Source organism: Mojavia sp., assembly GCF_059505145.1.
Window position 1 is genome coordinate 1 of record NZ_JCACKA010000075.1, and the last position, 91,684, is coordinate 91,684.

General features: G+C 40.8%; 76 protein-coding genes, 1 tRNA gene and 1 CRISPR repeat array. Of the genes, 40 read left to right on the top strand and 37 right to left on the bottom strand.

From position 1 onward, the window contains the following. Positions 1-600 (top strand): tetratricopeptide repeat protein (locus AC5JL8_RS21350; protein WP_495881693.1); only part of this gene is annotated, 600 nt, incomplete at its 5' end. A gap of 29 nt (positions 601-629) precedes the next feature. Here the strand turns inward: AC5JL8_RS21350 and AC5JL8_RS21355 are convergent. The 3 genes from AC5JL8_RS21355 to AC5JL8_RS21365 form a co-directional block, all read right to left on the bottom strand. Further along, positions 630-986, bottom strand: coding sequence for a DUF433 domain-containing protein (locus tag AC5JL8_RS21355; protein ID WP_495881694.1), 357 nt, complete (start codon positions 984-986; stop codon positions 630-632). A gap of 135 nt (positions 987-1,121) precedes the next feature. Beyond that, positions 1,122-1,292 carry a hypothetical protein gene (locus AC5JL8_RS21360; protein ID WP_495881695.1) on the bottom strand — a complete coding sequence of 57 codons (171 nt, stop codon included), beginning with the start codon at positions 1,290-1,292 and terminating at the stop codon, positions 1,122-1,124. 225 nt (positions 1,293-1,517) lie between these two features. Further along, a complete protein-coding gene (locus tag AC5JL8_RS21365) occupies positions 1,518-2,138 on the bottom strand; it encodes a Uma2 family endonuclease (protein WP_495881696.1) in 621 nt (206 codons plus the stop codon). 318 nt (positions 2,139-2,456) lie between these two features. On the opposite strand from AC5JL8_RS21365, the gene AC5JL8_RS21370 reads away from it, so the two are divergent. From AC5JL8_RS21370 to AC5JL8_RS21380, 3 genes are all read left to right on the top strand, one after another. Continuing rightward, positions 2,457-2,735: a hypothetical protein gene (locus tag AC5JL8_RS21370; RefSeq protein WP_495881697.1), complete on the top strand. Its 279-nt coding sequence runs from the start codon at positions 2,457-2,459 to the stop codon at positions 2,733-2,735. 116 nt (positions 2,736-2,851) lie between these two features. Further along, on the top strand, positions 2,852-3,226 hold the full coding sequence (locus AC5JL8_RS21375) for a hypothetical protein (RefSeq protein ID WP_495881698.1): 375 nt from the start codon (positions 2,852-2,854) through the stop codon (positions 3,224-3,226). Positions 3,227-3,700: 474 nt separating this feature from the next. After that, positions 3,701-6,295: a polynucleotide kinase-phosphatase gene (locus AC5JL8_RS21380; protein ID WP_495881699.1), complete on the top strand. Its 2,595-nt coding sequence runs from the start codon at positions 3,701-3,703 to the stop codon at positions 6,293-6,295. Positions 6,296-6,507: 212 nt separating this feature from the next. Here AC5JL8_RS21380 and AC5JL8_RS21385 read toward each other — a convergent pair whose 3' ends face one another. From AC5JL8_RS21385 to AC5JL8_RS21395, 3 genes are all read right to left on the bottom strand, one after another. After that, entirely contained in the window at positions 6,508-6,906 is a 399-nt protein-coding gene (locus AC5JL8_RS21385; RefSeq protein ID WP_495881700.1) for a YidH family protein, read from the bottom strand. Positions 6,907-7,298: 392 nt separating this feature from the next. Beyond that, entirely contained in the window at positions 7,299-7,922 is a 624-nt protein-coding gene (locus AC5JL8_RS21390) for a hypothetical protein (protein WP_495881701.1), read from the bottom strand. A gap of 106 nt (positions 7,923-8,028) precedes the next feature. Then, positions 8,029-8,781: a cadmium resistance transporter gene (locus AC5JL8_RS21395; protein WP_495881766.1), complete on the bottom strand. Its 753-nt coding sequence runs from the start codon at positions 8,779-8,781 to the stop codon at positions 8,029-8,031. A gap of 395 nt (positions 8,782-9,176) precedes the next feature. On the opposite strand from AC5JL8_RS21395, the gene AC5JL8_RS21400 reads away from it, so the two are divergent. Beyond that, the gene (locus AC5JL8_RS21400) at positions 9,177-10,112 is read left to right on the top strand and encodes a LysR family transcriptional regulator (protein WP_495881702.1); all 936 of its coding nucleotides are present in this window, start codon (positions 9,177-9,179) and stop codon (positions 10,110-10,112) included. An 11-nt stretch (positions 10,113-10,123) separates the two neighbouring features. Here AC5JL8_RS21400 and AC5JL8_RS21405 read toward each other — a convergent pair whose 3' ends face one another. Then, complete coding sequence (locus AC5JL8_RS21405; protein ID WP_495881703.1) at positions 10,124-10,795, bottom strand: cadmium resistance transporter; 672 nt, start codon at positions 10,793-10,795, stop codon at positions 10,124-10,126. 501 nt (positions 10,796-11,296) lie between these two features. Here AC5JL8_RS21405 and AC5JL8_RS21410 point away from each other — a divergent pair. Beyond that, positions 11,297-11,971, top strand: a complete 675-nt coding sequence (locus tag AC5JL8_RS21410) for a cadmium resistance transporter (RefSeq protein WP_495881704.1) — start codon at positions 11,297-11,299, stop codon at positions 11,969-11,971. 20 nt (positions 11,972-11,991) lie between these two features. On the opposite strand, the gene AC5JL8_RS21415 is transcribed toward AC5JL8_RS21410, so the two are convergent. Continuing rightward, the gene (locus tag AC5JL8_RS21415; RefSeq protein WP_495881705.1) at positions 11,992-12,783 is read right to left on the bottom strand and encodes a sulfite exporter TauE/SafE family protein; all 792 of its coding nucleotides are present in this window, start codon (positions 12,781-12,783) and stop codon (positions 11,992-11,994) included. A 491-nt stretch (positions 12,784-13,274) separates the two neighbouring features. Here AC5JL8_RS21415 and AC5JL8_RS21420 point away from each other — a divergent pair, with 491 nt between their 5' ends. Then, positions 13,275-13,439 (top strand): hypothetical protein, encoded by a 165-nt coding sequence (locus tag AC5JL8_RS21420; protein ID WP_495881706.1) that lies wholly within the window; start codon positions 13,275-13,277, stop codon positions 13,437-13,439. Positions 13,440-13,611: 172 nt separating this feature from the next. Next, positions 13,612-14,040, top strand: coding sequence for a DUF7980 family protein (locus AC5JL8_RS21425; RefSeq protein WP_495881707.1), 429 nt, complete (start codon positions 13,612-13,614; stop codon positions 14,038-14,040). 56 nt (positions 14,041-14,096) lie between these two features. Here the strand turns inward: AC5JL8_RS21425 and AC5JL8_RS21430 are convergent, their stop codons facing one another. Then, positions 14,097-14,903 carry a prohibitin family protein gene (locus tag AC5JL8_RS21430; RefSeq protein WP_495881708.1) on the bottom strand — a complete coding sequence of 269 codons (807 nt, stop codon included), beginning with the start codon at positions 14,901-14,903 and terminating at the stop codon, positions 14,097-14,099. 442 nt (positions 14,904-15,345) lie between these two features. On the opposite strand from AC5JL8_RS21430, the gene AC5JL8_RS21435 reads away from it, so the two are divergent. Next, on the top strand, positions 15,346-15,780 hold the full coding sequence (locus tag AC5JL8_RS21435) for a general stress protein (RefSeq protein WP_495881709.1): 435 nt from the start codon (positions 15,346-15,348) through the stop codon (positions 15,778-15,780). Between the two features lie 694 nt (positions 15,781-16,474). Here AC5JL8_RS21435 and AC5JL8_RS21440 read toward each other — a convergent pair. Then, the gene (locus tag AC5JL8_RS21440; RefSeq protein ID WP_495881710.1) at positions 16,475-17,218 is read right to left on the bottom strand and encodes a response regulator transcription factor; all 744 of its coding nucleotides are present in this window, start codon (positions 17,216-17,218) and stop codon (positions 16,475-16,477) included. 153 nt (positions 17,219-17,371) lie between these two features. Here AC5JL8_RS21440 and AC5JL8_RS21445 point away from each other — a divergent pair, with 153 nt between their 5' ends. Then, positions 17,372-18,442, top strand: coding sequence for a YheT family hydrolase (locus AC5JL8_RS21445; protein WP_495881711.1), 1,071 nt, complete (start codon positions 17,372-17,374; stop codon positions 18,440-18,442). Positions 18,443-18,729: 287 nt separating this feature from the next. Further along, positions 18,730-19,449 carry a 4'-phosphopantetheinyl transferase HetI gene (gene hetI, locus AC5JL8_RS21450; RefSeq protein ID WP_495881712.1) on the top strand — a complete coding sequence of 240 codons (720 nt, stop codon included), beginning with the start codon at positions 18,730-18,732 and terminating at the stop codon, positions 19,447-19,449. Positions 19,450-19,456: 7 nt separating this feature from the next. On the opposite strand, the gene AC5JL8_RS21455 is transcribed toward hetI, so the two are convergent. The 9 genes from AC5JL8_RS21455 to AC5JL8_RS21495 all read right to left on the bottom strand — a co-directional run bounded on the left by AC5JL8_RS21455 (position 19,457) and on the right by AC5JL8_RS21495 (position 38,594). Next, positions 19,457-20,392 carry a class I SAM-dependent methyltransferase gene (locus AC5JL8_RS21455; protein WP_495881713.1) on the bottom strand — a complete coding sequence of 312 codons (936 nt, stop codon included), beginning with the start codon at positions 20,390-20,392 and terminating at the stop codon, positions 19,457-19,459. A 368-nt stretch (positions 20,393-20,760) separates the two neighbouring features. Continuing rightward, positions 20,761-22,269, bottom strand: a complete 1,509-nt coding sequence (locus AC5JL8_RS21460) for a thioester reductase domain-containing protein (protein ID WP_495881714.1) — start codon at positions 22,267-22,269, stop codon at positions 20,761-20,763. A 2-nt stretch (positions 22,270-22,271) separates the two neighbouring features. Further along, on the bottom strand, positions 22,272-23,942 hold the full coding sequence (locus tag AC5JL8_RS21465) for a PfaD family polyunsaturated fatty acid/polyketide biosynthesis protein (protein WP_495881715.1): 1,671 nt from the start codon (positions 23,940-23,942) through the stop codon (positions 22,272-22,274). A gap of 265 nt (positions 23,943-24,207) precedes the next feature. Continuing rightward, complete coding sequence (locus AC5JL8_RS21470) at positions 24,208-27,627, bottom strand: PfaB family protein (RefSeq protein WP_495881767.1); 3,420 nt, start codon at positions 27,625-27,627, stop codon at positions 24,208-24,210. Positions 27,628-27,927: 300 nt separating this feature from the next. Beyond that, positions 27,928-29,289, bottom strand: a complete 1,362-nt coding sequence (locus AC5JL8_RS21475; RefSeq protein WP_495881716.1) for a beta-ketoacyl [acyl carrier protein] synthase domain-containing protein — start codon at positions 29,287-29,289, stop codon at positions 27,928-27,930. 373 nt (positions 29,290-29,662) lie between these two features. Then, entirely contained in the window at positions 29,663-31,396 is a 1,734-nt protein-coding gene (locus AC5JL8_RS21480; RefSeq protein ID WP_495881717.1) for an SDR family NAD(P)-dependent oxidoreductase, read from the bottom strand. A gap of 181 nt (positions 31,397-31,577) precedes the next feature. Further along, positions 31,578-37,013 (bottom strand): beta-ketoacyl synthase N-terminal-like domain-containing protein, encoded by a 5,436-nt coding sequence (locus AC5JL8_RS21485; protein WP_495881718.1) that lies wholly within the window; start codon positions 37,011-37,013, stop codon positions 31,578-31,580. 296 nt (positions 37,014-37,309) lie between these two features. Beyond that, entirely contained in the window at positions 37,310-37,588 is a 279-nt protein-coding gene (locus AC5JL8_RS21490) for a hypothetical protein (RefSeq protein WP_495881719.1), read from the bottom strand. 793 nt (positions 37,589-38,381) lie between these two features. Beyond that, positions 38,382-38,594 carry a hypothetical protein gene (locus AC5JL8_RS21495; protein ID WP_495881720.1) on the bottom strand — a complete coding sequence of 71 codons (213 nt, stop codon included), beginning with the start codon at positions 38,592-38,594 and terminating at the stop codon, positions 38,382-38,384. On the opposite strand from AC5JL8_RS21495, the gene AC5JL8_RS21500 reads away from it, so the two are divergent. Beyond that, on the top strand, positions 38,584-39,021 hold the full coding sequence (locus tag AC5JL8_RS21500; protein ID WP_495881721.1) for a hypothetical protein: 438 nt from the start codon (positions 38,584-38,586) through the stop codon (positions 39,019-39,021). The two genes, AC5JL8_RS21495 and AC5JL8_RS21500, sit on opposite strands and share 11 nt — an antisense overlap. A 276-nt stretch (positions 39,022-39,297) precedes the next feature. On the opposite strand, the gene AC5JL8_RS21505 is transcribed toward AC5JL8_RS21500, so the two are convergent. Next, positions 39,298-43,044, bottom strand: coding sequence for a CHAT domain-containing protein (locus AC5JL8_RS21505; protein ID WP_495881722.1), 3,747 nt, complete (start codon positions 43,042-43,044; stop codon positions 39,298-39,300). A gap of 315 nt (positions 43,045-43,359) precedes the next feature. On the opposite strand from AC5JL8_RS21505, the gene AC5JL8_RS21510 reads away from it, so the two are divergent. Then, positions 43,360-43,614 carry a UPF0175 family protein gene (locus AC5JL8_RS21510; RefSeq protein WP_495881723.1) on the top strand — a complete coding sequence of 85 codons (255 nt, stop codon included), beginning with the start codon at positions 43,360-43,362 and terminating at the stop codon, positions 43,612-43,614. After that, positions 43,607-44,092, top strand: coding sequence for a PIN domain-containing protein (locus AC5JL8_RS21515; RefSeq protein WP_495881724.1), 486 nt, complete (start codon positions 43,607-43,609; stop codon positions 44,090-44,092). Before AC5JL8_RS21510 ends, AC5JL8_RS21515 begins: the two co-directional genes overlap by 8 nt. Here the strand turns inward: AC5JL8_RS21515 and AC5JL8_RS21520 are convergent. Beyond that, positions 44,029-44,370, bottom strand: a complete 342-nt coding sequence (locus tag AC5JL8_RS21520) for a hypothetical protein (RefSeq protein WP_495881725.1) — start codon at positions 44,368-44,370, stop codon at positions 44,029-44,031. The two genes, AC5JL8_RS21515 and AC5JL8_RS21520, sit on opposite strands and share 64 nt — an antisense overlap. A 342-nt stretch (positions 44,371-44,712) precedes the next feature. Here AC5JL8_RS21520 and AC5JL8_RS21525 point away from each other — a divergent pair, with 342 nt between their 5' ends. After that, complete coding sequence (locus AC5JL8_RS21525) at positions 44,713-45,120, top strand: hypothetical protein (RefSeq protein WP_495881726.1); 408 nt, start codon at positions 44,713-44,715, stop codon at positions 45,118-45,120. A 304-nt stretch (positions 45,121-45,424) separates the two neighbouring features. On the opposite strand, the gene AC5JL8_RS21530 is transcribed toward AC5JL8_RS21525, so the two are convergent. Next, on the bottom strand, positions 45,425-46,744 hold the full coding sequence (locus AC5JL8_RS21530; RefSeq protein WP_495881727.1) for a ParB/RepB/Spo0J family partition protein: 1,320 nt from the start codon (positions 46,742-46,744) through the stop codon (positions 45,425-45,427). A gap of 84 nt (positions 46,745-46,828) precedes the next feature. Here AC5JL8_RS21530 and AC5JL8_RS21535 point away from each other — a divergent pair, with 84 nt between their 5' ends. The 8 genes from AC5JL8_RS21535 (at position 46,829) to AC5JL8_RS21570 (ending at position 55,834) form a co-directional block, all read left to right on the top strand. After that, positions 46,829-47,089 (top strand): hypothetical protein, encoded by a 261-nt coding sequence (locus tag AC5JL8_RS21535; protein ID WP_495881728.1) that lies wholly within the window; start codon positions 46,829-46,831, stop codon positions 47,087-47,089. 590 nt (positions 47,090-47,679) lie between these two features. Continuing rightward, complete coding sequence (locus AC5JL8_RS21540; RefSeq protein WP_495881729.1) at positions 47,680-48,879, top strand: ABC exporter membrane fusion protein; 1,200 nt, start codon at positions 47,680-47,682, stop codon at positions 48,877-48,879. Positions 48,880-49,036: 157 nt separating this feature from the next. After that, the gene (gene devC, locus AC5JL8_RS21545) at positions 49,037-50,215 is read left to right on the top strand and encodes an ABC transporter permease DevC (RefSeq protein WP_495881730.1); all 1,179 of its coding nucleotides are present in this window, start codon (positions 49,037-49,039) and stop codon (positions 50,213-50,215) included. A gap of 92 nt (positions 50,216-50,307) precedes the next feature. Next, positions 50,308-51,312, top strand: coding sequence for an NAD-dependent epimerase/dehydratase family protein (locus tag AC5JL8_RS21550; protein WP_495881731.1), 1,005 nt, complete (start codon positions 50,308-50,310; stop codon positions 51,310-51,312). A gap of 104 nt (positions 51,313-51,416) precedes the next feature. Next, positions 51,417-51,884 carry a DUF2141 domain-containing protein gene (locus AC5JL8_RS21555; RefSeq protein WP_495881768.1) on the top strand — a complete coding sequence of 156 codons (468 nt, stop codon included), beginning with the start codon at positions 51,417-51,419 and terminating at the stop codon, positions 51,882-51,884. 176 nt (positions 51,885-52,060) lie between these two features. Beyond that, positions 52,061-53,329, top strand: a complete 1,269-nt coding sequence (locus AC5JL8_RS21560; RefSeq protein ID WP_495881732.1) for a glycosyltransferase family 2 protein — start codon at positions 52,061-52,063, stop codon at positions 53,327-53,329. 476 nt (positions 53,330-53,805) lie between these two features. Then, a complete protein-coding gene (locus tag AC5JL8_RS21565; protein WP_495881733.1) occupies positions 53,806-55,071 on the top strand; it encodes a glycosyltransferase in 1,266 nt (421 codons plus the stop codon). A gap of 187 nt (positions 55,072-55,258) precedes the next feature. Further along, entirely contained in the window at positions 55,259-55,834 is a 576-nt protein-coding gene (locus tag AC5JL8_RS21570; RefSeq protein WP_495881734.1) for an REP-associated tyrosine transposase, read from the top strand. Positions 55,835-55,903: 69 nt separating this feature from the next. On the opposite strand, the gene AC5JL8_RS21575 is transcribed toward AC5JL8_RS21570, so the two are convergent. Both AC5JL8_RS21575 and AC5JL8_RS21580 read right to left on the bottom strand, forming a co-directional pair. After that, positions 55,904-57,445 (bottom strand): GMC oxidoreductase, encoded by a 1,542-nt coding sequence (locus tag AC5JL8_RS21575; protein WP_495881735.1) that lies wholly within the window; start codon positions 57,443-57,445, stop codon positions 55,904-55,906. A 137-nt stretch (positions 57,446-57,582) separates the two neighbouring features. Continuing rightward, complete coding sequence (locus AC5JL8_RS21580) at positions 57,583-58,398, bottom strand: SDR family NAD(P)-dependent oxidoreductase (protein ID WP_495881736.1); 816 nt, start codon at positions 58,396-58,398, stop codon at positions 57,583-57,585. Between the two features lie 637 nt (positions 58,399-59,035). Here AC5JL8_RS21580 and AC5JL8_RS21585 point away from each other — a divergent pair. Then, the gene (locus AC5JL8_RS21585) at positions 59,036-60,181 is read left to right on the top strand and encodes a pentapeptide repeat-containing protein (protein ID WP_495881737.1); all 1,146 of its coding nucleotides are present in this window, start codon (positions 59,036-59,038) and stop codon (positions 60,179-60,181) included. 142 nt (positions 60,182-60,323) lie between these two features. Here AC5JL8_RS21585 and AC5JL8_RS21590 read toward each other — a convergent pair whose 3' ends face one another. Continuing rightward, positions 60,324-61,547: a tetratricopeptide repeat protein gene (locus AC5JL8_RS21590; RefSeq protein WP_495881769.1), complete on the bottom strand. Its 1,224-nt coding sequence runs from the start codon at positions 61,545-61,547 to the stop codon at positions 60,324-60,326. Positions 61,548-61,797: 250 nt separating this feature from the next. Here AC5JL8_RS21590 and AC5JL8_RS21595 point away from each other — a divergent pair, with 250 nt between their 5' ends. Both AC5JL8_RS21595 and AC5JL8_RS21600 read left to right on the top strand, forming a co-directional pair. After that, positions 61,798-62,289 (top strand): DUF1499 domain-containing protein, encoded by a 492-nt coding sequence (locus tag AC5JL8_RS21595; protein ID WP_495881770.1) that lies wholly within the window; start codon positions 61,798-61,800, stop codon positions 62,287-62,289. Positions 62,290-62,733: 444 nt separating this feature from the next. After that, a complete protein-coding gene (locus tag AC5JL8_RS21600) occupies positions 62,734-63,336 on the top strand; it encodes a chromophore lyase CpcT/CpeT (RefSeq protein WP_495881738.1) in 603 nt (200 codons plus the stop codon). A gap of 37 nt (positions 63,337-63,373) precedes the next feature. Here AC5JL8_RS21600 and cpdA read toward each other — a convergent pair whose 3' ends face one another. Then, on the bottom strand, positions 63,374-64,171 hold the full coding sequence (gene cpdA, locus AC5JL8_RS21605; RefSeq protein ID WP_495881739.1) for a 3',5'-cyclic-AMP phosphodiesterase: 798 nt from the start codon (positions 64,169-64,171) through the stop codon (positions 63,374-63,376). A gap of 432 nt (positions 64,172-64,603) precedes the next feature. Here cpdA and AC5JL8_RS21610 point away from each other — a divergent pair. Then, a tRNA-Cys gene (locus tag AC5JL8_RS21610) sits at positions 64,604-64,675 on the top strand. Positions 64,676-65,054: 379 nt separating this feature from the next. Further along, a CRISPR array of direct repeats spans positions 65,055-65,449; the repeat unit is 38 nt; unit sequence TCTTTCAACCCGCCTCTAGCTGGGAGGGGTGTTGAAAC. A 459-nt stretch (positions 65,450-65,908) separates the two neighbouring features. Here the strand turns inward: AC5JL8_RS21610 and cas12k are convergent. Continuing rightward, positions 65,909-67,813 carry a type V CRISPR-associated protein Cas12k gene (cas12k, locus tag AC5JL8_RS21615; RefSeq protein WP_495881740.1) on the bottom strand — a complete coding sequence of 635 codons (1,905 nt, stop codon included), beginning with the start codon at positions 67,811-67,813 and terminating at the stop codon, positions 65,909-65,911. A 69-nt stretch (positions 67,814-67,882) separates the two neighbouring features. Between cas12k and AC5JL8_RS21620 the strand changes: the two genes are divergently transcribed. The 4 genes from AC5JL8_RS21620 to AC5JL8_RS21635 all read left to right on the top strand — a co-directional run bounded on the left by AC5JL8_RS21620 (position 67,883) and on the right by AC5JL8_RS21635 (position 73,984). After that, positions 67,883-68,311, top strand: a complete 429-nt coding sequence (locus AC5JL8_RS21620; protein WP_495881741.1) for a MerR family transcriptional regulator — start codon at positions 67,883-67,885, stop codon at positions 68,309-68,311. A gap of 99 nt (positions 68,312-68,410) precedes the next feature. Continuing rightward, on the top strand, positions 68,411-71,155 hold the full coding sequence (locus tag AC5JL8_RS21625; RefSeq protein WP_495881742.1) for a type I restriction endonuclease subunit R: 2,745 nt from the start codon (positions 68,411-68,413) through the stop codon (positions 71,153-71,155). Further along, positions 71,155-72,717 (top strand): restriction endonuclease subunit S, encoded by a 1,563-nt coding sequence (locus AC5JL8_RS21630; protein WP_495881743.1) that lies wholly within the window; start codon positions 71,155-71,157, stop codon positions 72,715-72,717. Before AC5JL8_RS21625 ends, AC5JL8_RS21630 begins: the two co-directional genes overlap by 1 nt. Next, on the top strand, positions 72,710-73,984 hold the full coding sequence (locus tag AC5JL8_RS21635; RefSeq protein WP_495881744.1) for an IS1096 element passenger TnpR family protein: 1,275 nt from the start codon (positions 72,710-72,712) through the stop codon (positions 73,982-73,984). The genes AC5JL8_RS21630 and AC5JL8_RS21635 overlap by 8 nt, the downstream gene beginning before the upstream one ends. Before the next feature lie 110 nt (positions 73,985-74,094). On the opposite strand, the gene AC5JL8_RS21640 is transcribed toward AC5JL8_RS21635, so the two are convergent. The 3 genes from AC5JL8_RS21640 to AC5JL8_RS21650 all read right to left on the bottom strand — a co-directional run bounded on the left by AC5JL8_RS21640 (position 74,095) and on the right by AC5JL8_RS21650 (position 78,388). Next, the gene (locus tag AC5JL8_RS21640; protein ID WP_495881745.1) at positions 74,095-75,756 is read right to left on the bottom strand and encodes a GTPase; all 1,662 of its coding nucleotides are present in this window, start codon (positions 75,754-75,756) and stop codon (positions 74,095-74,097) included. Between the two features lie 125 nt (positions 75,757-75,881). After that, on the bottom strand, positions 75,882-78,050 hold the full coding sequence (locus AC5JL8_RS21645) for a GTPase (protein WP_495881746.1): 2,169 nt from the start codon (positions 78,048-78,050) through the stop codon (positions 75,882-75,884). Positions 78,051-78,115: 65 nt separating this feature from the next. Continuing rightward, a complete protein-coding gene (locus tag AC5JL8_RS21650) occupies positions 78,116-78,388 on the bottom strand; it encodes a hypothetical protein (RefSeq protein WP_495881747.1) in 273 nt (90 codons plus the stop codon). A gap of 85 nt (positions 78,389-78,473) precedes the next feature. On the opposite strand from AC5JL8_RS21650, the gene AC5JL8_RS21655 reads away from it, so the two are divergent. From AC5JL8_RS21655 to AC5JL8_RS21680, 6 genes are all read left to right on the top strand, one after another. Further along, the gene (locus AC5JL8_RS21655; protein ID WP_495881748.1) at positions 78,474-80,498 is read left to right on the top strand and encodes an N-6 DNA methylase; all 2,025 of its coding nucleotides are present in this window, start codon (positions 78,474-78,476) and stop codon (positions 80,496-80,498) included. Between the two features lie 54 nt (positions 80,499-80,552). Continuing rightward, positions 80,553-82,031: a type I restriction-modification system subunit M gene (locus tag AC5JL8_RS21660; RefSeq protein WP_495881749.1), complete on the top strand. Its 1,479-nt coding sequence runs from the start codon at positions 80,553-80,555 to the stop codon at positions 82,029-82,031. A gap of 164 nt (positions 82,032-82,195) precedes the next feature. Further along, positions 82,196-82,420: a hypothetical protein gene (locus AC5JL8_RS21665; protein WP_495881750.1), complete on the top strand. Its 225-nt coding sequence runs from the start codon at positions 82,196-82,198 to the stop codon at positions 82,418-82,420. A gap of 56 nt (positions 82,421-82,476) precedes the next feature. Next, positions 82,477-83,217 (top strand): hypothetical protein, encoded by a 741-nt coding sequence (locus AC5JL8_RS21670; RefSeq protein ID WP_495881751.1) that lies wholly within the window; start codon positions 82,477-82,479, stop codon positions 83,215-83,217. A gap of 13 nt (positions 83,218-83,230) precedes the next feature. Continuing rightward, a complete protein-coding gene (locus tag AC5JL8_RS21675) occupies positions 83,231-83,539 on the top strand; it encodes a hypothetical protein (protein WP_495881752.1) in 309 nt (102 codons plus the stop codon). 32 nt (positions 83,540-83,571) lie between these two features. Further along, positions 83,572-84,246, top strand: coding sequence for a hypothetical protein (locus tag AC5JL8_RS21680; protein ID WP_495881753.1), 675 nt, complete (start codon positions 83,572-83,574; stop codon positions 84,244-84,246). Positions 84,247-84,636: 390 nt separating this feature from the next. Here the strand turns inward: AC5JL8_RS21680 and AC5JL8_RS21685 are convergent, their stop codons facing one another. After that, positions 84,637-84,810, bottom strand: a complete 174-nt coding sequence (locus tag AC5JL8_RS21685) for a ribbon-helix-helix domain-containing protein (protein ID WP_495881754.1) — start codon at positions 84,808-84,810, stop codon at positions 84,637-84,639. 171 nt (positions 84,811-84,981) lie between these two features. On the opposite strand from AC5JL8_RS21685, the gene AC5JL8_RS21690 reads away from it, so the two are divergent. The 3 genes from AC5JL8_RS21690 to AC5JL8_RS21700 all read left to right on the top strand — a co-directional run bounded on the left by AC5JL8_RS21690 (position 84,982) and on the right by AC5JL8_RS21700 (position 86,159). Beyond that, entirely contained in the window at positions 84,982-85,500 is a 519-nt protein-coding gene (locus AC5JL8_RS21690) for a hypothetical protein (RefSeq protein ID WP_495881755.1), read from the top strand. Then, entirely contained in the window at positions 85,497-85,802 is a 306-nt protein-coding gene (locus AC5JL8_RS21695) for a helix-turn-helix domain-containing protein (protein ID WP_495881756.1), read from the top strand. Before AC5JL8_RS21690 ends, AC5JL8_RS21695 begins: the two co-directional genes overlap by 4 nt. 159 nt (positions 85,803-85,961) lie before the next feature. After that, entirely contained in the window at positions 85,962-86,159 is a 198-nt protein-coding gene (locus AC5JL8_RS21700; protein WP_495881757.1) for a hypothetical protein, read from the top strand. A 133-nt stretch (positions 86,160-86,292) separates the two neighbouring features. On the opposite strand, the gene AC5JL8_RS21705 is transcribed toward AC5JL8_RS21700, so the two are convergent. The 6 genes from AC5JL8_RS21705 to AC5JL8_RS21730 form a co-directional block, all read right to left on the bottom strand. Continuing rightward, the gene (locus AC5JL8_RS21705) at positions 86,293-86,814 is read right to left on the bottom strand and encodes a TniQ family protein (RefSeq protein WP_495881758.1); all 522 of its coding nucleotides are present in this window, start codon (positions 86,812-86,814) and stop codon (positions 86,293-86,295) included. After that, a complete protein-coding gene (locus tag AC5JL8_RS21710) occupies positions 86,814-87,650 on the bottom strand; it encodes a TniB family NTP-binding protein (RefSeq protein ID WP_495881759.1) in 837 nt (278 codons plus the stop codon). Before AC5JL8_RS21710 ends, AC5JL8_RS21705 begins: the two co-directional genes overlap by 1 nt. 3 nt (positions 87,651-87,653) lie before the next feature. Then, the gene (locus AC5JL8_RS21715; RefSeq protein ID WP_495881760.1) at positions 87,654-89,333 is read right to left on the bottom strand and encodes a transposase; all 1,680 of its coding nucleotides are present in this window, start codon (positions 89,331-89,333) and stop codon (positions 87,654-87,656) included. Between the two features lie 442 nt (positions 89,334-89,775). Further along, positions 89,776-89,982: a hypothetical protein gene (locus tag AC5JL8_RS21720; protein WP_495881761.1), complete on the bottom strand. Its 207-nt coding sequence runs from the start codon at positions 89,980-89,982 to the stop codon at positions 89,776-89,778. Positions 89,983-90,013: 31 nt separating this feature from the next. After that, a complete protein-coding gene (locus tag AC5JL8_RS21725; protein WP_495881762.1) occupies positions 90,014-90,709 on the bottom strand; it encodes a rhomboid family intramembrane serine protease in 696 nt (231 codons plus the stop codon). A gap of 179 nt (positions 90,710-90,888) precedes the next feature. Then, complete coding sequence (locus AC5JL8_RS21730; protein WP_495881763.1) at positions 90,889-91,458, bottom strand: hypothetical protein; 570 nt, start codon at positions 91,456-91,458, stop codon at positions 90,889-90,891. Positions 91,459-91,684 lie beyond the last annotated feature (226 nt).

The following is a 91,684-nucleotide window of genomic DNA, read 5'->3' on the forward strand; positions in this document are numbered from 1 at the left end:
ACAGCATTGTCCCTGAGGCAACGGCTGCTGGGAGAAGACCATCCCGATGTCGCCACCAGTTACAACAACCTGGCTGGACTCTACTATTACCAAGGACGGTACGCGGAAGCTGAACCACTGTATCAAACAGCATTGTCCCTGAGGCAACGGCTGCTGGGAGAAGACCATCCCGATGTCGCCAGCAGTTACAACAACCTGGCTGGACTCTACGAATCCCAAGGCAGGTACGCGGAAGCTGAACCACTGTATCAAACAGCATTGTCACTGAGGCAACGGCTGCTGGGAGAAGACCATCCCGATGTCGCCAGCAGTTACAACGACCTGGCAGTACTCTATCGTTCCCAAGGACGGTACGCGGAAGCAGAACCACTGTATCAAACAGCATTGTCACTCAGGCAACGGCTGCTGGGAGAAGACCATCCCGATGTCGCCAGCAGTTACAACAACCTGGCAGTACTCTACTATTCCCAAGAACGGTACGCGGAAGCTGAACCACTGTATCAAACAGCTTTGGAAATTGCTGAACGCAGTTTAGGGGTAAATCATCCCAACACAATTACTTTCCGTGAAAATCTGCAATTATTGCGCGAGCGTGGTTAGAAGCCAAAGATTAGCCATCGATCGCATTTTTACTCATCTTCATTATTTTGTAACGCGCTCGCAGAATCAATTTCTGAGCGATGATGTTCGTAATAATCCCAAGCGTTGTTGAGGTCTTGAAGGTTTAAACTCGGAAAATTACGCAGTAGTTCTGTATTATCTGCACCTTGTTGGCGAAAAGAAACTAATGTCCAAACAGGAATACGCGTGTTGCGAATTCGAGCATGACCTCCACAAATACCTGGTGTTTTTTGAATACTATGACCTTGAAGGCGACTTTCTATAAGTTCTCTTTCTTCAGAGGTTGTTTGAAAAGTTTTTAGCTGTGATTTTAGACACTTATTGATCCCCCCTACCCCCCTTTTTAAGGGGGGAAATACAATCAAAGTCCCCCTTTTTAAAGGGGGATTTAGGGGGATCTAAAACGTTTTGCTACCAACGACAGGGCTTTTAAAACATCCTCTCAGTGGAAAGTGATTCCATAACTTGAACAAGCGAATCGACTAATCGCTTATTCATAACTATATTAGTTTCTGTTTTAGTTGATGAAAAACCGTTTCCCCCTCAATAACTTCCCCACGTTCTGAAGCCTCAACCCCAATCATGATTTCTCGTCGCAATTCCTCAAATCTACCTTGATAAATAGATTTCCTTTCTTCCAGCAGTAATCGTAAGGGCACAACATTGTTCATTGGTGTCAACTTAAGCTTAGATGCATACAGCGTAAGTCTTTAAGGTTCTCTCTCTTAGCACCATAGACTTTTGATCCCCCCTAACCCCCCTTTAAAAGGGGGGAATTAGAATCTTAGCCCCCTTTTAAAGGGGGTTGGGGGATCAAATATCTAGATCAACAAAGCCTTTCACGTTAAGTTGACACTCATGAACATTGTTGTGCCCCTACTACCTGTGTACGTAATTCAATGCAGAAAGCTTTGAAAAATTTGTTCGGCATTCAAATTTAATTCTGGGAAACTTTGTGAGATGAGGACATCACTGTTTCGGAACTGACGGACTTGGTATTCTCCCTCAACTAATGAGTAAATCGAGATAGTGGGTTGCTTAGGATTGCCGATAAACCGTCTACCACCTAAAGCAGCGTAATCTATAATCCAGTATTCGGGGATGCCTATTGCCTCATAATCAGCAGCTTTTTTTAAATAATCATCTCTCCAATTGGTACTAACAACTTCAACTACTAAGGGAATTGATTCTGCAAGGCTGACAGTTGATTCTTTTTTCCACAGAGGCTCATTTACTAAATTAGGTTGATTTAATATCAGCACATCTGGTGAATAAGCTGATTCACCCTCCAATGGTTTAACAAATGCTGTTTTGGGAATAAAATAAGGAAGTTTTAAACGTTTATATTCTGCAACTATTTCTCCAACTAAAAATCCAATAACCTGTTCATGGTCGCCAGTTGGTGGGGGCATCTCTACAATTACTCCATCATGCAATTCATAGCGTTGTGGCGAATTTTCTGGATACCAAGCGATAAAATCATCAAATGTTACTAGCGATCGTTTGGCTTGAATCATAAATTATTTTTTATATCGCTTTAATATTGATTGCTAGGTACAGAGCATATCTCAAACATATCTGTTTTACCCATTAAGGTGCAAGCACTCGCCGATGAGCATCAACCTATAAGCATTAAATCAGTAGGGGCACGGCACCGAAAGACTTTGACTGGGACAGATATAGCAATCCGATTTGATTTCTGAATCACTCGTAGAGGTAAGGGACTGGGGATTGGGGACTGGGGACTGGGAAGAAGGAATAAAGGTGTACTGAATTTTGTTCAAAAATCAAATATGAGTCCTATAGATTATGGATGTTCCCTACAGTGTATTGTTATGCCTGACAATGCCATTGCATCGAGTAACAATGCCATTGCATCGCGTAACAATGCGATTGTATCGAGTAACAATGCGATTGTATCGAGTAACAATGTGATTGTATCGAGTGACAATGCGATTGCATCGAGTAACAATGCCATTGCATCGGGAAACAATGCGATTGTATCGAGTGACAATGCCATTGCATCGCGTAACAATGCCATTGCATCGGGAAACAATGCAATTGTATCGAGTGACAATGCCATTGCATCGCGTAACAATGCGATTTTCGTGTAGATGCGATACACAATAGGGCACAGCATTGCTGTGCCCCTACGATGGATTTTTGACTTACTGATAATTTTTTAGTGCTGATGGGTACATTAAATATGTAATTTACCACTGATGCTTCTATGCCAGCCCAAGATAAAACACGCCGTTTACCCCCTCAAGCTATTAGTCAAGATATAACGTCATGGCACGGTTTGCAAACTGTCAGCACCTACGACACAACCCGTGCTGATGCTTCTGTTGCCAAGTTACAGCAAACTTATCAAGCAATGTTGGCGCAGAAACAAGCGGAAACAGAGAAATTCACTTTATACCGTGCGGCGGCGGATGCGGCGCGATTAGCAGAATGGGAATTTCACAATGCTGTATTAGCGATGAAAGAGGTTATCCGTGGGCAATATGGATCGGATAGCGATCAAGCCCAAGCGGTAGGATTGAAGAAAAAATCAGAACGCAAGCGTCCTAACCGTAAAAAATCAGTTGCGATCGCAATTTAATTAACAGTTATCAGTTTTGTAGGGTGGAATGGCACTTACTTAACGTGAGTTCGACAAACCTCTCCCTCCCAGCTTCCCTCTCCTACAAGGCCTACGGTGTACACACAAGTCTTTGAGAGTTGCCCACAGGCTTTTGATCCCCCCAACCCCCCTTAAAAAGGGGGGCTAAAACCCCTCAAAGTCCTCCAATTTATCGGAGGATAATGACGGATCTACAATGATTTCGGTTTCGTACAGAGATGTGTGTACACCGTAGCCCTGTGGGGGAGAGGAATGGAAGCGGGGTTTTTTAGATCTGTCGAACTTACGTTTACGCTGTTTAGATTCCCGATTTTTTGAAGAAATCAGGAATCTAAATTCAGCTTAGTGTTATTAATTAGAACTTACACATTCTCAAAAAGTTGATTATGTGTATTAATTTACTAATCAATACATATAATTTCTTCTTTATATAGTGTATAAGTCCTAAAATATATGAAAATTACTATCCCCGAACTTTCTCTAGTTGTCCTTATCGGTGCTTCTGGTTCCGGTAAATCAACCTTTGCTCGCCAGCATTTTCAGCCCTTTGAAGTGCTTTCCTCAGACTTTTGCCGGGGGTTGGTTTCTAATAACGAAAATAATCAATCTGCTACTAAGGATGCTTTTGAAATATTGCACTTCATTACTGCCAAACGGTTAGCAGCAGGTAAACTGACGGTAATTGATGCTACTAGTGTGCAGATGGAAGACCGCAAACCATTACTGCAAATGGCAAAACAATATCACTGTTTTGCGATCGCCATTGTTCTCGACCTACCAGAAGAATTATGTCACGAACGCAACCAACAAAGGAGCGATCGCAATTTTGGCCCTCATGTAGTGCGTCGTCATAGTCAAATGTTGCGGCGTTCTCTGCGGGGTTTAGAAAAAGAAGGATTCCGCTTTGTCTACACTCTCAAATCTCTAGAAGAAATTGCATCCGTTGAAATCGAACGTCAACCCCTCTGGAACAACCTCAAACACGAACACGGCCCCTTTGATATCATCGGTGATATTCATGGCTGTGGCGATGAACTCGAAGCATTATTGCAACAGTTAGGGTATGTAAAGGATGAGGGAGAATTTGCTTTATCATCTGCCCCTGCTCTAATTTGGGATGCTCCCACTTACTACCACCCCCAAGGACGCAAAGCTGTTTTCTTAGGTGATTTAGTAGACCGAGGCCCCCGCATCATAGATACACTCAAGCTAGTGCGAAACATGGTTACAGCAGGTACGGCTCTCTGCGTTCCTGGTAATCATGAACACAAGTTATTGCGGAAACTACGCGGCAAAAATGTCAGAGTTAATCATGGTTTAGAGCAAACCATGAATGAAATTGAGGCGTTATCTGATGAAGTGCGCCAACCTTTCACCAAAGAACTGCAAACATTTCTTGATTCTTTAGTCAGCCACTACCTCCTTGATGATGGGCGGTTGGTGGTGGCGCACGCAGGAATGAAACAAGAAATGCAAGGACGGGGTTCTGGTGCGGTGCGCGAGTTCGCCCTGTATGGTGAAAGTACAGGTGAAATTGATGAGTTTGGCTTACCTGTGCGTTACAATTGGGCGGGAGAGTACCGGGGTGAAGCGTTGGTGGTTTACGGTCATACTCCTGTGCCAGAAGCGGAATGGCTGAATAATACTATTGATATTGATACAGGTTGCGTGTTTGGTGGCAAATTAACTGCTCTGCGTTATCCAGAAAAGGAACTAGTAAGTGTACCCGCTGCTCGTATCTACTGCGAACCTGTAAAACCATTAATAGAAAACACCTTTACACGTACATCTCAGCAAGAACTCGATGATGTTTTGCACATTGAGGACGTATTAGGTAGGCGCATCGTCAAAACTCGACTTCAGCCTAACATTAACATTCGAGAAGAAAATGCGATCGCAGCCCTAGAAGTCATGAGCCGTTTTGCTGCTAATCCCAAATGGCTGATTTACTTACCCCCCACGATGTCCCCTGTGGAAACATCGCCAATAGCGGGTTTTTTGGAACATCCAACACAAGCTTTTGCTTACTACCAAAACCAAGAAATTACGCAGGTAGTATGCGAAGAAAAACACATGGGTTCGCGGGCAGTGGTGATTGTGTGCCGGGATTTAGCAGCCGCCGAGAAAAGATTTGGTGTGGTAAATGAAGGTATTGGTATTTGCTACACCCGCACCGGACGGAGATTTTTTGATGATCCAGCATTAGAAGCGGAACTGTTGACACGGGTGAATGCTGCCCTTACGCAAAGCAACTTTTGGGAAACATTAAATACCGATTGGGTGTGTTTAGATTGTGAATTGATGCCTTGGTCAGCGAAGGCTCAAGGATTGTTGCGATCGCAGTATGCACCTGTTGGAGTAGCTTCGCGCCTTGCTCTCAATGATGCCGTATCTTTATTACAACAAGCAAGCGATCGTGGGGTGGAGGTCAGCAGCCAACTCAGTCACTATCAACAACGGGCAGAAATGGCGCATCATTACGTTGCCGCTTACCGTCGCTACTGCTGGTCAGTTACAGATATTTCTCAACTGAAACTAGCTCCCTTTCACATTTTAGCAACTGAGGGATCTGTCCATATTGACAAAGACCATCGCTGGCATATGAAGCAAATCGCCACAATCTGCCAGTCAGACCCCGCCTTACTCCTAGCTACAGCCTACAAGGTAATAGATTTGACAGACCCTAGCAGTCAGGCAGAGGGCGTTCATTGGTGGGAAGAACTTACCAAAGCTGGGGGTGAAGGCATGGTTGTCAAGCCGATGCAATTCATCGTCCAAGGTAATCGCGGCTTAGTGCAGCCTGCAATTAAGTGTCGCGGACAAGAATATCTGCGAATTATCTATGGCCCGGAATACTCAAGTCCTGAGAATCTGCAACGTCTGCGGCAGAGGGGATTATCCCTCAAACGTTCTCTAGCTATGCGCGAGTTTGCTTTAGGCGTTGAGGCATTGGAGCGATTTGTCGCCAATGATCCTCTGCGCCGCGTGCATGAATGTGTTTTCGGCATTTTGGCATTAGAGAGCGAACCCATCGATCCACGGCTTTAGTGGTATGTAGGTGACCGCATTTCTCAGATTGGAAGAATTCTAACTTTAGCTACTATTATTCGGGAGAAATCTTCTCTCGACCCATTGGGTTTGTATTGGCAGCCAGGATAGCTGCCTACTCCGATTCATTGAGCCGATACGCGAAAACCACATTTACAGAAGGGTCAAATGTATTACATTTAGCAACATCAGAATACTTTTCCTACATTTGGTTACTCTAATATAAAACTATTTAAGTATTCTAGAGGAACCGTGAATACATAGTATAGTACTCCCCCACCGAGGAGAACCACAGCTAGACTTGCAAGAAGTATCCAACGGTCTGGTGGTTGATAAGTATCCTCGTCAATATCTCGGCGAACAGCGAAATAATGCTGAGTTGAAAGTAATACTGTTAACACGCCGACCAGCGCAAATGCTAAACCTAATTTCCAACCATTACCAGGAGGTTGTGGTGCTACTGGAGGCCGGATGATCCGCAACCGCACAATCAAAACACCAAAACCCATGAGCGCAATACCAGTCCGCATCCATGCTAAATAAGTACGTTCATTCGCTAAATGATCCCGAACTCGGTCTGACCTATACTTCTTTTTTTCCAAATTATTCACTTCTAATTTTCCTGCTTATATTTTCATACAGATTGATATGTTAAGTAGCTATTCAAAATTTTTATTATTTAGTTATTTTCATATGAAAAAGCTCTAATTTTTTTTAGTTTTTTTAAATACAAATTTATCTGCATATATCTTTGCCCATTTTTTTCTGTCGTTTATAATAATATAAATTTCAAAGCAAAAAGCCAGAAAAGTTCTGACTTTTAGTTTATATTCAAAATTCGTGCTTAATCTACCTAGAGGACTAAATATTTGATTTTTGAAATACACGTAAGGGAGTAAGTAGTGTGTAGTGTTGGCATTGCCCACTTTACAATTAAACTTAAGGTATACGGTATTTTTTTCAAAATCAAACCGAATTCCTATATTCAATTAATGACAGTTAGCTAATCATCAATTTTTGCAGTGGTAATTCCAGCATCGAGCGCAGCTTGCGAATTCTCTGGAATAAACCAGTTAGCTTCACCAGATTGAAAAACCTTCGCAGGTGGAAGATTGAATTCCATTCCTCCAGTTTGTGGGTTAGTTGTTGCAACTAACCGAGTTCCATGAACAATCTTAAAAGCTTTAGCAGGTGTGGCTGCTTGTTCTGCTGTAGCCGCTTCTCCAGGAAGGTAAACTCCTTGACAGTCCCACTCGTCATCAGTTTCTGCACCACTGGGTAGCAGATACAATTCATTGTCATAGGTTGAAGTAGATTTTTTCGGTTTTTGACCGTAGACTAGCAGTGTTTTATCTGTTTCATTGCGACAAATTCCCACAGAATCTTCACTATTTTCCAAAATATACTTTTGAAATTTCAAATTAGAAATTTTTTGTTCGATCTCTGATGTAGCTCCTTGGGTTTGTTTATCCTGTAAAGCAGATTTTAAGGATTTTGTAACTTCTATATAGTCTGGATCACTAGCATATTTTTTTCCAGCCCAAGATGGTTGAGCAATCATCAAGTTTGCCAGCAGTAAAAAGCAAACAAGCGTAATTTTGACAAGAGCATTTTTGAACATTTTCATGTATTTCTCCTGAAATAGCAGATTTTTTACAAATCTAATTACCTAATTAAGGTATTATTTGAACATTTTTTATCTATGTGTTGATGCAGTTTGCCACCATGAAAGCTCATTTTTGTTTCACTATGGATAAAACTTCAGTTTCAGGCGATCTCAAAGAAAATCCATAAATTACTTTCCAATAATTTTTGCTTAAAGTTAACAGGTAAGCGCCAAGACTTACACAGGTAATAACAAGTAAAGCAAGAGTTTCTAAAGTGCGGCTTTCTATTAAAATGGAAACACCCAATCCCATTAAAATAAAGGGAACTAAAGAATTACCGTAGCGAGTAATTGCAGAGGCGATCGCACTTACTTGAGTTAAGTAATAGGCGGTATAACACCACACACCTACTAAGACGAAGAACACTATCAAAATTACAAGTAAGCTGTCCCAGGTATGGGTGGCAAATATTGGCATATAGATACTGATATTGTCACCGCCATTGGCGATTGTAATTGCTGCTACACCGTAGGTTTGAGGCGAAAGAAAATTACTCCACCAAGCTTGTGATGATTCAAGGGTGTTTACATCTTCTGTATCGTTAGTCTCTTGATTTCGTAAACGGTTGATACCAATAATGATTGGAACGATACCGAGCAACCCAATCCAAGATTCTGGTAGGATGAACTTGCCAAAAAAGCTGGGCAAGCTTGCAATTACTAACGCACTAAAACCCAGATACTGACCGATAACGATGTGACGACGGCGAAAGCAAGCATTTATCTGTGAAAAAAACAGCGACAGCACGGCAATATCATCAAGATTGGTAGCAGTAAAAGCGGTGAGCCCTGTAGGAATAGCAGTCAGTAATCCACTCATGGGTGCGTCGTCTCTCATTAATGGTACGTGACTCTCAACCATCTGTATCAGTGACATGAAGGCTGCGAGTGTTGAAAATTTGTAATTCGTAATTCGTAATTTGTAATTTCAGAAAATCATTAGTGTGGTCAGCACTTTTGATAAAGGCATAGTTTTACTCTATGGCGACCCATCAATAAGAGCAAGCAGTCTTTTTTGTCAAATTCATAGACTGAAGTTATGGTTTTGCAGATATGACTGTAATCACGTAATTAAGAACATTTATAGTTAACTACAGTTTACCGCCTAATTTACCGTATAATACTTTCAAGGTGCTCAAAATCGCTGTGGTGCAATTTATTTATGGGGATTGTGGGGATTGTTAATTTTGAATTTTGAATTCGGAGCGAAGCGACGTGACGCTTGAACAGTTGCGAATTTTTTTAGCCGTGGCGGAAATGTTGCACTTTACCCGTGCAGCTGAAGCACTTTATATCACTCAACCAGCAGTCAGTGCTGCTATCCAAAGCTTAGAGACAGAATATGGTGTCAGGTTATTCCATCGCATTGGTCGTCATATTGAAATCACAGATGCTGGTAAATTATTACAGGGTGAGGCGCAAAAAATTCTCGATCATGTAGAGTTGACAGAACGTGGCTTGAAAGAATTAAATAATTTGCAACGAGGGGAGTTGAAGATAGGTGCAAGCCTCACAGTTGGTAACTATTGGCTACCGGAAAAAATTAGCCAGTTTAAGCAGTTATATCCTGGCATTTTTATAAATTGTAAGTTGGGAAATGCGGAAGAAATTTGTGAAGGAACTGCTGTGGGTATGTATGATTTAGGTTTGGTAACCGGGGAGATTAAACCATCATTACAGCAATCTTTAGAGAAAGACGAAGTAGGGAGCGATCGCCTGCAAATTGTTGTGGGTAAATCTCACCCTTGGTTCCAGCGTACCGAGATTTATCTAGATGAATTATCCAGCACAAGTTGGGTAATGCGTGAGTCTGGTTCTGGCGCACAGCAGATGTTTGAACAAGCCTTACAAAGTTGGGGAATTGAACCGAGAAACCTAGATGTTGTATTTAACTTAAACACTAGCGAAATGGTGAAAGCAGTTGTCGAAAGTGGTGTTGGTGCAGCCGCTATTCCAGAATCTATGGTAAAAAAAGAATTGCAATTAGGTACATTAAACGCCGTGCGAATTATCGATCCGCAACAAAAATCTACGAAAAAGTTAGAAATTATTCAGCCTGTTTGGAAGCTAAAGCACCGTCAACGTTTTCATACAAGGGTGATGATGGCTTTTGAAGATATCCTTATGCAAAATAAAATGCAAGTTGCTTAATTTATCAACTATCAATTTTTCAATAAAATCACTAAACACACACAACTAGCTGCTAGTTTCATCAAGCCTAAAGCTTCAGTATTTAAAATAATTACTCCACCTAATATTATTAAGACAACAGGAAAAATATAACTGCCGTATTGAATTAAAGTATCTGCAATTTTTATTTGATCAGTCAATTTATAAGCTAAATAACACCAAAGTGCTATTAATATAAAAAATATTCCAATAATAATTATAAAATTTAACAAGTTGCTACTCCCAAATAATGGCACATAGACGCTAACATTATCACTTCCATTAGCGATAGTAATAGCTGCAACGCTGTAAGTCTGTGCATTAAAAAGACTTGTAGTGTTTATATCTTGATATTCTGCTGTTATAACTACAGCCTCTTGAGTTTCATCTTCCTCTTGATTAATCAAACTACTGATTCCCATCGCCATTGGGATTAATCCCAACAGTCCAATCCAGTTGGGTGGTATGATTAATCCACTAAACAACCCAGGAAGACTAGCAATAATTAACACTGTAAAGCCTAAATATTGCCCAACCACAATATGCCGACACTTAAAGTTAGAACTTACTTGAGAAAACAACAGTAATAAAATAACGATATCATCAATATTAGTGGCAACGAAGGCTGAGATCCCCACTAAGAGTGTAGTAATTAAGTCACCCATGTCATTTTCTCCTGATTTGTTCGCTAAATTTTTATTAGTTAATCATTATTTTTTATCATCCCACGTGAATAACATGACCACAACTATTACAAAGAGAGTTATTGCTTTTACCGCCACCAATATTAATGAAATTATTATATTAATATTTTTTCCAGCTAAATACTCAATTTATTCACCTAAACAATTACGAATAATATTTAATGCCAATAAAGTAGTTTAGTTATTTAATTACTTTTATTTATCGTTTTAAAAAGAAAGAATATTTGCTTTTATCAAGTAGAAAGAAATAATATTGATTTCAGACAAAGCCAAGTATCTGACTGAGAAAACAATCACAAAAAATCATCAGTTTATTTGATAGCGATCGCTTCTAAAGTTTCCCAAAATCATTTGTCTGTTAATACTAAGCATAAACACTCAAATAATCTCCTAATGCCCTTTCACTTTAAAAAGTAGAGAGGGGCTAGGGAGAACAGAATTAAATCTTTGCGAGCAACAAACATGAGTTGGTTAATTGGTACTCTCATTATTGGGATTTCTACTGCTATTGCAACTACCTTTGATGACAACTTATACTTAACGGCTTTCTTCGGTAAAGTCAATCGCACTTTTCGTCCCCAGCATATTATTCTCGGTGAATTTATGGGATTCACTGTGCTAGTACTAGCTAGCCTACCCGGTTTCTTTGGTGGTTTGATTATTCCACATACCTGGATTGGATTGCTGGGTTTTTTGCCAGTCGCCATTGGTATTAATCATCTTCTAAATCGAGAAAATGGAGAAGAAGCAGTACAAGCTGTGTCAGTTAACTTAAACTCTCTTGCGAAACCGCAGCATCATAAAAAATCCCTATTAGCAACTCTGCGCGACCCTCAAACCTACCGTGTCTCTGCTGTTACCATTGCCAATGGTGGAAATAATATTGGGATTTATGTCCCGTTGTTTGCTAGTAGTAATCTTCCAAGTTTGGGTGTAATTTTGTGTGTTTGCTATTCAACGCTTGGACTATGGTGTTTTCTCTCTTATAACTTGACTCGTAATCCTCTCATGGCTCCCGTTCTAGCTCGCTATGGTCAAAAAATCTTTCCTTTTATATTAATCTCTTTAGGATTTTCAATCCTCATGAAAAGTGAAACGTATCTATTATTACCTAGCATTGCCATGTTTTCTAATTAGAGAAATATGATGCTTTGTATCTAATAAACTAACTTTAAGCTCACTATCATCAATATAAAGTAAATCATAAATCGCAGTGGTTTTTGCGGCGCAATTTGACAGATTTTTGCCCCTAGTAATACTCCTGGTACTGAGCCAAGCCATATCGGTAATACTAAACTCCAATCAACTGTTCCTAAAGTGAGGTGCCCTAGAGCAGTAAATACTAAGAGAATTGCGGCTTGGGAAATATCTGTACCAACTAATTTTCGTGCATCCAAGCGGAAAAATGTAATCAGCACCAAAGCAAACATGGAGCCAGAAGCGACACTTGTTAAACCTACAATACAGCCTAAAAATGCTCCTACACTTACCGTTTGCAAGCGCCCTAGTTGAGTAGTTAAATCAAATTTTGGGAGTTCAGGTAATTGTAACTGTGGAAAGAAGTTGAATAGCAGCATTTGCACCAATGCCAAAACTGTGACTAACAAAATCGTCACACCTAGCAAATGTAGCATGATGTTATTCAGGTTATGCTCGGCCTTGAGTTTAATCAAGTGCAGTATTCCTACCCCGAACAAAGAACCGGGAACACTTCCCCACGCCAAGCATTTCACTACTTCGACATTGAGGGTTTGTTGCCGCCAGTGCTTAATGCTACCAACGATTTTCATTAACGTCGCCGCAACGACATCAGAACTTACTGCTACCGCAGGTGGTACTTGAAAAACAAAAATCAACATTGGGGTGATGAGAGAAGCACCACCAATTCCTGTCAGGCCAACAACAATACCAACTAGAAAGCTGAAGAGAGGCAATAATAAAAAATCCATACTCCTGTCCTTAATCGGGGTTTTGTGAATGTAAGTTTGTTTAGCTGAAACTAAAAGACTGGTTGTAACGCTGTTGTGTAGAACGTTTCATGTAACTGCAAGTTTTGAATGACTGCTGGTAAAATTCCATAAAATACTAAAGCTTGACCGAATTACCGTATTTTAAATTCAAAAATAGTAAAAGTCTAGATTCTTATGAAGTTATCTAAAATACTTACATTAATTTACACAAACACTTAAGCTATGTTTGTTGACAAACCGAGTTTCGCATATATTCACACTTCAGTATTAGTGTTGCAAAAAACTACACAAAATCTAGTTAAATAGCGTATTTGATATGACAGAGTTAGAAAAAGCTAACGAAGAAAATTAACCAACAGCATCTTCGCCAAAGCCGCGTTCGCCTATTGGGTTTGTACAAAAGTTGTTATTTACCTACTGGCGTTCTTTATTACTGCTGTTCGTGGGGATATATTTACCACTGCAAATTTTTGGACTGTGTTACCTATTCTGGGTGCGATCGCACTGATTTTATTAGTACAACGTCGCTGGCGATCGCTTGGGCAATTTGCGTGAGTTTGATTATTCTACGATTATCACAATCAACAAATATTACCAGTCAAAAGTCAGCAAGTGAAACGAAGTTACTTCCTTAAGAACACAGCTAATTAATAATAAATGGGGTTTTTAAGTTCCTATTTTAAGTCGCTATTAATACAAATATATTAAGCATTTATACTAAGAATTAGAATTTAATTTGGGTTTGGCTCTGGACTTTTTCACTTTTTTGGTTTAAAGTACGGTTAATCGATAGAACTACTGTAGAAAATGAATGAGATCAAAAAGAGTGATCAAGAATTGTTATCACAAACCCCAGATAATTTACCTAAAACCTTATTGCAAAAGCTTAGAGGTGGATTTTTCTTAGTCATTGGATATTTATTATCACCATTATGCTGGTGGAATGACTTGGTATTCAATTTACCAATTGCCTATTTTTTCGGCTCTATTTGTAGCCTTTTGGCTCCTAAATTATTTATGCCTTGTGTCATCATCGGTTACTGGCTATCTAATATAATTGGTATTTTGTTGATGCAAGCAGGTGCAATTGATGTTTTCCAAAAACACCCCCAAGAACGCAACTTAAAAAAAGAATTATTTACAGGCTTAGTTTCTTCAAGTGTGTATACTTTTTTTATTTTACTATTAATCCAATTTAAAATTATCGATACTCCTAATTTTTGGTCTGGTATTTAACAAACAAATTCCGCCTTATATAGCAAATTGGAAATTTTGTTGTACATCTAATTAAATTAATTACTTGATTTTAAAAGTTCATTTATATTTAAAACTTTAGGAGTATCTTTAGTCATAATTAAAGGTAACTTACCATCCCATTTTTCTATTGCCTGCCTTTCTAATATCTCATTAGTCAAATTTTCATGTAGTAATCTGTTTATTTCTGCTTCTCCCTTAGCTAAATTGACCTTAGCTTCTGCTTGTTTTGCTGCTTTTAGTGCGATAAAATCTGCTCGCTTTGCATCTTGTTCTGCAATTTGTTTTGCCTCTACTGCTTCGCCAAATTTATCTGAAAAATTGACATGAACTAGCGAGATATCATCAACCGCAATATGGTAATCATGCAATCTCGCCGTTAATGTATTATCAACTCCAGATTTTACTTCTCCTCGTTTGGTAACTATTTCTTCTGCTGTATACCTCGCCACAACTGCTTTTAAGACTTCTTCTACTGCGGGATTAATAATTTTCTCAACTACGTCTTTCTCGTCACCAATATTTTGAAACATTACATTGGTTTCTTCAGGTATAATATGCCAGTTTAATGCTACATCTGTAAAAATATCCTGTAAATCTTTAGAAGAGGCTTCAGCCGATATTTCTTGTTTTTGAACTTTTACATTAATTTTCTTTACTGTGTTTACGATAGGGATGATGAAGTGTATTCCCTCTTCTAAAATTGTTTCTTGTACTCTACCAAACTGCATTAATACGCCACGTTCTCCAGCATTAATTATCACACAAGGTGTCAGCAAAATTGTGATTAAAAATAGAATTGCAGTTATTTTTCCAGCATTATTTGTAAGTTTAATTTTTTTCATATTAACCAAGATAATTGTTATTACATTGTGGAAATTTATAAATAAACATTTACAATACTACGTTAAAGCGATGGAAATAATCAAGTTTATAAATATTGTATATGAGTATGTCATATTTTTATCGGTGGGCATGTGGAGTGCGATCGCGTTTTGGCAAAATGTGACTCATTTGTGGACATTTTCTCCTTGCCATATAATCAGCCAAAGTTCTCAACCTCATTGAGAAAAGCCACGACTCTGACTATCTTGTGAAGTGCGTAGACCCCCAGAGGACAGAATTAATACTATTTTGGATTTCAGATTTTGCGGAAAGTTGAGCGTCTGTAAATGTATTTTATTACTTAGGATGGTTTTGGATTCAACAAACTTGTATTTAATATTACAGACACTAAAAAAATAAATTTGTAGGGAATTACTTTTCCCCTGCTATCAAGGAGTAATAATGATTTTAAGTCGATATCAACGTGCTGTAGGCGTGTTTACTCATCGTCTTGATGCAGAACAGGCACTACATGAGTTGAGAGAATCTGGCTTGGCAATGGAGAAAGTATCTGTAGTTGTACAGAATTCAGACCGCAATCATGAGATTGCCAATGATGAAATTAAGGAACGCACTGGTGATAAAGCTGACGAAGGTGCAACAGTCGGAGGGCTTTCAGGGGGCGCTGTTGGTGGATTGACTGGTTTATTAGTTGGTCTTGGTACTTTAGCAATCCCTGGAGTTGGCCCAATAATGCTGGCTGGTGCAACAGTAACTGCTTTGGCTACAACCCTTGTCGGGGCCACAGACAATGAGCTTGATCGTGCTAGCTTTATTCTGGGCAAATATGGCGTTCAAGAGTGCCAAATTTATGACCCAATGTTAATTCGTTCTTGAAAATACCGCAAGCAGGATAATATCCGATTGCAGATGACCAAAGCAAGCCGAGGAAAGATGTTAGCAGGACTGATGATATTGGAATCTGTAAAATTAAAAGCTTTCACATAAGTGGAAAATTTCAACGAGTTTTAAAAACTGATTCGTAAAGCCAACCCTTCGGATACTCTCGATATTGATACCATTTCACGAAATGCCTGATACAAATGATTGCTCTTTAATTCTTTCCCCCTGCTGCCTATTTGTATCAATCTTAAAGTGACACGGTATGAGGCGTGAAATACCTGCTCCTCGCAAAACATCATCTGGAGTGTTTAGGAAATCCAAAGCTGATGGAAAAGGGCTAGACTTACATATTTAATGTTTTTTACTCCATTGGCATGGCGAATTACTACGCTAATTGTGTCTAGTGTGCCACTCAGCATTAGCATCAATATTGTTATATAGTTTATTCCAAAGAAGCTAGGGGAGCTGTGGTAGCGGGGGGGGTGAAGAGGAAGATGAAGATGAAGAGTTATTGAGTTATTTTTCAATCTCTTTCTCCCCCAGCCTAAACAGCCTCCCCAACTTCCTTCATTCTTGAAAAGGCTAACTAGACAATCTAGGGTTACGCCAATTTAATCCAAAACACTTTATTGGCACTCGCTGGATTTTTACAGAACAGAGTGCCAATTTATGACTTCGTTAACAGAGTTCACTCAACAACTGATATTGAGGCTCCTTCACTGGTTGGGGGTAGACTGGGTAACTCAAGACAATATCCGGCACCATATACTGTCTTGATATAGCGGGGATGGCGAGGATCGGGTTCGAGTTTGGTTCTCAAGTGGCGGATATGTACTCGAATCGTTTCAATGTCATCATCTGGATCGTAGCCCCAAACTTCCCTGAGAATTTCACTGGGAGAAACTGTCTGTCCGTGGCGCTGAAGCAAGCAGTGAAGTAACTCAAACTCCAAGTGAGTCAATTTCACTGTCTCATGGAACCAAATTGCCTCAAATCGTTCGGGAACGAGGGTTAGTGGCCCATAATTAAGAATCTCACTATGCTTTGCTGCTTGGGGAATACGGTCTGTGCGCCGTAATAGTGCGCGCACCCGCGCCAGCATTTCTTCGACTTCAAAGGGCTTGGTAAGATAGTCATCTGCACCAGCATTGAAGCCTTCCACTTTATCTTGGGTTTGGCTTAAAGCCGTCAACATTAGCACGGGAATCTCAGATGTGCGCTCATCTCGACGCAGGCGTTGGCAAACGGTGAATCCATCTACCCTTGGTAACATCAAATCGAGCATGATCAAGTCTGGTTGTAGCTGGAGAGCTAAGGCCTGACCTTTGATCCCGTCTTCTGCTTGACTAACATCGTAGCCAGCCATTTCCAAGTTGACGGCAACGAGTTCTGAAATTGCTGGGTCATCGTCTATGACAAGAATCCTCGGCATTCTTAAAATTTATTACTACTTATTAAGGATAAATAAGAACCTTTGGTAGATACAAAGATTGCTGTCTTGATTATAAAAAAGATTTTAAATCTAACATAATCCTTAAGATAACAGAATTAGCAAATCTCCCTTAAAGTACACGAAATTTTTTATATGATATGTTGCGCTCCCTACAATCCGCCGCGTTTGCTGCAAAACGGTGTGGCAATGACAATGTTCACCTTCTTGTGGGGAAGACGTTACTGGGAAAGAACAATTCAACATCCAGAACCGCTATATCACAAAACGGTGTTGATTGGTGGGCAAGGTGTACCAATTTTTAGTTGGGTAGCTATACCAAAAAAGGCTCATAGTACGATTATTGCCACTTATGGGATTATAGGAGACTTGGCTACAGAATGGTTTTTGAGGCTCCTGGGACGTAAAGCCTATGCACAAGGGTACGCTGTGGTGTTATTTGATTGGCGTGGTCACGGCAAGACGGCTGAACTGTCACCGACTTTAATGTCTGATGGTTTGTATGAAGGAGAAGATTTTGTTCGTATTGCCGCAAGTGCAGCGTCGATGGGTTGTCCGGGTAAATTTTGGTTTACTGGGTATTCTTTGGGGGGACAATTGGCGCTATGGGGGCTGAAAGCTGCGGAAAATTTAACTAAGGACAATGAAGATTTAGGAATAAAATACAGTGATATTGGTGGTGGTGTAGCAATTTGTCCGAATTTAGATTCTATGCGATCGCTGTCTCATTTAATGACAGACCCTGCGGGCAAATATTTCCATGCAGTTATCACTCGTAATTTAAAACAGCTGGCTTGGCAAATACATGATGCTCATCCTGGTAGCCTTGACCCCACAGCCATTGAACGGGCAAACAGTATCTGGAATTTTGATCATGAACTAGTAATTGATAAGTTAGGTTTTCCTAACGTAGAAGCGTATTACCAAGCTAGTTGTGTTTTACCACTGCTACCACAAATCTCAAAGCCCACTTTGATTATCTATGCCGCCGATGATCCATTTTTCCCCACAGCCATCATCCCTGACTTGCAGGCTGCTAGTGCGAGCAATTCGATGATAGATTTGTTGCTCACCCGCTATGGTGGTCATATTGGCTATTTGAGTAGTAAAAAGTGTCAGCGTCAGGCACAAGACCCAGACCAATGGTGGGCTTGGAATCGAGTTTTACAGTGGCTGGAGCAACAGCAGGGCAGTAGGGGGGAGTAATTTGTAGCTTTGATGAGATGCCTAATATATCTAGGACTTACGCACTGAAGCCCTGATCCCCCCTAACCCCCCTTTTGAAGGGGGGAATTTCTAAAGCCACGCCACTGAGGGAGTCGGGGAACCCGCAAGGGCGCAGGGCTGCCCCTTTTGAAGGGGGTTGGGGGATCTGAGTGCGTAAGTTCTGATATCGCAAACATTGTGTGAATTGGTATTACAATGAGGGCGCGATGCTTTAAGCGCAGGTTGGTAAAATAACTCCACTCACCAATTTTCAATGTTCTGGCTTGATGACTTCTCCTAACCCTCTATGGCTACCTGCACCGATAGATTTAACTTTGTTGCCAGATGAGGTTCATATCTGGCGAATAAACCTCGACCAGCCAGAAGCGAAGTTGCAAGACTTAGCAGCTATCTTATCCAACGATGAACTGGCTCGTGCCCAAAGATTCTATTTCCCAGAACATCGCCAACGTTTCATTGCTGGGCGTGGTAGCTTACGAACTATCTTGAGTCTTTACTTAAGTATTGCTCCAAAACTGGTGAAGTTTGATTATGAACCTCGTGGCAAACCATTCTTAGCTGATCAATGTGCGGAGAGTGGATTATCGTTTAATTTATCTCACTCTCAAAATTTAGCTTTGTGCGCGGTGAGTTTCGATCGCCAAATTGGAATCGATTTAGAATATATCCGTGAAATTTCCGACTTAGAATCCCTTGCTCAACGGTTCTTTTTACCTACAGAATATGAAATGGTGCGATCGCTACCTGCAAATCAAAAGCAAAAGGTATTTTTTCGCTATTGGACTTGCAAGGAAGCTTATCTAAAAGCTACAGGAGAAGGAATAGCTCAGTTAGAGCAAATTGAAGTTTCTCTAACTCCTACCACACCAGCCAAATTGCAAACATCTCAAGACTGGAGCCTTCTAGAACTATTACCTGCTGACAATTATGTTGCTGCTGTTGCTGTAGCTGGTTTTGGCTGGCATCACAGGCTTTGGCAGTATTGAGTACTAACTATCGGCTTTTGCGGAACATAACTGCCATCCCAGTTCGGAAACTCAGCCAATAACCGAAAAGAGCATAAAACCAGAATTTATAAGATGCCAGTGCTTTCCACACTTTGAGCGGTTCATAAATGGTATCAATTGAACCATCAAAAAGTCGTTGGTACTGGTTCCATGCACGAGTATTCATAGCGAACCAAGGTGTATCGTGATAGGGACGAGCAAAAAATTCTACAGGCTGCCAACCTTGTTTATATCCTACTGATTCCAACGATTCACGAGTGTAGATATGCAGATGATAAGGAACATGGACATCATTATAGAAATCGGATATGTGGGGTTTGCTTAAGTCAAGATTAGCTGCGTTGGGTGTGCCAATGAGAATATAACCACCAGGGGCGAGTAAGCTATCCAACTTAGATAATAGTTCATGGGGGTCTTCAACGTGTTCGATCACATCTTGAAGCAAGATGTAATCGAATGGCCCATGATTCAGGATACTGCGATCGCCAAACCCATTTTCCGATCCATAAGGATCATAGCCGTAACAATTTGCAAAGCCGCATTTTTGTAAATACTCTAAAAATAAACCATTGGCACAACCATAATCTAAGAAAGAATGATTCTTAGAAAAGCCATGCTTTGTTAGTTGTCGCCTCAGATTCCGATAATAGAAAAGGTATGGCCATGTAAGTTTTGCTTGAGCAATAGGATACTTGGCGTAGTATTGCGGCAAATCAACAACATCTAGACAATGAATCGTTTGGCATTGAGAGCATCGCCAAACCTTAAATTTCTCTTTTCTAAAAGCTCTGACATTAGAAGCAAAAGTTGCTAATGCAGATTTTTTATTCTCATTTATAGAGCTATTACAAACTACACACTTAATGCGCTGTTTGCTGATTTTCTCGTTATCTTGTAGCGATTTAGAGAGATTCTGAATCATGTAAGTCTCAACTTAATTTCGCAGTAACTGCAAGGTTCTCAATAGAACAGATATGGCATTAGCCATCCTGAACTTACTTGAAAAGCAAAATTACAGAAAAACCTTGGCAGCAAATTTGTGAAGGGATTTACTGTTGTTGAGTTTGGCACAATCGAGATAAATTGAACTGTTACGAACACGACAAATATAAAAATTACTTTGCCTTGTTGCTGTTGAAGTTTATATTTATTAACTAAAGTAGGGGCACAACGACTGTTGTACCCCTGAAAATATAGCAATTCTATTTGATTTGTGGAAATGAGTGGACTTCAGATCCTCGGCTTCGTCGAGAAGTCGGGGATCTTGTTCTTACTTACTCATCGCTCTAACTAAGCAACATTCAAGAAACCAGTCTGAATCAAATATGCAGTATAGGTCATAAACAATTCCGAACTGATTGGTGGACAGACGATGGAACTACCTGCGAGTGCTTGTAGAGTTTCTTGACAACTAATGTGGGGTCTTCTTGCTTGTAGATACAAATCTGGAATTGTCAGTTGTTCATCAGACCAGCGTTCTAACAAAAATGGTCTGAGTGTGTATAAAGGATTATCCACAGAAGACACATTATTAATCAACTCTGCTTGCCACTGTTCATAAGGAATCGCCTGGACTGGATAACCGAATGATTGCACCCATGTAATTAAGGTACTTAAAGGTGCAGGTTGGGGATGTTGCAAGTTGAACGCTTTACCTATAGATGATGGCTGCATCGATAGATACACGATCGCTTTGCTGACATAATCTACAGGAGACATATCCATCATATATTCCACATCTGGGAAGTATCCCATTTGCAGACAGCCTTTGACCATCAAGTTGATAAAGTCATGGGTATTACAAATACCTGTCTCGCTATCTCCAGAGATTAATGGTGGTCTGTGGATAGTTACAGGTAAACCGCGATCGCGAGCAATTTTAACTAACTTCTCAGCAACCCATTTAGTTTGAGAGTATCCAAGAAAAATGCCTTCCCAATGATTAAAATCATCCTGTTCTTTAACCACTTTGCCAGCATAAGCAGGTGATTCAAACACAGCCACACTAGAAACGTAATGTACAGGCTTGAGTTTGATTTGACTTGCCAATCTCAAAACTTCTTGAGTTCCGAGAACGTTGGCTGCTTTCAGTGCTGAGTAAGGATAAACATAATTCAGCAAAGCACCACTATGATAAATGGTGTCAATATTGGCAGCTAAAATTTGAAATTGCTCTGCACCAATACCCAACATTGGTAGTGCTAAATCGCCAACAACCGGGACAATTCTCGACTTGTATTTTTCATCCCAAATTGCATAAGCTTTGAGATTTTTTTCTAGTTTGCTCTTACCTTCTTGGGCATCAGCAGCACGCACTAAGCAATATATATCAGCATTAGTTTGCTGTAACAGTTCCCGAATTAAAAACGCTCCTAAAAAGCCTGTACCTCCAGTTAAAAAGATATTTTTAGGTTCACCTATAGACACTGGAGGTAAAGCATCAGGACGGATGGTCGGGTCAAGAACAGCTTCGGCGTGTAAATCTAAAGTCGGGATAGCAGTGTTGACAGTTGCACTAGTCGTGTCTTGAATCTCTGACTCTTCTGGTACTTCTTCTGCTAGACGCTGTGAAAGCGCTGCAATATTTGGGTAATGCCACAACAGCAGGGGTGAGGGCTGAAATCCCAACAATTTCTCTAATTTACTGACGAGAATCATTGCTTGGGCTGAATCTAACCCATAGTTTTCTAGATGTTCTTCGACATCTATCTCATCAGTTTCTACCCCTAATAACTCAGCCAGATTAGACACCAGCCAATCTTGAATATCTGCTGCACTATAAGAATGTTTTAGAGTCATTTTTACATCTCCAATGTAGAGCGAAGCGGGCGATACTGACTGTAGGAATCGGGAATTTGTAGACCTTGAAATTTCAAACTTTGTATCCGGTATAAAAATGCTGCCCCGGTCATAATATGGTTAGCAACATCAACTACTTTGCGATTTTGAGGTTCAGATAGATAAGAACCACGCACCCAGTCATTGAAGCCACCCATTGCCGGGCCACACCAAATTTGATAATCGACTTCTCGACCTTTTTCTCCAGAAAGAGACCAACGGGAAGATAAGCCTAAATACCAGCGGAAAATCACTGCCATTTTCAGTTTGGGATTATTAACTGCTTTGCCCAGTTTTTCAGGGTTCTTTTGGGACAGATAAGCAGCAGTTCCTTCCCAAACTTCTGCAATAGTCTTGCGGAAAATCTGTTTTTCTAATTTCTCTCTTTCGGGAAGTGGGATGTCTTCAATCGAGTCATAAGTCCGATATAACTCATACAATTTTTGCGCTCGCATCGGAAACATTGTGCCCCGTTTGAGAACTTGTAATTTGACTCCCATTTCAAACATATCTGCTGCTGGAGCCATGATCACATCAGCCATTTCTGCTTGAGCAAGTAATTTCTTTGTGTGTTCGCAAGCTCCAGATTCAATGCATGATTGATTAATTGAGCCGGTCATCACATAAGCAGCACCCATCATAAAAGCAGCTAAGGCTGATTGTGGTGTGGCTATTCCGCCTGCTACTCCCACTCTAATCGGTTGTGAGTATTGATATTGTTCCTGAATTTCATCTCTTAAAGCTATGATCGAAGGTAAGAGACAAACTAAGGGACGATTATCTGTGTGTCCGCCAGAATCAGCTTCGACGGTAATATCATCAGCCATCGGAACCTTAGTTGCAAGAGTTGCTTGCAACTCGCTAATTAGCCCTTGCTCAACAAGTTCTTTGAGTATTCTGGCTGGTGCTGGTTGGAGAAATTTGGTGGCTACTTCTCTGCGTGAAATTTTGGCAATGACTTTATTTTTAATTTCAATTTGATTAGCATCATTCAAACTTAACCCCGCAGCACGGTAATAAACAATGTTGGGAGTTAAGTCAAGAAATGCCGACGCTTCGACTATTCTCACGCCATATTTGAGGAATAAATCTACCGCACAGCGCTCAATTCTTGGTTCATTGGGACTGTGAATTAAATTGAAAGCGTAGGGGCCTTGAGGTAAAGCTTGTTGAATTTTATGAATAGCAGCTTCTAAACGCTCTGGACTTAAACCGCCTGCACCAAACGAACTTAAAATTTTCTCTTTTCCTAGCGCAATCACCATTTCTTCGGAAGCAATACCTCCAGCCATTGCGCCAGTAGCATAGGCATATTTCACGCCATAAAAGGCGAGAAAACTTGGATCTCCTAATTGTTGAATTTTAATTGGTGGAATTGATGTCAGCAGTTCTACTGGTGTGATATTGCCATTATCAGCAGGACACAAATAACCATCATTAGTGACACCAATTTTTCCTGCAACTTTTACGATATAACAGGGTTTATCTAATGTAAGGAATTTATCTAGTATGGTTGTTTGTTCAAAAGATATACAATCTAAGGAACCTTTCCAAGCAAGATTTTGTCCATAAGAATAGGAAGCAAATCTCAAACCATTATCGTGTTTACTTAGTGGCGTATCTACAGTGGTCACGCTAGTTATCCCTCGATTTATAAGCGATGAGTTATAAAGGTTGAAGGGGTAAGGATAAAGGATGAAGAAGAAAGTAATACCAAGTTTGAATTCTCTATCCTAATATTGGCTCTGTTGTAAAATGCTCAAAAAATGCTATCTGAGATGTAAAAACATTTTTTAACGAACCGCAGAGAACACAGAGAGCGCAGAGTCAGAAGAGAGAATATAGGTTGCAGTTAATGGGAAATACTGTAATTCATCCTTTATCCTTAATACTTAATGATTAAGAGTCTTCGTTGAGTAAATTTTGGGCACAAGCTAATTGCAATTGAATAATTTCGCTCATTTGCTTGCTAAAATTTTGTCTAGATTTTAAGAAGGCAGTGTGAGCTTTAGTCAAATGTGCATTGTTAGCATTGAGCTTTTGATATTGAGTCTTATTTAAATCGGACATACTGATAGTTTTGCCAAATTTGCGAGTTATATTTTGTGGTGGTAAGCTGGGCTGTGTTGGTTGTTGGCTGGTAGTTATCTCAGAGGATTGTAATTGTTCCGTTGAGACTAAACCGTGTTCAATGATATTTTTCTCTGCGATTTCTTCTGGCTGATTTGTAGGCAGTGAAATATCATCAACAGACTTATTATTTGTAGCAATTACCACTGGAGTATTCAGTGAGTTGATAATTTCAACTTCTCTTTGATACTCAAATTTGGTGGATTGTAGCTGAGGGTTATTAGTTGAATTTTGGAAAAATTTTCGATTTTCTTCACTCAATATTGTGTCAGTAATTGAGTTACCACCTAAAGTGATAGTTCTTAGCGTTAATTTACTGCGATCGCCTTCTCCTGTTGGAGACGCTGCGCGAACGGCAGTGCGCTCCGCGCGATCGCTACTTTCTTGGGAGAGGCCATACAGAGATGATAAGTCCATATCAACTCGATGACTAAGCAGTTTTGCTAACGCTTTAACTATGGAAGTATGATCATCCATACCTCTTCTGTTGAGAGATACTGTGATGTGTTCTTGTCCTTCAAGAATTTTACCTACCCAGCGAGAACAGACACCGCCTGCACCTGCTTCAATAAAGATTTTGACTCCATCGGCGTAAACGCGGTTAACTAAGCGAGGAAAATCAAGTTGTTGGCTTAGTCCGGTGGCGATACTATGGGCTACTGCTTCACTGTTAACTGCGATCGGTTTATATCCAGCCGCAGAATAAAAAGTAATACCAGGAATCTCCTGAGTTGGTAAAGTGTTGAGTTTGACTAACTCTGTATATTCCGATCGCATGGCTTCACAATGAATCACATGGTCGAAGGGAGCCGGAAATGCATTGCAGCCAAGAGTTTCGATTACTCGCTTACAGGCTGCTGGTTCGCCAGCAATTAATACTTCTTCTGGTGTATTAATCTGCGTTAAATAGACACGACTCTCATTTTTAAGGCATTCTCTCACCTGGGCTGGAGTCGCCATGAGAACATAGTTACACCAGAAATTATTGTCTGGAGTGTCGGATGCTGGTGGTAATCCCCAATATTCACGCACGGCATTTTTCGGGCCAGATAACCTATCGCCAAATAAAGCCGATGAGTTAAAGCTGTTACTTCCTTCGTAAAAATTACTCCAAACGCCTTGGGCTACCATCATGCTAGTTTCACCAAGGCTATAGCCAAACACGTATTTGGGTTTGACTTGAAAGTTATCACGAATAACTGTGGTGATTAGCCTGGTAAAAAACATTTCCGCCTCAAACATTGCTAGGGAATCATCTAGCAATTTCTTTTCCAGGGTTTCTAGTTGCCGAGTTGACAACTTATTTAAGCTTCGGGGAAAAACGAGTTTCTCAACATCCGAGACTCGTTTATACAGACTCTTAACGAAGGGGTCATCCTGAACGTTGGGGAATAGCCGGAAGAGAGTGCGACCAATACCCACATAAGAATTGACCGCAGCTGGATAAACGTATGCAACTGAACCTTTTTTGCCTAATGGGTTAGCTGTGAAATAACTACCTATTGGTGTTTGCCAGTCTGTATTGCGTTCAAAGGCAGTATTTACACCTTTTTGCGCCGATATGATTTCTTTGAGTAATTCCTTCTTATTCCGGCCTGCGATCGCTAGCACATACTTAGCTGTAGAATGCTGCTGAAATCTCACAAAGTTCAAGCTAGCAGCATCAGATAAAGAGTCAGCATTTTCGATATCTTGTTGGAGATTATCCAACAAATCTAGTAAAGCTGAACGCTCATCAGCTGCCAAGGGGAAAAGATAAAAAGGCCGTTGTTGTAAATACTTGCTGCTGTGATTTATTTGGTCTGGTTCATCTGACAAGATGACATGGGCACAAGTCCCATCACAACCCATACCATTAATGGCGGCGATTCTGTGAGTACTGTCTTTATGGAGGAACCAAGGTCTAGATTCCGTCGCCACAAAGAAAGGACTACCTTGCCAAACTTCGGGTGTTTTCACACCAGACCAGTTAGGCGTAGCAGGAATATAGTTGTGATAGAGACACAAAGCTGTTTTGATTAAGCTAGCAATTCCCGATGCTACATAGGTGTGACCAATATTGGACTTCACACTACCAATCGCACAGTGCAGACCATCTCCTACTGGGGGATAAGCCTGAAGCATCCCGGCAATTTCTGCTTCATCTTCCTGGGGAAAACCACTAGCAACAACTTCTACATAGTTAACTTCTGTAGGTTGAATCCCCGCCAATTGGAAAGCTTGCTGGCAGGTTTGGTTAATGGTTTCCGCATCTACAGAGGTAGAAGGTGCTTGCCCAATACTAACGGCATCAATAACTGCATAGATGCGATCGCCATTTTGTTTAGCAGTATCATAACGCTTGAGAACGACTGCACCTGCACCTTCGCCAACCGTCCAGCCATTGGCTTTCTGGTCATAACTTAAGGTATTAGCACCAGTGTTAACTGTTCCCCATTGGCTACGCAATAAAACATTTTCTATGCCACCTGCCAAATCGACAGCACCAACCACCACAGCATCTACTTCCCCAGTTATGAGTAGCATTTGTGCCACTTCCAAAGCTTTGAAAGCAGAAGTTTCCACCGCCGTCATAGTAAATGCAGGGCCAGTGAAATTCCACAGCGAAGAAATACGACTCGCCATGATGTTGGCAATGTAACTGAGATATTCACCAATATCTACTTGATGGTGAACACTATCTTTGACAATTGTTTCTAACTGAGCAATTTTATCAGCAGGCAAGGCAATTTCCGCAGCATTTAAACCATCTTTAATTTGCCACGATAAATTCCATCTTTGCTGTAGCTGGTGAACAGACAATTCTGCCTCAGCTGCAATAATTACGGCGACATTTCCCCCTTCTTGAATGCTGGCATCTTTCAATGCACCATCTGCCACTGTTAACAGTAACAGTTGTTGCGGATTCAGTTGTTCTACTTCATTTGGAGGAATTTTGTAAGCTAAAGTGTCAAGTTCAAAATCTTGAATGTATGCCCCTACTGGTGCTTTACCGTCTGGCAAGCCATACTCTTTAAGCAAATTTTCCTGCCCATCTATGCCATACCATCTCTTAGACGGCAGAGGAACAAAATGCTGTTTGCCGTCATAAATACTACGTTCAAAAGCATCTAAATCTTTACATTCACTAAAAAAGGCATCCATGCCCACAATGGCAATTTTGGCTGATTGCATATTTTGCTCAAACATCATTTAATTACGCTAACTAAGGTTTGAAGGATGGAATATGTTGCAGAAATTAGTCTGTTGGCTACAGTAATCTCTCTGAAAGTATCTTTACTTTGCGTTCTTCGTGCCCTTTGTGGTTCATTTTTTTTAGCACTGTGTAAGCTATGCTCAGATAAGTAGTAAACAAAAAATAATTAGAACGAACCGCAAAGTACACAAAGTACACAAAGGAAAGAGACAAAGGAAGAGAATCGGCGTTTATCCGCGTTTATCGGCGGTTAAATAATTTATTTTTTTGACTTTCGCAAGCAGCCTAATTTTTTACACTTCATCCTTCTTTTCCAGAATTAGATGTGAGTTAGTTCCGCCAAAGCCAAAAGCACTTAAGGCTGCACGTTTTATTGAAGAATTATTTGGCCAGGTTGTGGCAGTTCTCACAATATTTTTGGCAGAAATGACAGTATTTTCTGAACCTATAGGTTCAGCCACATTAATCGTTGCTGGAATAACACCTGCATTCATACTACAAATGGTTTTAGCCAAGCCAACCATACCGGCAGCAACTAATAAGTGTCCTACATTAGCTTTGCTAGAACCTACTAAAGGAGATGCTTGATGTTGTCCAAAGAAAGTTTCTATAGAATTTAATTCGGTGGTGTCTCCTAGTAAAGTTCCAGTAGCATGACACTCCATATAGTCAATTGCTTTGGGAGAAATTTGTGCTTCAGTATATGCCCGTTCAAATGCTAGAATTTGCCCTTTAGAATTGGGGCTAAGTAAGTGCTTACCTTTACCATCATTTGAAAGTCCATTGCCAGAGATAACAGCTAAAATTTTATCGCCATCTCTGACAGCATCACTATACCGTTTCAGCATTACCATCCCAATACCATCGGATGTAATTAGTCCGCGAGAAGACTTATCTAAAGGACGGCTGATGCCATTTTCGGGATAACCTTGAATGCCAGAAAATAACATCCGTAAAAAGAGTGTATCTACGCAACTAATTGCACCAGCTAACATCACATCAGCTTTGCGCGATCGCAAGTAATGAGATGCCAGCTTTATCGCATAAAATGATGATGAACAAGCTGCATCTATCGTGAAATGATTACTAGATAAAGAAAATGCTTGAGAGACTAGCGCGGCTGGAAAGCCGGTGATCATTGCATTATAAGGAGAGGCTTTGGTTGTCGTTGGTAACGCAGCTAATTTGAAGTTTTTAGCTTGTAAAAGTTCTGCGATCGCAGGTTCAATAGTTTGCTGATAAATTGGTGCAAACAATTGATTAGATAATTTGGTGGGTAAAGATAAAGTCCCTAAAATTACACCACATTTGGAAAGAACTTTTTGATTTCCCCAATAACCACTTTGCTGAATAGCTTGTTTAGCGGCATAAAGTGACCACTTAAAGCTGTTATCCAAACTTTGAATAAATTCTGGTTCTAGGTTATACTCGCTAGCATCAAACTCAAAATTACGGATGAATCCACCTTGAAGAAAATAGATTTTTTCCGGTTGACCCTTAATTGGCTCGTAAAATATTGTGGGGTCTACTCCCAAATCTTCGGCAGTAACAGGTGATGTAGAATCTTTCTCCTCGGTGAGATTCTGCCAAAACTGTTCGGGATTATTCGCATCAGGAAAGAGGCATGATAATCCGATAATGGCTATTTTTTCCACTGCTTATATCCTCGTTGGGGTATTAGGCGAGAGGGGAATTGTATATAGTTATCTTCATTGATTTGTGAAATTATTTATTTTTTGGCTCTGCATTATCCGCTGCACCGAAGTTATGATGCCTTCGGCAAGCTACTACGCTTTTAATGATTAAAAAAGTAAATTTCACAACTCAAATAAGATTACTATATTAAAAAACTTATTCTTTCCCCACACTTAACAGGATTTACGCTATTCCCCGAACTTGACGCAATTAAAATTTTACGCTGTTACCTAAACAAAAAAATGTTAAAGCATAGCATTTCTAAGTTGAGTATAATACATCTTAGTTTGTATTTAATTCAATTCAGAAATGCTATTCATACAATGAGCTTAATTACTTAGGTTGTAGTAAGCTCATTGGTGCAACAACTGCTTTAGCACCCAAGATACGTGAGTATAATTGCCCTTGGCGATCGTGGAGAATGAAATCAGCAGTTACACCAGTTGCTTTTTTCTCCTTAATGTCACAAGAAACATAAAAAGTTTCATTGACTGGTATTGCTCTGTATTGTTCAGATGTAGTCAACATTCCAGGTAAACAAACTTCTTGATGAAAATGGTTTAACCAAATCCATAAGGGTTGTGTACTCAAATCTGTTGAGTATGGATTGTGCCAATGTATAGGAAATTGCCCTTGTTGTTGCTCTGTGATTTGTGACCAAAAGCATTCCGTAGTAATTTTTGCTTGACTAATGTTTAAAACCCTTTGGATTTGCTGAAAACATGGCCCATGAAATAATGTAGATGGCCCGTTTTGATAAAAATCTTTACCAGTAGCTGTAATGATACCATCCTCTGTAAGGTTCATGGCATCATACATAGGTGCAGTAGGTAATTCTCGCACCAGTTTGATGGTAGAACTAAAATGATAATGAGTTTTACCTTCGGGGGTTTTACTCAAAATCTTGGTTTCAAATTCAATAAATTGCCCATCGGTTTTAGCAAGTTCTTTGAGTTGTAGAATATGCTCGCTGGCTACAGATTCATTAAAGGTAATTCCCTTGAGAACTTTAAAATCTTTGCAACTGAAATATCGATAACCTGGATAAATTTCTTCACAACCATTAATCATCCATGACATAGCACAGGTAGCTGGAACTACTGGATAACCAGCAATCACGTGATCCATTAAAAAAGGATTGGCTGCTACTGTGATGCGGCGACGAATTTGATAAGTTTTCAGTTCTGAATCTAAAGGTGCAGGAGGTGGAATTAAAGGGCTACCAATGACAACTTGGGTAGTTGCATGATTCTTAGGATGTAGTTCTTTGACTAACATTTTTGTGCCAACTTCCACAGGGATAATATCAATTCCCCGTTCCGCAAAAGCTTTTTTGAGTTCTGGCGTTACCATCCCACTATCCCAGCCTCCCCAATTAATCGCCACTACGTGACAGTTGGGATAGTTCTGTTTCATCAAGTGGGCTGATTTGTTGAGGATTTCGTTGGCGATCGCATAATCAGATTGACCAATATTGCCATAAAATCCTGTTACTGAAGAAAACAACACTAAATGCTGAAGTTGTTCTGGTTTAACGCAAGCTAAAAGATTTTCTAACCCTTGCACTTTGGCAGTGTAAACCTTTTCAAAATCCTGTTCTGTTTTCTTTTCAATTAACTTATCAGCTAAATTACCTGCACCATGTATGATGCCTGTAATTGGCCCCATCCGGTTAACAGCAGCCGTAAGTTTCTCTTCTAAAGCTTGCGTATCTGTAACATCAACGCTCAGATATTCAGCCGTAGCTCCTGTTTGTTGAATTTCTGCCAGAGTTTTTTTAATTTCGCGGCTAGAGTGAATCTTGTTATATATCTTTTGCACACTCATGGGTGTAGGCTTCTCACCTTGAGCAAGAAGATTTTCCATGATGCGTTTTTTTAATGCAGCTTCTTCAAAACAATTCTGAGCGTAATCAGGCTCATTTTCTAATAGTTCAGAACGACCAAGAAGAATAAATTTACAAGGTTGTTTTTTGGCGAGTTCAATCGTGCATTCAGCAGTTATACCTTTAGCTCCACCACTAACAAGAAAAACTGATGAAGGACGAATAGGTGTTTGTGTTGTCATATTTTGTTAAAGACTGATGAACGCGGATAATTGCTTTCTTCTCTCCTCTTCTCTGCGCCTTCGCGTCTGTGCGTGAGAAAAAAAGATTTTTAAACGAACCGCAAAGGACGCAAAGTACACAAAGGAAGAAGAATTTTGAAGAGAGGGAGATGAGGTGTTACTCGTTGTCTCCCTCACCTCTTTACTTATCAGATGAACTAGTGAGGGTAACTCGCCCTTGAGCGCCGTAAGCAACTTCACTTATATAGAGATTGGAGTCGTGCAATTCAGCAATGATGTGTTGTGCTGATTGTTGAGCATCTAGACTGGGGCTAAGGTCGATCGCTCTCGAATATACTTTGGGCCATTCCCATCTCATTGTTTTGGTTAAGCCAGCTAAACCAGCACCGATGACTCCAAAGTTGACGTTATGCTCAAACCCGAAGGCTCCATCTAAACGAGCTACAGTTACAAAACAACTGCGTCCGTAACGCGCCGCATCATTGAGGGGTTTTTTTAGGTGTTTGGCCATTAAGAAGACGTGTTTGACGATCGCTTTTTCTTGTTCTAGATAGGAAATTGTCTTTGTGCGACTTACCGGAAATACAGGGTGAAGATGAATGAAAGCCCCAATGTTGCCGAAGTTAGTGGCGATGCCTTCGGCAACCCCTGCGGAGAACGCAGATAATTTATCTTGCAGTAGCTGTTCACTCAAATCTGCTAGGGTTATCCTCGTCACGCCTGGGGGTAAGAGTGCTTGTTGAGGAACAATCGATTGGGGGAAACTTAATACTACGATTTTCCAACCTTTCTCGATTAGAGATTGCACTACCACCGAGGTGGTGAGGGAACCATCATCGGTGACTAAACCAATGTGTCCCTCTGGTAAACTGAAATCTAGATAATCTGGTGTTGGCAGGAATTTGAGTTTAGCGGGAAGCCGTTGGACGTTGTGGTCTACATTTATAATTGGCTCATCGTCAAACTCAAGCTGATACTTTTTTTTTTCACCTCCAGCCAGCTTCTGGAGATAATCAACTATTTGACCGATGGTGCGTAAGTCTCCCAGTTCTTCGATATTAGGCTTAGGTAAATCGGGGTACATCTCCTGCATTGCGCCCAAGATTTCTACTCGTTTAATGGAGTCAATCCCTAAATCTGCCTCCATGTCCATATCCATTTCCAGCATCTCTACTGGGTAACCTGTTTTTTCACTGGTAATGGTGAGTAGAGTTTGACCTAAATCTGCGTAATCGCTGGTAGTTGTTGTTTCAGTTTCGGGGTTGAATAAGATAGTGTCGCTGGCTGGGGTTGATTCAAAACTAACTACTGGCTCAGGAGGAGTAACTACAGTCTCTACTGGAATGACTACTTGGGGAATTTCCGCAACTTGCTGTACTTCTTGAATCGCTATCTCTACTGAGACACTTCTAGCAGTGTGAGATTGCAGATACTCGACGACTTGGCCAATGGTACGTTTTTCTGCCAATTCTTCTAAATTTGGCTTGGGTAAGTCGGGGTATAATTCTTGTAGTCCACCCAAGATTTCTACCCGTTTGATGGAGTCAATTCCTAAGTCTGCCTCCATATCCATGTCCATCTCTAACATTTCAATGGGGTAGCCTGTTTTTTCACTAGTGATGGCTAACAGGTTGTTACCCAATTCAGCTAAATCGACGGTGCTAGATACAGGTGCAGGTTCTGGGTTGAATGAGATAATTTCAGCTACAGGCTCAGGCTGAACAGGAAGCTCAGGAATCTCAACTACAGGCTGGGGCTGAATTTCTACAGCTTTGGGCGTGGGCGCTACAGGAATCTCAACTACAGGTTGAGGTGGAATTTCTACAGCCTTGGGCGTGGGCGCTACAGGAATCTCAACTACAGGCTTGGAAGTTGTAGCTGAACCATTTTGAGCGACAGGCTCAATTAGAGATACAGGCTGACTTGCTACAATTTTGGCAGTAGGAGGTACAGGTGCATCGGTAACAATTTGGGCTGACAGCACTGGTTGAGTAACTTCCTCACCAGAAACTATCTGCGAATACTCTTGCTGAATAAGTTGGAAAAAGTTTTTGGTATATTCTACTTGCTCTTGCAGATACTGCTCATGAATGCGTAGTGTTTCACCTTGTTGAGAATGAAACTGCATCATGCTGCGCTCTAAGCTTTCCATGACAACTTGCTTGAGCTTGGTAGTTTCCGCAGAAGATTTAGCTTCAGCTAGCAAGGAATTTTGCTGCTGCATCAATTGGAAAAACGTTTTGGCGTATTCCATCTGATGATTAAGATATTGTTCGTGTACTTGTAAATTTTCGCTTTGATTGTTCTGAAACTGTGCCAGGAGGTATTCTAAACTCTCTAGAACTCGTTGATGATTTAGAGGTTTTTCTGGTGGTGTTTGCATCTTAGATTCCTGGGCTGGTTGATCTAAAAGGGTCACAGGATTCATCTGAGGCTTTGGTTCAATAATGAGATTGCTGGTAACAGGGGATGCTTTTTTATGTCCATTACCCTGGATTGCTTCTGGTGTGGGAACTGGAGAAGCTGTATTTGCAGAGAACTCAGGGGTGACGTGGTTTGTTAAAGCTGGCTCTGGGGATGGCGCAGCAGGTAGTTTTACTTGATGTCCGTTCTGCAAAGCTTGTGCAAAGGCGTTTTTGGTTTTTTCCGACACATAGTTAATGCCGTTTAAACGCACATTTAATGCCTTCTTCTTCTCATTTTCCAGTGCGGGAAGTGCAGGTGGTAGTTGATAAGGGTCGAGGTTTTTCAAAGCCAAGCCAGCTACGCGCAACTGTACAGCCGCTTCTCGTAGAGAGCGATCGCTACTCTTTTGAGTGCTGGGGTTCAAAGATACGGTAAGATGAGGGCGATCGCCAAGGATATCTTTGACTAAGTTAGTGAGAATCTTTCGAGGCCCAAATTCCACAAAGCAAGAACCGCCGACTGCGTAGATATTCTCAATCTCCTGCTTAAACAGCACCGAGTTTGATAGGTGAGTTTCGAGGATTTTTTGAATCGATTGAGCTTCTTTGGGATACTGTTTGCCAGTGACGTTGCTAAAAACAGGGATTTGGGGAGCTTGGAAGCTAACTGTCTTAGTAGCGATCGCAAAGGATTTTTGAGCAAAAGCAATCAAAGGTGTATGGAAAGCTGCGGATACAGGTAGTAAAACAGCCGCATAGCCTTTGTCTTGCAATGCTTGCCGAACTTTGGCGATTTCGGCGGTAGGCCCGGCTAATACAACTTGTGTCGGAGAATTAATATTAGCGATCGCTACTTGGGGAAAATGTCTCACAACCGCTTCTACTTTGCCAATTTCTTCTTTGACGGCTAGCATACTTCCCGCATCATGATCCGGGTCTTCGGGAGCCGCCATTGCTTGACCCCTAGCTTTCACCAAGAATAAGTAATCTTGCTCGCTCAAAACCCCCGCAGCCCACAAAGCTGTCAGTTCCCCAAAGCTGTGTCCAGCCACAAAATCTGACTTGAAGCCAGCTTGTTGCATAATGGAATACAACCCAGCACTCAACACCCCGATCGCGGGTTGAGCATATTCTGTCCGTTGTAAAGCGGCGACTTGGGCATTTTTCTCTGCTTCTTCAAACGTTGGAGCAGGAAACACGATCTCCGACAACGGCCGCAAATTATCTTTGAGTAACAAACTATCCATTTGCCCGTAAAGACGGCGCATTTCGGGGAAGTTCATCACCACTTCCCGCCCCATCTCTAAATATTGAGAACCTTGCCCAGAAAACAGCGATACGACTTTACCGCCCAAATTCATCCCAGCGGAACGGAAGTAAATTCCTTGGGGATGCTCCCAAGAGATTGCTGAACCTTTGTGTTTTAGCCAGTCAAGACTAATTTGCAGTAACTTGCAAGCTTCTTGCAGATTCTCGGCGACAAACCCAACTCTCGCCGCAGCTTGGGGAATTTCTTGAGATGTACACTCTTGAACTAATTCTGCATAATGTCTTTCGCCATCATTTGACTGCAACTTACCCAAAGTTTCTTCACACTTGGTTACAAGTTGGACAGAAGTACCAGCAAATAGCAGAATTTCCGCAGGTGCATTGTGTAAGCGGTAGGGGCGGTTTTGTTCGTCTCCATATTCTTCTAAGACGACGTGATAATTTGTACCGCCAAAGCCAAAGGAACTTACACCCGCGCGTCTTGGGGCTTCACCTTCTGCCCGAATCCAAGGTCTAGTTTCTGTATTTAAATAGAATGAGGAATTTTTAATGTTGAGTTTGGGGTTTGGCTCGGTAATGTTAATCGTCGGTGGCAATATCTTGTGATGTAATGCCAAAGCAGTTTTAATTAAGCTTGCTGCACCCGCAGCTGCTTTAGTATGTCCAATTTGCGATTTCACACTGCCAAGAGCGATGTGCTGCCTTTTAGAGTCATGTTCACCAAAGAAATCTCTTAAAGAGCCGAATTCTGTGGGGTCGCCAGCCATTGTGCCTGTGCCGTGCGCTTCCATCAAACCCACAGTAGCGGGAGAAAAGCCTGCATCTTCATAAGCACGTTCTAAGGCTTTTACTTGACCTTCTTTGCGGGGAGCATAAATGCTCTTGTAGCGTCCATCGCTAGAAGTACCAATGCCTTTGATTACTGCATAAATTTTATCGTTGTCGCGTTCCGCATCTTCCAAACGCTTCAGAACAATCATGCCGATACCTTCACCTAGCATCATCCCATCCGATTTAGCATCAAAAGGTCTGACATTCTCGCTAGGCGAAACAGCCGGGGTTTTGCTGAAGGAGATGTAAGCCATGATGGTGTTGTCGGTGTCAACGCCACCTGTTAGCATCATGTCGCTGCGATACTCGACTAGTTCGCTAATCGCCATTTTTAAAGCGCCGAAGGAACTAGCACAAGCAGCATCAACTACACAGTTCATCCCGCCAAAATTCAGGCGGTTGGCAATTCTACCTGCAACGACGTTGGCTAACATTCCAGGGAACGCGTTCTCGTCCCACTTGACATAAGCGCTTTTGATTTTTTCAACAATTTTTGCGGTATCTTCATCAGATAAACCGCTGCTTTTGAGCGCTTTTTCCCAAATCGGATACTCCAACCGTGCTGAAAGTGGCATTCCTAGCTGCTTGGCCATCGCCACGCCTAAAATTACCCCAACAGTCTCGCGGCTAAACTCACGATTTTCACCATAGCCAGCATCTTCCATTGCTTCTTTCGCAACTACTAAACTTAATAGTTGCGATACATCTGTGACTTCCAAAATGCTCGGTGGGATGCCGAATTCCATTGGGTTAAAATCAACTTCAGGAATAAACCCACCTCGTTTACAGTAGGTTTTATCTTCCGGTGTTCTGGGGTTTGGATCGTAGTAATCTTTCACGCTCCAATGTGTATCAGGAACATCGGTAATACAGTCAATTTTGTTAACAATATTGCGCCAATATTCCCGTAAATTTCTGGCCTTGGGAAATAGAGACGCCATACCAACAATGGCTATAGGATTTTGTTGTAATTGTCTGTTAATCTTGTTAATGGACATTGGTTTTTCTGATTTCACTTTTTTCTCCTCTATAAACCGAATCAAAGTCTTTTCACAACTGTTGATTTGAGCTTCCAACTCCGCCAAGGCAGTATCAATGGAATAAGCAGACATAGGACATAGACTAATCTGGGGGACTGTAAATTGCGAAGCTACAGTAATTTCTGTTGCCTACCAACAATGAGAAGTTCTCTCTTCTTATCAGCAGCTAGCTATCCTATCTGCGATTGCCTTCGGCAGTGCGCTCCGCGCAATCGCTCCGCACCATCGCGCAGTGTGCCACAGGCTAAATACTTTTTTGGAATTAACACCACACAACACATATTGCCCTGATTAAGCCTCGATTAATTAACACTTTTGGCGTGTTCAGGCTATTTTGGAACATAGCGATTAGTGAATGTGTAAAAAGACTAGACAACGCTTGACTCTTGATATTGTGGTAGTAAGTCAATGACGTTATTAAAACTGGTAAAATAGTCTTGAAGTGCGTTAGCTGCTTGACCTGTAAATTCAATCCATTCGTAGTGATAGAGATTTTGAGCAACTGTATCCCACTGGAGCAATGGAAACTTAGGGGTAGCTATTAAGACAGAAACGCTTTTTTCTCCCAAACTCGTTTGATTATCTAGCTTTATTGCAGCAACGTAGCTGGTGTTAATGACAACGTTCTGTATCTTGATAAATGTCATAGCCAGTTTCAGCGTCCAGGATAATATATTTTATGCAATTTGCCCGATAAAAGTTGACAATTTCGTTACAGAAAAAACATCACCTTTAGTCCGAATTTATGCATTTATTTGAACAATAATTGAGCAGTTATAAGGTGATGACAAAGCGGCTTGGTTTAGTTTTTTCTTTTCTACTATCCAGAAATCAACTAAATTACCTGCCGCTTTGAAACACTTGAATTAATACAAAGACTAGCACAATTTAAATAAATTGAATTGTTTATTTCAAGTTATTTAAGAAAGAAAATTGAGTGTTGCTGACAAAAAGATTTAATTAAGCTGAAAGCATCAGTATCTTTTTTCACCATGATTAGCAACCTTATATTTGCTTGCTTATGAGCTAGATATCGGATTAAATAATAATTCCAATAATAACCGTAATGAATAAGCCAAATAGATTACGTTGTGATTAGTACAAAGATTGCATGAAGTAGTAACCGTATTTTTTTCAGCATAACATCATAAAACCCCAAATTTTTTTAGTGTTTTTTCAAGATAATTCAACATAAGAAATAAATAAGTGCTTTATAAAGCAAAGCTTAATTTTGCTAAAAGTGCATTATAAACAGCAATTTTATTCCAAACATTCTCTCGTTTACCTAAGAGGATGTTTTAAAAGTCCTCTTGTGCGTAGCAAAAAATTATAGATCCCCCTAAATCCCCCTTTTTAAGGGGGACTTTGATTCCAGTTCCCCCCTTAAAAAGGGGGGCTAGGGGGGATCAGCAAGTACCTAAAATCACAGCAAACCACTTTTCAAACAACCTCTAAAAGACCACCTACAGGCTGTAAGCCTGGGGCTAATACCAATTTGAAAAAGAATGCGACAGATGGTAGGGGCAAGGCAATGCCTTGCCCTCTAGAATATATTGATGTGTCGCCAACTACAGCAGTTTTGCCGTGCATGGCATATACTACTCTATGATTATTCTTAACAGAATTCTCTTGAAAATCAGTAATGAACAGCATCTTTACCCCCGAAGAAATTACTGCCCTCTCTGCCGAAATTGACCGCCAGTTAACAGAACTGCGCTATGCCCCAGATTCAGAGCAAAAACAAGGAGAGGATAAAATATCAGATGAAAAGATGCTGGTAAAACAAACCGCAGCAATTACAAATCTTACACAAGAAAATTCTCAGAGTTTTTTGCAGAAATTTGGACGAGCTGCTAAAAGTGATTTATGCCAAGAAGGGGGAATGCTGAATAAGCAGTGGCAGAAATGGGGTGATTTGGATAATAAGGATGCTGTGGAACGCTTGGGTGCAGTGTTGGTAACAATGGGTTTTTCGGGAGATGTGTTATCTCCTTTAGTTGTTGCAATCACGGTGATTATTATTCACATTGGATTGAAAGCTTTTTGTGAAGATTATTCTTCGGAAGTGGAGAATAAATGAATTTTGCATCACGCAAAGGCGCAGCGAAAAGTCGAGCCAGCGCGTTGCCAATACGGTTCGGTTGAGATCCCCCCAACCCCCCTTAAAAAGGGGGGCTTATATTTTCTTATACCCCCTTTTTAAGGGGGTCGCCGCAGGCGGGGGGATCTTGACGGTGCGTTGCGCTGCGCGACAACACAACGCCAGTTTGCTCAAGTCGGGAAACCCGCCCACGCAACTGGCTCCCCTACATTTACTGCAAATTACGAATTACGAATTACGAATTACGAATTATTATCACTCTGCCAATAACGCTTCAAGGGATTGAGGGTCAGCAATACCCCGCAGGATAGCGGAGATAATCATAGAATCTTGCCAATCTAACGGCTCGCACAGTATATTCTCATCTCGCTCGCCTGCTAAGATGCGACGGATGGCAGCAACGAGATTTTGCCTACCTTCTGCGGCATTCTCCATCACAGCTTCTAGCTGTTCCCTCACTTCTGCATTATCCACAGCAGCTACCACCAGTGTAATAAACTGCCCATGTTGCCGCAACTCATACTGTGTCCCCGCGAACGCCGCTTTTGCTTGCCTTGCTTGGCGACGATATTCTTGAGCTGGGGTGGTGTCGCCCTGCTTGTAGGCAATAGCTGCCAAGAGGTCATAGGTTGTCCAAATCTCAGCCGCAGCTGGGTCTAAGGTTCTGTGGATGGCTAATGCTTCTTCTGCCAATTGTCGGGCTTCGCTGAGGCGGTGGGGTTGATTTTGTAGTATGACAGCAAGGTTACTTAATGTCCGAGATGCACTTGCTTGATTTTTTAATTGTTGATATTGTTCTAAAGCTTTACGAGCCCAAGCCTCTGCCTCTATCAGTTTGCCAGCAAGTAGATTGAGGTAGCCTAATTGTTGCCAAGTTCCTGCTGCATCTGCCAGATTTCCTAGAGATTCTTGAATTTGTGCTGATTTTCGGTAGGCATCTTCCGCAGCGTCCCACAGCTTGCCTTCTTCGTACACCCTACCCAGGTGATGCCAAGCCCTGGCTTCTGATGCTGGTTCGTTGAGTTGCTGGTAAGTAGTCAGTGCTTCAAGGAAACGCTGTTCTGTTTTTGAAGGGTTGCCTTGCAGCATAGCTAGAGTGCCAAGTTGAAAATTTGATACCGCAGCTCCACGAAGGTTTCCAAGCTCTTTGTAAATAGCTAATCCTGCTTCATAAGCAATGCGTGCCTCACCATAATTTCCCATATCTTTCAGCGCATTTGCCAATTCAGTCTGCAACGCTGCCATCAGGTTCTTGACATCATCAGACTGTTCCAACTGCTGCGCCACTGCCAACCCCTGGCGATAGAGTTCTGCGGCTTGTGCTGTTTGTCTTTGCAACCTCAAGCAGCGCCCCAGCAAACCCAAAGTAACACAAAGGTTATAACTTGGTTGCTCACCCAACTCTGCCAGTATCTCACTAAACACCTGCGCTGCTTGTTGATAGCGACCATCATTGAATAATTGCTCGCCTGAACTACTACGGCTGAGAAACCATGTATCAAAACCGACTTCTCCAGTTAACTGAGCAATCCGTTGATTTAGTCTAGTACGATCGCGGTTAAGTCCAAAGTAGCCAAGAAATTTGTTTACATGGTTAACAAATTCTACTGCCCATTCTGCACCTGCATCCAACGCGCCGTGAACTGCATAAAGTAAATTCGGTAATTCCCTTTCGGCAATGGCACGGGCAAAATGAGGATTTTTTGTATCTTCAACGTACAAATAGCCAGAAACTTGATAATACCACTGTTGATAACGGGCAAGCAGTTGTGTCTGTGCTTCTGGGGATAAGCGCGGCCACAAGGCAGGGGCTAAGGTGGGGTGAAATTTGAGAAAAGGCTCATCAACTTGAATTAACCCAGTGGCTTCTAATGCTGGGCGCAAAGTTTGCCACTGTGACTCAGAAATTTCTGTAATTTTCAGCAAGTAAAGTTCTAACGCCCCGCCCTGAAACACGCCTAAACGAGGCAACAACTTCATTGCTTCAGCATCCAACCGTTCTAAAGATAAATTCAACGATGCCAATAGGGGATTATCTGGTGTTTGGGCAATCAAGGTTTCTAAGCGTTTCCCCAACTCTGCTGGACGGCGACTTTCCAACTGTTTCGCCAATAAACCAATGGAGAGGGGATGAAAATCCACCAGTTTAAATAATTCCAACAACACTTCGCGTTTAGGTGGGTCAAATTTGGGTGCTAGCGTCAGTTTAATCAAACTCTGGAAATACGCTAGGGCATCTTCTTGTCCCAAACCTCGCAAAGGTAAGGAGATATGTTTGCGACTGCCTTGTATGGGATAATCGGGATGGTGAAAATCTGGTGTGCGAGTGGTGAGTAATACCCGACATTCCCCAACCTCAGACCACTGTTTTGCCACGGTTAACAGTTCTCGTAGAGTTTCTGCTGCCAAGGTTTCTAAGTTATCTAAAATCAGTAATGTGGCTTGGTTACGCAACGCCTGAGTTGCCGCCGCCCCATCAATTAAACTCTCGTCTAACACTGTCGCCAGGGTGCTAACTGCAAAGCCTACAGCATCCACACCACCAAAGGCAGCATAATTAACAAAACAAACTTTCTCAAACATCCCGGTGCGGTGTAACCAGCGTCCTGCTTCCTGGACAAGATAGGTTTTTCCCTGTCCACCAAAACCCGATACTGTGAGGCGGCGCGTTCCCTGCACAAACAATCTTTCTATCTGCCATAATTCCCGGCTACGACCGAAGAATCCAACTTCTTGTAAATCCGGCAAGTTTCCCCATTTTGGTGACTCGCCGCTTTCTTGGTTGTTCAAGTTTTGCTGCAATAATGGGGTATCACCAGCCGCTTGATACAAGGCAGGTAAAAACCAATCTTGCAATTTTAACTGTACTCGTTGCTCACCCCGTTGCCGTTCTCCCCGTTGTTGGTTGAGATACAAGTCTCGCCGCGCATTATCTAATGCTTCACCCATACCTGCACCAGACACTAAACCCTGATAAAACTTGGCAAACAGTTGATGGGCAGTTGTCACTAATACCGAATAAGTCATTGCCAAGACTGTGGGAATACCTGCATGGGTTAACCTAGCGGCTACACTACCCATTGCATCCTCTCCATCTTCCCCACCCATCGCCGCCGACTGACAGGCAGACAAAACAATTAACCCCACTTTTTGCCGATTCAGCATATCACCCAAGGTTTCGGCAGTAATCAGGGCTTTTTTCCCTTCTTTATCTTCAAATAACAAATAACCTATATTGCTGCCGTTCTCATTCCCGCCTTTAGTTAGTCCCACCGGGTCGCTATGTTTAGCCTGTTCTTGGAAACGCCCATCTAAATCAAATACCCCATGACCGTCAAAATGCACAATATCAACAGGGGGTTTGCGCGAGTCTTCTAGCCGCGCTACTAAATTATCCAAGGTGGCTGGACGCAAAAATTCTACCTCAACCCTTCCGGCTGCTTCTTGTTGAATGGCATTCAATACTGCCATTGCTTCACCACGGGGGTCAATAAATCCCGCATCACTGGGACGGCTAACGACAAACAATAACCGCAATCGGTCTTTGACTTGCACTTTAAAAGGTCTGCGTCCACCCCCTGCACCAGCCAAACGACGACGAATAGAAATGCGGGGATTTTCGTGAAACAAATAAGTACCTTCTGGGTCGCGTAACAATTCCCAAGGCAGCGATAAAATTGCTGGATGACTAGCGCTGATTGTTAATAAGCGTCCTGGTTGATTTTGCTCTTGAAAATCATTAAACAGCCGTTGAGCAGCCCGATGTTGAAAAACCGCATTAAATAAATCTTCGCCCCATTGCCGGAATTTTTTTGCTATCCCTTCTGCCCGTGTATCATCTACATCCGTGGTGTAATGTGCCGCATAAGTTTCTAAGTACCAGCGAATCTCTTCTCTGTCTGCTGCACTCAACGGTGAGGCAAAATCCAGCCTATCAGTGTCTTGCCCATCAAATGTTACAATGACTTGATGATTCTCTGGGAAGCGGAGATTTAATTCCATAGTCGGCTGTTTGGGGTGTGGGCGTGGAAGCTTATTTGAGATAATACAAACTTTTTAGCCTAAATTCCGTAAAAATGCTAGGCGATCGCGTTTCCTTTGAGCATATTTTAACTAACTTGATTTTTAATCTATTATGCAGTGCGTTAGGCTTAATTATGTATGGCAAACTATGGCGTGAGTTCAAGCGATCGCCAAATGAGCTTTAGTTACCAATATCACAACATACATAGAGTTTTAACACTACCATTAAACATTGTGTATAGAGTCAAAGAAATGTTACCCTGAGCCTCAAAACAAGCTGCCAATTTAACTATTATGACCATACAAATTAACATCGAACTTCCAAATGATGTTTTTTCAGCACTCCGCAGTAACCCAGAAACGTTTGTTCAAGAGATGCGTTTAGCGGCTGCTGTCAAATGGTATGAAGTTGGTATGGTTTCCCAATCCAAGGCTGCTGAAATTGCTGGAGTTAGCCGTCAGCAATTGTTAGAAGCACTCCATCGCTATAATGTTTCACCTTTTCAAGTCACTCCCGAAGAATTAGCCGAGGAGTTAGCGCGTGACTAGACAATGGGTTGTGAATGCCTCGCCATTGATTGTACTAACTAAGGTTAATCAGGTTCATTTGCTCTTTGAACTCTGTAGTGAGGTTGTCATTCCTAGCGGTGTTGTCCGAGAGATCTGCATTGCACCAGATAATGACCCTGCAAAACTCTGGATTCTAAATGAAGGAACTAACTATATTCGAGATGTGGAACAAGTTGATCCAGTGATTGCTGCATGGGGTCTTGGTTTAGGAGAGAGTCACGTTCTCACCTATATATATATAAATCCTGGCTATGAAGCAATTTTAGATGATCGCGCCGCCAAAACCGCAGCACTTGCTTTAGGAATTCCTGTACGGGGAACTCTAGGTGTTATTCTTCTTGCAAAACAGGAAGGTAAGGTAGAAGCCGCTAGACCGATTTTTGAACAACTGATTCAGGTTGGTTTTAGAGTCAGTACGCAAGTTTTGGAATCAGCACTTAGACTTGTTGGTGAATAGTACATTAGATGTGTTGAACCAGAAACTGCGATCGCAAACTCGCCAACAACAGAAGCCACTATCGTTAAGTCAATAGTGGCTATTCTCAACTCAGTAGTGGCTATTCTCAAGTCAGTAGCGGCTATTCTCAACTCAATAGTGGCTTTCCTTAACTCAATAGCGGCTATCCTCAACTCAATAGTGGCTTTCCTTAACTCAATAGCGGCTATCCTCAACTCAATAGTGGCTATTCTCAACTCAGTAGCGGCTTTCCTAAGTTTCCTAAACGCGAAACTCATAGCCCGCCTCCGAATGAATTCGGAGCCTAATAGCAAAAGTAAGCTAAAGCTAACTAAAAATTATCACTTATCCCCAGTTTACTTTAGTAAACTTTGCCTATTAGCCTTGGAATTCATTCCAAGGTGGGTAGGTAAGCCTTGCAATGTTGACACAGGTGGGCAATGCCATGCCCTCTAGAATATATTGATGTGTCGCAAACATTATTTGAATTGGTATTAGATACCGAAATATTACTGATATTAGCTGAAAATTGTACGTTCAAAAATTGCTATTTATGCTGAACCAGATTTCGATTTAATTAAGGCAAGCTATGTTTAGAACTATTTTTAAAGGGCAAGTTTATGAGTCGCAAAAAACGTAAATCCAACGTTTTAGAAAAAGTTGAGTCAAGAGCAGCCGGGATGAAATTGGTCGATCCAACTCTGAAACTGGATGATGATTATAGTCTGGAGAAACTGCTGGAGTCAATGGAACAGTTACGTACTAAACTTGAGGTTCACAATAACGCTCTGTCTTTAGCTGATTCTTCTTTAACTGAAGTTGAAGAGATGGAGAAAAATTTGACTAAATTTTCTCAAAAGATGCTAATGCTAATTGCTATTAAGTACGGCACAGATAGCCCTCAATATGAAACAGCAGGTGGTGTTCGAGATAGCGATCGCGTCCGCAAAATGAGGTCGAGCCGCTTGAAAAATGTTGCACAACAAACATCAAATAATAATAGTAAAATCGGGAATTTTAGCGAATAGAATGAGATTGTTGGTTAAGTAATGATGGGTTAAACCACCCATCCCTAAAACCTTGGTTTTGCGTTGCTTTCCCGCCCTGCAATAAATTGCGGGCTAATAGCTAAAGTGCGTTGAAACGCACTCTTATACCAATCAAATAATGTTTGCGACACATCAATAATATTCTAGAGGGCACGGCAGTGCCATGCCCCTACTATCTGTCGCATTCTTTTTTCAAATTGGTATTATTAAAGAAATTGAAGATAAATTGTGCTGATGGGTAATACCCCTCTCTTATTCGCCAACAGTCTCACCGCGTCCTTGATTACCCCATTTTCTGACATCGCTTTCCCGTCCACTTCTCCCATCGCAGAATCCCACGGCTGATTAATTCTGGATTCTCGTCACCAGCAAAACAGATCCGCCCCATTCTTTCGCAAGCAATAAGAACCTCACCATGTCCCATAAACGGCGCAATCACAAAATTGTTTTGACTGGTATACAAATTAATCAAGTAGTTGACGATGCCCTCTACTCCTTCAACATTAATTGGTGTCTGTGGCTTGGATAGGAATTGCTGAGAAAAAATTCCTACATAGATGTTGCCTAGCACTAATTCGTATTGAAAGGGCATCTGATTATGCCTGTAGAATTCGTAAATATGCCCTTCCGATCGCAGCACAGCTACAACCCTAGCCTCAGAAACTAAATAATTATGATTCCAAGTAGATGAAAGAGTAGCGATCGCCAAAGCTGCATCTGAAGGTAGCAAATTCATGAATTCTTGCTGTGCCGTATCACCACAATACACTAGATGTCTTTCCAGCATCCATTCCTGACCAACTTTGGCGATCGCTTGTTTCTCTATTACTTCCTCAGACTGACGCTGGGCTTTTTTAAGCAGTAACTTAGTTTCCTTTTCAGCTAAAGCACTTTTGTGCGCCAGCATTTGTAATTCTTTTTGCCTAGCCCTCGCCTCAGCCACAATTTTAGCTTGGCGTTCAGCTTCTTCTTGATCGCCTTGTCCCTGAGCTAATTTCCAAGCCTTTTGTGCTTCTTCTGCTAAGGCACGTTCTTGACTACCAGCCCTTGCTACCTTTAGTAATGCCGTCGGACTGTCGGCGATCGCTGTACCCTTAATAATTTTTTTGACATCTGGGTGAATACTTTTAGCAATCTGCTTACCGTGCTGAAAGGTACGCTCGGAATATCCCGCTTCTCTTGCTAACTCTACAGTTCTTTTGGGAGGTGGTGAAATCATTTCACCACCTTTGTGGGTATGTTGGTTATCCCCGACTTTCGCCCTCAGCCCCATGCGTTCGAGAATTTGATCTCGCTCTAACCACAGTTCTGAGCGCTCTAGAGGCTCTAGTTCATTGCGGATTAAATTCTCGTCAATCTCTGCTAAACGAGCTTGGTCAGTATCTTGGTAGTTAACAATATTGCACTCAATTGCCACTAACCCCAACAGCTTACAAGCTGTGAGACGATGTAGCCCCGCAATCAAATTCAGCTTTTGGTCAACTGTAATCGGGTTCAATAGACCATTAGCCTTAATTGATTCCTTTAACTCATCAACTTTCTCACCCTTTACCGGACGGCGGTTGCGACCAATAAGAATGTGGTCTATGGGCACAATAGGCATAACTACTGTTCTTTAGTGCAGTCAGTTAAAACACCAACAATAGCATTAAGATACACCTAATTTCTAGGTTATGGGGCATGGGGCATGGGGCATGGGGCATGGGGCATGGGGCATGGGGCATGGGGCATTGGGCATCGGGAAGGAGCAAAAGTTATTCATAGTTCCTTCCCCTTGCCCCCCAGTCCCCAGTCCCCAGTCCCCAGTCCCCAGTCCCCAGTCCCCAGTCCCCAATCCCCAGTCCCCAGTCCCCAGTCCCCAGTCCCCAGTCCCCAGTCCCCAGCCCCCAATCCCCAATCCCTAACACCTAATTTAATGAGAATGTCTTATGGTACACAACTGAGCTAATCACAATCCGTTGATAATAGCTAAAGTCGGTTGATTACCCATAATATTTAGAAATTATATGAGGAAATCTACTCAATCCATATTTACAATTTCCTCAGCATTTTATCAAAGATATTATGGATATTTAAGGAAAACGTATGCAGCGAAAATCAGTTGACAAATTAAAAGTTTTTTGCCATACTTGAACGAAAGTTTATCTTAGTTTATTCTGTCATTATTATCAGCGCTTTGTTATTCTTGGATGTCATTATATTGCTAGCGCTACCAGATTTTTAAGTTACTTGAGTCCGTGTGTGTAGAGGATAAACTGAAAATACTTAAAAGTAGCGCTAATATGAATTTAGTCGCTAAACAAAATTCAAAATTAAAAAAGCTTGTTATATAAGCTTTTCTCGTAGTCAGAATTGTATCTTTATTTTTGCTGTACTGGTACTAATAATCTGTAGCAGCTAAAAAGGCGTAAAAGAATTCACATACAACTAATTAGACTTATCTATTTGTGTACGTAAAAACATTTCAGATAAGTCTACTGTAATCAACTGATATAGCCATTAGGCTAACCCTTGGCATAGCACAATTGGAATGAAAATATGGCAGTAAATAAGGAAAGCCAACTATTCAAAAAACCGATACATCGGTGGCAAATAATTTTGGCAGCTTCTGTTGCTTTAGCTACTGGGCTAGCATCTTTTTACGCTTTATCAACATTGTTTCGCCCTAATACTCAGACTCGCCCAGCAAGTACCCCAAAAGTTGCTCCCGCCAAAGTTGCTGTAACCGCTTTGGGACGTCTTCAGCCTGAAGGTGAAATTACTTATTTGTCTGCGCCCAATTCAATTAATGGTGTGCGAGTCGAAAAACTGTTGGTGAAGGAAGGCGATAAGGTACAGGTAGGACAAATATTGGCTTACCTGGAAGACTATAATCGCGCCACAGCAGCTCTGCAACAGTCTTTAGACAAACTGCAAGTTGCTAAAGCCCAACTAGCCCAGGTCAGATCTGGAGCGAAAACCGGAGACATCGATGCTCAAAAAGCGGCGATCGCTCGTTTACAGTCACAATTAAAAGGAGACGTTGCAGCGCAACAAGCAACAATTGCTCGCCTCCAGGCTCAGGTAGAGAATGCTCAAACCGAGAACGATCGCTATCAGCAATTATACAAACAAGGTGCGATCGCAGCTTCTGTAGGAGATAGCAAAGCTTTACAACTCAAAACTACACAACAGCAGCTAACAGAGGCTCAAGCCACCCTTAAGCGTACTCAAGATACATTGCAACAACAGCTTCAAGAAGCAAAATCTCGACTCAATAGTATCAGTGAAGTGCGTGGTGTAGATGTTGAGTTAGCACAAACCGAAGTCAAAAGTGCTACAACTGCTGTCAAACAAGCAAAAGCAGACCAGGATTTAACTTACATTAAATCTCCCATCAATGGCACAATTTTAAAAATTCACGCCAAAACTGGAGAAGTCATCTCCACTTCTGGGTTTGCTGAGATAGGTAAAATATCTCAAATGTTTGTAGTTGCAGAAGTCTACCAAACCGACATTGAAAAAGTCCGCTTAGGACAAAAAGTTACCATTACCAGCCCCGCATTTTCTGGAAAATTGCAGGGAACTGTCAGTGAGATTGGTTGGCAAGTTGACAAACAAAGCATCTTCAGCATCAATCCAGGCTCAGACACAGACCGCAAAATTATCCAAGTGAAAATATCCATCGATAAACCCGCAGATAGTGCAAGGGTGGCTCGGTTAACCAACTTACAGGTTGACGTCGCTATTCACATATAGCTATTAGTCATTGGTCACAAGTAACTAATACCAATTCTTCACCAGGAAACACAGATTGAATCTGGCTTTCTTAATTACGAATTGGTATAACAACTGACCATTGAGAACTAACAATTAATAACTAACAACTGACTACTGACAACCGATAACTGAATCCATGAATTTTAAGATTCCTTTGGCATGGCTACAACTAGCCCAGCAAAAAGTTCGTTTTCTGGTAGCTGTAGCGGGGATTGCTTTTATTGTGCTGCTGATGTTTATTCAGTTAGGCTTTCAAGACGCACTTTATTCTAGCGCTACCGCAGTGCATCAGAGTCTACGAGGAGATTTATTTTTAATCAGTTCTCAATATAAATCTTTGACTTCAAATCAAAGCTTTTCTCGGACTCGTTTATACCAAGCCCTTGGGTTTGAGGGCGTAGAGTCAGTTAGCCCCATGTATTTGCAATTTGCAAAACTAAAAAATCCCGTAACTGGAGAGAAATACTCAATCTATGTTATTGGATTTGACCCAGGTAGATCTATTCTAAATATTCCTGAAGTTGAGGAGAATTTAGATAAGCTCAAGATTCCAGATGTCATGCTTTTTGACAGAGATTCCCGTTCAGAATTTGGGCCAATTGCTGAACAATATGATAGTGGTAATACTGAACAAACAATTGAAATATTTCCCTTTAATTCACTAATTGGTTATAGGGTAAGAGTTGGGGGATTATTCAGCTTGGGGCCTTCCTTTGGCGTGGATGGCAATTTAATTGTCAGTGATTCAACTTTTATGAGGATAAATCCCAATAGCCGTCCGGCAGAAATGATTGATGTGGGTGTGATTACCTTGAAACCTGGTGTAGATCCAAACAAGGTTCAAAAAGATTTGCAGGCAAGTTTACCTAATGATGTCCAAGTTTTTACATACCAAGGTTTTATCGATTTTGAAAAACAATATTGGGCTGTCAGAACACCAATTGGATTTATCCTTAACCTAATGCTGACAATGGCTTCTGTTGTTGGTGTAGTGATTGTGTATCAAATACTTTACAGCAACATTGCTACTCAATTTATTGCTTATGCAACTTTAAAAGCTATAGGTTATGCAAATAATTATTTACTAAATGTAGTCTTTCAACAAGCTTTAATCTTGGCATTCTTAAGTTATATACCCGGATTTATTTTATCCGTACTTCTATATGATTTTGCCATGAAAGCTACTAAGCTACCAATTGTGATGACCTTTAATAATGCATTAGTTGTCTTAATATCAGCCGTTTTAATGTGTATAACTTCTGGGTCACTTGCTATTAATAAGCTCCGTTCCGCAGACCCGGCTGATATTTTCTAAACGATGAAAAAGGAACGCTTGGACTGGTAATTAGTATTTTACTTACAACTCACAACTCAGCACTCACTACTCAAACCAATTATCTCTGCTCTATGAACCTCGAAAATAAAACTCTCCTGATCACCGGAATTGATGAATTTATCGGTTGGCGTGCGGCTGAGTTAGCCATAGCAAAAGGAATGAAAGTCCGGGGACTACAAAGTTCTAGCGATCGCAATCAACAAGTGCAAGATTTAGGCATTGAGTTAATTGTTGGTAGTATTACCGATCCTAAAATTGCCCAAAAAGCTTGTCAGGGAGTAAACATCGTTTTACATACAGCCCAACTTGCTCAAGAAGCTGGCCCACTCAAAGATTTTCGTGAGGTCAATGTTGATGGCACTGTCACTATGGCAAAAGCTGCTAAAGATGCTGGCGTCAAAACTTTTGTGCATCTATCTAGTGTATTAGTTTATGGTTTTAATTACCCAGATAAAGTCACCGAATCCGGGCCACTTGTTGACGAAAATAACCCATACTGTCAAACAAAAATCGCTGCCGAATCAGCAGTATTACAACTAAATTCTCCCCCAGATTTTGGCATTATAGTTATTCGCGCAGGTGATGTTTACGGGCCTGGATGTATCCCTTGGATTGTCCGACCAGTTCATTTTATGCGCCAAAAATTATTTGCCTATGCTAATGATGAGCATGGAGTTATCAATCATGTATATATAGATAACTTGGTTGATGCCATCTTTTTAGCGATAGAAAAAGAAACCTACGGTGAAATCTTTAATATCACTGATGGGCAAGAAACTTCTTGGAAAGAATATTTTACGCGTTTAGCAGAAATATCTGGTTCACCTGCACCTATGTCAATAGGAAAAGATGAAATTAAGTTGTTTCTCAAGCTGCGTGTCCAAGGGCAAAAGCTATTTCGGAAAAAAGCCGATATTCTGCCAGAGTCTATAGATTTTATGACTCGTCCATACGCTTATTCCATTGCCAAAGCGCAAAATCAATTAAGTTACGCACCAAAAATTGACTTAGAAGAAGGACTACAGCGCATACAGGAATGGTTGGAGAAAACAGATATCCAACAGTTGATGAAATAGGAACTGGGGACTGGGGACTGGGGACTGGGGGACAAGGAAGAAATGCCCCATGCCCCATGCCCAATCCTCAATCCCAAAGATTATCTTTAGGAGAATATTAGATGATGTTGAAGCTATCTAAGTTTACTTCGTTTGTTCTCGCTGCTTTAGCAAGTATTAGCTCTGCTAAGATTGTGAATGCTGCACCAACTCAAACATTAACCGTTGTCGTGAATGGTATCCAACACCAAAAAGGAGAAATTTGCATAGGAGTTTATTCTAAAGAAAAAGGATTTCCTTCAAATACTTCTAATGTATTGCAAAGCTCTTGCACGAAAATTACAGGTAGCACGGTAAAACAGCAGTTCTCTGGTTTGAAACCTGGCAATTATGCGGTGGCTATAGTTGATGATCAAAATGGCGATCGCAAACTCAATAAAGACTTTTTCGGCATCCCCACAGAAGGTTTTGGAGTTTCTAACAATCCAACAGTATCAATCCAAACTGGTACACCCAAGTTCCGCGATGCTAGTTTTTCTGTGAGTAAAAATACCACAATCAACATTAACGTCAAATATTCCCTCGATCCGTAAATTTCCTAATTACGAATTACCCTTCGGGTACTCTGCGAGAACCCCTACGGGGAACGGCAGTTCCTCTTTGGGGAAACCACCAAGACCGGACTGCCTCACGAATTACGAATTACGAATTTGTATGCTTCCTAATGACTGATGACTATTAACTAATTCTGCCGGAGGCTTTAAATTTAATGCCAGATTTGGTAATGTTTCTGTGTAAATCGTTGCTGGGTTGGCTGGCTATTCAAGGATGTTTAACCCTTGTTTTCTTGTGGTCTCTGCAATCCAGTCAGCAAAAGTTATTATTAGATGATCAGTTGCCCAAAACAGCGGTTATTCTCTGTCTACGTGGAGCCGACCCCTATCTCAGCGACTGTTTACAGGCATTATTAAAGCAGAACTATCCCCAGTATGATTTAAAAATTATTGTCGATCATCAGGAAGACCCAGCTTGGAAAATTGCTGTTGATACTGTCCAAGAGCAAGGAGCATCTAATGTTGAAATTAGTGCTTTGACGACAGTACGCAATAATTGTAGTCTCAAATGCAGTTCCCTACTGCAAGCTGTCTCAGAATTGGATGATTCCTATAAGATAGTTGCTTTAGTGGATGCCGATACAGTAGTTCATCCTAATTGGCTGCGGGAATTAGTCAGCCCCCTAGCTGATCCTCATGTGGGAGCGACAACTGGCCACCGTTGGTATTTACCCACAGGTCGCTATTGGGGGTCTTTGGTGCGGTACATAGGTAACGTCTCAACAGTTGTGCAGATGTATCTGTTCGGGGTTCCTTGGGGTGGAACTTTGGCGATTAAAACAGAAGTGCTTCGCCAAACAGGACTTCTAGATAAGTGGAGTCAAGCTTTTGGCGAAGACATGATGATCCGTAGCGTTTTAAAAAAATACGGAATGCAGGTCAAATTTGTACCTTCTCTAATGATGCTCAATCAGGAAGAGTGCGATTTACCTAGTTTAAGAACCTCAATTCATCGTCAACTACTCTGCGCTCGACTTTATCACCCCCAATGGATGGCTGTTGTTGGTGATGTGATTTCTAGCATATTATTCCCTAATCTTGTGCTGATGTCTTTGCTAGGGGCGTTGTTGACTTGGCAATGGGAAAGTGTCGCTTTGTTATTAGGGTATTATGGCAGCTATACCTTGGGATTACTTTGGCTGATGGTAATTTTAGAGCAAGGTGTACAGCAAGTAATCCGCGATCGCAATCAACCCAATCAACCACTGGCAAAACTATCATCTCCAATAATTATTAGACTATTGCTTGGCATTCCCCTAACTCAATGGATTTATGGGTTAGGAATGTTGTCTTCTCTGCGGATATCTACAGTTAAATGGCGTGGTATTAACTATCGAATTTCCGGCCCTTGGAATATCCGCTTACTTGAGTATCACCCTTATCAAATATTAGATCAACCAGGCGATCCTAAAGTATCTCTTTGAGCGGCGAGGGACTTTCAAGCCTGTCTCCTATTCCCTATCCCCTGCTATAAATCTGCCTTTCTTAATTACGAACTACGAATTACGAATTACAAATTAGTCGCACATGAACGAGTTAGCAATATTGCTGTCTAAAGTTTTGCTGGGTTAGTTAGCTATTCAAATATTTTTAACACTCCTCTTCTTGTAGAATCTGCGTTCCCAGTACAGCAAATTGTTACCAAATGACAAGTTATACCAATTTGAAAAAAGAATGCAACAGATGGGTAGGGGTAGGGGCACGGCAGTGCCGTGCCCCTACGAAGAATTTATCTGTCGCAAACATTATTTTAATTGGTATTACCTAAATGTTAATCACCTGGGTATGAACTCCCCCTGGCTTGAAAGAGTAATGAAGTGCTGAGTTCTGAGTCGTGAGTTAAGAATAAGAATTTCTCTCCTTGTTCCCGCGTCCCCAATTCAAACTATTCCCTAAAATTATGAAACAGCAACCTCTACGGATTGCACTTTTAACTGGATTATATGCTCCTTTCTTAACAGGGGTTTCAGTCGCAGTACATCAGCGAGTTCGTTGGTTATTACAGCAAGGACATGAAGTTTTTCTCATCCATCCTGAAATCAACGACCAATACCCCAAACAAGTAGGGAACCGTCCCATGCCAGGATTAGAGGAGTTACAGGTTTTCCCTAACTTTTCCTCCTATGCATTCCCTACACAACCACTGATATTCTACAAATCGTTGCCCCAACCATTGAACTACAAGCATTGGAGCGATACTAAGTTGCTGATGAACTTTCAACCCGACATAATTGTAGTTGAAGAATCAGCACAAATGAGAGGGGCTTACTCAGCTTTCTTGCAAGGTTATGGTCGTCCTGTGGGAGTTAAATACGCCAAGCAAACAGGCACTCCTATCGTCTCAGTCTTCCATACAGATATCGTTGCTTATATCAAATATTACTTAGGAAACTTGTTCTTCAGCTTGCTGCGTCCAATCATTCCCTTAATAGTCAAACAGGTGAGTGATGCTTATGATGCCAATTTATTTTCATCACGAGAACAGCTTACCAAATACAAAAATTTGAAATGCCAACGTGGTGAATATTTACCTTATCAAGGCATTGATTGCGAAAAGTTTCATCCCCGCAATATTTGTTATGATCCAATTCCCAATGACCACAGACCAACTTTGCTGTTTGTAGGACGCATCACCGCAGAAAAGAATGTCACTCAACTTTTAGATGCATTTCCTCTAATTGCTGCTAAAATTCCTGATGTGCATTTAGTCATTGTTGGCAGTGGCCCCCTAGATGAACAAATCCGCCGACGTGCCGAAAAATTTAAATCTGGTGTTACCATTTGGGGTGAATCTCACGGCACAGAACTTTTAGGTTGGTTTGCTCGCGCTGATGTATTTATTAACCCCTCCGTCACCGAAAACTTCTGCACCACAAATAACGAAGCCCTGGCTTCTGGAACTCCTGTAGTTGCTGCCCTTGCACCCTCAACCGCAGAGCAAGTAATTCCCGGTCACAACGGCTTTTTAGCTGAACCCAACAACCCGGCAGATTTCGCTCAAAAAGTAATTGCAATTCTACAAAATCCTACACTGAAAACAGAAATGGCGCAGCAGGCGCGTCCTTCCATACTAGAATTTGATTGGTCAGCTTGTATGGAAAAATTTGAAGCAAAACTCTATCAGCTAGTGGCTGGATCTAAAAAGCAAAAGGTGAAGCTTAAGTAGCTTAAGTAGGGTGGGCATTGCCCACCGAAACCCGGATGTGGTGGGCATTGCTTACCCTACTCAATTGATGCTTTTTATCAAATGCTGTTAAGTACAAACCCGAATGTGGTGGGCAATGCCCACCCTACCTTTCTAACACCAAAACGGATAAAACAGAATAAGCACTTACCATCTGTTTTATTCCTCAATGCCCAACTATCGCAGAGCTTACATTGCTGGTGGAACTGTCTTTTTGACACTGGTTACTTATCAACGTCATCCTTTATTTGCTAAACCAGAAAATGTAGCTATGTTGCGTCAGGCTGTGGCAACTGTTCGCGCTGAATCTCCCTTTGAAATTGTTGGTGCTGCTGTTCTTCCCGATCATCTGCATTTTATCTGGACATTGCCACCAGAGGATAGTAACTATTCCAAACGAGTTGGACGTATTAAAGTGTTGTTTACTCGTGCTTTGAAAGGCAATGAATTACTTACAGAAGAATTGCCTTTGTCCCGTGGCAAACATCGAGAACAAGACGTTTGGCAGCGTAGATTTTGGGAACATACAATTCGAGATGAAAATGATTTGAGAAATTGTTTAGATTATATTCATTACAATCCAGTTAAGCATGGTTTAGTTTCTTGCCCTCATTTATGGCAGTATTCAAGTTTTCATAAATGGTTAAGGCAAGGGCATTATAGTAATGATTGGGGATGCCAGTGTAATGATAAAGAGGCAAATATTCCTGATTTCTCTAGTTTAATTGAACAGTTTGGGGAATAGTTTCACAAAGTGTAGGGTGGGCATTGTCCACCGAAACCCGGATAGGGTGGGCAATGCCTAGCTTACTAATCAATTCATTCTTTCTAACAAATGCTCCCCAACTCGTAGGGCATTGGCAATAATCGTTAGCGATGGGTTCACCGCAGCACTAGAAGGAAAAAAGCTCCCATCAACAACGTAAAGGTTATCAATATCGTGAGTGCGACAATTAATATCAAGTACTGAAGTTTTAGGGTTTTCACCAAAACGACAAGTACCACATTGATGTCCAACTTCTTTAATAGTCATCTTTTGCGGAACACAAAATGAGAATTGCCCAGGTTTCTGTGGCTGTTCAATGGACTTTAAAACTTCAACCCAACGTTTGATTAAACGATTAAATGCCTCTTGATTATTATTTGTATAATCAATAACAATTTTCTCTCCATTAACGCGCACGCGATTGTTAGCATCTGGTAAATCTTCATTGACAAGCAACCAAGCAACAGAATGATTTGCCACTGTTTCAGCGATGATGCTGGGCATCATTGGTGGCGCATGAGCTGCAATTCTGTCTTTATTAACATTACCCAACATTTGTACACTGCCCATTGGGTAGGTAAAATCTTGATCACCCCAATAAAAATCATTAACTGCTAGCGTCTTTTGAAAAACTGTCGGATTTAGCTTTGTACTCAAAGTCATAACTACTGCAAAGTTATGTGCCATGTAATTACGTCCCACGAGATTAGAACTATTAGCTAATCCATTTGGATGTTTGTCATTGGCAGATTTAAGCAATAATGCTGCTGAGTTAATTGCACCACAAGCAACAACTACAATATTCCCAGTGAATATCTGATGCTGTCCAGCGATTTCTGCTTCTACACCAGTGACTGTGTTACCAGATGCATTGGTGTGTAAACGCACCACTTTTGCTTCTGTAATTAATCTAAGATTTGTATATGTGATTGCTGGACGTATACAGTTAACATCTGCATCAGCTTTAGCATTAATTAAACATGGAAATCCATCACAAGTATCACAACGAATACAAGCACTTAAATGACGATTTACTTCATTGAGTTTGATAGCTAGGGGTAGATAAAAAGGATGGAGGTCTATGTCTTTTAAGGAATAGTGAATGTCTTCAATGTATGGTTCGTGGTTGATGGCGGGAAAGGGATAATCTTTACTAGCTTGCGGTTCAGTAGGGTCAAGGCCTCGCTTACCATGTACTTCGTAAAGTTTCTCAGCTTGGTCATAGTAGGGTGCAAAGTCTTGATATTTTAAAGGCCATTCAGGAGAAATTCCTCCTTGATGAATGACTGTTTCAAAGTCTTGTTCGCGTAATCTAAACAGCGCACCACCGTAAAATTTAGTATTACCGCCTACATAATAGTGCGTTACAGGATTTATTACTTTGCCGTCTTTGTCGTACCATTTTTCTGAAGTGCGATAGCATTCTTTCTGCAAAACTTGTTTAGAATCCCAATTAGTTTTTTTTCTAGGTAAAAAACTACCTCGTTCTAAAACTAAGATGTTTTTACCACTTGCGGCTAATTGATAGGCTAAAGTGCCACCACCAGCACCTGTGCCAATGATGATAACATCGTAATGAGCATCGGTCATTTGGGACTCCGCAGATAATAAGAATTGCTAAATTTTGATGGCTAATTACTTCTGTTTTAACCAAAGTGAGAAACTTAAATTACGGTGGGCAATGCCCACCTTACAGAAATAGATTTAAGCGATTTGACGATACTTGCTCATCCACGCATTTGTTTTTCCGCGCAGGTTTTGTTTAACTTTGTCAAACCAATCCAGCGATAAATAATATCTCCAAACTTGGGAAAAAGCTGAATATTGGAAAACAAAAGTTTGGTAAGAAATCCATCAATGATGATTTCTGGTTGGTTTTGCTTGATGGCTTGCAGAACTGCGATCGCAACTTCTGTTGGTTGCGAAACTTGCGCTAAACTGGGCGAAGGCAGCCCAAAAGCCAGAAACATTCCAGCTTTTGTATATCCTGGGCAAACTACTGTCACGCCTACATTGGTATCAGCCAATTCTTGCCGCATCGCATCAGTCCACATAATTACACCGGCTTTACTGGCTGAATAAATGCTGTTATAAGGCGCTCCCTTTTTGCCAGAACCAGACGCAATATTGACGATGTGACCATTATTGCGAGCTATCATGCTCGGTAGGATTAAACGAGTTAATTCCATACCTGCAATGAGGTTGGTTGTCAGTATTGATTGGATATCTTCTAAAGAATAATCTTGAAATGCTCGGTATTTTTCAATCGCAGCATTATTAATTACGATATCAATTTGACCTGCAATTTGATGAATCTGCTGTACTAATACTGGTAATTCTCCAATCTTACTGATATCAAATGGAATACTTATTCCTTTACCACCTAAAGCTTGCACTTCAGTAGATATTTGATTTAGCTTTTCTTGTGAACGTGAAACGCTGACTACCGTTGCTTGCTCTTTTGCCAAAGCACGAGCAATAAATGCCCCAATACCACCTGATGCTCCGGTCAAAAGGACTGTCTTACCTGCTATGGATGTCATAGTTAACCGTGTTTAATAAGTATGGCTTTCAACTTGAATAGATTAAAAAAGCAACTTTTTCAGATGACTGTAGTAGAATTTGCCACCCACATTGTTAAAAGTAAGCAGTCTGAATTACTTGCTAATATTGGGTTTTACACTAAATAAACTTTTAAATTTGTAATTGCTGTGACCAGTTATTAAATTAGATAATGCAAGTTTCAAGTTATCATAACAAATAAAAATATTTAGCTTAATTGTAGGGTGGGCAATGCCCAGCATATCCTGGTTTTGGTGGGCAATGCCCACCCTACCTACTTCCTCCCGTGTCCCTTGCCCTGTTTATTGACCAAACAGGGTATCATATGATGTCCGCCTAATCACTTATTAAAAAAACTCTCCGTGTCCCCTTCCGCGTCAGTCCTAATGATAAGTCTTCAATCAAACACGATATCAGAGGGTGGGATGAGCTTAAGGAAGGTTCAAAAATTCAGTTTTCGCCGCTAGCTGGATACCTTGATGATTTATGATGATAACCGCCACAAGGAGCAGCGAGATATTACTTAGTTGCTTGATGAGTTATTCTAAAGGGCAATCTCCTAGCCAAATGGCAGCAGTAGCCTTTATTTGATGCCGCCAAGTGAGGACTTTTTCAAAGATGATCAAGGACTGGTTTATCAAGCAAAAATTACTGATAGGTATTGTAGTTACTGCAATTGGGGCTACTTTAATTATTGCAAAGCTGTATCCATTTGAAGGTGTTGGTGAGTGGACTGGCTTTGGAGAAAGCTTGAATAAATCAAAAAGTATAGAGAGAACAATCAGAGATGGAATAGTTATTAGTATTAGAGAGACTGAAACTGAGAATTTAGAATCAGCCAAGACATTTTGGGATTGGTTGGGTTTAGCTAGTACGCTTGCAATTCCTATTGTGTTATTGCAATTTGAGCGTAGAGAACAAAGACGAGCAGATAAACAAGCTGAAGCACAAAAAGCAATAGCAGTTAACAATTTACACGAAGAAATTTTAAAAGTTTATATTGACCGGATGTCAGAATTGTTGCTTGATAAAAATTTGAAGACTTTAAAACTTGATGACCCTTTGCGAGATACAGCATTAGATGTAGCACGAGCTAGAACTTTATCGGTGCTGCGGAGACTAGACAAAGATAGCGATCGCAAAGGTAGCGTGATTCAATTCTTAATTGATGCAGAACTTGCAAGTGAGTTAAATCTAAGCGGTGTTGACCTCAAAGATGCCGACCTCAGAAGTGCCAACCTCATAGGTACTAACCTCAGAAATGCCAATCTCAAAAGTGCCATCCTTAAAGATGCCAATCTTAGAGGTGCCAATCTTAAAGATGCCAATCTTAGAAGTGCCAACCTCAAAGATGCCAACCTCAATAATACCATCCTCAATTTTACCTACCTTAAAGATGCCAACCTCATAGGTGCTAATCTCATTGGCGCTAACCTCATTGGTGCTAACCTCATTGGTGCTAACCTCACTAGTGCCAACCTTACAGGTGCATATCTCAAAGATGCCAAACTTGAACACGCCAATCTTAAAGATGCCAAACTTGAATATGCCAACCTCAAAGATGCCAAACTTGAATATGCCAACCTTAAAGATGCCAACCTTAAAGATGCCAAGCTCACAGGTGCTAATCTTACAGGTGCCGATCTCAGTCATGCCAAATATATAAGTATTGACCAAATAAAATTTGCCGAAAACTGGGATAAGGCAATATATGACAAAGACTTTCGCGCCAAGTTGGGTTCACCAGTGCAAGATGCAAAGTAGATTCAAGAGCAAGCGCAATCGCACCTACTCAGACAGGACATTGCCCACCATATCCGGGTTTTGATGGGTAATGGCGACCCTACAATTATAAATTCTGCAACCTATTTTTAAAGTTTGAAAATATGCCTTAGCTGTTGTTCAATTACATATTTGCTTTCGACAATTTATCAATTTGCTGAGTAAAATATGTTTCATCATACTTGAGTTGTTGGGCTAATTCTAACCCCTTTTGAAAGGCTGCTAGTGCTTGGGGATACTGTTGACGTTCTTGATAAATTTGCCCAATTTGATCATAGGCTTGCATCATCCCGTAAAAGTTGGCAGCTCGCGCCTGCGCTTCTACTAAAATCTGGCTAGTTTGCAAAGCTTCATCTATTTGTCCTTGAGAACGGTACAGTGCAATTAATTGCTGTAAAGCTTCACCAGCATTAACATACTGCTCCAATTGCCAAGCGGTAGTATAAGCTTCTTGATAGTTTTTAAATGCTTCTGGTAGTAAACTCGGATTTTCCTTCGCTAGTGATTGGTAATTTGAAGCGATCGCTAGTTTAACTTTAGGTAATAAAGTTGTATTATTTTGGCTCACGTAAACTTCTGCTAGCTTACCAAGTATATTTGCAGATTGCTGATATTCTTTTGCCTGCTCGTAAATATAAGCTAGCTGTTGCAAGTATGCTACCTCATTTAAGCGATCGCCTCTGCTACTAGCTAAACTCAATAATTCTTGGTAGGTAGCGGCGGCTTCGGGATAATCGAACCAACTCAAATGCACTTCACCAATAGTTTTGAGAGTGTCTACTATTGCGGCTGCATTTTTTTGCTGTCGCACTGTTGCCAAAACTTGGTTGTAAACTTCAATAGCCAGTTTGGGCGATCGCACATTTTGATAAGCTTCACCTAGCGATCGCAACAATGGTAAGTCAACGCTTTTCTGAGATAAAGCCTGCTTTTGAATTGCTTGCAATCGCTGCGTAATATGTAGTATCTGTGCGCGATTATTTTGATTAAAGGCGATCGCACCCACTCGTGACAGTGCTTGTACCTCAGCTAATGAACCGAATAAGCGCCGCAAACGTAGTTCCCGATTCCAAATATCAAATGCTGCTACCTGATCTCCCGCTTTCAACTTAGCCGCAGCTGCTTGATTTAACTGCTCAAGTTCTGGTTCTAATTTACGCAGTTGCTCAGAAGTTAACTGCTGTTTGTTGCCCAAAAATAGTAGCAATGGATCGGGAGCCATCTTCTCTAGAGGACTAGGAGGATATTTATCTGGCTGATCTGGCTTTTGGCTTTGTGCCAGTGTCAACGAACTGCTAAACTGCCAGAGTATAGCGGCAGTAACAATCATACTTAAGGGCCGTAGCATAGAAACTTTACCTTGCTTTGAGTAAGTTGCATGGATGGTCATTAGGCAATGAATTTTAGGCATTGATAATTATCTCCATCTCCAATAACCTTAACTGCCAATTTGGATGACGCACAAAGCAATGATAATTATCCCTGCACACTATGCCCAATGCCTAATGCCCCAAACGACGGGGAGAGCAACCTCGTCCACCCACAAGGGGATGGAGTTTCCCGTCGCTTTCGATGAAACCTTGAGGAGTAAATTTATTATGTTCCGTCTGCTAACAGCGATCGCACAGCGACTATTGCGGAGAATTACTTTTGTAATATTCCTAACTCTGGCTAGTAGTTTAATACTCACAGGGGCTGCTTGGGCTAACTCTTCTGGCTTAGGAGTTAATAATGGTCATCTGAGTTCTTGTCCAGCTTCCAATAACTGTGTTGTCAGTCAAGATGCTGATGCCAAACACGCCATTGACCCGATTACCTATCATGTAGACCGCGACACAGCACGAGAAACCTTACTAAAAGTTCTCACCGTTGTTCCCCGTACTCAAGTTATAGAACAGACAGGTAATTATATCCATGCTCTTTCTAAAAGCCGCATCTTCAAATTTGTTGATGACGTAGAGTTTTATTTGCCTACTAATGAGCCAGTAATTCATCTGCGATCAGCATCTCGCATCGGAGAGTCGGATCTTGGTGTCAACCGCAGGCGTTTGGAGCAAATTCGTCTGGCTCTACGCGATTTGAACATTTGATTTTTTCGTTGTTGAGATTGTTTGCTGAACACCAGAATAATCGGCGATCGCAACTTTTATATTAGTGAGATAGATTCTAGGACTTACGCACCCAAGCCTGAAACCCTGATCCCCCCTAGCCCCCCTTAAAAAGCTACCGTGTACACACATCTCTCCGTCATTATCCTCCGATAAATTGGAGGACTTTGAGGGATTTTAGCCCCCCTTTTTAAGGGGGGTTGGGGGGATCAAAAGCCTGTGGGACAACTCTCAAAGACTTGTGTGTACACGGTAGCCTTCAAAAGGGGGAAAGTCTAAAGCCACGCCACTGAGGGAGTCGGGGAACCCGCAAGGGCGCAGGGCTGCCCCTTTTGAAGGGGGTTGGGGGATCTGAGTGCGTAAGTCCTGGATTCATTGCTCATTGGTAAGCTTTACAATACTTTTAGATGATTTTCAAGCTATATAATGACTCACTCTACAGACATTGCTACCTTAGCTCGCTGGATGGCAGCTGATTTTAGCAATCAAGAACAAGCTTTTGAAAACCCGCCTTTTTATGCCCATATCCGCGTGTGTATACGTCCTCTCCCTTTAGAAGTGTTATCAGGAGTTAGTTTTTTTGTCGAACAAGCTTACGACTATTCACTCAATGACCCCTATCGTGTACGGGTGTTAAAGTTGGTGAACGCTGGAGATCACATCCAAATCGAAAACTACAGCGTTAAAGAAGAAAAAATTTTCTACGGTGCGTCTCGTCATCTCGAAAAACTCAAAACTTTAAACGCCGATTATTTGGAAAAATTACCAGGCTGCAACATGATTGTAGAATGGACTGGCAACAGCTTCAAAGGCAGAGTTGAACCGGGCAAAGGCTGCATGGTTGTTCGCAAAGGGCAAAAGACATATCTAGATAGTGAATTTGAAATTAACGAAGACAAATTTATCAGCCTTGACCGGGGGCGTGATCCAGAAACTGATGAGCATATTTGGGGGTCTGTCGCTGGGCCATTTCTGTTTGTGCGTTGGAGTAGTTTTGCTGATGAAGTAAAACTAAGTTCCGAGTCTTAAGTAATGAAGTGCTGAGTAATGAAAACTCAGCACTTTTCTAATATCCCTTTGCCTTTAATTCCACTGGATGAAAATATGAAACTCGCTCAACCCAAGTTTCCCAGTTACCATCAGGGTAAAGTTTTAGCAAACGAAATCCAGGCGGTTTTTGCTCAAGTGCAAAAGTTGCGCTTTTAGGCTTGAACTGAATACAAGTTGAGGGAGTACCCAGGTAGTGAACATTATGGCGTTGATACTCAAATTCTTGGTGAATGTGCCCACACAAAACTAACTTAACTTGGGGATGGTTATCTAAAATGGCAAAAAGTTCTTCAGGATTTTGTAGGGTGCTGCTATCTAGCCACTCAGAATTTACTAAAAAAGGCGGATGATGTAGCGCTATTACAGTAGGGTAGTTACTTAGTATTTTTAATTGAGAGTCTAGCCAATTTAGAGTTTCGGCTGAAAGATGACCATGTACGCACTCAGGTACAGAGGAGTTGAGTAAGATAAAATTCCACTTACCACGCTCAAAAGACTTACGCCGAGAAAGCAGCCCTAAATTTAAGATTTCATCCATTGCGATCGCACAGTCATGATTTCCTGGAACCCAGTAAGTTGGGATTTTTAGTGGACTCAGTAGATTTTGGAGATTTTCGTAAGATTCAACTGTTCCATCACCAGACAAATCGCCTGTTAGAAGTAGTAAATCAAGTTCAGGTTGCAAGTCCTTTAATCTTTCTATTACTGCTTGGAAAGAATCTCTAGTAGGTATTCCCACTAGATGGTGATTTTCCGCTGCAAACAGATGCATATCTGTTATCTGAACAATTGATATAGGAGAGACTTGATTCATCTTTGCTAATAGCAATGTATGCGTTTTAATATAGGACTCATATTTGATTTTTGAACAAAATTCAGTACACCTTTATTCCTTCTTTCCAGTCCCCAGTCCCCAATCCCCAGCCCCTTACCTCTACGAGTGATTCAGAAATCAAATCGGATTGCTATATCTGTTTCTCCTTGCGGGAAAATAACCGATTAGTCAAATTTACTCTTAAAACTATCCTCTGACAAAAATAGTATATTTTGATTTGTCAAGAATAAGTGCCAACAAGAGTCAATCTTGGGTTTGGTCAACAGATATTTATGTTGCTAGAGTAAAAACTATCATATCTGTGGACATAAACCAGGCATTCGCCTCTAATCAGGTTAGATGTGGAAAATTTCCCCAGATATAAGATGCAATTTTAGAGAAAATCTTGGTATGATAGATAAGCTCAAGTCTGGCGGCATAGCCAAGTGGTAAGGCAGAGGTCTGCAAAACCTCCATCCCCCGGTTCAAATCCGGGTGCCGCCTTTAACAAATGTCAGTTGCCAAATTATTTGTCCGCGTTGACAAATTAATGTCCCTTTTGACGAATTTTTGTCCGCGTTGACAAATTGATGTCTTTGATATGCGTTTTAGGCATCTAATGTTGGTGTTGACAAATTAATGTTAGCGTTGACAGTGAATAAACAATCACCGTTAACACATTAAACTTCATGCCATAGGACTAAATCCTTTATGTAAGGATTGCAGACCTCTGCCTTACCTTTCAACCCACCATTAAATCTACCAAGGTTTGAGCGTAGTAGCTCAAGCCTAATTATAAATATTCAATTTTCAACATGCCCATTACTATAAGGGCAGTTGAAATTAAGATAATATGCGAAGACGCGATTTTATCATGGTCGCTTATTTCAACCCGGCTCTAGCTGAGAGAGGTGTTGAAACTCAACAGCATTGAAGACATAACGCGATCACGCACCTTTCAACCCGCCTCTAGCTGGGAGGGGTGTTGAAACAATACTATAAAAGCTTTGGAGAACTAATGGTCTCTTTCAACCCGCCTCTAGCTGGGAGGGGTGTTGAAACTCTGTGTGCATTCCAAATTAAGGCATCTGCATTATCTTTCAACCCGCCTCTAGCTGGGAGGGGTGTTGAAACCGAACGCAATCAGTGTATTTTGTTTCTCTGTAAGTCTTTCAACCCGCCTCTAGCTGGGAGGGGTGTTGAAACTTCTGATTCCCTGATAGTTGGGAAAACCATATCCGCTTTCAACCCGCCTCTAGCTGGGAGGGGTGTTGAAACTCTGCGCTCCAAACCCTTGATTTGCCAACAGTTCTGAATGCATTTTTGGCAAGTCTCCCAAAATCGCCTGTCTGTTAACACTTAAAAAAGTAAATTAACTGACACCGTAAAAGCTACAAGCCTTAATCAATAAGCGATTTGAAGTTTTGGCAGATCCCCAGGGAAATTGACCCCGCTTCGATTCGCCAAAAAATAATTAAGGTGGGTTCCTCCTTGGTCGGAGGTGATTCAGTAGCCACCACTGCGGTAAACCCGCACCTCTATTACTGGGGGCGCACCTTATTCCTGTCCGCAAGGAACAGCAGCATCAAGGTGGGCAGCTACCAGGGTCAGAAAGCAAAACTGTTTTACAACAGTCAAACTAACCCACATTTTCACAGTACAGAGGCTTTTAGCAAGCATGAACTGCGGCGCTATTAATGATACTTATTCTATTTTCAAGGTTCTGTGTTTTGTCAATCAGGTTTTTTGGCGGGAATGGTAAGCGGCGATCGCTAATTCTTTCGCTTTCTCGTGTGGGCTACCTCGAATCGGCTGTTTTGTCTCTTCTATAAAAATTCCAGCTTTAGCTGCTGACGAGCGAATATTTGTAATCAACCTAGCGTAGCTCCATTGATGGACGCTAACTCGGTAATCTTTGGCATACTTTTGTTGGACTTCTACAACGTCTGATTTCTGTTCGGCTTTGGCTTGAATCTCGCTTTGAACTTGTTCTCGCATATCACCCAACTTAGGGAGGACTATACTGCCAGCAGAGTAAGTTTGGGCGATCGCCACAATTTCTTTAGCTAGTAATCTGTCTACATACTGCCCTAACTCTGATTCTCCCATTTGATTTGGTGCAGCAAGCGTTTGAGCTATTTGGCGTTGGTGGGATAGCGAATGTTTCTGTTGTCGCTGTTGGTTTAGTAATTTGTAATTATCGCCCAGTAGTTGTTTAATACTGCGGTAGGTAATGACTGTACTTGTAGAACCATCAACCACTGCTACTGTTGCAGGCTTCTCTAAACCAAGGCTAACTGCAACAAGAATATGAGATTGACCTTGATATAAGGGCTTGCTGGGACGGGGAAAGGGGTTATTAATTATGGCTAGAGATGAGTTTTTCCGTTTTATATGAGCTTGCTGTTTATCGTTGAGTTCGCCTTTGGCTTTTGTCTGAGTTATAGTTTTAGCAATTTCTTCTGCTTTCTCTTCTCTGACAAGGTTGGTTCCCTCAGCCGTCCACAGGCGAGTATCTACAGAACAGTAAAGAGTTAAGCGGTTAACTTTACACTCTTCGCCTTTACCTTCCCTTTCTTGCCAAGCAATACGTCCACTACGGAGAGTGAATAGGCTACTAGAGTGTTGGTTTTTGCTGTTCCGCTTGATTTGCTGATCTTCTAAAAAGCGTTGAAACCAGTGGAGTTGGCGAGAATCGCAGTAGAGTTGAAAGCTATGCTCACTCAGACCATTGAATTTTACACAGATACGTCCACGCTCGTTCTTAAACCAAGTCATGTCTTCGTTGGTTTCGTAAGTAACTGGAAAAGGTACTTTGCTAGATTTTTTTAAAAGGCTGTCTTGCCAAGATTTCGCCTCCGTTTCACTTTCAGGAACATTATCAGTGGCAAGCAAAAGAGTTTCTAACCATTTGCCATCTGTTAAATCTCGCCCTTTTGGAATTCTTGCTTCTAGTTGCTGTCTCAGGCGTTCAATCTGGATCTCAAGCTTACGGCGGCGTTTAGCAAACTTTTTAGTGTCTTCCTCTTTATCATTGATTTTGCAACCATTCTTGAGAAGATAGCTAATTGCACAATGAGTCAAAATATCTTCTGTGTCGCGGTAAGCCTCAAACAAAGTTTTAGAGATACTACGATCGCCATCTGATTTTTTGGTTTTCTTATGTTTTTTTCCTTTCGCTGGTTGTGCTTCAACAGTATCGGACTGGGGGGTAAGTTCAGCCAGGATTTCAGCAGCTTTGTTACGAAGGCTCTCTAAATCCACACCACTGGCTTCTACTAATTCAGGATCGCTTTTAAGCATTTCCCACCAGCGAATTTTGCCTTCTAGTTGAGACTGCGATCGCTTCATCAGTGCAAACCAAGATTTATAGATGTAATTCACTGTGGCGATCGCACTCGTGTAGAACCGCGCTGGTTGACCGATGAAGCGAGGGTCTGTTTTCAAGGGTTGGCACAATTCTTTGACAATACTAGTCGGGTGTTTGCCCTTTTGTCGCCAACTCTCAAACTCTGCGTGTTGAGCCACCTTGAGCAACAGTTCGTTAATCAGTGGCGTGTTTTTCTCTGCCATCAATTTCCAAAACTGTTGGCGGGTAGATTCACTTGCTACTAAACGACACTGAATAGTAATCTGGCTCATACGTTTACTAACATATATGTCTAATAATACCACAAATGTTTAATTAATTGCTGTGCCTACAATGATTTCATGCAAGAAACGTTTTTTACGAGTAAACAAGCGGCTGAAATCACAGGCTGCACCCTGCGTCAACTCCAGTACTGGCGGGAAAAGGGCGTGGTTGTTCCTGTTATTGGTGAGACGGGAACAGGACGTAGTATTTATTACTCAAAGCCGAATTTGATGGAACTGGCAGCAATGTTATATTTTTTGTCGATGGGATTGAGTTTTGATATTGCCAGTACTACGCTGAACACCCTCAAAGACAAGGAACCGGAGTTATTTGACTCTGGTAAAGGTAGTCGGTGGATGCTTCTTTGGGAGGGGCATAAGCGATCGCTAAATCTTGTAGTTTATGACCGAGAACAAGCGATCGCATCTTTAGATGAGGGTAAACCTGTAATTCCTGTGTGGTTAGATGTGATATACCAGCAGTTGATAAATAAATTGGTGCGATAGAACAAAACTGCTATTTGTATCCACTAAATCTATGACAGTAATTTTACTGAGATAAATGTTACTTGCGCTTCTCAGAAAAAGGCATGAGAATTTGTGTAAGTGCATAGTAACTCAGTGATGAAACCGGAAGAACAGGCAAGGCAAAAGATTGACCAATTACTCACCGCCGCAGGATGGGTTATCCAAGACTATGAGCAAGTTAACTTGGGCGCTTCTTTGGGAATTGCGGTGCGGGAATATCCCCTGAAATCTGGTTATGCTGATTACTTACTCTTCATCAATCGCAAAGCTGTTGGAGTAATCGAAGCGAAACCTGCTGGATTTGCTTTAAGCGGTGTTGAAATACAATCCGACAAATATTCCTTTAACTTGCCTAAAAGTCTCCTTTGTCACCAAAAGCCTTTACCTTTCATCTACGAAAGCACTGGTACAGAAACATTTTTTCGAGACTCCCGTGACCCTGATTATCGCTCTAGGCGGGTGTTCACTTTTCATAAACCGGAAACACTACAGGAATGGCTAGGCAAGTCTGACACCCTCAGAGGGCTTTTGCAACTGTTACCCACAATTGAAACAGAAGATTTACGAGAATGTCAGCAAGAAGCGATCGCAGGTTTATTTAATTCTTTCAAGGAAAATCGCCCTAGAGCATTGATTCAGATGGCGACGGGTGTAGGCAAAACCTATACTGCTGTGAGTTTTATCTACTGGCTGATTAAGTTAGCTGGAGCGAAACGGATTTTATTTTTAGTGGATCGGAAGAACTTAGGAGAGCAAACCCAGAAGGAGTTTCAGCAGTATGTCACACCTGATGATGGGCGCAAGTTCACCGAACTATATAATGTGCAGTTGTTGACTTCCAATACCGTCGATCCGGTGAATAAGGTGTGTATCACCACGATTCAGCGTCTTTATTCGATGTTGCGGGGAGAAGCTGAATTTGAGGCAGAAAATGAGGAAGCATCACAGTTCGATGGGGAGGAGGACAACCAGCAACCCAAGGATGTGGTTTATAACCCGAAAATTCCCATTGAAACCTTTGATTTCATAATCACTGATGAATGTCACCGCTCGATTTACAATGTGTGGCGGCAAGTTTTGGAATATTTTGATGCTTTCATTATCGGACTGACGGCAACGCCTTCTCTGCAAACCTTTGGCTTTTTCGATCAGAATTTGGTGATGGAGTATTCCCACGAACGGGCGGTAGCTGATGGGGTGAATGTGGGGTATGAGGTTTATCGCATTCGCACCCAAATTACAGAACAGGGTAGCAATATCCAAGCAGGATTTTACATTGATAGACGCGATCGCCAAACTCGTGCCATCCGTTGGCAGCGATTGGATGAAGATGTCAGCTATGCGGAAAGGGAGTTGGATCGTTCTGTTGTGGCGATGGATCAAATTCGCACAGTCATTCGCACCTTTAAACAGCGATTATTCACCGAGATATTCCCTGGTAGAACCGAAGTTCCCAAAACCCTGATTTTTGCCAAAGATGACTCCCACGCTGAAGATATTGTGCGAATTTTGCGCCAAGAATTTGGCAAGGGGAATGAGTTTTGTAAAAAGATTACCTATCGCACCACTGGGGAGAAGACAGAAGATTTAATCGCCAGTTTCCGCAACTCCTATAATCCCCGCATTGCTGTCACCGTCGATATGATTTCCACCGGGACGGATATCAAACCTCTAGAATGCTTGCTATTTATGCGGGATGTGAAATCGCGGATTTATTTTGAGCAGATGAAAGGACGGGGAACCCGCACAATTAATCCCACAGATTTTCAGGGAGTGACACCGGATGCTCAAGTTAAGGAACAATTCGTGATTGTGGATGCGGTGGGGATGTGCGAGTCGGATAATACTGATTCTCGACCTTTGGAGCGCAAACGCAGTGTACCTTTTGATAAATTAGTGCAAGCAGTGGCATTGGATCAGCGAGATGAAGACACGCTGATGTCCTTGGCGGGACGCTTGGCAAGGTTAGAAAAGCAACTGAATGCTGATGAACGCACAGAATTAAAAACTGCTGCTGGGGGCAAGTCTATTCAACAGATTACCAGAGAGTTACTCGATGCTGTAGATCCAGACAGGCAAATTGAACAGGCGATCACACAGTTTCAAACCCCAACACCTACGGAAACACAACAGCAGCAAGCGGCAGAGGTATTAATCAACCTTGCTTGTCAACCTTTTGATAATCCCCAGTTTCGGAATTTGCTCAAAGATATTAAAACTAATAATGAGCAGCTAATTGATACAGTTAGTCAGGATGTGGTGTTAGAAGCGGGATTTGATACCACAGCCAGGGATAAGGCGATGGGGACAGTGGAGACTTTTCGCCAGTGTATTGAGGCGAATAAGGATAATATTACCGCGCTGCAAATCTTGTATAATCAGCCCTACGGACAGCGACGGTTAACCTACGAGCAGATCAAGCAGTTAGCGAATGCCCTAGAACGTCCACCCTGCAACTTGACAACAGAGAAGTTATGGCAAGCATACGCCCAGTTGCAAGCGGATAAAGTCAGGGGTGCAGGGCTGCAAAAGCTGTTGACAGATATCATTTCTCTGGTACGCTTTGCGATGGGGGAAACGGAGACGTTAGAACCCTACGCGGTGACAGTTGAGGAGAAGTTTCAGCAGTGGTTAGCAAGAAAAGAGTTTACCTCACAGCAGGTGGCGTGGTTGGAAAAGATTAAGGAGCATATTGCCACCAGTGTGAGGATTGAGCCAGAGGATTTACAAGAAATGCCACAGGAGGCGTTTCAGGGTTATCAGTTGTTTGGAAATGATTTAATGGATATTTTGGATGAGTTGAATGAGGCGTTAGCTGCGTAATGGGTGAGGAATTGTATGAGTTGCCAAAGGGTTGGGTGTGGACAACTATTGGAGAAGCTACTGAATGTTTAGATTATCAGCGAGTACCAGTTAGCAAAGAAGAACGAGCAAAACGGTTGGGAAATATTCCCTATTACGGTGCTAATGGCTTAGTTGATTATATTGATGATTATATTTTTGATGAACCTCTTGTTTTAGTTGTAGAGGATGAAACTTTTGTAGGTCGTGAAAAACCATTCAGTTATAAGATTACAGGTAAAACATGGGTTAATAATCATGCTCATATTTTACGTAGTAATGGATGTGTTGATATAGATTATTTAAATTACTCACTTTGGTATTATCCATTTACTCCATTAACTACTGGAACAACTGGCAGAAGAAAATTAACAAAAAGTGCTTTAATTTCAGCCCCTTATGTCTTACCTCCACTGCCTGAACAATATCGCATAGTTGCCAAAATAGAAGAACTATTCACCCAACTTGATGCAGGGGTAGAGTTACTCAAAAAAGTAAAAGCCAAATTAAAACGCTACCGTCAGGCGGTGCTAAAAGCCGCAGTCGAAGGAAATTTAACTAAAGAATGGCGGGAAGCGAATCAAGGAGAATTAGAACCCGCCTCAGTGTTACTTGAACGTATCCTTAAGCAGCGACGAGAGAAGTGGGAAGCCGAACAACTAGCGAAGATGAAAGCGCAGGGTAAAACTCCCAAAGATGACAGTTGGAAGCTGAAATATAAAGAACCCGTTGCACCAGATACCTCTGATTTACCTGAGTTACCTGATGGGTGGGTATGGGTTACTATGGAAATGCTGATAATTAAGGGGCCACAAAATGGGATATATCTTCCCAAATCAGATTATGGCTCAGGTATTCCAATTCTCAGAATAGATGACTTTCAAGATAATTTTAGTCGTAGTTCTTGTGAGTTAAATTTGGTAAGAGCTACAACAGATGATATTGAAAGATATAGCTTATCTGAGGATGACTTAGTTATTAATAGAGTGAATAGCCCCAGCCATCTTGGAAAATGTTTAGTAGTTACCGATAAACATATTCCATCGCTATTTGAATCAAATATGATGCGCCTTCACTTATCTAGTTTTTATAAGGTTTTATTTGCCGCTTATTACTTACGTTCTGTTATTGGAAAATCTCGCTTGATAAGTAATGCAAAATGGGCAGTCAACCAAGCTAGTATTAATCAAACGGATGTAGGTAATACAACAATTCCACTACTACCAATTGAGGAACAGCAGAAAGTTATAGAAGAAGTTGAACTCTGTTTCTCAGTTCTTGAAGAAATCGAAAAAACCATAAACGTAAACCTCAAACGCGCTGAAAAACTCCGCCAAACAATTTTAAAACAAGCCTTTAAAGGCAAACTCGTACCCCAAGATCCCAACGACGAACCCGCCGAAAAACTGCTAGAACGCATCAAAGCTGAGAAAGCTAAACGCGAAGCTGACAAAAAACCAAAACGTCAATCTACAATTAAATCCAAGGAACCGCGTAAATCTAAAACTACAGCTACACAACTAGAGTTGAAATTAGATGATTAAACGACTATTCCCCGTCCCCAATCATCTCCGCGAACAACTCCCAACCCTCACCCAAGACAAAAAGCAAGTCCTCCAACAGCAAACCATCACCCAAGATTCCCCAGGAACAATTCTGCGGGACTTTCAAACCATTCTAGAATTTCTCCAACCTGACGGCGTTGAAGTTAGCAGCACATATCACCAATTCTCCCTCAAATACCTCCAGCAACTCAATTCCCGCTTGAGTTACCCCATTGAAACTAACCTCAAGCGTCCCCAACAAAAATCCTACCCCTACATTTACGGGTTATACTTTGTCCTTCGCACCTCTGGACTGTCTCAAGTTATCACCCAAGGCAAAAAAACCAAATTAGTATTAGACGAACAACTCCTCAAAATTTGGCAAGGCTTCAACCCAACAGAACAATATTTCACATTTTTAGAATCCTGGTTAATTTGGGGAGAAAGCGAAATCTTAGGCGAATTTAGAGATCCATACGGACTATTATTTCGCTGCTTGCAATTTTGGCGAGAAATTCCAGATGAAGGCTTAACCTTTAACAGTTACTCAGAACAAGATAAATTAGCCTATTACCCAGGTTTGCACAGTCTAAGCCTGTTTCATTTATTTGGCTTCCTCGAACTTACCCCAGGAAAACCCGAACCTGCTAAAGGATGGCGGATCACTGCTGTAAAGCGCCGTCCTTGGGGAGATGCAATGATAGCTTTAATCTCCGAAATTTATGATGAAATTGAACCAGACAAAGAAGAGGAGGAAATTACCCTTAACTTCCGCATCGCCTTTGACAAATTAAAACCATCACTCCAAACCTACTTTCCTGAATGGGAACAAACCTTAGTCATTGCCAAAGGAGAGTTTACCGAGGCAATATATACTTTTAAAGTCACCCTGCTGGATGCTTGGCGACGCATAGCCATTCCTAGCAACTTCAATCTCGATCAAGTCGCCGCAGCATTTGTTCAAGCATTTGATTTTGACTTTGATCACCTCTACCGATTCATTTACAAAGACCATTTAGGACGTACTTTTGAATTTTCCCATCCCTTTGTTGATATTCCCCCAAACACCAGCGATTTTCGCTTGGGTGAATTACCACTAAAAACAGGAAATCATCTGCAATTTATCTTTGATTTATTGGATGAGTGGGAGTTTGATTTGCAGCTAGAAAAAATTGAACCTGCTAATCCCAAAATGAAAAAACCCAAAATTATTGAGTCTCATGGTGAACCACCAACACAGTATGGCGAAGAGGAAGAGGTTTACTGATGCGATCGCACTTCACTTGGAGGATTATGTATGAACTTATGCCTACTACATAAGCATCAAGTCTTACCTCATTCAGCAACTCAGTACAGAACTATTAATTACGCATTATTTTATATTGTAACTATCTGCTTCTTAATTTTTTGAATTATATGTTTTATTTGATTAACCATCTCAATTTTTGAGCCTTCATTATTTCGCAATTCATCTCGCTGACGTTCAACATCTTGAAGCTCAGATTCATAAAAACCACAAATAATTTCGCTTTTAATATTCCTTTCATAGTCGCTTCTGATTTCTGAGGCAACTTGCCTAAAACTTCGGCGTAAATCTGCTCTTGCTTCACGGAGCTTTTGCTCATATTCTGCTTCATCCTTTTCCTGTTTAGCAGCAAGGAAAATTTCTAAAATTACACCAACACCTCCAATAATAGGCCCTAAACCTCTGATGAATTTAGCCCCATTCACTGCTCCCCAAGGACGAAATTTAACACCAAAAAATTTACCTACGTTATAAACTAGGTCTCTAGAAACTGCCGACGCAAAATTTCCTATAGCCCGCACAGCTTCAGGGCTTTTCCTTAAAAAGGATGGTATTTCTGAAGTTCCCTCAACTTCTTCATAATCAACTTGTTTTCTACCAGTTGATGAAACTTGTACTTCTTCCGCTAAAGAACGACCCAGCCTTGATTGTAATAATTGTTCGAGTTGAATTTGAAGTTTACTTAATTCCTCTTCCAAGCCCAACTTTATTTTCTCCATTGTTTGCTTTGTAGTTGACTCTATTTCTTTCTCAGCTTTTTTAATTGTCCAGTTAATATCTTCTTCGCTATGTTTCCCATCAACTTTACTAGCAACACCTTCGCCAATCATTAACACTTCATGCTCAAGATTGTTAAATTCAGCTATATAACAATTCCTAAATCTTGTTTGAGAGGTCTTAATAAGTAACATCTTACGATGGAGTAGTTCTAAGAAATCTCTAGCGGATTTATTATCTGTACTCAAAATATTGTAAGACCGTTCTAATATATCTAAGGCACGGTTGAGAGGTGTTAACAGTCTTGCATACAATTTATTCTTATCGATTAATTTATGTAACGATAACAAGAAAGTATCAAAACTAGATTCTTCGATTAAAAATTCTTTTTCATCTTCATCTTTTTCAGATTGAGCCTTCAAATAAGAATCAGCATCAACAAAACAAGTGTAAAAATCATTAGGGTGATGAGGCTCTACAACTTCCAGAATGCTTTTAAGCAAGACTTCTGGCTTACCGCGTTCACGACTCATTTTATTAATTACTAAGAGCATTTGACCAACTCGCTGCATTTCATTGGCAACTCTTTTGAAAAAAGCTCCACCTTGAGGGTTAAATAACTCGTTAGGAACAACGAATATAAGTAAATCGCTTTTTGAAATTTGTTCTAGAGTGATTTGATCGTGATCTGTTCTACCTGCATAAATGCCTGGGGTATCAACTAGGAGAACTTCTTTCCAAGGATATTCAGTAATCATATCTGTACAAATTTCAGCACTGATTCGGACAGATGGGTCGCCCGTAAGAGCTTTAATCAAAGTAGACTTACCAGCATTATATTGACCGATGAAGGCAATACTTAATTGGGATTTTTGCCGATATTCATGAATAAAAACTTCAAATTCTCTAGCAAATATATCTATCTCATTATCGGTAGATGCAGATAGTATCCTTAAAGTTTCAGAACATAAATCTTCTACTTGTTTAGCAACTTGCTTAAATTTCATCTCAGACATTTACCACTACCTCTATAAATTTAGAATTGTATTTTTAATGTACGTAATGAAAAAATACACAAATAATTGGGTATATATTAAAATAACTTATATTACTCCTCAAGAGACAGATGAAAGTATAATAACTACAGCAATTCATCAGCTATAAATGATGAATTAACCTTGAAATTGCTTGGATTTGGTACCCTATCTCTTGGTTCTGTAGAGTCTGACTCTTGCTTCATCTGTTTTTTGATTTTCTCAAGTTGTGAAATAGCTTTTTTAAGGTCAGCCACAATTATTAGAAGTCCTTTAATGTAAATATCTACCTGTTCCAGCACTTCAGTTTTAGCTCTAACAGCAATATTTGTATCTAGTAATTTTTGGTAAGTCTTACAAGTTTCCTGCTCAGATTGATCCAAGCTCTTCCAAAGACTTTCTTTAGCTTCCTGTTTAGCTTTTTGCCATGCTTTTTTCTCTTGATCGCCAAAGAACCAACTGAAAATTCCAACGACGATAGATGTAACGCCAGCTATCCATCCTACAGGATTCCAAAAATTAGCTGCTGCAAAAGCACCAATACCAAAAGCAACAGCAGAGGCTGCACCTAAACCCACACCTACCCACTTCAGAATTTTTCCAACTTGCCATTGTTGATAGTTTCCGAAATCAGTAGATTCTAACTTAATAGTTCCCATATCATATTGATATTGCCTTTGAAACTCATTTAAAGAAGCTACTAATTCCTGGACTATCTCTTCAAATAAGTTCTCCATAACAGTTTCAATTTTTTGTTTCTCTTTGTCCATGCGCTTCTGATACTCAGACTGAGCAATGTCTTTCCCTAAATATTCATCAACAAAGCTAGGAATCCATTGTTTAATTTTGCTAAATGAATCTTTACATACTCTTTGAATTTTAATTTTTCCGTTTTTAACACTTTCTTGAAAGATATATTCAATCTCTGCTCGTTTTTCTCGCATAAAATATGCCTGAGACTCCAGAGATTTTTGATGTCCTTCTAACATCTTTATAATTAAATCGAGAAAATATATGATTGCATCAAAAAATGTATTCCAGCGTCTTTGTTTTCCTCTTGTGTATATTTCTGACGCGATTAAACTATAAATTTCTTCTATTCGGCTTAATTCCCAAAGATTCTTAGCAACGTCACTATATTGAGGCTGATTACTCAGAAATGCTGCATAGGCATGAATACAAATAATTGCTACTTCTTCTATGCCTAAACTGTGACGAATATAAGTACGAATATGGCGTTTATGTTCATCTAGCCTTTGTGATTCAAAGATTTTTTCTGGATTTTTAATAAATCTCTCCAGGCGTTTTGGCTTGTCAATATCATACTTAATGTTAAGAATTACAAAAAAGTATTTTTTGATTTCTTGCAGCCAAGCCATAGCGTCAAATTCACCAGGCTGAACAGAGTCATCGCTAGTGAGAAAGATAACAATGTCAGATTCATGTACTATTTCTACAGCTTTTTGTTTATCTTCTTCTCCTTGGTAAGCTTCAATACCAGGTGTATCTATTAATCGTAAGCCTTTCCATTTATATTCTCTGATATCTCTAGTTGTTCGCTGTGAACCTTTGCCAATTGTACTGCCATCACCGCAGGTTAAAGCCTCACGAATAGTGCTTTTTCCAGCTTTAGTTCTACCAAATAAAACAACTGTGAAATCTGCTAAATGCTGGCTTTTCACTTCTAAGTATTTTTTTAGTTCTTGAAGTCCTTCATTAGCATGGCTTTCAATTTCATCTACTATATTTCTCAGAACTTTAGCAAAATTAAAATTATTAGCATCTTTTTGTTTTAATAAATAAGATGCACTTTTGTCTAAATCAAGCTTAAGATTCTGTAAAATGGTAGCAATTTCTTTGTAATAATTAAAAGTTTTTTGATAAGCATTCTTAGCAGTCCTTGTACATTCTTCCAGAGCCTGTTGAAACTCCTCAGCCGATATCCTTTTTGAGCTATGATTTTCTGTTTCTACTTCTGGCTCAGTTCTTATAGCTGGTTCAACCTGAGACTCAACCTCAAATTCTCGACACCAAGAAACATCAAAAGTACTTTTCTGCTTGGCAAGTATTTTAACTTTTTTCAATGATGTTGTTTTTAACCTAGAGATTTCGTCAAAGATGAATGCTGTTGTACTTTCTGGCTCTGGAACTTCAGCAGACTCTAAAATAACTTTGAGTAAAGTGTTCCTAGAAGTAGCAGTAGCACCTATACCTTGGTGATGAAAAGATTGATTGAGTATATTTGAGACTACTTCTTCAAGAGTTGGTGGAATCATACTGAGCCAGGAGAATACATTAAACAGCCTTATAACTAAGTATTCCCATTTTTCGCTAGTTACTTTCAACTAAAAACTAACAACGCAATTAGATTTTTATAGAGATTAATATCCTGGCATAGAATTTTAATAGCGATCGCACATTCAAGACGTGTCAGAATTGGCAATGCGATCGCTATTACTGTATTAGTGTAAAGGGATGGGTAGTGCGATCGCCTCAACATCGCTTGCATATCTTCTGTGATCGCACATTCAAGACGTGTCAGAATTAGTGGTGCGATCGTTATTACTGTATCAGTGTAAAGGAATGGGTGGAGTGATTGTCTAATACGAATCATTAGTTTGAAGATTTATTAGCGGCGATCGCTATTGCGAAAATATATAATTCTTCTTTACGAATGAAACTACCTGTATCATCACTCAATGGCTAACGAATCTTCAAGCATCGTTCAAAAACTTTGGAATTACTGCAACGTCCTCCGCGATGATGGCGTTAGCTACAGTGACTATGTAGAACAGCTTACCTATCTGCTGTTCCTGAAGATGGTTGAAGAACAAAACCAACTTCCCCCACCTTTAGGCAAACGTTCCACCATTCCCCCAGAATACAGTTGGGAGGCACTGCGATCACAAGATGGTGATGCTTTAGAAACCCAGTACCGCCACACCTTGGAAAACCTGGGTAAAGAAAAAGGGCTATTGGGCGTTATCTTCCGCAAATCGCAAAATAAAATTCAAGACCCCGCCAAACTCAAGCGACTGGTAGAACTCATCAACTCAGAGACTTGGATTGGTTTAGATATCGACGTAAAAGGGGAAATTTACGAAGGATTGCTGCAAAAGAACGCTGAAGATGTCAAAGGCGGTGCAGGGCAGTATTTTACGCCGAGGGCATTAATTAAAGCTATAGTCGAAGTCATGCAACCCCAACCAGGACAACTCATCTGCGATCCTGCCTGCGGTACAGGTGGTTTTTTGTTAGTTGCCTACGACTTTATTACCAAACACTACAAACTGGACAAAGATCAAAGGCATTTTCTCAAACACGACACTTTTAAAGGATTTGATGTCGCTGATGGGGTAGTGCGCCTCTGTGCCATGAATCTCTGCCTACACGGTATTGCTGGCGATAACAATCTCGTTGAAGCCAAAGATAGCTTAATGGCAGATCCAGGCGATCACTTTGAATTTGTATTAACCAACCCACCTTTTGGAATAAAAAGAAGTATTACTGTTTTAAACAATGAGGCTAAAGCAGATAAAGCAAAAGCTCAAGAAGATAATTTTTGGGTTACCACTTCTAACATACAGCTAAACTTTCTCCAGCACGTCAAAAACTTACTCAAAATCAACGGTAAAGCTGCCGTTGTTGTTGCTGATAACGTTTTATTTGAAGGTGGCGCAGGTGAAACCATTCGGAAAAAATTACTGGACGAATGTAACGTTCACACCCTCCTGAGATTGCCAACAGGTATATTCTATGCTCAAGGTGTCAAAGCTAACGTGTTATTCTTTGATCGCAAACCTGCCAGCACCAAACCTTGGACAAAAAAGCTCTGGGTTTATGATTTAAGAACTAACCAGGATTTCAATCTAAAAAATAATCTCTTTGGCTCTGATAATTTACAAGAGTTTATGGAGTGCTTTAATACAGAAAATTTTCAAGAGCGTCAAGAAACACAACGCTTCCGCTCATTTACTTATGAAGAGCTTATAAAAAGAGATAAGGTTAATTTAGATATTATTTGGTTGAAAAATGATGTTTTAAAAGATTTTAATAATTCCATCACTAAGGCTAACAGCTTAGAAATTAAAGAGGTTGGTTTAGCAAATTTCATTAATAATGATAGTATTAATCAAGTTATTGAGTTGTTTCATTTATTAAGCAAACCTGAATTAGTAGTAGATAACTGTATCAATCAAATTAGAGGAGAACTTAAAAAATCGTTAAAAAATATTATTGATGCTGCTGATGCAAAAACAAAAGGTAATTCATTAGAAGATTTTACTCAAATGCTTTTTGGATGCTTAGAGTATCTTAAATTTTATAAAAGAAATCTTGAGAATGTTACTGGTGAAATAGATGTTATTTTTGCAGTTAAGAAAATTCCTGGCACTTTATTTGCTGAATTTTCTGATTTATTGATAGTTGAATGCAAAAATTGGAATAAACCAGTAGGGGTAAAGGAGATTAGAATATTTTCAACTAAGATGGATGAGCTTGATTCTAAGGTTGGTATAATAATTTCTAAAAACGGAATTTCAGGCGATAAAGATAATACAAAAGACGCTCTAGGTTTTATAAGAAATATATGGCTTCAATCTCCTAGAAAAATCATATTAGTTTTTAATTTAGAAGATTTGCAATCAATAGTTAATGGCACTTGTAATTTATATGAACTTTTGCAGGAAAAATATTTTTCAGTAAAAACCATGTCTAATAGTTAAAAACATTCAATTACTTTGAAAACCTGCTCTTTTAATTATAAGTAAATTCTTGCAATGGCTAACGAATCCTCAACCATCGTTCAAAAACTGTGGAACTACTGCAACGTCCTCCGCGATGATGGCGTTAGCTACAGTGATTATGTAGAACAGCTTACCTATCTGCTTTTCCTGAAGATGGTCGAAGAACAAAACCAACTTCCCCCACCTTTGGGCAAACGTTCCACCATTCCCCCAGAATACAGTTGGGAGGCACTGCGATCGCAAGATGGAGATGCTTTAGAAACCCAGTACCGCCACACCTTAGAAAATCTGGGTAAAGAAAAAGGGCTTTTGGGCGTTATCTTCCGCAAATCGCAAAACAAAATTCAAGACCCCGCCAAACTCAAGCGATTGGTAGAACTCATCAACTCGGAAACTTGGATTGGTTTAGATATCGACGTAAAAGGTGAAATCTACGAAGGATTGCTGCAAAAGAATGCTGAAGATGTAAAAGGCGGCGCAGGACAGTATTTTACGCCAAGGGCATTAATTAAAGCCATTGTTGAAGTCATGCAACCCCAACCAGGACAACGCATCTGCGATCCTGCTTGCGGTACAGGCGGTTTTTTCCTGGTTGCTAACGATCACATCAGCAAAAATTACAGACTCGATAAAGCCCAAAAGCAATTCCTGAAAAATCAAACCTTTAAAGGATTTGATGTCGCTGATGGGGTAGTGCGCCTCTGTGCGATGAATCTGTATTTACACGGTATTGCTGGCGATGAAAGTCCAGTTGAAGCTAAAGATAGCTTAATGGCAAATCCAGGCGATCGCTTTGAATTAGTATTAACAAATCCACCCTTCGGTAAAAAAAGCAGCATCACTGTTTTCAATGATGATGGCAAAGCAGACAAAGAAAAGGTCGTTTATCGCCGTGATGACTTTTGGGCTACCACATCTAACAAACAGCTAAACTTTCTTCAGCACGTCAAAACCCTACTGCAAATCAACGGTAAAGCTGCGGTTGTCGTTCCTGATAACGTCTTGTTTGAAGGTGGTGCTGGTGAAACTATCCGCAAGAAATTACTGCACGAATGCGACGTACATACCTTGCTGAGACTGCCAACAGGTATATTCTACGCTCAAGGTGTCAAAGCTAACGTTTTATTCTTTGACCGCAAACCCGCCAGCGCCGATCCTTGGACTCAGAAACTGTGGATTTACGATTTCAGAACAAATCAGCACTTTACCCTAAAAACCAATCCTCTACGTTACGAAAACTTGCAAGACTTTATCCAATGCTTTAATGCTCAAAATCGCCAGGAACGCCAGGAAACAGAAAGGTTTCGCGCCTTTAGCTATGAAGAACTCATGCAACGCGATAAAGTCAGTCTGGATATTTTCTGGTTGAGGGATGAAAGTTTAGAAGACTCTGATAACCTCCCAGCACCGGATGTTTTAGCTTTAGAGATTGCTGAGGATTTAGAAGCAGCGTTGGAACTCTTCCAAAGTATCACCGAGAACTTGGAGGCGAAAACCGTCAGCGAAGTGTAAGTGGGTTTGCTGCGGGAGGTGATCGCTTGTATTTATAGATTTTGGGTTGGGAGGTGCGATCGCATTCCTAGATAAAGGTTTGTCTGTGATTTCCTTTTGGTTAGACCCTATTTATCAGCGATTAGCAAGTAAATTGAAAAATTAGTTCAATTGAGATACAAACAATGATGAAAATAGACGAAGCTATGCTTAAAAGACCAACTTTTATAAAACATTTCTTAGAGCGAAGATTAAAGAGAGTACCTACATCTATACTTAAGGATTTTTTATTGTTGTGTAAAGTATCAAATTTATCAGAAAATGAAATCAAAAAGAAATCTCAACAAGATTTGATTGATGAAATAATTTTAAATTATGAAATTATGCAGACAAATAAAATTTCAATTTAATCTTCAATGAATTTATAAGAGATAAACTTTTTAGTGCTAAAGAATCAGAGTATATAATGCAAATTCCAGAAAAAGATAAAGTCATAAACTGGATCAACTCTTGGACAGATAACACATACATAGGACAACGCTATAATTTTTCTGTACATACTTATGTGAAGCTAGAAGAAAAATTCATACTTGTAGATGATGAAAATATATCTCTACCCTATGAGATAATACTGATAGTTGCCTACTCTCAAACTTCTAAATCCATTCCCAGTGGGCTGGAATTAGTAGAGTATCATCCTACGACAGAAATTGAATTAGTTTTTAGGCAAAATATGAATTTATTAGAAGTTAGAGGACAATTTGAAGTTATTAGAGATTTTGTTAATACTGCTGTAATCGACTCTCATAATCCCTTATCTCTAGCACAAAGTTTCTTCATTGGTGAGCGGGAAGATGCTCAACGCAACTCTATCGTAGGCAAAATTAGTAAAGTTATTAAAATTGATGATTTAAAATCAGCACTTAAGGGAACCTACTTAACGCTATCTGCTCCTGTCGGAGGTAGCAAAACAGTAAGATTAAAAGCCACCCTAGATGAGTTGGATGATCTGGGTGAAGAAACAGATCCCTTACTCAATCCCGTATTAAAAGATTTATTAAATAATCAAGATAAAAGTAGAATTTCATTTAAATTTCGTGGAAGTAAATATTCATTTGCTATAACTAAAAGTGGAGGATTAACATTTATGCAGTACGCACCTGAAGAAGTTGTGACTTATGTTTTGTCAAAGATAAACAAACTTTAAATTAAGTAGACAAATGACTACTAATTTTTCGGAATGTATAAGCAGATATATAAATACTGAGTATCGACAGGGTGGTTTAATAGGTCTTTCCACCCTCGCAGCATATTGTAAAACAAGCGAAGGTAAAATAATCGTAGCTTTAACAGACTTACAAAGCAGAGGAGAAGTTGAAATTATCAAAAGATACTTTTGTCCCGATGCTCATTTCATCTCATTAGAAAAAGCTCCGTACTGTCAAGTATGTGACTATAATTACTCTGAAAATTTTATTACTACTATAATTTTAGTAAAGCCTTTACATGTGGCAAGAAATTCTAATTAATTTAGAAATTAATTTCTAAATTCTTATCAGTAATGAATAAAGATATATTTCTTGAAGAAGTTAACTCATATATAAACAAATTCAGAAAATTTCAGGAAAAACAAAAAGACTCCTTAAATTGCGACAATGTATTTGATATTACTGACTTGTATATTAAAGAAAAAGATTATTTAGATAAAATTTTAAACGATAGATTCACAAATACTACTGAGCAAGGAGATTTACTGGAGTCGCTTGTCAAATCTTTGTTTCAGAGAATAGATCTAGTTCAAAGCGTAATTATTACTAATAAAGACATAGCTATAGGTCAAATAGACATACAGTTAATTCCTCTACATGAATACATATATGACGTATGGGGAATGATAAGAGAGAAACCGCAATGTATGATAGGAGAATGCAAGAATTACTCAAAAAAGAAAGATGCTGTTGGTAGACCTGAAATAGAAAAGATTTGCTGGCGAAGTTGTAAGGGTGGATGCCTAAGTTTTTTTATAGGACACGGATACACGCAGGATGCTATTGATGAAATATCTTATTTCAATAACAATAAATCTTCTTTGTTTTACAAGCATCAAGGTGTGTTTATAGTTCCCTTAACTCTTTCTATGCTTGAGGTAGTAATCCATAATGAAATTAATTTTTGTTACTTCATTAAGTGGTCAATTGATATGTCTCGAAAGATGAATATTGCCAATTATTTGTGAAATAATTATTATTTTGATTCCTATACATTATCATCTTATTTGATGTATAAAAATATCAAATAGGCTTTTGTTTAACAATATCCATAAACCTTATAAAACATCGCTGACATCACCCGCATACAAAGGCTGACACTTAAACCTCGCTCCATAATTGGAATACTCCACTTACACGCTTGCATATCCTGAAATTGCTATTCCATTTTGTGGCAAGGCGACTCAGAATAACAAGCAGTACATAATTAAATTGGCTCCATTTTCGTTTCCACCTCAGCAGCTGGTAACATCTGCCATAACCTATCGGCATCAACTGCTATCACAATAGCCAACGCTTCCAATTGCTGATGTGAACGATGAGGATTAAACCCAAACTTTTCCCAACGTGCGATCGCCTCACTTCCCCTTATTCGGCGGCGAAATTGTTCCTTCTGCCTGTGCTTGTTTAATCGCTCGTTTCAAAATTAACACCGCCATTTGCGACAAAGAACGCTCCTCTGCATCCGCCAGTTGTTGCAGTGCTTCTTTGTCTTCTTCTTCCATGTAAATGCTTAGTGTTACTTTCCCCATGTGACTATTATCAGTTTCTCTATGTGTTTTTATATTAAATCACTAAAAACAAATAAATTTAAACAGAAATACATAAAATCTATGTATAATTACTGATAAGTCAAAAGCCAGCGCACAACTTTCTCAGGGATGACGCTGGCTTCTGGCTCCCTTTCACAGGAGACATATTCCATGTTAAGACCTGTTTGCCACAAAACGGATCAATACAGAGCTTATCTACAAGCTTTAGATGACTTCGGTATTGCTGAACTATTGGCGAAACTCAGCGATTATTGTGAACAGCAAGAACAAGAAAGTTTAGCGGTATTGCTGATTTCCCAACTAACTCAGAGTATCGATGCTGAACTGATTGCTAATTATTTGAGTGCGATGGCGCTCAATCGCCAAGATTCACTCCCAAGATTAATTACCCAGAAATTTTCTCCGAGTTCTATTGATTTACCCGAAGACTTTCCGAATACAGCAAAGACACCCCGCTTTTTGTATGGCGACCAATTGCGTTGGATTGGTTCTGACACTGATTGGGGAATTGCGATCGGCAGATTTTATAGCTTTGCCCCCCATCTTTGCTGTTGGACTTGGTGCTACCTGATTTGGTTGAGCAAAGATAGCCCCAGCGCTGCTTGGATATCTACTGATATTGCCTGGGAAGAGGATTTAGAACCACTGGAAGCGGAACCAATGCTATGACTAATCCGCGTCCTTTACAAGCACGAGAGCAAAATTTGATTGATCTATACAGCCATTGTCAACTAGGAATGACACCCAAGAATTTTTATGCTAAATGGGATGTCAATCATGAAGCGATCGCTCGGATTTGCTCTCGTTCACTTTCAACCGTCCGGCGTTGGTTTTCCAAAGGTCGCAATTACCGCAGACCCATGCCCAGTGATTTACGCCATCTTGCCCTAATGGACTTCCTACTAGAACACTTCGAGGAAATTCCCGAAGAATTTCTGAAGATACTCTGTTCTCTGACAGGGCATCAGTAGGAATCGAAAAGTCAACAAATTGCAATGTCATCCTGACATTTTTTTACCAGCCACTCTCACGGTAGGGTGGCTTTAATCTTGGGAATGTTTAAGCAACCTTTGTCTATTATTCAACTGCAATTCACTAGCTAAATAATTAGGTATGATCAGGAGGTTTTTGTGACGTACATTGAAAAGCTAAATCCTTGGTGTATAGTCCGCCATTTTCCTAGTATGCAACACCAGATAGTAGCTCGTTTTCGCCGCCGGAGTGATGCAGAAGCTCATTCACAAGCTCTACACCGACTGATACCAAATACAACTTTCACAATCATTTTCAATACCGTAGTCGAGCAACGAGAGCAAATTACTCCTTGATTAGGTCGTTCTGGAAGTCAACTTAACTTGTAGCAAATTCTCTTGTTTATTTAAACATAAACTATCCCCCCTTGCTTCCTTTTTTCATGAAAGCAAAGGGGGGTTATTGGTAGCTAACATTTGAAAAATAGTATTATTTTTGCAGAAACTCATTTAAAGACTTTTGATACTTTACCATATCAGCAAAAGTCAGAAAACACCACTGACACCAACCATCTACCCATAATGCAGGAACCTTAAATCTCGCCCCACAGTTTGGACATTCTGATAACAAGGTTAAGTTGTGGCTTGAGCATCCCTGCGTTACCTTAAATTGCCACTCAATTTTGTGGCAAGGTGACTCAGCATAACAAGCACCACATAACCGAATTGGCTCAATTTTCATCCCCACCCCAGCAGGTGGTAACATTTGCGCTAACCGATCAGCTTCAACACTCACAACCTGAGCCAAAGACTCCAACTGCTGGCGAGACGGTGGGGGGTTAAACCGGAATTTTTCCCACCGTGCGATCGCACCGCCAAGTCCTGCTGCTTTGCCTAATCCAGTAGGCGTTAACTCGTTTGCCCGTCGAAAGCGTCCTAAGAAGTGACTCAGGCTTTCTCCTTCTAAAGGTTCTATTTGAAACAGCCAAGATTGAATCTCTGCAACTTCCATTATTTGTACTCCGCAGCTACTTCCTTGAGCGTTTCCAGATCAACTTTCTGTAATCCTTTTTTTAATGCCCTGATTGCAGACTCTCTCAAAATCATATCCAGCAAACCAATATAACCCCCAGTTGCCTCACCTAACGTCTTCAGCATTGTTTTGCTAGAAAGATTGGAAGCAACTGGCAACTGCAAAACCTTCTTTTCCCAAATTTCTACTGTCCGTTTAAAGTCTTCTCCAGAAAACTTGCCAAATCTATGACAAGCCCGAAAACGGTTGTAAACTTGTTCATCCCGCTTAATTACTGCATCTAAGCGATCAGTTCCCACTAAAATCACTGCTATTTCTAATTTGTCAAAAATGTCCCGTACCTCAGCAAAAGTCTTGGGCTTTAAGCGGTCAGCTTCATCAATAATCAGCATTTCCACTCCACACCCTTTGAGAACCCGTAGCGTTCTGTCTCTTATCTCGGCTACCGTTCCTTTTGTCATTTGATACTTCAAATGCTCAATGATTACTCCAAACAATTCCTTTGCACCACACTCTTGAGGGATTTGGATGTAGGCAACAGGAACAGTCGGAGGTTTTCCTGGTTCTTGTTTTGGTTTATGCCTGAGTCTGTAGGCATCGCAACCCATTGTTTTACCTGTTCTCGACTCTCCTAAAACACGACCAGACTGCCGGGAGAGCCGCTTTCCATCTAACCAATCATTGAGCATTTGCACTTGTTCCAAGGGAATAAAACTCTTCCGGTTCAATCGTTGAATTTCTGCTTGTAGTTTTTCATCATTGACTGGAATATCACCTAATTGTTGTGCAACTGCTTGAGCTTGTTTTGAACTCATTTTCTACCACCCGTAATCTTCACGCATTTGTTCGTAATCAAAAACTTCTGGCATTTGGTATTCAGGTTCACTGTCAAAAGATGCCACTTCAATTTCTTCTGCTTCAACTGGCAACGGTTGTTTAGCCTTTTGAACTACAGCCTGTTCTGCTTTTTGACGTTCCTTTTTGGTTTTCTTTTGGGTCAGAAAAGTTTCGCGATCGCCTACCTCTGCCAACATTGAGCGATTGCTAATCATCTTCCCTGCTTGTCGAATCTTGCGACTACTAGCTTTAGCCTCATCCAAAGATAATTGCTCAGTTTCTAAATCCTGAGCAAATGCCCTTGCTAAAAACTCTTCTTTATTACCCTTTTGGCGATAAACCAACACAGTTGTAATGTCTTTAGGGTCATAACGCAGTACAACAGTTTCACCTGCATAACCTGCTAAGTTTTCGCCCCGATATGTCAGATTTTCAAATTGTAGATATCCACCTCTATAAATGGAGCGTCGAGTTTGCTTCATCAGGCAGATACGTAATTCTTCTTCTGAAATTACATTGGGAGAAGCAATTAACCCTGCTTCCCACCGTTGATAGCGAGTTTGATCGCCCAAACGAGCATCAGGACGCTGGTTATATTTGTCCACGATATAACGCACCAGCAATCGTTCTAACTCCCTTAATGTCAGACAAGCTTCTTTCTCGGCTTGTTCAGGGCGTTCCTGCACATTCGATCCTGTATATCCAGGCAAAGTGGAAAATAAGTCGGTATTAAAAGTCCCAAAGGGACGCTCAACAATACCACCTTCACTGGGGCGATCGCGTAAATGACAAACAAATCCCAATTGCACACCTATCTGTTGCAAATGGTTTGAGCGAAAATCTTTACCGCCATCAGTATAAAAATGTTCTGGTTTCCCATAGGTTCCCCATTCTTCATGGAGTCCATATTCTGACCCATATTGCTTAGGCAAAATTGCATGACGCAGTGCTAATGCTACTACCTGAGAACTCGGAGCATCAAAGCCTAAGTTTATCCCCATGATGCAACGGGAGTAAGTATCTACAACTGTTGTCAGCCAAGGACGACCCAAAAGTTTACCATGTTGATCTACCAGTAATAGGTCTACACGGGTATGGTCACACTGCCAAACATGGTTGCTATATTCTACTGATAAGTCTTTGCCATCGCGGGTTTTAACTGATAATCGAGAACCATGCCAACCTCGACTTCTAACACTTGCTTTTTGTTCTTGCTCCTCAATAATTGGTTGTAGAACCCGATAGACAGTCCTATAACTGGGATACTTCTGTTGCCCTAATTCACTTGCTCTTGCTTGTACTCTGATTGCAACTTGTTGGGGAGTAATTCGCTTACTACCTTTATTGCCTTCCTTATATGTTTTGATGATGAACTGCTGCCAATCAGAATCTATTCGATGCTTGCCTTTGTCAGCCCGTGTCGTGGTTTGAAGGGCAGCTAAACCTTCTTCTTCCCATTTTTTCACCAATCGCCTTACTGTCCTCACAGACTTGCCTAGTTTGGCTGCGACTTCCCTTTGCCTTTCTCCATAGGTGATGCGATCGCATGGTTCTAGTAGTTGCTGAATCATTTCCAGCAAATGCCTATCATCTGTTGATAGTTCAGTCACAATCTCATCGTTTTCTGGCTCTTGATCGCCATTGGAATGTTCGTCCAGCATATTTACATATATGTGCTATACAAACGTAGTTGTATTGTACTATTTTAAGGACATTTATTTTGTCAATTTTGGTAAAAATTCTGGTTCAGGGCGCTTTTCAAGAGAGGACAGGTATTTTGTCAAAATTTCAAAGGAGGACAATTATTTTGGCAATAAGTCTCTAGTAGCTTATTTTGAGGTTAAAATAGTAAAATCCTTGCTTGGTAAGGATTTTATGCCAAATATTTTGAAGGACATTAATTTGTCAAGTGGTCATTTAATTTGGCAAACGACAACTTCAAAACGACTTTTAAGTACCTCAACACGACTTTCAAGTACTTCAAAACGACTTTCAAGTACCTCAAAACGACTTTCAAGTACCTCAACATGATTTCTAGGTATCTGTTGCTTATACCAAATTGCCTTTGGTTGCCATTTTTAACGCGATATTGAAAGCGATCGCTCAGACATCGAGATCAAAAGTGCGTAGAAGCTCTGCTTCTTGTCGCCAGACATCGCTTGATCCGAAAGCATTCCCTGATAAATCTGTTCCTAATTCGACTTTGTTAAAATTTTTCAGCAAGTCAAATAACAGATCGTTTTCGAGGCGATTGTAAGTTTTAGGCAGAATATCCTTTAATTCTTCATTCTCTGCTTCAATGGCACGCATGGCATTGAGTATGTCAAATAGATTTGTTCTTCTAGTGGCGCTTATACAAGCCCAACAGAGGAGCAAGAATCGTGCCGAAGACGAAACCTCCTGCGTGTGCCCAGTACGCAATACCGCCGCTCTCCATGCCGATACTTGTGCGGGTTTGTAGGCTGGCGATACCATAGAAGGCTTGCTGAACAAACCAAAACCCAAGAAAGAAAAAGGCGGGAATTCGTATTGTGGTAATGAAGAATCCTAAGGGAACTAAGGTGAGAATTTGCGCTCTGGGAAAACGGAGAATGTATGCACCTAAAACCCCAGCGATCGCACCACTAGCTCCCAAGGAAGGAATCGTAGAATTTTGTGAAAAGAACCATTGGGATAACGCTGCCAAAACGCCGCATGATAGATAAAAAATTATATATTTAACATGGCCTAAACGGTCTTCAATATTATTGCCAAAAACCCACAAAAACAGCATATTTCCTGCTAGGTGCAAAAAACCGCCATGTAAGAATTGCGATGTAATTAAGGTCATCCACTCTGGTATCAGCTGATTTCCCAGGCTACTAGGGCAACTAGTTGATAGTTGACATGGGACTAACGCCGCTATCTGGAAGAACTGTTCTAATTGTGGCGGTGTCAGGCTAATCTGATAAAGAAAAACGATAATATTCGCAGCAATTAACCCATAGGTGACATAAGGGGTAATTGTTGTAGGGTTGTTATCTCGCAGTGGAACCAAAGGTGTTTCTCCTCATCAATAATGTCAACCAAGCATTCATTCAATAGCCGGGGAAATAGCCCCACTTTGGAACTTTTAGAAGTTGTAGCCAACTCCTAGTAATAACCCTACATCAGTTTCATCAATAAAACCAATATTCACGCCAGCATTTGCTGTGAATTCTGGGGATAAAGGAACATCTATACTCCAGAAATTAATCCACCAACAGTGCTATCTCTTCCTGTAGAAATTGCTACACCACCGCCAATATAAGGCGCTATAGTTACTTGGGCTGTTTCCAAATTTCGTTGAGGAAAATCTACAGTAATTGGCACGAGAACTACTGTATTATCCCCAATTAAAGCTGTGGGGCGTACTGAAAAGTTTTGTGTGAGTCCGATTTTGCTAATCACAGCAAAAGAACTTTCACTTAAAGTTGTATCGCCAGTAATACCGATGTTACCAGCAACTCCAAGATAACTTGGGCCAGAGCGGGTGGTTCTTCCCGGTTGAATAACTTGAGCTACTGTTTGGGATGTAGGTGTTGTAGTTGTTAATGTTTCTGCGATCGCAGACTCTGTAGGTTCAGCTATTATCAAACTAGATGCAGAATTAGCAGCAGTCTCAGGAGTTTCACTTACTTGCTCTAGCTGATTTGGAGCCTGATTAACAACAGAATTATCTGCGCGAGCAGGCAAACTACTAGCAACAACAACCACAGATGCGAGAGTTACTAAAGTAGAAGTATGTTTCCAAAAAATATTATTCATGGTGGTTTATTTCTTTTCATTCTGTTGTTCTTCTATGGTTAACAACAAAAGTGAACGAAAAATGACAGCTATTTATTAGAGGATGTCTGAGAAGTATTAAATATTTCGTTTGATCCCCCCTAGCCCCCTTGGAAAGGGGGGAAATATATCAAAGTCCCCCTTGCAAAGAGGGGAAATATATCAAAGTCCCCCTTGCAAAGGGAGGAAATATATCAAAGTCCCCCTT

What these genes read in the sequence shown, in the direction of transcription:
- AC5JL8_RS21360 (WP_495881695.1), bottom strand. Translation starts at nt 1,292, where the DNA reads ATGAACAATGTTGTGCCCTTACGATTACTGCTGGAAGAAAGGAAATCT.
- AC5JL8_RS21365 (WP_495881696.1), bottom strand. Translation starts at nt 2,138, where the DNA reads ATGATTCAAGCCAAACGATCGCTAGTAACATTTGATGATTTTATCGCT.
- AC5JL8_RS21370 (WP_495881697.1), top strand. Translation starts at nt 2,457, where the DNA reads ATGCCTGACAATGCCATTGCATCGAGTAACAATGCCATTGCATCGCGT.
- AC5JL8_RS21375 (WP_495881698.1), top strand. Translation starts at nt 2,852, where the DNA reads ATGCCAGCCCAAGATAAAACACGCCGTTTACCCCCTCAAGCTATTAGT.
- AC5JL8_RS21380 (WP_495881699.1), top strand. Translation starts at nt 3,701, where the DNA reads ATGAAAATTACTATCCCCGAACTTTCTCTAGTTGTCCTTATCGGTGCT.
- AC5JL8_RS21390 (WP_495881701.1), bottom strand. Translation starts at nt 7,922, where the DNA reads ATGAAAATGTTCAAAAATGCTCTTGTCAAAATTACGCTTGTTTGCTTT.
- AC5JL8_RS21395 (WP_495881766.1), bottom strand. Translation starts at nt 8,781, where the DNA reads ATGAGTGGATTACTGACTGCTATTCCTACAGGGCTCACCGCTTTTACT.
- AC5JL8_RS21405 (WP_495881703.1), bottom strand. Translation starts at nt 10,795, where the DNA reads ATGGGTGACTTAATTACTACACTCTTAGTGGGGATCTCAGCCTTCGTT.
- AC5JL8_RS21410 (WP_495881704.1), top strand. Translation starts at nt 11,297, where the DNA reads ATGAGTTGGTTAATTGGTACTCTCATTATTGGGATTTCTACTGCTATT.
- AC5JL8_RS21415 (WP_495881705.1), bottom strand. Translation starts at nt 12,783, where the DNA reads ATGGATTTTTTATTATTGCCTCTCTTCAGCTTTCTAGTTGGTATTGTT.
- AC5JL8_RS21425 (WP_495881707.1), top strand. Translation starts at nt 13,612, where the DNA reads ATGAATGAGATCAAAAAGAGTGATCAAGAATTGTTATCACAAACCCCA.
- AC5JL8_RS21430 (WP_495881708.1), bottom strand. Translation starts at nt 14,903, where the DNA reads ATGAAAAAAATTAAACTTACAAATAATGCTGGAAAAATAACTGCAATT.
- AC5JL8_RS21435 (WP_495881709.1), top strand. Translation starts at nt 15,346, where the DNA reads ATGATTTTAAGTCGATATCAACGTGCTGTAGGCGTGTTTACTCATCGT.
- AC5JL8_RS21440 (WP_495881710.1), bottom strand. Translation starts at nt 17,218, where the DNA reads ATGCCGAGGATTCTTGTCATAGACGATGACCCAGCAATTTCAGAACTC.
- AC5JL8_RS21445 (WP_495881711.1), top strand. Translation starts at nt 17,372, where the DNA reads ATGATATGTTGCGCTCCCTACAATCCGCCGCGTTTGCTGCAAAACGGT.
- hetI (WP_495881712.1), top strand. Translation starts at nt 18,730, where the DNA reads ATGACTTCTCCTAACCCTCTATGGCTACCTGCACCGATAGATTTAACT.
- AC5JL8_RS21455 (WP_495881713.1), bottom strand. Translation starts at nt 20,392, where the DNA reads ATGATTCAGAATCTCTCTAAATCGCTACAAGATAACGAGAAAATCAGC.
- AC5JL8_RS21460 (WP_495881714.1), bottom strand. Translation starts at nt 22,269, where the DNA reads ATGACTCTAAAACATTCTTATAGTGCAGCAGATATTCAAGATTGGCTG.
- AC5JL8_RS21470 (WP_495881767.1), bottom strand. Translation starts at nt 27,627, where the DNA reads ATGTTTGAGCAAAATATGCAATCAGCCAAAATTGCCATTGTGGGCATG.
- AC5JL8_RS21480 (WP_495881717.1), bottom strand. Translation starts at nt 31,396, where the DNA reads ATGACAACACAAACACCTATTCGTCCTTCATCAGTTTTTCTTGTTAGT.
- AC5JL8_RS21485 (WP_495881718.1), bottom strand. Translation starts at nt 37,013, where the DNA reads ATGTCTGCTTATTCCATTGATACTGCCTTGGCGGAGTTGGAAGCTCAA.
- AC5JL8_RS21490 (WP_495881719.1), bottom strand. Translation starts at nt 37,588, where the DNA reads ATGACATTTATCAAGATACAGAACGTTGTCATTAACACCAGCTACGTT.
- AC5JL8_RS21500 (WP_495881721.1), top strand. Translation starts at nt 38,584, where the DNA reads ATGAACAGCATCTTTACCCCCGAAGAAATTACTGCCCTCTCTGCCGAA.
- AC5JL8_RS21495 (WP_495881720.1), bottom strand. Translation starts at nt 38,594, where the DNA reads ATGCTGTTCATTACTGATTTTCAAGAGAATTCTGTTAAGAATAATCAT.
- AC5JL8_RS21505 (WP_495881722.1), bottom strand. Translation starts at nt 43,044, where the DNA reads ATGGAATTAAATCTCCGCTTCCCAGAGAATCATCAAGTCATTGTAACA.
- AC5JL8_RS21510 (WP_495881723.1), top strand. Translation starts at nt 43,360, where the DNA reads ATGACCATACAAATTAACATCGAACTTCCAAATGATGTTTTTTCAGCA.
- AC5JL8_RS21520 (WP_495881725.1), bottom strand. Translation starts at nt 44,370, where the DNA reads ATGAGTTTCGCGTTTAGGAAACTTAGGAAAGCCGCTACTGAGTTGAGA.
- AC5JL8_RS21525 (WP_495881726.1), top strand. Translation starts at nt 44,713, where the DNA reads ATGAGTCGCAAAAAACGTAAATCCAACGTTTTAGAAAAAGTTGAGTCA.
- AC5JL8_RS21530 (WP_495881727.1), bottom strand. Translation starts at nt 46,744, where the DNA reads ATGCCTATTGTGCCCATAGACCACATTCTTATTGGTCGCAACCGCCGT.
- AC5JL8_RS21535 (WP_495881728.1), top strand. Translation starts at nt 46,829, where the DNA reads ATGGGGCATGGGGCATGGGGCATGGGGCATGGGGCATGGGGCATTGGG.
- AC5JL8_RS21540 (WP_495881729.1), top strand. Translation starts at nt 47,680, where the DNA reads ATGGCAGTAAATAAGGAAAGCCAACTATTCAAAAAACCGATACATCGG.
- devC (WP_495881730.1), top strand. Translation starts at nt 49,037, where the DNA reads ATGAATTTTAAGATTCCTTTGGCATGGCTACAACTAGCCCAGCAAAAA.
- AC5JL8_RS21550 (WP_495881731.1), top strand. Translation starts at nt 50,308, where the DNA reads ATGAACCTCGAAAATAAAACTCTCCTGATCACCGGAATTGATGAATTT.
- AC5JL8_RS21555 (WP_495881768.1), top strand. Translation starts at nt 51,417, where the DNA reads ATGTTGAAGCTATCTAAGTTTACTTCGTTTGTTCTCGCTGCTTTAGCA.
- AC5JL8_RS21560 (WP_495881732.1), top strand. Translation starts at nt 52,061, where the DNA reads ATGCCAGATTTGGTAATGTTTCTGTGTAAATCGTTGCTGGGTTGGCTG.
- AC5JL8_RS21565 (WP_495881733.1), top strand. Translation starts at nt 53,806, where the DNA reads ATGAAACAGCAACCTCTACGGATTGCACTTTTAACTGGATTATATGCT.
- AC5JL8_RS21570 (WP_495881734.1), top strand. Translation starts at nt 55,259, where the DNA reads ATGCCCAACTATCGCAGAGCTTACATTGCTGGTGGAACTGTCTTTTTG.
- AC5JL8_RS21575 (WP_495881735.1), bottom strand. Translation starts at nt 57,445, where the DNA reads ATGACCGATGCTCATTACGATGTTATCATCATTGGCACAGGTGCTGGT.
- AC5JL8_RS21580 (WP_495881736.1), bottom strand. Translation starts at nt 58,398, where the DNA reads ATGACATCCATAGCAGGTAAGACAGTCCTTTTGACCGGAGCATCAGGT.
- AC5JL8_RS21585 (WP_495881737.1), top strand. Translation starts at nt 59,036, where the DNA reads ATGATCAAGGACTGGTTTATCAAGCAAAAATTACTGATAGGTATTGTA.
- AC5JL8_RS21590 (WP_495881769.1), bottom strand. Translation starts at nt 61,547, where the DNA reads ATGCTACGGCCCTTAAGTATGATTGTTACTGCCGCTATACTCTGGCAG.
- AC5JL8_RS21595 (WP_495881770.1), top strand. Translation starts at nt 61,798, where the DNA reads ATGTTCCGTCTGCTAACAGCGATCGCACAGCGACTATTGCGGAGAATT.
- AC5JL8_RS21600 (WP_495881738.1), top strand. Translation starts at nt 62,734, where the DNA reads ATGACTCACTCTACAGACATTGCTACCTTAGCTCGCTGGATGGCAGCT.
- cpdA (WP_495881739.1), bottom strand. Translation starts at nt 64,171, where the DNA reads ATGAATCAAGTCTCTCCTATATCAATTGTTCAGATAACAGATATGCAT.
- cas12k (WP_495881740.1), bottom strand. Translation starts at nt 67,813, where the DNA reads ATGAGCCAGATTACTATTCAGTGTCGTTTAGTAGCAAGTGAATCTACC.
- AC5JL8_RS21620 (WP_495881741.1), top strand. Translation starts at nt 67,883, where the DNA reads ATGCAAGAAACGTTTTTTACGAGTAAACAAGCGGCTGAAATCACAGGC.
- AC5JL8_RS21630 (WP_495881743.1), top strand. Translation starts at nt 71,155, where the DNA reads ATGGGTGAGGAATTGTATGAGTTGCCAAAGGGTTGGGTGTGGACAACT.
- AC5JL8_RS21635 (WP_495881744.1), top strand. Translation starts at nt 72,710, where the DNA reads ATGATTAAACGACTATTCCCCGTCCCCAATCATCTCCGCGAACAACTC.
- AC5JL8_RS21640 (WP_495881745.1), bottom strand. Translation starts at nt 75,756, where the DNA reads ATGTCTGAGATGAAATTTAAGCAAGTTGCTAAACAAGTAGAAGATTTA.
- AC5JL8_RS21645 (WP_495881746.1), bottom strand. Translation starts at nt 78,050, where the DNA reads ATGATTCCACCAACTCTTGAAGAAGTAGTCTCAAATATACTCAATCAA.
- AC5JL8_RS21650 (WP_495881747.1), bottom strand. Translation starts at nt 78,388, where the DNA reads ATGATTCGTATTAGACAATCACTCCACCCATTCCTTTACACTGATACA.
- AC5JL8_RS21655 (WP_495881748.1), top strand. Translation starts at nt 78,474, where the DNA reads ATGGCTAACGAATCTTCAAGCATCGTTCAAAAACTTTGGAATTACTGC.
- AC5JL8_RS21660 (WP_495881749.1), top strand. Translation starts at nt 80,553, where the DNA reads ATGGCTAACGAATCCTCAACCATCGTTCAAAAACTGTGGAACTACTGC.
- AC5JL8_RS21665 (WP_495881750.1), top strand. Translation starts at nt 82,196, where the DNA reads ATGATGAAAATAGACGAAGCTATGCTTAAAAGACCAACTTTTATAAAA.
- AC5JL8_RS21670 (WP_495881751.1), top strand. Translation starts at nt 82,477, where the DNA reads ATGCAAATTCCAGAAAAAGATAAAGTCATAAACTGGATCAACTCTTGG.
- AC5JL8_RS21675 (WP_495881752.1), top strand. Translation starts at nt 83,231, where the DNA reads ATGACTACTAATTTTTCGGAATGTATAAGCAGATATATAAATACTGAG.
- AC5JL8_RS21680 (WP_495881753.1), top strand. Translation starts at nt 83,572, where the DNA reads ATGAATAAAGATATATTTCTTGAAGAAGTTAACTCATATATAAACAAA.
- AC5JL8_RS21685 (WP_495881754.1), bottom strand. Translation starts at nt 84,810, where the DNA reads ATGGGGAAAGTAACACTAAGCATTTACATGGAAGAAGAAGACAAAGAA.
- AC5JL8_RS21690 (WP_495881755.1), top strand. Translation starts at nt 84,982, where the DNA reads ATGTTAAGACCTGTTTGCCACAAAACGGATCAATACAGAGCTTATCTA.
- AC5JL8_RS21695 (WP_495881756.1), top strand. Translation starts at nt 85,497, where the DNA reads ATGACTAATCCGCGTCCTTTACAAGCACGAGAGCAAAATTTGATTGAT.
- AC5JL8_RS21705 (WP_495881758.1), bottom strand. Translation starts at nt 86,814, where the DNA reads ATGGAAGTTGCAGAGATTCAATCTTGGCTGTTTCAAATAGAACCTTTA.
- AC5JL8_RS21710 (WP_495881759.1), bottom strand. Translation starts at nt 87,650, where the DNA reads ATGAGTTCAAAACAAGCTCAAGCAGTTGCACAACAATTAGGTGATATT.
- AC5JL8_RS21715 (WP_495881760.1), bottom strand. Translation starts at nt 89,333, where the DNA reads ATGCTGGACGAACATTCCAATGGCGATCAAGAGCCAGAAAACGATGAG.
- AC5JL8_RS21720 (WP_495881761.1), bottom strand. Translation starts at nt 89,982, where the DNA reads ATGCGTGCCATTGAAGCAGAGAATGAAGAATTAAAGGATATTCTGCCT.
- AC5JL8_RS21730 (WP_495881763.1), bottom strand. Translation starts at nt 91,458, where the DNA reads ATGAATAATATTTTTTGGAAACATACTTCTACTTTAGTAACTCTCGCA.